At 58.2% G+C, this 115,343-nt stretch carries 100 protein-coding genes and 6 pseudogenes (1 of these 106 running past the window's edge); 42 read left to right on the top strand and 64 right to left on the bottom strand.

Annotated features, from left to right (window positions below; all coding sequences use genetic code 11):
• From BM413_RS22405 to BM413_RS22370, 8 genes are all read right to left on the bottom strand, one after another.
• Positions 1–552: the 5' portion of an SMP-30/gluconolactonase/LRE family protein gene (locus BM413_RS22405; RefSeq protein WP_139238639.1), read on the bottom strand. Its footprint begins 336 nt before the window's first position; the window shows 552 of its 888 coding nt (coding positions 1–552); it begins with the start codon at positions 550–552; the stop codon falls past the left edge of the window.
• Positions 518–1,255, bottom strand: coding sequence for an ABC transporter ATP-binding protein (locus BM413_RS22400; protein ID WP_091917064.1), 738 nt, complete (start codon positions 1,253–1,255; stop codon positions 518–520). The genes BM413_RS22405 and BM413_RS22400 overlap by 35 nt, the downstream gene beginning before the upstream one ends.
• Before the next feature lie 3 nt (positions 1,256–1,258).
• Positions 1,259–2,005: an ABC transporter ATP-binding protein gene (locus tag BM413_RS22395; RefSeq protein WP_091917062.1), complete on the bottom strand. Its 747-nt coding sequence runs from the start codon at positions 2,003–2,005 to the stop codon at positions 1,259–1,261.
• Complete coding sequence (locus BM413_RS22390; protein ID WP_091917060.1) at positions 2,002–2,982, bottom strand: branched-chain amino acid ABC transporter permease; 981 nt, start codon at positions 2,980–2,982, stop codon at positions 2,002–2,004. Before BM413_RS22390 ends, BM413_RS22395 begins: the two co-directional genes overlap by 4 nt.
• Positions 2,982–3,860 carry a branched-chain amino acid ABC transporter permease gene (locus BM413_RS22385; protein ID WP_091917058.1) on the bottom strand — a complete coding sequence of 293 codons (879 nt, stop codon included), beginning with the start codon at positions 3,858–3,860 and terminating at the stop codon, positions 2,982–2,984. Before BM413_RS22385 ends, BM413_RS22390 begins: the two co-directional genes overlap by 1 nt.
• Before the next feature lie 61 nt (positions 3,861–3,921).
• Positions 3,922–5,058, bottom strand: coding sequence for an ABC transporter substrate-binding protein (locus BM413_RS22380; RefSeq protein ID WP_091917054.1), 1,137 nt, complete (start codon positions 5,056–5,058; stop codon positions 3,922–3,924).
• A 73-nt stretch (positions 5,059–5,131) separates the two neighbouring features.
• Positions 5,132–6,163: a shikimate dehydrogenase family protein gene (locus tag BM413_RS22375; protein ID WP_244537965.1), complete on the bottom strand. Its 1,032-nt coding sequence runs from the start codon at positions 6,161–6,163 to the stop codon at positions 5,132–5,134.
• A 47-nt stretch (positions 6,164–6,210) separates the two neighbouring features.
• The gene (locus BM413_RS22370; RefSeq protein WP_091917050.1) at positions 6,211–7,149 is read right to left on the bottom strand and encodes a LysR family transcriptional regulator; all 939 of its coding nucleotides are present in this window, start codon (positions 7,147–7,149) and stop codon (positions 6,211–6,213) included.
• Positions 7,150–7,479: 330 nt separating this feature from the next.
• Here BM413_RS22370 and BM413_RS22365 point away from each other — a divergent pair.
• Both BM413_RS22365 and BM413_RS22360 read left to right on the top strand, forming a co-directional pair.
• Positions 7,480–7,710: pseudogene (locus BM413_RS22365) on the top strand (carboxymuconolactone decarboxylase family protein); the annotation flags it as partial.
• A 201-nt stretch (positions 7,711–7,911) separates the two neighbouring features.
• A complete protein-coding gene (locus BM413_RS22360; RefSeq protein WP_244537964.1) occupies positions 7,912–8,511 on the top strand; it encodes an alpha/beta hydrolase in 600 nt (199 codons plus the stop codon).
• Between the two features lie 709 nt (positions 8,512–9,220).
• On the opposite strand, the gene BM413_RS22355 is transcribed toward BM413_RS22360, so the two are convergent.
• The 3 genes from BM413_RS22355 to BM413_RS22345 form a co-directional block, all read right to left on the bottom strand.
• On the bottom strand, positions 9,221–9,754 hold the full coding sequence (locus BM413_RS22355; protein ID WP_091917046.1) for a GNAT family N-acetyltransferase: 534 nt from the start codon (positions 9,752–9,754) through the stop codon (positions 9,221–9,223).
• Positions 9,755–9,791: 37 nt separating this feature from the next.
• The gene (locus tag BM413_RS22350; protein WP_091917044.1) at positions 9,792–11,075 is read right to left on the bottom strand and encodes an 8-amino-7-oxononanoate synthase family protein; all 1,284 of its coding nucleotides are present in this window, start codon (positions 11,073–11,075) and stop codon (positions 9,792–9,794) included.
• Between the two features lie 251 nt (positions 11,076–11,326).
• The gene (locus BM413_RS22345) at positions 11,327–12,037 is read right to left on the bottom strand and encodes a response regulator transcription factor (protein ID WP_091917042.1); all 711 of its coding nucleotides are present in this window, start codon (positions 12,035–12,037) and stop codon (positions 11,327–11,329) included.
• Between the two features lie 296 nt (positions 12,038–12,333).
• Here BM413_RS22345 and BM413_RS22340 point away from each other — a divergent pair.
• Positions 12,334–13,077: pseudogene (locus BM413_RS22340) on the top strand (nucleotidyltransferase domain-containing protein); the annotation flags it as partial.
• A 196-nt stretch (positions 13,078–13,273) separates the two neighbouring features.
• On the opposite strand, the gene BM413_RS33225 reads toward BM413_RS22340, so the two are convergent.
• Entirely contained in the window at positions 13,274–13,849 is a 576-nt protein-coding gene (locus BM413_RS33225) for a hypothetical protein (protein ID WP_175544402.1), read from the bottom strand.
• A gap of 71 nt (positions 13,850–13,920) precedes the next feature.
• Between BM413_RS33225 and BM413_RS22330 the strand changes: the two genes are divergently transcribed.
• Positions 13,921–14,556 (top strand): HipA domain-containing protein, encoded by a 636-nt coding sequence (locus BM413_RS22330; RefSeq protein ID WP_091917040.1) that lies wholly within the window; start codon positions 13,921–13,923, stop codon positions 14,554–14,556.
• A gap of 24 nt (positions 14,557–14,580) precedes the next feature.
• Here BM413_RS22330 and virB11 read toward each other — a convergent pair whose 3' ends face one another.
• From virB11 to BM413_RS33685, 13 genes and pseudogenes are all read right to left on the bottom strand, one after another.
• Positions 14,581–15,591, bottom strand: coding sequence for a P-type DNA transfer ATPase VirB11 (gene virB11 / locus BM413_RS22325; RefSeq protein ID WP_091917038.1), 1,011 nt, complete (start codon positions 15,589–15,591; stop codon positions 14,581–14,583).
• Between the two features lie 7 nt (positions 15,592–15,598).
• Complete coding sequence (gene virB10 / locus BM413_RS22320) at positions 15,599–16,771, bottom strand: type IV secretion system protein VirB10 (RefSeq protein WP_091917036.1); 1,173 nt, start codon at positions 16,769–16,771, stop codon at positions 15,599–15,601.
• A gap of 9 nt (positions 16,772–16,780) precedes the next feature.
• Entirely contained in the window at positions 16,781–17,635 is an 855-nt protein-coding gene (virB9, locus tag BM413_RS22315; RefSeq protein WP_091917034.1) for a P-type conjugative transfer protein VirB9, read from the bottom strand.
• The gene (locus BM413_RS22310) at positions 17,635–18,306 is read right to left on the bottom strand and encodes a VirB8 family type IV secretion system protein (RefSeq protein ID WP_091917032.1); all 672 of its coding nucleotides are present in this window, start codon (positions 18,304–18,306) and stop codon (positions 17,635–17,637) included. Before BM413_RS22310 ends, virB9 begins: the two co-directional genes overlap by 1 nt.
• Positions 18,307–18,310: 4 nt before the next feature.
• A complete protein-coding gene (locus tag BM413_RS22305; protein ID WP_091917030.1) occupies positions 18,311–18,586 on the bottom strand; it encodes a hypothetical protein in 276 nt (91 codons plus the stop codon).
• A gap of 36 nt (positions 18,587–18,622) precedes the next feature.
• Entirely contained in the window at positions 18,623–19,558 is a 936-nt protein-coding gene (locus BM413_RS22300) for a TrbL/VirB6 family protein (RefSeq protein ID WP_091917028.1), read from the bottom strand.
• Between the two features lie 3 nt (positions 19,559–19,561).
• Positions 19,562–19,795: an EexN family lipoprotein gene (locus BM413_RS22295; protein WP_091917026.1), complete on the bottom strand. Its 234-nt coding sequence runs from the start codon at positions 19,793–19,795 to the stop codon at positions 19,562–19,564.
• Positions 19,792–20,490 (bottom strand): P-type DNA transfer protein VirB5, encoded by a 699-nt coding sequence (gene virB5 / locus BM413_RS22290; RefSeq protein WP_091917024.1) that lies wholly within the window; start codon positions 20,488–20,490, stop codon positions 19,792–19,794. The genes BM413_RS22295 and virB5 overlap by 4 nt, the downstream gene beginning before the upstream one ends.
• On the bottom strand, positions 20,490–22,871 hold the full coding sequence (locus BM413_RS22285) for a VirB4 family type IV secretion/conjugal transfer ATPase (protein WP_091917022.1): 2,382 nt from the start codon (positions 22,869–22,871) through the stop codon (positions 20,490–20,492). The genes virB5 and BM413_RS22285 overlap by 1 nt, the downstream gene beginning before the upstream one ends.
• Positions 22,864–23,205, bottom strand: coding sequence for a VirB3 family type IV secretion system protein (locus BM413_RS22280; RefSeq protein ID WP_091917020.1), 342 nt, complete (start codon positions 23,203–23,205; stop codon positions 22,864–22,866). The genes BM413_RS22285 and BM413_RS22280 overlap by 8 nt, the downstream gene beginning before the upstream one ends.
• 4 nt (positions 23,206–23,209) lie before the next feature.
• Positions 23,210–23,509, bottom strand: coding sequence for a TrbC/VirB2 family protein (locus BM413_RS22275; protein WP_091917018.1), 300 nt, complete (start codon positions 23,507–23,509; stop codon positions 23,210–23,212).
• Positions 23,506–24,178, bottom strand: a pseudogene (locus tag BM413_RS22270) (lytic transglycosylase domain-containing protein). The gene BM413_RS22275 and the pseudogene BM413_RS22270 overlap by 4 nt, the downstream one beginning before the upstream one ends.
• A 3-nt stretch (positions 24,179–24,181) precedes the next feature.
• Positions 24,182–24,721, bottom strand: coding sequence for a hypothetical protein (locus tag BM413_RS33685; protein WP_091917136.1), 540 nt, complete (start codon positions 24,719–24,721; stop codon positions 24,182–24,184).
• 87 nt (positions 24,722–24,808) lie between these two features.
• Between BM413_RS33685 and BM413_RS22260 the strand changes: the two genes are divergently transcribed.
• Complete coding sequence (locus BM413_RS22260; RefSeq protein WP_091917016.1) at positions 24,809–25,171, top strand: helix-turn-helix domain-containing protein; 363 nt, start codon at positions 24,809–24,811, stop codon at positions 25,169–25,171.
• Between the two features lie 402 nt (positions 25,172–25,573).
• Here BM413_RS22260 and traA read toward each other — a convergent pair whose 3' ends face one another.
• A complete protein-coding gene (traA, locus tag BM413_RS22250; RefSeq protein WP_091917013.1) occupies positions 25,574–30,214 on the bottom strand; it encodes a Ti-type conjugative transfer relaxase TraA in 4,641 nt (1,546 codons plus the stop codon).
• Between the two features lie 223 nt (positions 30,215–30,437).
• Between traA and BM413_RS22245 the strand changes: the two genes are divergently transcribed.
• From BM413_RS22245 to traG, 3 genes are read left to right on the top strand one after another with little or no spacing between them, the layout of a single operon-like run.
• Positions 30,438–30,725 (top strand): TraC family protein, encoded by a 288-nt coding sequence (locus tag BM413_RS22245; RefSeq protein ID WP_091917011.1) that lies wholly within the window; start codon positions 30,438–30,440, stop codon positions 30,723–30,725.
• Complete coding sequence (locus BM413_RS22240; RefSeq protein ID WP_091917009.1) at positions 30,715–30,954, top strand: conjugal transfer protein TraD; 240 nt, start codon at positions 30,715–30,717, stop codon at positions 30,952–30,954. Before BM413_RS22245 ends, BM413_RS22240 begins: the two co-directional genes overlap by 11 nt.
• Positions 30,945–32,864 (top strand): Ti-type conjugative transfer system protein TraG, encoded by a 1,920-nt coding sequence (gene traG / locus BM413_RS22235; protein WP_091917007.1) that lies wholly within the window; start codon positions 30,945–30,947, stop codon positions 32,862–32,864. Before BM413_RS22240 ends, traG begins: the two co-directional genes overlap by 10 nt.
• A gap of 64 nt (positions 32,865–32,928) precedes the next feature.
• Here traG and BM413_RS33680 read toward each other — a convergent pair whose 3' ends face one another.
• Positions 32,929–33,228: a hypothetical protein gene (locus BM413_RS33680; RefSeq protein ID WP_244537963.1), complete on the bottom strand. Its 300-nt coding sequence runs from the start codon at positions 33,226–33,228 to the stop codon at positions 32,929–32,931.
• Positions 33,229–33,749: 521 nt separating this feature from the next.
• Between BM413_RS33680 and BM413_RS22225 the strand changes: the two are divergent.
• Positions 33,750–34,003, top strand: a pseudogene (locus BM413_RS22225) (WGR domain-containing protein).
• Positions 34,004–34,113: 110 nt separating this feature from the next.
• Here the strand turns inward: BM413_RS22225 and BM413_RS33220 are convergent.
• From BM413_RS33220 to BM413_RS33675, 3 genes are all read right to left on the bottom strand, one after another.
• A complete protein-coding gene (locus BM413_RS33220) occupies positions 34,114–34,275 on the bottom strand; it encodes a hypothetical protein (protein ID WP_165867690.1) in 162 nt (53 codons plus the stop codon).
• A gap of 539 nt (positions 34,276–34,814) precedes the next feature.
• Positions 34,815–35,138 carry a DUF736 domain-containing protein gene (locus tag BM413_RS22220; RefSeq protein ID WP_091917006.1) on the bottom strand — a complete coding sequence of 108 codons (324 nt, stop codon included), beginning with the start codon at positions 35,136–35,138 and terminating at the stop codon, positions 34,815–34,817.
• A 788-nt stretch (positions 35,139–35,926) separates the two neighbouring features.
• Positions 35,927–36,262, bottom strand: coding sequence for a hypothetical protein (locus tag BM413_RS33675; RefSeq protein ID WP_244537962.1), 336 nt, complete (start codon positions 36,260–36,262; stop codon positions 35,927–35,929).
• Between the two features lie 362 nt (positions 36,263–36,624).
• Here BM413_RS33675 and BM413_RS22210 point away from each other — a divergent pair, with 362 nt between their 5' ends.
• Positions 36,625–36,864 carry a DUF2191 domain-containing protein gene (locus BM413_RS22210; protein WP_091917134.1) on the top strand — a complete coding sequence of 80 codons (240 nt, stop codon included), beginning with the start codon at positions 36,625–36,627 and terminating at the stop codon, positions 36,862–36,864.
• Positions 36,854–37,288: a TA system VapC family ribonuclease toxin gene (locus BM413_RS22205; RefSeq protein WP_091917004.1), complete on the top strand. Its 435-nt coding sequence runs from the start codon at positions 36,854–36,856 to the stop codon at positions 37,286–37,288. The genes BM413_RS22210 and BM413_RS22205 overlap by 11 nt, the downstream gene beginning before the upstream one ends.
• A gap of 259 nt (positions 37,289–37,547) precedes the next feature.
• Here BM413_RS22205 and BM413_RS22200 read toward each other — a convergent pair whose 3' ends face one another.
• The 4 genes from BM413_RS22200 to BM413_RS33670 all read right to left on the bottom strand — a co-directional run bounded on the left by BM413_RS22200 (position 37,548) and on the right by BM413_RS33670 (position 44,785).
• A complete protein-coding gene (locus tag BM413_RS22200; protein WP_091917002.1) occupies positions 37,548–38,486 on the bottom strand; it encodes a DUF2493 domain-containing protein in 939 nt (312 codons plus the stop codon).
• 264 nt (positions 38,487–38,750) lie between these two features.
• Entirely contained in the window at positions 38,751–39,803 is a 1,053-nt protein-coding gene (locus BM413_RS22195) for a DUF7146 domain-containing protein (RefSeq protein WP_091917001.1), read from the bottom strand.
• 13 nt (positions 39,804–39,816) lie between these two features.
• Positions 39,817–44,241, bottom strand: coding sequence for a strawberry notch family protein (locus BM413_RS22190; RefSeq protein ID WP_091916999.1), 4,425 nt, complete (start codon positions 44,239–44,241; stop codon positions 39,817–39,819).
• 235 nt (positions 44,242–44,476) lie between these two features.
• A complete protein-coding gene (locus BM413_RS33670) occupies positions 44,477–44,785 on the bottom strand; it encodes a hypothetical protein (RefSeq protein ID WP_244537961.1) in 309 nt (102 codons plus the stop codon).
• A 205-nt stretch (positions 44,786–44,990) separates the two neighbouring features.
• On the opposite strand from BM413_RS33670, the gene BM413_RS22175 reads away from it, so the two are divergent.
• Complete coding sequence (locus BM413_RS22175) at positions 44,991–46,181, top strand: DUF1173 domain-containing protein (RefSeq protein WP_091916994.1); 1,191 nt, start codon at positions 44,991–44,993, stop codon at positions 46,179–46,181.
• A gap of 466 nt (positions 46,182–46,647) precedes the next feature.
• On the opposite strand, the gene BM413_RS22170 is transcribed toward BM413_RS22175, so the two are convergent.
• The 3 genes from BM413_RS22170 to BM413_RS22160 all read right to left on the bottom strand — a co-directional run bounded on the left by BM413_RS22170 (position 46,648) and on the right by BM413_RS22160 (position 50,475).
• On the bottom strand, positions 46,648–47,838 hold the full coding sequence (locus BM413_RS22170) for a DUF932 domain-containing protein (RefSeq protein ID WP_091916992.1): 1,191 nt from the start codon (positions 47,836–47,838) through the stop codon (positions 46,648–46,650).
• 69 nt (positions 47,839–47,907) lie between these two features.
• Entirely contained in the window at positions 47,908–48,117 is a 210-nt protein-coding gene (locus BM413_RS33215; protein ID WP_175544401.1) for a hypothetical protein, read from the bottom strand.
• Positions 48,118–48,330: 213 nt separating this feature from the next.
• Positions 48,331–50,475: a ParB/RepB/Spo0J family partition protein gene (locus BM413_RS22160; RefSeq protein WP_091916990.1), complete on the bottom strand. Its 2,145-nt coding sequence runs from the start codon at positions 50,473–50,475 to the stop codon at positions 48,331–48,333.
• 487 nt (positions 50,476–50,962) lie between these two features.
• Here BM413_RS22160 and BM413_RS22150 point away from each other — a divergent pair, with 487 nt between their 5' ends.
• The 5 genes from BM413_RS22150 to BM413_RS22130 all read left to right on the top strand — a co-directional run bounded on the left by BM413_RS22150 (position 50,963) and on the right by BM413_RS22130 (position 56,259).
• Complete coding sequence (locus BM413_RS22150) at positions 50,963–52,123, top strand: mandelate racemase/muconate lactonizing enzyme family protein (RefSeq protein ID WP_244537960.1); 1,161 nt, start codon at positions 50,963–50,965, stop codon at positions 52,121–52,123.
• A 15-nt stretch (positions 52,124–52,138) separates the two neighbouring features.
• Positions 52,139–53,125 (top strand): Bug family tripartite tricarboxylate transporter substrate binding protein, encoded by a 987-nt coding sequence (locus tag BM413_RS22145; protein WP_244537959.1) that lies wholly within the window; start codon positions 52,139–52,141, stop codon positions 53,123–53,125.
• A gap of 95 nt (positions 53,126–53,220) precedes the next feature.
• The gene (locus tag BM413_RS22140; RefSeq protein WP_175544400.1) at positions 53,221–53,712 is read left to right on the top strand and encodes a tripartite tricarboxylate transporter TctB family protein; all 492 of its coding nucleotides are present in this window, start codon (positions 53,221–53,223) and stop codon (positions 53,710–53,712) included.
• 13 nt (positions 53,713–53,725) lie between these two features.
• A complete protein-coding gene (locus tag BM413_RS22135) occupies positions 53,726–55,225 on the top strand; it encodes a tripartite tricarboxylate transporter permease (protein WP_091916981.1) in 1,500 nt (499 codons plus the stop codon).
• 101 nt (positions 55,226–55,326) lie between these two features.
• A complete protein-coding gene (locus BM413_RS22130) occupies positions 55,327–56,259 on the top strand; it encodes a LysR family transcriptional regulator (RefSeq protein WP_091916979.1) in 933 nt (310 codons plus the stop codon).
• Positions 56,260–56,707: 448 nt separating this feature from the next.
• On the opposite strand, the gene BM413_RS22125 is transcribed toward BM413_RS22130, so the two are convergent.
• Complete coding sequence (locus tag BM413_RS22125) at positions 56,708–56,992, bottom strand: DUF982 domain-containing protein (RefSeq protein ID WP_091916977.1); 285 nt, start codon at positions 56,990–56,992, stop codon at positions 56,708–56,710.
• 26 nt (positions 56,993–57,018) lie between these two features.
• The gene (locus tag BM413_RS22120; RefSeq protein ID WP_091916975.1) at positions 57,019–57,324 is read right to left on the bottom strand and encodes a DUF982 domain-containing protein; all 306 of its coding nucleotides are present in this window, start codon (positions 57,322–57,324) and stop codon (positions 57,019–57,021) included.
• Positions 57,325–57,403: 79 nt separating this feature from the next.
• Between BM413_RS22120 and BM413_RS34020 the strand changes: the two are divergent.
• Positions 57,404–57,535: pseudogene (locus tag BM413_RS34020) on the top strand (MucR family transcriptional regulator); the annotation flags it as partial.
• A 124-nt stretch (positions 57,536–57,659) separates the two neighbouring features.
• Here BM413_RS34020 and fhuF read toward each other — a convergent pair.
• The 15 genes from fhuF to BM413_RS22040 all read right to left on the bottom strand — a co-directional run bounded on the left by fhuF (position 57,660) and on the right by BM413_RS22040 (position 77,761).
• Entirely contained in the window at positions 57,660–58,355 is a 696-nt protein-coding gene (gene fhuF, locus BM413_RS22110) for a siderophore-iron reductase FhuF (RefSeq protein ID WP_175544399.1), read from the bottom strand.
• Between the two features lie 32 nt (positions 58,356–58,387).
• Positions 58,388–60,385 (bottom strand): Fe(3+)-hydroxamate ABC transporter permease FhuB, encoded by a 1,998-nt coding sequence (gene fhuB, locus BM413_RS22105; RefSeq protein WP_091916971.1) that lies wholly within the window; start codon positions 60,383–60,385, stop codon positions 58,388–58,390.
• Positions 60,378–61,202 (bottom strand): ABC transporter substrate-binding protein, encoded by an 825-nt coding sequence (locus BM413_RS22100; protein WP_175544398.1) that lies wholly within the window; start codon positions 61,200–61,202, stop codon positions 60,378–60,380. Before BM413_RS22100 ends, fhuB begins: the two co-directional genes overlap by 8 nt.
• A 74-nt stretch (positions 61,203–61,276) precedes the next feature.
• Positions 61,277–63,775: a TonB-dependent siderophore receptor gene (locus tag BM413_RS22095; RefSeq protein WP_091916967.1), complete on the bottom strand. Its 2,499-nt coding sequence runs from the start codon at positions 63,773–63,775 to the stop codon at positions 61,277–61,279.
• A gap of 116 nt (positions 63,776–63,891) precedes the next feature.
• The gene (locus BM413_RS22090; RefSeq protein ID WP_091916965.1) at positions 63,892–64,854 is read right to left on the bottom strand and encodes a FecR family protein; all 963 of its coding nucleotides are present in this window, start codon (positions 64,852–64,854) and stop codon (positions 63,892–63,894) included.
• A gap of 38 nt (positions 64,855–64,892) precedes the next feature.
• Positions 64,893–65,423: an RNA polymerase sigma factor gene (locus BM413_RS22085; RefSeq protein WP_091916963.1), complete on the bottom strand. Its 531-nt coding sequence runs from the start codon at positions 65,421–65,423 to the stop codon at positions 64,893–64,895.
• Between the two features lie 591 nt (positions 65,424–66,014).
• Positions 66,015–66,740 carry a GntR family transcriptional regulator gene (locus BM413_RS22080; protein ID WP_091916961.1) on the bottom strand — a complete coding sequence of 242 codons (726 nt, stop codon included), beginning with the start codon at positions 66,738–66,740 and terminating at the stop codon, positions 66,015–66,017.
• 10 nt (positions 66,741–66,750) lie between these two features.
• Positions 66,751–67,968 carry a M24 family metallopeptidase gene (locus tag BM413_RS22075; RefSeq protein WP_091916960.1) on the bottom strand — a complete coding sequence of 406 codons (1,218 nt, stop codon included), beginning with the start codon at positions 67,966–67,968 and terminating at the stop codon, positions 66,751–66,753.
• Entirely contained in the window at positions 67,965–69,941 is a 1,977-nt protein-coding gene (locus BM413_RS22070; protein WP_091916958.1) for a hydantoinase B/oxoprolinase family protein, read from the bottom strand. The genes BM413_RS22075 and BM413_RS22070 overlap by 4 nt, the downstream gene beginning before the upstream one ends.
• The gene (locus BM413_RS22065; RefSeq protein WP_210188951.1) at positions 69,938–72,007 is read right to left on the bottom strand and encodes a hydantoinase/oxoprolinase family protein; all 2,070 of its coding nucleotides are present in this window, start codon (positions 72,005–72,007) and stop codon (positions 69,938–69,940) included. Before BM413_RS22065 ends, BM413_RS22070 begins: the two co-directional genes overlap by 4 nt.
• Positions 72,004–72,837, bottom strand: a complete 834-nt coding sequence (locus BM413_RS22060) for an ABC transporter permease (RefSeq protein WP_139238637.1) — start codon at positions 72,835–72,837, stop codon at positions 72,004–72,006. The genes BM413_RS22065 and BM413_RS22060 overlap by 4 nt, the downstream gene beginning before the upstream one ends.
• A 1-nt stretch (position 72,838) precedes the next feature.
• On the bottom strand, positions 72,839–73,711 hold the full coding sequence (locus BM413_RS22055; protein WP_091916952.1) for an ABC transporter permease: 873 nt from the start codon (positions 73,709–73,711) through the stop codon (positions 72,839–72,841).
• Positions 73,708–74,787: an ABC transporter ATP-binding protein gene (locus tag BM413_RS22050; protein ID WP_091916950.1), complete on the bottom strand. Its 1,080-nt coding sequence runs from the start codon at positions 74,785–74,787 to the stop codon at positions 73,708–73,710. The genes BM413_RS22055 and BM413_RS22050 overlap by 4 nt, the downstream gene beginning before the upstream one ends.
• 69 nt (positions 74,788–74,856) lie before the next feature.
• Complete coding sequence (locus BM413_RS22045) at positions 74,857–75,960, bottom strand: ABC transporter substrate-binding protein (RefSeq protein WP_091916948.1); 1,104 nt, start codon at positions 75,958–75,960, stop codon at positions 74,857–74,859.
• A 115-nt stretch (positions 75,961–76,075) separates the two neighbouring features.
• Complete coding sequence (locus BM413_RS22040) at positions 76,076–77,761, bottom strand: thiamine pyrophosphate-binding protein (RefSeq protein WP_210188950.1); 1,686 nt, start codon at positions 77,759–77,761, stop codon at positions 76,076–76,078.
• Between the two features lie 470 nt (positions 77,762–78,231).
• On the opposite strand from BM413_RS22040, the gene BM413_RS22030 reads away from it, so the two are divergent.
• From BM413_RS22030 to BM413_RS22005, 6 genes and pseudogenes are all read left to right on the top strand, one after another.
• Positions 78,232–78,582: an MbcA/ParS/Xre antitoxin family protein gene (locus tag BM413_RS22030; RefSeq protein ID WP_091916944.1), complete on the top strand. Its 351-nt coding sequence runs from the start codon at positions 78,232–78,234 to the stop codon at positions 78,580–78,582.
• A 7-nt stretch (positions 78,583–78,589) separates the two neighbouring features.
• Positions 78,590–79,102, top strand: a complete 513-nt coding sequence (locus tag BM413_RS22025; protein ID WP_091916942.1) for an RES family NAD+ phosphorylase — start codon at positions 78,590–78,592, stop codon at positions 79,100–79,102.
• Positions 79,103–79,938: 836 nt separating this feature from the next.
• A pseudogene (locus BM413_RS34110) lies at positions 79,939–80,295 on the top strand (DUF2442 domain-containing protein).
• Positions 80,296–80,968: 673 nt separating this feature from the next.
• Positions 80,969–81,352 carry a class I SAM-dependent methyltransferase gene (locus BM413_RS32670; protein WP_139238636.1) on the top strand — a complete coding sequence of 128 codons (384 nt, stop codon included), beginning with the start codon at positions 80,969–80,971 and terminating at the stop codon, positions 81,350–81,352.
• Between the two features lie 66 nt (positions 81,353–81,418).
• Positions 81,419–82,510, top strand: coding sequence for an IS5 family transposase (locus BM413_RS22010; RefSeq protein ID WP_091916938.1), 1,092 nt, complete (start codon positions 81,419–81,421; stop codon positions 82,508–82,510).
• Positions 82,510–82,854, top strand: a complete 345-nt coding sequence (locus BM413_RS22005; protein WP_091916936.1) for a hypothetical protein — start codon at positions 82,510–82,512, stop codon at positions 82,852–82,854. Before BM413_RS22010 ends, BM413_RS22005 begins: the two co-directional genes overlap by 1 nt.
• Before the next feature lie 432 nt (positions 82,855–83,286).
• Here the strand turns inward: BM413_RS22005 and BM413_RS22000 are convergent, their stop codons facing one another.
• The 3 genes from BM413_RS22000 to BM413_RS21990 all read right to left on the bottom strand — a co-directional run bounded on the left by BM413_RS22000 (position 83,287) and on the right by BM413_RS21990 (position 85,926).
• The gene (locus BM413_RS22000) at positions 83,287–83,997 is read right to left on the bottom strand and encodes a class I SAM-dependent methyltransferase (protein WP_091916934.1); all 711 of its coding nucleotides are present in this window, start codon (positions 83,995–83,997) and stop codon (positions 83,287–83,289) included.
• A gap of 258 nt (positions 83,998–84,255) precedes the next feature.
• Complete coding sequence (locus tag BM413_RS21995; protein ID WP_139238634.1) at positions 84,256–84,459, bottom strand: hypothetical protein; 204 nt, start codon at positions 84,457–84,459, stop codon at positions 84,256–84,258.
• A 741-nt stretch (positions 84,460–85,200) separates the two neighbouring features.
• A complete protein-coding gene (locus tag BM413_RS21990) occupies positions 85,201–85,926 on the bottom strand; it encodes a hypothetical protein (protein ID WP_139238633.1) in 726 nt (241 codons plus the stop codon).
• A gap of 83 nt (positions 85,927–86,009) precedes the next feature.
• Between BM413_RS21990 and BM413_RS21985 the strand changes: the two genes are divergently transcribed.
• From BM413_RS21985 to BM413_RS32665, 10 genes are all read left to right on the top strand, one after another.
• Positions 86,010–86,297, top strand: a complete 288-nt coding sequence (locus tag BM413_RS21985) for a helix-turn-helix domain-containing protein (protein WP_348272920.1) — start codon at positions 86,010–86,012, stop codon at positions 86,295–86,297.
• A gap of 134 nt (positions 86,298–86,431) precedes the next feature.
• The gene (locus tag BM413_RS21980; RefSeq protein WP_091916927.1) at positions 86,432–86,932 is read left to right on the top strand and encodes a peptide deformylase; all 501 of its coding nucleotides are present in this window, start codon (positions 86,432–86,434) and stop codon (positions 86,930–86,932) included.
• A gap of 202 nt (positions 86,933–87,134) precedes the next feature.
• Positions 87,135–87,800 (top strand): FkbM family methyltransferase, encoded by a 666-nt coding sequence (locus BM413_RS21975; protein WP_175544397.1) that lies wholly within the window; start codon positions 87,135–87,137, stop codon positions 87,798–87,800.
• A gap of 9 nt (positions 87,801–87,809) precedes the next feature.
• Positions 87,810–89,798, top strand: coding sequence for a 6-hydroxymethylpterin diphosphokinase MptE-like protein (locus tag BM413_RS21970; RefSeq protein WP_091916923.1), 1,989 nt, complete (start codon positions 87,810–87,812; stop codon positions 89,796–89,798).
• Between the two features lie 746 nt (positions 89,799–90,544).
• Entirely contained in the window at positions 90,545–92,725 is a 2,181-nt protein-coding gene (locus BM413_RS21960; RefSeq protein WP_139238632.1) for a hypothetical protein, read from the top strand.
• Between the two features lie 98 nt (positions 92,726–92,823).
• Complete coding sequence (locus BM413_RS21955; protein ID WP_175544396.1) at positions 92,824–96,210, top strand: FkbM family methyltransferase; 3,387 nt, start codon at positions 92,824–92,826, stop codon at positions 96,208–96,210.
• A complete protein-coding gene (locus tag BM413_RS21950; protein ID WP_091916914.1) occupies positions 96,210–97,091 on the top strand; it encodes an ABC transporter permease in 882 nt (293 codons plus the stop codon). Before BM413_RS21955 ends, BM413_RS21950 begins: the two co-directional genes overlap by 1 nt.
• A 23-nt stretch (positions 97,092–97,114) precedes the next feature.
• On the top strand, positions 97,115–98,359 hold the full coding sequence (locus BM413_RS21945) for an ABC transporter ATP-binding protein (protein WP_175544395.1): 1,245 nt from the start codon (positions 97,115–97,117) through the stop codon (positions 98,357–98,359).
• Between the two features lie 28 nt (positions 98,360–98,387).
• Positions 98,388–99,077, top strand: a complete 690-nt coding sequence (locus tag BM413_RS21940; protein WP_175544394.1) for an O-methyltransferase — start codon at positions 98,388–98,390, stop codon at positions 99,075–99,077.
• 137 nt (positions 99,078–99,214) lie between these two features.
• Positions 99,215–99,838: a DNA polymerase III subunit epsilon gene (locus BM413_RS32665; protein ID WP_139238630.1), complete on the top strand. Its 624-nt coding sequence runs from the start codon at positions 99,215–99,217 to the stop codon at positions 99,836–99,838.
• A 128-nt stretch (positions 99,839–99,966) separates the two neighbouring features.
• Here BM413_RS32665 and BM413_RS21935 read toward each other — a convergent pair whose 3' ends face one another.
• Positions 99,967–100,791 (bottom strand): motility associated factor glycosyltransferase family protein, encoded by an 825-nt coding sequence (locus BM413_RS21935; protein WP_139238629.1) that lies wholly within the window; start codon positions 100,789–100,791, stop codon positions 99,967–99,969.
• A gap of 187 nt (positions 100,792–100,978) precedes the next feature.
• Here BM413_RS21935 and BM413_RS21930 point away from each other — a divergent pair, with 187 nt between their 5' ends.
• From BM413_RS21930 to BM413_RS21920, 3 genes are read left to right on the top strand one after another with little or no spacing between them, the layout of a single operon-like run.
• Complete coding sequence (locus BM413_RS21930) at positions 100,979–101,986, top strand: glycosyltransferase family 2 protein (RefSeq protein ID WP_091916906.1); 1,008 nt, start codon at positions 100,979–100,981, stop codon at positions 101,984–101,986.
• A 42-nt stretch (positions 101,987–102,028) separates the two neighbouring features.
• Positions 102,029–102,706 (top strand): acylneuraminate cytidylyltransferase family protein, encoded by a 678-nt coding sequence (locus BM413_RS21925; protein ID WP_091916904.1) that lies wholly within the window; start codon positions 102,029–102,031, stop codon positions 102,704–102,706.
• A gap of 17 nt (positions 102,707–102,723) precedes the next feature.
• Positions 102,724–103,701, top strand: coding sequence for a phosphoglycerate dehydrogenase (locus tag BM413_RS21920; protein ID WP_210188948.1), 978 nt, complete (start codon positions 102,724–102,726; stop codon positions 103,699–103,701).
• Between the two features lie 645 nt (positions 103,702–104,346).
• Here the strand turns inward: BM413_RS21920 and BM413_RS21915 are convergent.
• The 6 genes from BM413_RS21915 to BM413_RS21890 all read right to left on the bottom strand — a co-directional run bounded on the left by BM413_RS21915 (position 104,347) and on the right by BM413_RS21890 (position 109,461).
• Positions 104,347–105,030, bottom strand: a complete 684-nt coding sequence (locus BM413_RS21915; protein WP_091916902.1) for a class I SAM-dependent methyltransferase — start codon at positions 105,028–105,030, stop codon at positions 104,347–104,349.
• 2 nt (positions 105,031–105,032) lie between these two features.
• Entirely contained in the window at positions 105,033–105,800 is a 768-nt protein-coding gene (rfbF, locus tag BM413_RS21910; RefSeq protein WP_091916900.1) for a glucose-1-phosphate cytidylyltransferase, read from the bottom strand.
• Positions 105,797–106,786, bottom strand: a complete 990-nt coding sequence (locus BM413_RS21905; protein WP_091916897.1) for a glycosyltransferase family 2 protein — start codon at positions 106,784–106,786, stop codon at positions 105,797–105,799. Before BM413_RS21905 ends, rfbF begins: the two co-directional genes overlap by 4 nt.
• Positions 106,783–107,739 (bottom strand): NAD-dependent epimerase/dehydratase family protein, encoded by a 957-nt coding sequence (locus tag BM413_RS21900; RefSeq protein ID WP_091916895.1) that lies wholly within the window; start codon positions 107,737–107,739, stop codon positions 106,783–106,785. Before BM413_RS21900 ends, BM413_RS21905 begins: the two co-directional genes overlap by 4 nt.
• Positions 107,739–108,770, bottom strand: a complete 1,032-nt coding sequence (rfbG, locus tag BM413_RS21895; RefSeq protein WP_244537957.1) for a CDP-glucose 4,6-dehydratase — start codon at positions 108,768–108,770, stop codon at positions 107,739–107,741. The genes BM413_RS21900 and rfbG overlap by 1 nt, the downstream gene beginning before the upstream one ends.
• 289 nt (positions 108,771–109,059) lie before the next feature.
• Positions 109,060–109,461, bottom strand: coding sequence for a GtrA family protein (locus tag BM413_RS21890; protein WP_091916890.1), 402 nt, complete (start codon positions 109,459–109,461; stop codon positions 109,060–109,062).
• Positions 109,462–110,388: 927 nt separating this feature from the next.
• On the opposite strand from BM413_RS21890, the gene BM413_RS21885 reads away from it, so the two are divergent.
• The 5 genes from BM413_RS21885 to BM413_RS21870 all read left to right on the top strand — a co-directional run bounded on the left by BM413_RS21885 (position 110,389) and on the right by BM413_RS21870 (position 115,199).
• Positions 110,389–110,661 (top strand): hypothetical protein, encoded by a 273-nt coding sequence (locus BM413_RS21885; protein ID WP_091916888.1) that lies wholly within the window; start codon positions 110,389–110,391, stop codon positions 110,659–110,661.
• Entirely contained in the window at positions 110,651–110,887 is a 237-nt protein-coding gene (locus tag BM413_RS32660; RefSeq protein ID WP_139238628.1) for a hypothetical protein, read from the top strand. The genes BM413_RS21885 and BM413_RS32660 overlap by 11 nt, the downstream gene beginning before the upstream one ends.
• Entirely contained in the window at positions 110,884–112,824 is a 1,941-nt protein-coding gene (locus tag BM413_RS21880; protein WP_091916886.1) for an acyltransferase family protein, read from the top strand. Before BM413_RS32660 ends, BM413_RS21880 begins: the two co-directional genes overlap by 4 nt.
• Before the next feature lie 260 nt (positions 112,825–113,084).
• The gene (locus BM413_RS21875; protein ID WP_091916884.1) at positions 113,085–114,635 is read left to right on the top strand and encodes a hypothetical protein; all 1,551 of its coding nucleotides are present in this window, start codon (positions 113,085–113,087) and stop codon (positions 114,633–114,635) included.
• Positions 114,636–115,001: 366 nt separating this feature from the next.
• Positions 115,002–115,199 (top strand): transposase, encoded by a 198-nt coding sequence (locus BM413_RS21870; RefSeq protein WP_091916882.1) that lies wholly within the window; start codon positions 115,002–115,004, stop codon positions 115,197–115,199.
• Positions 115,200–115,343: the final 144 nt, after the last annotated feature.

The following is a 115,343-nucleotide window of genomic DNA, read 5'->3' as shown; positions in this document are numbered from 1 at the left end:
TGTTTCAAAGCCATCTCGCACCCAGATCGTATAGGCTCTCGTGTCCGCGTAATACATGCGGCCGCGTTCGGGGTCGAAGGCAAGTGAATTGGGAATGGCGAGGTGCTCGGCCTCGACGCTGACCGAAAGGTCAGGCGCTACGCGATACAGTGATCCGACCGGAGCGTAGGTAGCTTCCTCCAGCGTGCCGACCCAGAAGTTTCCCATATGGTCCGCTCGCCCGTCGTTCTTGCGGTGTCCGGCCCTTCCCGGCTCGGGATCGACGAGGAAGCCCTGCGCGCCGGTTTCAGGATCGTAGGAGAAGAGCCCGTTGTCGCAGGCCAGGATGAGGCCGCCCGCTTGGCGCAGGGCGATCGAGCCGAGACGCCGCGCCTCGACCGGATGCTGCTTGCAGTTGCCGGTCGCCGGATCGTGGCTCCAGAGCGCTCCTTCGAGCACGTCGGCCCACCACAGGCGGCCGGTCCGCTCGCACCAGATCGGGCATTCGCCGAGGCGGTTTGCCCCGGCGGCCAGAGCCTCAATCTGCATGAGCGGGCGCGACGTCGGCGACATGGCCTCCAAGGAAGAGCTGACCGACGCGCGGGTCGGCCAGCAATTTCCTCGCCTCGTCGTGCATCCGCGTCTGCCCGAGTTCCAGCACGAGGCCGTAATCGGACATTGCAAGCGCGGTCTTTGCGTTCTGCTCGACCATCAGAATCGTCACCCCCTGGTCCCGTAGCATGATCAGGGTCTGGAACACTTCCTGAACCAGGTTCGGCGACAGGCCGATCGACGGCTCGTCGATCAGGATCAGTTTCGGGTCCAGGAGAAGCGACCGCGCCACCTCCAGCTGCTTCTGCTGCCCACCTGAAAGTTCTATCGCCTTTCGGTTGCGAAACTGGCGCAGCATCGGGAACTGGTCCATCACCGTTTCGATGCGCTCGCTGATCTTCGCCTGATCCGGAGCCGTTATCCCGCCCAGTTCCAGGTTGTGATAGACGGAAAGCTGCGGCACCACGTTGCGTCCCTGCGGCACGTATGTGACCCCATGGCCGATCATCTGTCGGGGGGTCTGCCGGGTCACGTCCTTGCCGTCGAGAAGAACCTGGCCGGACTGAATGTTCAAAAGACCGAAGACCGCCTTGAAAACAGTAGATTTGCCGGCGCCGTTGGGGCCGATCACCGTCGTGATGGAGGCTTTCGGGATGGTGAAGGACACTCCGTTCAGGATCGTGACCTTGCCATAGCCACCATAGACATTTTTCAGCTCAAGCATCGGTCATCCTCCCAGATACGCATCGATCACAGTCTGGTTCGACCTGATCTCGTCAGGCGTCCCTTCTGCAATGACCCTGCCTTCTGCCAGGACGATGATCCGTGTGCAGAGGCTCATCACGAACTCCATATTGTGCTCGATGACGACGAAGGTCGTACCATGCTCGGCATTGTAGGCGACGAGGCGTTCCTTGAGGTTGGCCAGCATCGTCAGGTTCACGCCCCCGGCTGGCTCGTCGAGCAGCACGAGGCGTGGACCTGCCATGAACGCCATTGCAGCGTCGACCAGCTTCTGCTGACCGTAGGACAGGGACCCCGCGAGCGTGTCGCGAAGATGACTGAGGCGGAAGAAGGCGATCAGCTTCTCGGCTTCTCCCGTCAGCCCCGCATCCGGTTTTCCGAAGAGCCGAGACAGCATGGTGCCCTGGTGCTCCTGTCCGGCCAGGATGATGTTGTCGAGGACAGTCATTTGCGGGAATACCGACAATTGCTGGAAGGTGCGTCCAACGCCAAGCTTGTTGAGTTCGGAAGCGCGCTTGCCCGAAATCTTCTGGCCATTCACCTCGACCTCGCCTGCATCCGGCGTCAATTGCCCCAGAATGCAGTTGAAGAGCGTGGACTTTCCCGATCCGTTCGGACCGATCAGACCCAGGATCTCGCCGTCATGGACGTCGAAGGATACGCCGCCCACAGCTTTGATGCCGCCGAAGCTCTTTTCTATGTTGCGGATGGAAAGAACTGGTTCGGTCATTTCAGCCGCGCTCCTTCGCTCATGTCAGCCCGGACCTGTTGTCGAGGCCAGAACCGGTCTCGAAGCCGTCCACCGACCCCAATGAGGCCCGCCGGCACGAATATGAGCATCACGATGACGAGTGCCGAATAGATGATGAGGTAATAGCCTTCGGTGAAGCGCAAAAACTCGGGCAGCAGAATGACCACACCCGCACCCAGGAACGGGCCGAAGAAGAAGCCGGAGCCGCCGACGACAACCATCAGCAGGATACGCAATGAATGGGCGAGGCCAAAAGAACCAGGTTCGATGAATTGGACAAGTGGTGTGACGAGAGCGCCGGCAAGTCCGCCGTAAGTCGAGCCGATCGCGAAGGCGAGCAGCGTAATGCGCCTAGTGTCGACGCCAAGGCTTTCGGCGCGGATCGGATTTTCGCGCAACGCCTTGAAAGCTCGTCCCCATGGCGATCGGACGATACCCCACATAGCCAGCGCGGAAAGCACAGTCACGCCGAGCGTGAAATAATAGAAATGCAGCTGCTTCATCGTGGCGAAGAGACCGAAATCCGGCCGAGGCATGCCGACCAGCCCATAGGTGCCGCCGGTGAGCCAGCCCTCGTTTCGAAGCACGAGAAAGACGAGGGTGTTGAACGCCAGCGTGATGAAGGCAAGGAAATGCCCCTTGACGCGCAACGCCGGATAGCCAAGCACCAGCCCAACCACGAAGCACAGGATCAGGCCCAGCGGCATGGCCACGATCCAGTGCCAGCCGGCCAGCGTCAGCAGCGCCGTCGTATACGCGCCGATGGCCATGAACGATGCCTGCGCAAGCGAAATCTGCCCTGCATAGCCGAGTGTCAGGTTCAGCCCGATCGCCGCGATCGAAAATATGAGCCACGAGGTGAGAACGTAGATGATGTAGTTGCCTTGTCCGATCGGCGCGAGGATCGCGAGCACGATAAGGCCAAGAACCAGGAGGAGACGCAGCGAAGTTCGCATCAGACCGACCTCCCCTCGGAGGTTCCCAGGAGACCCTGCGGGCGAACAAGGATGATGACGATGAGGAGCACCAGCGGCAGCGCCGCGCGGTATTCCGCGGTAACGTAAGTAGCGGTCAGATTGTCGAGGACGCCGATCAGCAGCCCTCCGACAAGTGCGCCGCGAATCTGATTGAACCCGCCGACGATCGCAGCGATGAACGCGATAAGGCCAAGCGTTTCGCCATTGGAGAACTTGGCGAGGTAGACGGGGGTGATGAGGTAGGCAGCCAACGTCGCGAGGGCTGCGTTTATGAGGAACGTGTAGAGGATCATTCTCTTCACATTGACGCCCAGTATTTCCGCCACTGCCGGGTTCTGCGCCGTGGCCTGCATGCAGCGGCCGGTGCGCGTCCGGTTCAGGAAAAGCGTCAGGACGACGACGATGCCGAGCGAGATCACCAAGTTCAGAAGGTCCTGCATCGACACGACGGCGCCGAAAAAGTTGATCGGGTCGTGCGGGAACAGCGCCGGAAATGGCTGCGCTTCCGCCCCGTAGAACTCCTTCACGCTCTCTTTCAGGAGAATGCCCAGCACCATTGTCGCAATGATCAGCGTTATCCCGCCATGGGGCAGGATGGGCTCCACGATCAGCTTCTTGAACAGCACGCCGAGGATCAGGATCGACATCGCGAGCCCGAACAGAAGCGCGCCCCACAAGGGCATGTGCAGGTAGTTGAGGCCGACCAGGACGAGAAACGCCGGCACCACGACGAACTCGCCCTGGGCGAAGTTTACCGTCTGAGCAGCCTGCCAGACCAGCGTAAAGCCGATCGCGACAAGCGCGTAGATGGAGCCGGTCGCAAGACCGGACAGCAGGACCTGTAGGAACTGGGACATTGAGCGTCTTTCGCTTATAGCCGCGACGGCGAGTTTCCCGCCGCGGTAGATCTAATCAGGATCAGTTGGCTGGAACGGTTCCAATAACGGTCGGAGCGCCGTTCTTGACCTGGACCATGAAGCTCGGACGGGACATTTCGCCCCGGTCGTCCCAGCAGGTGTCGAGCAGGATCTTCGGATGATCCGCCACCTTCAGGCATAGGCCGTGCATCTTCTCGGCGAACGCTTCGCCGTCGAATTTTCCGACCAGTTCGGTGACGTATTTTGTCGTCCAGGCACCGATATAGCCCTTGATTGCATCATGCGTCGGCTTGCGCTTGAAGGCTGCTTCAAACTTTTCGGCAAAGGCCGAGATACCCTTGATCTCCGTCGCCGTGGCAGTTACACCGACATGGGCGATGGCGCCCTCAGCCGCACCGCCGGCCAGTTCGATGACCTTGGCCTCCGTCAGGGTGACTTCGCCGACGAGCGGCATCGAAAGACCCTGCTTCCTGGCCTCGATCAGGAAACGAGCCGACTCTTCCTGGTTCATGTAGACGAACACTGCATCCGGGTTCGCTTCCTTGAGCTTGGACACGTCCGCTGCATAATCGGTCTGCGCCTGCTCGGAAGGAATGTCGGCAGCCACTGCTATGCCGGCCTTCTCCATTTCGGCAATGAAGACGTCGTGGCCGCCCTTTCCAAACTCGTTGTTGACCCAGGCGACGCCGACCTTCTTGGCCTTGAGCGTATCCGTGAAATATGGAGTCAGGGCCGGAACGCCCTTTTGAGCGCCCGAGGATGTCCGGTAGACAAAGGGGTTGCCTTTTTCGACGATGCCCGGAGCTTCCGATCCGACGAACTGGGGGATGCTGTTCTGCTGTGCGACCAGCATGTTGACCATGGTCGAACCGGAATAGATGGTTCCCAGGATCGCATAGGCGCCCTCGTCGATCGCCTTCTGCACAAGTGCGCGCGACACCTGGGGGTCCGTCTGCGTGTCGTATTCGGACACCTCGACCTTCTTGCCGAGGATGCCGCCATCGGCATTGATTTCCTCTATGGCGATCTTGATGCCGTCGCGCCAGTTCGTTCCCGAAGGCGCGCCGGGGCCGGAGAGTTCAGCAACCATGCCAATCTTCACCGTCTCCTGCGCATAGGCCGCACCTAGTGTGGCCAGCAGTGCGGTAGTCACTGCAAGGATTGATTTGCGATACATTTTGGGTCCTCCCACAATCTGCCCCAAGGTCTAACGGCGCCGTCTCCCAAAAACGCCCCCCAGTGCCCTAAATTCATTCTGGAGACGAAACTCCTATTGTTACATGTGTCGCGGCGTGATCGGCCGCCGACTGCAGCAGAAAGTCGACAAGTGTCTCGGCCTGCGCGTCGAACATTCCTGTCCCGGTCATGGTCCCGCAGCCGCGCAGCCGCGCCTCTGCGATCAATGGCGGCACTTCCGGTTTGGTGACGACACAGGCTACGAATTGACCAGCACCAAGGCGCGAGACATCCACAGGAAGGGGATCGCCCGGTCGCATGCCCATGGGTGTCGCATTGGCGACGAAATCGAAACCGGTGGGATCGTCGCTGCCGCTCCGGACTTTGCCGGGAAAGCGTGCGTCCAGGCGCACGACAATATCGTCACGTCGCGCGACGTCGATGTCATGGATGGCTAGTTCCGATGCGCCGCGTTCCAGAATCTCGAACGCAATCGCCGATCCCGCGCCACCGCAGCCTATCAAAAGCGCGCTCTTTCCGACGATGTCGAAACCCTCTCTCGCAATTCCGTCGAGAAAGCCCATACCGTCCGTATTGTCGCCACACCAGCCATTTTCGATCTTGCGGATGACATTTGCCGAGCCGGCGAAGCGCGCACGTTCCGTAGCGCTCGCGCAATACCCTAGTGCGGCGAATTTGTGCGGCACCGTAACGAGGATTCCATCGACGTTATGCACCTTGGTCAATGCTTCCACCAGGTGTCCGAGGTCCGCAGCGCCCACATGCATGGGCACTACGATCGCATTCTCGCCATGCGCTGCCAGGATTCGCGTGATCGCACTTGGCGATTTCACCTGTTCAATCGGGTCGCCAACCACCGGAAACAATCTCGTTTCGCCGGACGGCAGGAAATCCCGCACGTCTCTTTTCGCATCAACACCAAAGCGGTTTCCAGGACGTTTCATCGAGATTCTTGTTTTTGCCTCAACTTCAGGCATGCCAATATTCTTCGCCGGAGAAAGACGGCGACCAACGCGGTTCAGAAAATTAGAGGGAGGCACCTCCAGCCGTCGTCGCTTCTCCCGGAAACGGATACTAGCGTCCAACGAACCTTATTTCTCATACCAATTTTGCTCGCATTCGTAACATGATGTTATCTTCCCGGAATGCGTTTTCGCGTATCGGGAAAGCTCGCTTCAGGTGAACTGATGCTCGTCATTTCCCGTCGCAGTATTGCGAGGAACTGTTCGGCATATGCGGACAGGGGCACGTCTTTGCGATAGGCGGCATAGGTATGAAATGCGCTTTCGCCTTCGATCTCCAGGCTCTTCAGGCCCCGAACGGTTCCGTGGGCGACCGTAAACTCGTCGATAATTGCTATGCCTAGTCCCGCAGCGACGAGGCTGCATACGGTCGTCCCGAAACGGGCCTTGATATTCATCCGGTAGTCGATCCCGGCATTGGTAAACATCGCAGCCATGATCGCGCCATAGGGATCCTTGGGGTTTATACCGATCAGCGGATGTTCCGACATTTCGGCCGGCGTAATCTTCTGTCGCTCCGCGAGCGGGCTGCTTTCGGGCACGATGCAGAGAAGCCGGCCGCTCGCGAGCAGATCGAACTCGATCAGCGGATGATCGAAGCGAGACGAAATCGCGACCACTTCGCCACGACCGAGCAGCAGGTAGTCGATAGCCTCTTCGATCTTGAGGATGTTGATATCCAGGCCGAGATCCGGGTATCGGCGCCGCAGTCCCGCAATAGCCCTTGGCACCATGACGTTGGCGATACTTGGCACCGATGCGATGCACAGTTCCTGACTTTTGCCGCGGCCGAGATCGTCGACGGCAGATTGCAGGTCTTCTATCTTGCGATGCACGGTATCGAGCAGATCAAATATGTTTCGGGCCTGTGGCGTCGGCACGTAGCGCCCGGCGCGCCGATCGAAAAGCCTGACGCCTAGGGAATCTTCCGAGTATTTCATCAGGCGGCTGATCCCTGGTGCCGCCACATTGAGAAGCCTTGCCGCACCGGCAATGCTGCCCGTAACCATGATCGCCCGGATAACCTCTATCTGTCTAAGCGTCAGCATTATTCCCCCCCCGGTTTGCTCGCTCGGATATTCATCGCGGCGCAGTCGTTCAGTTTGTCGGTCTTGTCCAGCGCCAACTCAAGATTATCCCGTACAGCTTCACAAGGCATCCCGATCTTGCCGTCTAAACGTGCAATCCGACCTCGGCTATCATCCGGTCGGTCGCGTGGCTAACCCATGTACACGGCCAGGCGATCCGACTGAACCAATTCCAGCGACGAGGAAACCAACATTGAAGCATCGTGCCAGAGGCCTTTTCCTTGCAACAGCCGTCGTTCTCACCGGAGGTTTGTCGACCATGGTAAGCGCCCAGAACGAGCAGTCGGCTCCGACGTCTGGGAGCGCCCACAGTTGTCGAAGCGCGACCGGAGCCTTGTGACGGTGAGGGCCCTCATCGCATTCAATCGGCCCGATCAGTTGCGGTCGCATCTCCAACTCGCGCGTCAGAACGGCGTGACGCAAGAAGAACTCGTGGAGACCATCACGCACATGGCCTTCTATTCCGGATGGCCGATCGCCGTTTCCGCCGTCGCGATAGCCCAGGAAGTTTTCACGGACTGAGCCGCTCTTGCAAAGCGCAGGCCTTCCTGCAGATACGATCCCAGAGAACAGGTTTGATAATGAAGTCCCTTCTTGTCGCCGCCGCCATGCTTGCCGGCGAGATGCCGGCCCATGCCTCACGGCAGATCGTGGTGACCCCGGCTGGTTCCCGACCTTCAACGATAGGCCCGGAGAAGAATTTCACCGGTGCCGTCAGAGTAGATGACCGCTTCGAAGGCACCGATCCGGCACGGATCAGCGGCGGCACGGGACGATCGCCAAGCCGACGAAACCATGCTTCTCCGCAATATCGGATCGCTGTTGCCCTATCACAACAACATCGAGCCGACTGTCATTGTCGCCGCGCAGAACCGGATGATCGCGGACACAGACGCGGGCCGGACGGTCTTCCACGACTTCTATACGCCGCAGCAAAAGCGCGAGGATCCGACGCGGGAAAATAACGGCTTGTTTTTCTTCAGAGGCACGCCCGGAGCGCCATTCGCACTGATCGCGCCGGGTGGCGGCTTTTCCTATGTCGGCTCGTTTCATGAGGGATTTCCGCACGCCGCTGAGATCAGCAGCATGGGCCTCAATGCTTTCGTCCTGAAATACCGGGCCGGACAGGGTGGGACTGTTGCGACCCGAGACCTGGCGGCTGCACTCTCCTACATTATTCGCAACGCTGACCAGCTTGGTGTCGGCACTGCCGCTTACTCCCTGTGGGGCAGTTCGGCCGGCGCAAGGATGGCCGCATCCATCGGTTCGCACGGTACTGCAAGTTCGGGGGAGACGAGCTACCCAAGCCTGCAGCCGTGGTAATCGGCTATACCACACATTCGGATTTTGCCATTAACGAGCCGCCTACCTTCGCCGTGGCTGGTGCCGATGACGCAATAGCGCGCCCTCAAGTGATGCAACGCTGCGTTGAAGCGCTCCGGCTCAGAGGGGCTATCGTCGAGTACCGCGTTTTCGACGGCGTAGGCCATGGTTTCGGTACGGGTTCGAAAACGAGTGCCGAAGGATGGGTTGGCGAGGCAACACGCTTCTGGCTGACACACATTGAAAACTGATCGTCTGCTCTTGAGACGAACGTTTTTTTGGATCCTTCCGGTAAAAAACCGGCTCGTTGTTGCAAGTGGGGGCCGAGGTCCGTCGGGAAACTGCGCGCGGATTTTGAAAGTCCCAAAAAGACGTTCGCAGCTCAGGCGCAAGCCTTGAAGCCGCGTCCGCCATTCGTGTCTGCTTTCGGGCAACGGCACATCTGGTGCATACGGCCGACATGCGGGCGCAAAGCGGGCATTCGTTAATTGAAAGACACACATCGCCTTTCAAGGTTTTCCGTTTGGCCGCTCCGCCGTGCTGGTCCGAAAGGCGCGCCAATCTCACACCAGGGCGGCCGGCGGCACGAGACGGTAAAACGCAAATCGCCGTCCCGATGGTTAGATCGGGACGGCGATTGATTTATGCTGGAAGTGGTTGCGGGGGCTCGCAACCAACTGTTTAAAACATGGCGGCCGTTTATGGCCCTCTAGATGTCGGCGGACGCTCCATTGAACGAATGAGCCAGCTTCTCAAAGAAACGGTAGTCGACGCCTCTGTGATTCACCATTCGGCGATAGATGAAACCGAGCTTCACGAGAACGCGCTGCGATTGATTGTTGTTCGGCCGGACCACGGCGATCAGTTTTTCCAGGGCAAGCCGTGAAAAAGCATCCTGCATCACCGCCCTCGAAGCTTCCGTTGCCAGTCCGCGTCCCGAGGAACTTTCCGAAAAGCAGTACCCTAGCTCAACATCCACGCCGTCAAAATCACGGAGGCCGCAGCGTCCGGAAAAATGTAGATCTCCGTTGACTTGCTTTTCGTAAACAATGAAAAACCCAAAGTCGAAACGCCGCCATTCCTCGAGATAGAGAGCAAGGCGATCATCTGATTGCTGCCGCATCATAGCTTGGCCATCGGTTGTAAGGCGTACGACGAGCGGATCACTGTGAAGCCTGTAGAGCGTCTTGGCATCGGAAAGGCAAACCTTTCTCAGCAACAGCCGTTCGGTTTCGAGAATCATTTCAGACCTGCTTCATAGCCGTTACACAGAGCAGCCCTCATCGTTTATCAGGCGGTGAGACCATAATATCGGGCAGGATCGCCTTCAGCGTCGTGCACAGTGCCTCAATTTCTTCTATGCTGTGGCCGGCTGTCGGGCATACACGGAGCCCGGAGCGGCCTTTGGCCACCGTGGGGAAGAAAACCGCCGAGACATAACACCCATCCTTGAGGACTGCCTTGGCTGCACCGATTGTCGTTAATTCGTCGCCGATCATCAGCATGCGGATGGGCAGTGACCCTTCCAACCCAGTCGCGATCAAAGAATCAAAGAGTGCAAGCCTATCCCGCAGTCTCGTTTGCAACGCGGCCAGTTCTTTGGTTCGGTGCAGTTGCACAGAGGCAAGCGCCGCACCGACAGCTGCCAGGTTGGGGGAGGCTGAAAACGCATGAGCAATGGCAAAGCTGCGAAACAGCTCTTCCTGCTCCGGGGTGCCCAGCATGAGCATTCCGCCGGATGCTCCAAAACCTTTACCGAGGGAGGCTGCAATAATAGTTCGCTCGCCCAGAGCACCAGCTATTTTGGATCTGGCAAATCCCTCGCCGCTTTTGCCGAACAGTGAAATACCGTGTGCATCATCGACATAGAGGAAGAGGTCATAACGTTTCTGCAGGACAAGCAGCTCTTCGATCGGAGCGCTGCCGCCCATGGAATAGACACCGTCACATACATAGGCGACGTTTCCATGCTCGCGGCAAAGCGCTTCAAGGGCTGACATATCGTTGTGGGCGATCGTGATGACTTCCGTCTCCTCGGCGAGCGTGGCCTTGTGAAAGGCTAGCGTCGCATGTGCAAGTCGATCAAAAACCATCAGCGGTTTGCGCTGGTTGGTGAGGTGGCCCGATGCCAACAGGGGTAATGCTCCCATATTAGCCGCCAGAACACTGGAATAGGTGATCACCCTGGCCGAAAACAGCGCGGAAAGTGTCTCTTCCAATTCGCCGATGAGATTGAAGTTCAGGCGGGTACGTGCGCATGACCAATGCAAGGCGCCGTATTTCTGGACGGCTTCGATGGCGCCTTCAACAATACGCGGATGATTGTCGAGACCAAGATAGGAGCAGCGCACGAAATCGACGACGCGATGGCTATGTTTTCGATCCAACTCTATTTCAACGCTGCGGCCTCTACCGGGTCGCGCATAGAGCGCCATCAGGCCGTTGAGCCTGGCGCTGGCGAAATGCGGAGCCGCATGATTTATCACACCGTGGGTATTCCGATTACGCTTCGTGGGTTTGAAATTCTCACCGGCAACATGTTGGTCGACCACGTATTCCTCCATGGTTCCTGACCGGCTTGGATCGCACTGATGCCTGAAGATCGAATGGCAGCTGATGTGCTGTCTGGCGCGGACCTATTTTTGGATTGATACAGCCAGATAATCGGCGTGTCGGCGAGCGAATGCCATAAACACGGCGTGAATCTTCCAAGAATTTAAGGCCTTATCCCGATGTGCGAATTAACGATTTTGTTGCTCAGAGTTCACATTCGCTTGTGTGAGCAGTCCTTTCACAGCACAAACAAAAACTGAGATCAAATTCCCTTCGCCTCGAGAGCATAGCCCGCTGAGCGCACAGTGCGGATCATGTCCTTGCCCGTAGCTTTCTTAAGCGCATGACGCAGACGGCCGATGTGGACGTCGACCGTTCGCGGCTCAACGTTGATGTTTTCCGGCCATGCCATTTCAATGAGTTCGTCACGGGCAAATACCCTGCACGGCTCAAGGATCAACACGCACAGCAGCCTGAATTCCAGCTGGCGTAGCGGAAACTCCTTTCCGTCATATTGGACGCGATGTTTGCGCGGAAACAATTCAAGCTTGCCGACGCTGAATATGTCACTCTTTACCTCCGGAACGGAGGGGCCAGGCTCGCCCCGCGGGCGCAGGGCTGTTCGGAGATAGCGCAGCAGCTGCTCAGGATCGAACGGCCTGACGAAGCTTTGGGTGACGCCAGCCTTAAGGAGTTCCATGTGCTGGTTGCCGCCGCCACCGGGTATGCTGGCGATAACCGGAATTTCTCCGGTGCCGGCCTCATTTTTCAGGCGTCTGCATATCTCGGGCGCATCCTGAACATCCGCATGGCAATCGAGAAGGACAGCGGCACCGGGCTTCTCTTCAGCCAGGGAGATCAGGTCTTCGGCGTCCTGTGCCAATTCCACCTCGAAGCCATCGGCCTTCAAAATATGGCTGAAAACGAGATAGGACCAGGCATCCTGCGTGCACACGAAGATGAGCGGCTTCATCAAAATTCCTTTCGCTCACGGTCAAATGCCATCGGAAAAGTGTCGTGATCACAATTCTTTTTTGATGCAACAAAATGAACGGTTAGTGAAGCGTAGAGGCAATTTAATGGCTCACAATCGCGTCAACACGTAAATTTTAGTCAAAAAGTTCGACTTGCTACGCCGATTGATGCAACATATTTTGGAAAGCACAAACAACTCAAAGTGGCGCGGAAAGCCTCAGCCTTATAGATTCCGCTACTGCTATAACCTATTGATTCGACAGAGACAGAAATCGCCGGACTGCTCGAAAGATGATGAAATCCAGCCTCGACCACCTGCCGGAGCAAAAGCAGCGCGAACTGGCGCGCATAGTGCAAATCTTGCTGGAAGAGCTTGAGGACGCGCTGAAGGAGGGTTCGGCCGAATTCAAGAAAATGGGCAGGATCCTAAAAATCATCCTGTTCGGGTCCTATGCGCGGGGCGATTGGGTCGATGAACCGCATACGATGAAGGGGATACCGCTCCGACTACGACCTGCTCATTATCGTCAACAACAAGAAGCTGACGGATTTCGCTACTTACTGGTACAAGGCAACCGACCGACTATTGCATGATAGGGGCGTGAAGACGCAGGTCGGCTTCATTGTTCACTCGCGCCGCGAGATGAACACAGCGTTGCGTCAGGGCCATTACTTCTTCTCCGACATCCGCCGACAGGGCATCGTGCTCTACGAACTTGATGACGAACCCCTGGCCGAGCCCAAGCCAATGTCAGCCGCTGAAGAGTACCAAGCGGCTAAGGAGCATTTTGAGAAGCGATTTCCTAATGCCCATAAATTTCATGAAACTTTTCAGTTCTCATTGAAAAATGGCTGAACCAACCAAGCCGCCTTTTTGCTGCATCAAGCTATAGAAGCCAGCTATTCAACGGCTCTTCTAACTTTGACAAACTACAGCCCCCCTCACACAATCTCAACTTCCTTCGTACCTTGACCGAGGGTCGCGACCGACGGCTAGTTGAAGCCTGGCCACGCGACCAACAGCGCTTCAGGGCATGGCGCGTAGGATTCCCCGATCATCTATTCTTTACCACGTTCCGGCACTTTCTGCCGGCGTTGTGTATTGCGTACGCGTCTCGGCACGGTTGATGGGCAGCAAGCTGTCCGTCAATCCGCCGATATCCTTCTCACAAGACCGCAAGTTTTCGCCTGAGCTCGGCGTTCTCATTGTTAAGCTTATCTGCGAGCAGCTTCTTCAAACGCTGATTCTCGGTTTCAAGCTCGGCCAGATCCTTGTCCACATCGTACCGTGTCTCCGTCCCGGATGATGGCGTGCCAGAATTTTGCCTTGGGGCGCACTTGCGCCGTTCGGCTTTTTTGAGATCACCGCTCGAAAAATGCTATCAGAAATCACCGACGCCTCTTTCGGCTTAACACTTGGCAAGTCGATGCCTGCCCGCTGGCGACTGGTTGCCTTTCCCAGCCGGCTTTTTGTGACTGTTCGAATTTCGGGAACGACATCAACCTTCGCCGGCTCTTGATTGTTAACGGAAGACGCCTCAAGCGCCTCACTTAATGCACCAGAGACCTCTTGGGCGCTTGGCCTTACATCCGCGTTGGGAAGGCTGTCAGAACTTATGTTGTCTGGTGCGGTTGGCGCCTGAACGGGGCTTTGAATGGCAGAACTATCTTTACGCTCGCGCAACTCATCCTCGACCTCGACAGCATGCGCTTTCAGATCAACTGATCCCCAAATCGAACTGGATTTTGTTTTGGTGAGACGCCGGGTCGGTCTTATCTCTACCACGAAATCCCGGTGAGGCCGTTTCATTTTCTTCACGCCCATTGAGTTTAAGGAACGAAAATCCGCGCAGTTTACTTCGTTCGCGTCTTCGCCGCTAGATCGCCGATTTCGGCGAGCGCCGCACACTGATCGTCGAGCGCTTCGATCGTCTGTGGACTCGTGATGGCCGCCTGCTGCGCCTGCCGCAGGAAGATTGCTGCCAGGCACTATCAGCCCCACCGACAAGGAAATACCAGTCGGACGGTGGCCCCGATCTGCGCGCTATCATCGACCTGCTGAAGGGCAGCGATACACCCGATGACGATGTCATGACCTTTATGCGGGCAACCGTCATCTTTTGGCTCATCGGGGCGACTGACGGTCACGCCAAGAACTTCAGTATCTTCCTGACCCCCGGGGGGCGTTACCGGCTAACACCGCTCTATGACATACTGACCGCGCAGCCCAGCCTCGACGCCAACCAGATCCCGCGCAAGAAATTCAAATTGGCCATGTCAATCGGCAAGAGCCGGCATTATGCGATCCATGACATCGTGCCACGCCATTTCATGCAGACTGCCGACCTTGCCGGCATCGGCAAGCTGGCGATGAAATCACTGTTCGAGGAACTTGCCGCTTCAGCCGACAGCAATATGGACAACGTCGTAAAATCATTGCCGACGAACTTTCCATCCGCGCTGATCGATTCCGTGACGCAGGCGTTGAAACACCGTGCCCGGATGCTCAGCGAGTAGTGCGCAGAAGAAACAGCTTTGGCTTCAGAATGTAGAAGGCTTCTCATTGCCATCTCGGTACCAAATCTCCGCGATCCTGAACAACCCGCGGATTCGCCTGCATTGAATGACCACGTCTATCGAACTTTCAAGCAATCGCCGAATGTCGTCCCTGGCGAGGCCATTGCCGCCTTCAGACTCCTTGACCAGCAATGTCAGCTGCTCAAACGCCAGGCTGGCTGAATCGGCGTGGACCGTCGTGATTGAGCCAGGATGCCCAGAGTTCACGTTGCGGATGTAATAGAAAGCCGTACCGTCCCGCAGCTCTTGCAGCAGGATGCGATCCGGCCGCATGCGCAGGCAAGCTTCCAGAAGTTCCTTTACGCCGATCTTCGAGAGCCCCTGCCCGTCCTTCGAATAGAATAGGCGCACATGGTTCGATTGCGGAATAACAAGCTCGGGCGTGTCCTCGATAGAAATGATCCGCTCATTTGAGGGAATATGTTGGACAAGCGCCTTAGATAGTGTCGTTTTTCCGGAACCTGTAGCACCGGAAATAATGATGTTCCTGCGCGCAAGTACGGCCTCTTGCAGAAATGCGCGATACTGACCAGTGCGATAAGCGTCGAGGAGTGCACCATTCCGATGCGACACCTCGGACGAGGGAAGGACATCTTCGAACAGCCCTTCCCGCTCCATATCCTCCATGGTGAGGAAAACCGACGATGGCTTTCGTATGGTGATGCTGACTGATTTCGTGGTGGTAGCCGGGGGCACGACGATCTGAATCCTCTCCTCGTCCGGCAGTGTCGCCGAGAGGAGTGGCCGCGTCTCGTCGATCCCCTGATTGGAAAAGCTGGCGACGGCCCGGGCCAACCGCATCAGCTTGTCAAAGGTAAGGGACGGTCTGTCGTGGCGCGACCAGCCGCCTGCCCCTTCCGTTAGGACCTCGCCCGGCTTGTTGATGACGATCTCATAAAGGCTGGTATCATTGAGAAACTCGGCTAGAGGGAGCAGCAATTGGCGGACGACGCCCGCGTCGGAGTTTTCCGCCATCCTTGTCTTACTTCGTGACCAGATCTGATCGCGGGCGGAAATCGCCAAGCACCGCGCGATCGAAGACCCTGTTGTTGGGCTCTGTCACCTGCAACCTGTAGACGCCGGAAAAATCGAGATCGCGCGCCACGAAGACCGAGACGAGTTCGCCATGGTGTTTGAGAAGCGTCGGAGGGATGTTGATCGATTGTTCTACGGCAACCGCCACCGCCTGCTGGCCGGCACTCGTGGTGTTCTGCGCGTCGACGTTGCTAGCCTGAAGAAGGCCATTGGCGTAGCTCGTGGCATCGCCGACGATGGAGAGGAGAAGCGCACTTCCAAACCGCTCCCACCAATGCGTGTCGACGTAGCCGTCGACCCCGGCTCGGCCAAGTGCATCCGTCGCCGGCGAGGCTAGCGTGACGATGACGCCATTTGGCGTTTTCGCACGGTTCCAGAGCACGAACAGCCGCTTTTGACCGCGCTGCAAACCGCCACGATATTCACCAACGACCTGAGTGCCTTTCTCCATCAGCACGACCCGGCCATTGTCGGAGAGAACGTCCCGGTTAATCACACAGCTTGTGAAGCCGGGCTGGTCCGACGTCAACGCCGTCTCCAGTACGCATGGGATCGAAGTTCCCATCGCGACAATGAAGTTGCGGTTACCGAGCGTACCGGCACGCGAACCCTCAAGCCGGGTGGGGCGCAGCAATCCGTCAAATCTCTGTTCATCGTTGTTGGCCGCGTTCTGGCCCATCATGGTTCCATCGAGCGGCAAAAAATTACTGTCCGCCGGTGTGGCATTTTCCTCGCCCGGGCGCGGTGGCGTGATATTTCGCTGCCCACCGCTATAGGCCATGACAGGCGCGCGACGGGCGGAGTCGAGCAGCGGATCTTCCTCCTTCGCCTCCTGGGTCACGATCGGGGTCGGCAGCCTCACCTCCGGCTCCGTCCGGATGGGCTCTGCCATTTCCTTGGCTGGCTCGAAGTTTGCCGTCTGCCGAATAACCACTCGCTCCGGCCTTGTCGTATCCATTGGGGCCTTCTCGCCGCTCATCGACCACAGAGAAAAGGCGACAAAGGCAACGATGGCCAGCGCCACGGCGCCCCGTTTCAAGATGGGATTATTGTCGATTTTCGTGGCAGTAACGGTTTCGGCCCGCTCGCCCGGTATGCGGCCTTCGTCTTCCTGATCCATGACGACATCCTATCTCGTTGTGCCTGTGCCGGTCCGCACGACACGCTCGACCGATGGAGAGGTCGTGTTGGTGTTCGGATTGATGCCGACCCGGTGATAGGCCTCGTTGAAGACGCAGAGCACATCCCCTCCCCGGCGCAGGATGAACTTGCGGCTGATCGCGTGGACAAGAACCACGTTGCCATCGACGGATTTAGGCACCAGCCTCTCGGTGCCATCCGAATTCTCTATATAAATCGCCGGCATCTCCTGGTTGCCGACGAAGGCAAAGGTTGTGACCTTTCCATTGTCATAGACAGATTGCGGCTCCAGCGCCTGTGAACCCTGTGCCGAGTAGCGCCAGTTCCGTGGTCCATAGGCTTCATGAATCGCCAGCACATTGTCGGCCTCCTTTGCCTGCGCCGCGACTGCACGGGCAGCCGCGACCTGTCGCCGACGGTCAGCTTCGTCGGCCGGGTACCGATATTTGACGTAGAAATAGGTGTTCTGGCCGACCTCCACGGATCCGTCCCGCACCGTCAACTCCATCTGGTAGCTGCGGGTTGACCCGTCGCGCCGGGTGGTCACGACGGAGATATTGGTAACCGGTTGGCTCTCTCGCGGCTTCAGGAACAGGATATTTCCGGCGGGCGCGACCTCCCAGGCAACGCTATTGCCGAGTGCGACATGGGCAATCTCCTCGTCGGCCGCGAACTCGACCTGCACAGAAGAACGCAGCGATCCGATGATCCGGGTGATATTGTAGGGCCGGTAGTCAACGAAGCGCACGCGACTGTCCTGCGATGCGCCGCGCGGGATTTCGAGGGCAAGTGCCGTCGAAGCCGAGCCCGCCAACAGGAAAGTGACGATTGCAAGTGTCCGCATCAGTTGATCGTCTCCGGGTCTGCACGATATTCACTGACCGCGAATCCGAGCGGGTTCACAAGCCGATCAGTCGATGACATCGGCGCGTTCACATAAGAGAAAGTAAGCATCGCGACCCAGTGCGTCGTCCGGACCTCCTCGCCTCGGGTGATCGTGCGCATGTAGCGAACAGACACAACATTCGGGTTGATAAGGGATATCGATGCAATGTTTACGCGCGCCGTGGCACCGCGCCCGTAGGTATTCTGCGGTGATTCCGGATTGCCGCCGCGATGGAACGCCGAGTACCGCGTCTGTTCCGGCTGAGTCGACAACAAGGCAACCGTGCGAAAGTTCTGTTCCGCTTCGCTCCGAATATAGCCTTCCCGTGCACGAACATATTTTGCGGCGAAGTATTTGGTCACGGCCTCATCGTAGGTGCCGCCCGTCGACGTCAGTGCGGAAACGACGTCGACGATGCCCGTCGAATTGTCGACCCGCACGACGAACGGCTCGACTGTCTTCAGTGGCGTCAAGGCGGCAACCGCAAAAATCGACGCGCCGGCAAGGACGCCTGCCACAATGGCAATTGACCAGGCGATGCGCGCTGAGCGTTCGACCTGGATCATCCGATCCTGATCGAAGCGCCGCGCCTTGTCGAAATAAGGCTTGAGTTCGTGCCTCGAAACCATCGCGTCAGCCTTCGCAATCAAGAGAGGGGGCATCGATTTTGAGATGGGCAAAGGTTTGCAACTCCTTGGTCTCTGCGACATAGGCCGCGGCTCCAGGCTCGGCAGCCACCGACCGGACATCCGAATGTTTCTGGTTGAGGTTGATATTGTCCTCCCATTGCCACATCGGTCGGTTGAGCGGTCGGCGCGAGTATCCGTCGCATTTCGGGAGCGGATAGGTTTGCGATGCGCAGCCGATCAGAACGGCCGCCATGCAAAGCAATGGGAAAATTCTGATCATTCCAAGAAAGTCCTTTTCTTGTTCGTGCGAGGGGCGTCATGACCCGGCGCGTTTCGTGGTAAAGGTGCGCCCCACAGCGCGGACGCCACGTCCAGCGGCCCTGAACGTGCGTGACGCCGCCCAGGCGAGCGTGCTGTCATGGGCATCGCGTGCGGCGCCGTAGCCATAGGTCAGTGACGCACCGCCAGCAGCCAGCGCTGAGGCGATATTTGGGAGCTGATAGAAGACATAGAGGGCGGAAAGGCAGATGGCGCAAAGCGCAATCGGGCGCATCAGGACGTCGCTATAGCCCTCGATAGCCGTGAAAGTGGTGTCGATGCTAGTGATAAGCAACGAGCCTACGGCGACAACAAGAACCTGAAGGATCACGAAGTTGACCAGTTGCCCGATCCAGGCTTCGGTGAAGCGCCTTGTCGACTGGAACATGGCGAGCGCCACGAAGATCGGCCCAATCGCAAGCACTATGGCAAGGGCCAGCCGAGCATAAAGTGACACGATGTAACCGATCGCTGCAACGATGAAGCTCGCGCCGATCACCATCATGCCTCCGACACCGGTAACAATATCGATCGGCCAGGAGGCCCGCGACCAAATGTCTCTGGCGGAAGCCTGCCCCTTTTCGAGAAGGCTGTCGAATGTCGAAGCATTTGGCGCCGTGCCGGTGTTCAGCGCCTGCGAAATCTCGCGCGGCAGGACGTCGAAGAAGATGTTTGTGACATAAGTCTGGTATTCGCCGGCGTTCTTCACCAACGTCACGATGATGGCGAGCTTGATCGCCCGGCAGGCAAAGTCGAGGATCGGCTCCTGGACGGAGCCGCGGAGGACAAGATAGCCGTAGAGCACGATGTAGAGGGTGACCGCTGCCGTCAACGGGTCTGAAACCCATTCAGAGATGTTCGAGGTCCCTGTGGAGATGAAGGTGTCCAGGGGCGTCTTGAACTGCTCGTCGACGAAGCTGAACACCTCATACATGGCTCAGCCTCCCAAGGACTGCCGCATGCGCTGGAGCCGGAGCTTGCCGTCGGCCGCTTCGGCGTTCCTGCAATTGGCGGTGTCACGAAGCTCGCCCGGATTGTTGTGGCAATTCGAGATGATGTTGGAAAGCAGCGCCTCGTCCGCGACCAGTTCATCAACGGTGTAGGTCCGCTGGGCGTCATTCGAGCAGGCCGCCAATCCGAGCACCGCGACAAAAAGAAAAAATCTTCTCATTGCAGTGCCGCCTTGATTGCATCCATGCGTTGACGCCAATCTTCGGCCTTGCGTTGCTCGTCGACCTGGGTCTGCGCTTGCTGCACCATGCGGAGGCCTTCCATGCGCAGCACATCGGTCTGGAGGAAGGCCGTTTCCGCCTGAAGCCGCGCCTGGAGATCGGCAATATCCTTGGCGTCGCTCGCCGACGAAATCTTCTCGCGCAATTGGTCGATGCCATCGATGCGTTTGGTCGCAGCGTTGTAGATTTGCTGGCCGAGGCTCATCTGGCCGGCATTCTTGTTCTGGATGCGGGACAGCTCCTGTGCATAAAAGTCATCGGCACTGGTGCGATAGGTCGAATTGCCCTCAAGGAATTTCGAGGTGGTATCACCAAAGACACCGGAGCCTTCGCCCTTGAGCACTCGCTCGATGGCATTGAAGTCCGCCGGCAGCGCCTTGCGGATTGCCGGATCGTTCAGAACGCCGGCGATATCCGCCATGTTGGTCAGCTTGTTGAAGGAGCCATAGAGCTGCTGTGCCTGATCGATCTGCTGTTGCAGGGCATCGAGTTGTGACTTGAGTTGCGCGATGCTCTCGATGTGTTTGGCGATTGCGGTCTGATCAATCACCGGTATCCCCTGTCCCGCTGCACTGCCGGGGGAAAGGATAAGCGCAACGGCGATTGCCGGACCATGAATTCGATAGCAAACCATCAGCTCGCACTCCTTTTTTGCTGAAAAACGGGAACCCAGTCCTTGGTATCGTCACCCACCTCCGCGCGGATCGCATCGGCGAGTTCGACATTGGCGGTCCTGCCAGACAGGATGGCGAGTTCGTCTTCGAAGCCATTGAGGTCAAGTTCGGCAACGACGCTGTTGTGCCCCTGCTTTAGAACGAACCGACGGCTCTCGACGGATAGTTCGTGTGCAACCAGCTCATATTCGCGCTCCGTCAATTTGAAGCCGTCGACATAGTCGGCGCGATTGCCGCGGGCGTTAGGCAGGAAGACCTGTGTCAGACATTGCTCGATGATCGTATGAGCGATCGGCGAGACGATCGCATCGCGCGGGCTTTGCGTGGCAAACAACATCAGACCGTTTTGCTTCCTGATCGTCTTGAGTTTGTTCTGGGCGAGATCCAGGAATCCTTCGTCCTGCAAAGCTTTCCAAAATTCGTCGATGACAATGATGATGCGCCTGCCGTCGATCAGTTGCTCGACGCGATGGAAGAGATAGGCCATGAGCGGCGTGCGAATTTCCTCATTGTCGAGAAAGTCGGTCATGTCGTAGCCGACGAACTTCCTGCCAACACCGAACCCGCCCAAGCCGATGTCGTCGATGACGTTGTCGAAAACCCAACCGAGCGGCCCACCCCTTTCCCACCGCCGCAGCCTTGTCGCGATCCCTTCAAGCTCCGAGTTGTTGAGAAAAGTTCGCAGCGCGCCGATCGTGCGCTGCTCTACTGGCAGATCGGCAAGTCCATCGATGGCGGCGGCAATGTCGTGCAGTTCGGTCATGGTCAGCTCCCGCGTCGCCGAGCCGACAAGCTTGCCAACCCAGCGCGCAAGGAACACCTTGTTCTTCGCAGTCAGTTCGAGGGCCTTGAGAGGAGCGCAGCCGGTCGGAACGCCGTTCTTGAGGGGCAAATAGGTGCCGCCGGCGGCACGCACGTAGAGATCTGCTCCTCGGTCCTTGTCAAAAAGCACCACGTGCGGATGATGCTTTTCGAGCTGTGACAGCATGAAGTTCAGCAGCACGGTCTTGCCGGCCCCTGAGGGTCCACAGACAAAAGTGTTGCCGAGATCGCCATAATGGAAATTAAAGTAGTATGGCGACCCGGACGCCGTCCTCAGGAGAGCGACGGCGGGACCCCACTCATTGCCGTCTTTCTGACCAATCGGATAGGAGTGGAACGGCGACAGGGCTGCGAAATTCCGTGACGTGATCGCACCGGATCGGGCGCGATAACGAAAATTGCCGGGCAGTTGCGCCCACCAGGCCGCCTCAAGACCAAGATCCTCACGGGCGACCACTGCACCCCCGTTCGTCAACCCAGCCCGTGACTTGGCAAGATTGTCGGTCAGCTCTTTCACCGTTGGGGCAAAGACCGCAAGAGACAGATGATGCTCGCCCAGCACGAACCGGTTGGACTCCAAATCGTCCATCGCCTCATCGAGTTCGTCGATCTGCGAGGCCGCCTTGTCGCCGCTGCTGATCATCTGGTTCTGCTTGCGGCCCATGATGGTGCGGGCGTCGGCCTTCGAGACGAAGGAGAATGATTGGGCCAGGATAAGCTCAAAGGGGCCAGTGAGCACGCTGTCGAGCATCCCGACCCTGGTGCGGGCCGGGTATTCCTTGAAACTTAGCATGCCTGCGTAACGGCTCTCGGCCTCGTGCCGGATTTCGACCGTCTCGCGGCCGATGATGATGCGGTCGGAATAGATTGCAGACGCAATACGGCCTTCGGTCAGCGGAACCGGTTCCCGGCGTCCGCCGACGATCTGATGCAACACCTCGCTAGGTTCGGAAAACAGCAAGCCATCGTGCTCGTAGAGGGACAGCACGCGGGGCTTGAATCGTGTCAGCGCGGCCATGACATCAACAACCTTCTCCCGAAGCTGCTTCATGGCTTCCTGGTCCAGTTCAACGCCCGCGTAACGTGCCTGTCGCAGGCGCGAAAGCAGCTTTGCGGCTTTGTCGGCTGGATCGCGCGCCGGCGACCAGAGGATCGTCAGGTAAAGGTCGTTGCGAAACAGATCCTCGCGCACCATCCGTTTACGGTACTTGTCGTTGAGCGCAGTCGAGAACGAGGTCGTGAAAGTTCCATCCGGATAGCTGTTGTCCCGCCGGCGGATAAGATGGGTCCACAAGGCAAGCCGCTCGTCGGCGATATTTCTATAAAGCGTATTGAGATCGCGATGGAGCGTGTTCAGGTCGAGCACATCCGCGGTCTCGAACGAGGCGCCTTCCAGCACGATCATCATCATCAGCGCGCGGGAATTGAGCGCTATCGTCGACTCATCAACGTGACGGACATAGGGGATAAAGGTCTCCGGACCCAGTTCACGGGACCTGAGGGTGGTGCGGTCAGGCAAATCCGAGATCCCCTTCGTTATAACGCCGGGCGAGTTTCAGCGGCGACAACGTCGCTCCACCCCAATAGAAGCTGTTGCGCGACCGTCCGCGTGTTTCCATCCACGCAAGCAGGATGCGGAACATGTTGTGGTCGTGCTTGACGAGAGCGCGGAACACGACATGAAAGACGACGCCGATGAGTGCGTAGGCAATCGAGCCGGCGACGATATAGAGAATGGTCGTAAGCATGATGTTCATGCCCATGGCTTCCATCGTCACGCCGGCGATCATAGCGGGCCGGGTGCAGGCGATGAACAGCGTGTCTTCCGTGAGCTTTGGCCGGACGGTCACCATGCCGTCAGACTCCAACGATCGTGTTCACGAGCTCGGTTGCGCCGAAGATACCGCCAATTCCGATTATCCAGAACCCCGCCCTTCTGAGGTCCATGTAACCGAACATCCAGGCGATACAGATTACGATCACTGCGATGATCGCCAGCAGTTTGGCGATATTGCCCGTCAGCATGTCGACGATATTTTGCAGGACGGTTTCGATGCCGGCAGCCTGTGCGAAAACCGGCTCGACCCACACGGTCACAATGACCGCCGCCATCAAACCGGAAGCCGCTGTCGGGCGAATACTGGAACTGAAGGTCATTTATTTTGCTCCATTTGACCGTTCTGAAAATATGAGGACAGAGGACCGCCGCGGCGAATTGAAAACATCCCAAGACTGCGCGGGCATTGTCTGATCGGTATGCAGGTCGTCCCTGAAGTCTTCTGCCGCCGCGTCGACGGCCATCGCCTCACTCCGTCCCCTGCCCTGCCCGACACCTCCGATCGTCAGTGTTGCGAGAATTCCGCCTAGCCGTTTGACCTCCTGACGGACTTGCTCGTCGTACTTGACCATGGCACCGACGGAGGGATCGTTGCGCCCGTAGTAGGATTGCAACATGACCTGCTCAGCTTGCTCCTTGTTGGCGCCGGACTTGGCCGCGATCCGGTAATAGCCGTCGAGCAGCGTCACCGTTGCCTGAAGGTTGAGGCATGGATCAAAGGCTTCGGAGATCGAAAGGTTGAGTTTCCGCAGTTCTTCAACGCCGATCCCACCGAGACCGAGCTGGATGTCCTGTCGTTCAGCGGCCAGCGAGGTTGCGATCTCGATCGCCTCCGCCTTGGTTGCGGTTTGCCTCGTGAGGGGCGGTCCGTTGTTGATGCGGATAGCGAATGGCTCGAAGCGGCTTTCGATGCTTACGACGCCGGCAAGAATTTCCGCTGCGACAATGGGTGCGCAGGTCTGCGCCAGTCCTATGAAGGCTACAGGCATCGGTCAGTACCAGACCCTTTGCTTGCCGACGCCCTCGATGGTCACGTCAATGAAATGGGGCTGTGCCCGCACGTTCGGCCGGGTGGCGATCTTAGCGACGCATTGGAAGCGTCCGCCCTCGCGTTGCCAACGCGCTGACACGACGGAACCGCGATCGCCACCATGGCTGTCACGCCCCGATGAACAAAACCGATTGTCTACCTGCCGGACGGATGCAGAGAGGCAAGCTGCGTCGCGCCCGCGCGGTCCAAACGAGCTGATGAGCGCATATCCGTCGTTGCAGTAGTATGGCTGGTAGCCGGGACGCGAGCTATGGAAACCGACACCACTGCAGGTCGGGAACGAACGGCCCTTGGCGAGCCACCACCAGAGCTTGTCGATCGGTGGTCGGCACTCGGCATATTGTGCGGGACCGCCGGGGTTGGAAAGACACAGGATAACTTTGCATCCCCACCCATCAGCTCGCGCTTTACCGTCGAAAACGAGAGAGAATGGCGCTAAGCTGGCTACAGCGACGAGTGCCCTTATGAGAGACCTTTTCATGATCACCACCCTTTCCAGGCGAAATTCCTCCAAAGACCGATCAGCCTTGCAACTTGTTATACTGTCTTATATCTGATAGTATAAAAAATGACAAGCGTGCTCAATGCGCATTTACAGAATCAGCTGTTTTCGGCCTACGCCTTGCAGGAAATTCTTGACAACCCGATTGAAGGCGAGACGCCACAATCACGGTTGAAGCAGGTTGGCATGATGACGGTGCTCTATATGATACACCAGAGTCACGAAAAGCTAACTCTCTCAAATATAGTCGAAATTACTGGATTAACACGAAACGCGGTGAAGGAATCCGTTGATCCGCTCGTCGCCCGAGGCATATTGAGAGAAACGCTCGTGAAGAATTCAATGGGCCGGGGAACTGCCCGGCAGTTTGAATTCCATCCCGAACTTTTCGAGAGGTTAAGCCGCAGCGGCAGCTCTTCCAAACCGTAATCATACTGTTTTATTTCTGATATTATGAGCCCGCTGCCGCAGCTACGGAATCGACTCGGAAGCGAAGCCGAATGTCCTTCAAAAGTGACCCACACTTCAATGGCCAGGGGCCAACGAAGGACATGAATGGCATCCGATACAGTTCGAAAGAGACTCTCGCGAAGCTTCGCCAGACTGACGCACAGAATGCGAAAGGCAAATCGATGGCGAAGGCAATTCGTTCGATAGCTATGACGGAAGTTACATACCGGTGCTGCGCAGGCGGGAGATTGCTCACATACTGGAGGGTCATCGATGAGGAGTCTGCCGATGCGATAAACAACGCGCGCGCCAAGCTCAACAAGGCGAGGCCTCTCAAACAGCGATGCAAACTGACAGGTCATTTTCTCGATTCGACAAGTCTCAGCGATCTATACCGTGCGCGCGATTGATATCTCGCGGGCGCCGCTCTGTTAAAAACCGCTCGCTTTCTTGCCTGCGGACTGTCTGCTGCAAAAACTTCAGCTTTTCCTGCATGGCATCGAATGCCCGACGTTGCGCCGAGGCCACACGATCGATCACGTTCTTCTCACCGCGCAGAATGGCGTTGCGGCCAAAGCGTTCATCTAGGGCCCGGCTGACCGCCGCAAACTCGCGCCGGATTTCGGGGGGAAGGTCAGCACCGATATTCATCTTGCTGCCCTTGGTTTCCGACGTCTCCTTCTGCGCTTTCTTCAGTTGCGCCGTCAGCTTGCCCAGAGTCTCTTCGGCCGCGTCCGACAGACCCGGAATGACGATTGCCATGCGGCCCCGCTCGATGGTGACGGCTTGGCGCTCGGCATCGAAAGCGCTCGCCCAGGAGGCACCGAGCGAGCGCAGACGGGCGGCCGCTTCCAGCACGGTCGCCAACGCGTCCTTTCTTTCCCGGCCGGACGCGAGCAACCGGTCCATCAGGCGATCCGAACCACGCAGTGCCCCATAGGCAGCGGGATCGTTGGTCACGGCGTTCGCGATCCGGTCGCCGGCAACACCCTTGACGATCAACTCCTCGACCTTCGCGATGGCGCCGGCGGGATCGCGCCAGACGCGCGCCGCGGTGTCTGCGAAGGTGGAACGGTTATGGCGATAGTGCGCAACGCTGAGCGCCCGCGTGCGCGCCTCCTCGTCCACGGGCGTTTTGAACTCCGTCACCGCGGCAAACATCGGCAGCACGGCTTTTGCTTCCTTGCCGAACTCGACACTCGCACCGGCCACGATCTTCGACCGATCCGTCCTTTCAGCCAGATGCTGCTCCTCGACAAAGCGGCGGACGACCTCGAACAGCCGCGTCAGTTTTCCGCGGCGTCCATCCGTGAGATCTTCCGGCATACGCTCGACAATGTTGCGTTCGGCAACCGCATCCGCCTTCGAGGTGAAGGCGCTCCAGCCGAAGCGGGCGGTTAGTGCATCGCTGACGGCCTTCACTTCCTGCACCACGGACCGGTCCTCTACCGCATACGCAAAGGCAGTCTTGTAGGCATCGTCCCCACCCCGCCGGCGTACCGCCTCGACCTCCATCAAGCGCGTCATGGCCTGTTTCGAGATTGCTGGAACCGACAACGACATTACGGCGCGACGCATGTTCTCACGCTCGCGGAAGTATTCGGCATTGCGGCGGAACGCCGTCGCATGGGCGCGGGCCAGGGGCAGCAATTCATCCAGAACCGCCGACGTTATGCCGTGCTTGTCCCGCGCCTCGGGACCGTCGACGATGCGGTCCGAACCGCGCAGACGGCCAAGCCGCTCCGGCACGGCAGCGAGATCGTTGGCAAGCTTGCGCGGCTCGATCGGGTCATCCGAGGCGAGAGCGTTCAGGTTGACAAGTGCGGCGTCCGGGTCGCGATAGATCTTTTCTAGCACCGGTCGCAGAATATCCTCGCGCTCCTTCCACCGTGGCGAAGCAAGCTGCGCAAGCCGGGCATCCTCGTCGACACTCCGGGCAAATGCAGTCGTCGGTGGAATCAGATGGTGCCGGCCGATCGAAACTTCTTCCGCGCCGGATTGTGTCCGTTGCTCGTCATACGAGACCTGCCGTTCCCGCTCGATCGCGAGGCCGAGCGCCACGCTCGCCCGCTCCCAGAGCTTCGCCACCTGCCTGCGCTTCTCCGCAACCCACGCCAGCCGCCGCGCAACACCCTCCTCCATCCCGGCCACAGCCTCGGCGAGACCATCGAGCCCGCGCCGCCGAGCGAAGTCGCTGGCATGCGCCTGGTATCCGGCCTCGCTCTCGAAATCGAGCGTCGTCGTCTTGGCGCCGGATCGCCCGAGGCGATCGACCATCTGCCTGAACAGTTCCGGTCGGTGGCTCTCGCGCTTGATCCGCTCCTGGCGGACTTCGGCGGTTTCGATCTGTTTGGCCGTCCAGACGTTCCGGTCGACCTCCCGTTCTTCGAAGCATTTCTCGCCCGTCTGCTTATCGATGACGGGTACCGTCACCTTGACCTTCTCGATGCCGTCCTTGCGAAGCGTCACGGCATCGCCTTCCAAGACGCCGGCCTCCTTGAGCGCCTTCGGCAGGCTCACGCCCCAAAGCCGGTGGACGGTTCCATCATCCGTCCTGACGTCGGCATAGGGGCTTTCGTCGGCATCCTCGTTATCGGGTCGGAACTTCGCTTGTCCGGCTTCCACCAGCTCGCCGGTGACACCGGCCATATGATCGACACGCGCCTTTCGGCCGCATTCGGGCTTCGCCTCAAAATCTTCTCGCGCCGCATAGAGATCGGTGCGATCACGATGACGGGTCATCGACACATAGGTCAGGTGCTGGTCCATCATGCCGGTGGCGAGTACGAAGGTCCGGTCGACGGTGGCGCCTTGCGATTTATGGATCGTCACGGCATAGCCGTGATCGACATTGCGATAGCTGTCCTCGCTGATGACGACGTCGCGGCCATTGTCGAGGCGAACCGCAAGCAGCGTATCGCCTTGGCGGTCGCCGGTGGAAACGACCGTGCCGAGCATGCCGTTCTTGACGTATTGTCGGCCGAGATGCCGCGCACGCGGTTCAAGGAAGCAAGCGTTTTCCAGGAAGATGATGCGATCGCTGACGGCGAACTCGCGCACCCCACGCGCTGTCTGGAATTCGCGCGCACCCGCCAGCGCGCCTTCATTGTTCATCACTCGGCGCAGGGACTCGTTCAGCTTCCGCACGTCATCATTGGTATGTGCGAGAACGAGAAGTTCGTCACCGCGAAGCCGGCCAACCGCACCGTCCGAGACGGTTTTCTCGATCGCCTGCTTGCACGCATCCGCCCAGTCGGAAACGATGCGTTCGATAATTTCCTCACGCGTTTCGGCTTCGAGCAAACGACCGTGCGCAGCATATGCGTCGAGTCCCTCCTCGACCTTGCCGCAGGCGAAGAGCCGCGAGGCCTCGCGCGCCCATTGGTCGCGCTGGCGGCGCACGCCGGCAAGTTCGGCAAAACCGACACGCGCCGAAATCGCCCGGAACGCCGCGCCTGCCTGGATGGGCTGGAGCTGCATCGCATCGCCGACCAGTACGACTTTCACCCCCGCCTCTTCCGCGGCCTTCAGGACGCGTGCCATCTGCTGCGAGGACACCATTCCGGCCTCGTCGACGACCAGCACGTCGCCGCGGTCGAGCAGCTCGCGTCCGCCGGACCAGGCGAGTTCCCAAGACGCGAGCGTCCGCGACTTTATCCCGGAACTGTCTTCCAGCCCTTCTGCGGCTTTGCCGGCAAGCGCCGCACCGATGACCCGGCGCCCCTCGCCTTCCCAGGCAACGCGCGCGGCGGCAAGCAGCGTCGATTTGCCGGCGCCGGCGAGGCCGACGACGGCCGCGATTGCGCTGTCGCCCGTGACGTGACGGACCGCATCGACCTGTTCTGTATCGAGCTTGAAGGGCCTTTCCGGATCGGCCATCTCCACGCTTCTGATCGCGGCCGTGACATTTCGCGCCGCAACCCTAAAGCCCTTGCGCTTCGACAGGGCCTCAGCCGACTGCGCCATGTTGTATTCGATGCGCAGAATCTCCCGCGTGGTGAAGACCGCTGGCTCCGACGCTTTGCCGGTCTCAGCATCGATCTCCTGCAGCTTCAACGTAACCAGTTCATTCGAGGCCATCGACCGCGCACGAATATTTGCGAAATCGGCCGGATCGTCGACATAGCGGTGCAGCGCCTTGGCGATATCACGCTCGTCGAAGGTGGAGCGCTCATTGCCGAGCTGCTTCAGCAAGAGCTCCGGTTCGGCCAGCAACCGGTCCGCCATCTCCTGCCGCCGCGCAAGATCGGCCGGGGCAAAATACATCTCAACGCCCTTGCGAGCGAGTGCTGCCTTCTCCGGACCATGATGTCTTTGCGCGATGCCGTCGAGGCCCTGCTCGGCATAGGAACGACCATCAATGCGGATCTCGTGACCGGCAAGCGCCAGATGCCGATTGGCCGTTTCCGCCCAGGCAATCTTCCAGCCCTTCATGGTTTCCTTGTCGCCCGCCCAGAGCTTGTAGACGATCTTGCCGTTCGGCCGGTCGGGCGTGACAACACGCAACGGCTCGCCATCCTCGCCGAGCACAGGAACCTTCTTTGGCCCGAACCCCTCTTCCGTCAGGGGCCTCAATGTAGCCATCAGGTGGATATGCGGATTGCCCTCTTTGTCGTGATAGACCCAGTCCGCGACCATTCCCTTTGACGTGAAATTGTCCCGCACGAACTCGCGAACCAGCGCGATGTTCTCTGCCCGCGTCAGTTCTTCCGGCAGCGCGATGATGAGCTCGCGGGCAAGCTGCGCGTCCCCCCGCGTCTCGAAGGCGTCGAGCGCATTCCAGAGCGCCTCGCTGGCTTTGGCGACGGATTGCCCCTCAATCGCTGTCTTCAGCCAAGCGGGAGTCTGGTCGGGCAGCGCCAACTCCTCGTGCATGAGTTCTGCGGCGCCGCCCCGATAGCTGAATGACGTGCCGGCCTGCTGGTCCATCATCCGGGCACGATGGCGATAAGCGGCGGCCGAGACAATGCTGCGTCCCGCTCCCCTGCTGATCACCTGCGCTCTGACGAACATGATCGCCACTGGCGTCTCCAGACCTCTTCAGGCACGTCGCGACAGCGACGTATATTGCGCCCTCAAACCAATCGGCCTGCCAGGGCCGATGCCGCTTCTCCGAAAGACGGCCTTTCGCCGGAATTTCGGCTGTGACGTTTTCGGGATGACGGAAGGTAGCCTCTTTTACTATCGTATACCAGATAGTATAATAGTCGGCGTTCAGATTGGTCCAAAAGGAAAGGATGCTGGTATGGCCGCAAAATCGTCAATCTCGGACATTGACGCCCAGATCGAGAAGCTGCGTGAACGCCGACGAAACCTGATCGTAAAATCTGCCGATCGCTTCGCGCGTGCCGCCACGAAATCGGGCTTGGCGGAAATGGAGATCGCGGACGAGGAGGTCGACCGCATCTTCGAGGAGATCGCCGTGCGATTTCGCAGAGGGGAGAAGAAGGGGGCTAGTGGCGCATCTGCTTCGACGCGTGGACAGGCAGGTGGCGGGACTGGAAGGCCGGCGGCGGTTTCTCATGACGGCTGACCGCAAGCGCGAGGCTCGCGAGAAATTCCTACTCGGCGGCATTGTCGTGCGCGCGGGATTGTCGAAGGCTGACCGGGCCTTCCTGCTCGGTGGTCTTCTCGAACTGGCAAGGGTCGCCCCGGGTTCCGCAAAGCACCGGCGGCTTCGCGACATCGGCGAGGAGGCGTTCAAGGCTCCCGCGCTCGATGACCGTTCACCTCGGATCGAGGAGACGGCGGAATGGCGCTGAAGGCAAATCCGCATCCGAGCCTTTTACTCGTTCTGGTGCCGATCGCGGTGGTGGCGTTCGCCGTGTATGTCGTCGGCTGGCGATGGCCGGCGCTCGCGGTCGGCCTTACCGGAAAAGCCGAATACTGGTTCCTGCGGGCGTCACCAATACCGACGCTTTTGTTCGGACCGCTTGCCGGGCTCCTGACCGTTTGGGCGCTGCCATTGCACCGGCGAAGACCGGTCGCCATAGTGAACCTCATCACGTTCCTCGCTGTCGTCGCCTTCTACGCATTGCGCGAATATAGCCGGCTCTGGCCGTTCGTGGAGAGCGGCGCGCTGACATGGAACGCCGCGCTCTCGTACCTCGACATGGTCGCGATCGCGGGTAGCGTTGTCGGCTTCATGGCGATCGCGGTCGCGGCGCGCATTTCGACCGTCGTGCCCAAACCGGTGAAGCGCGCAAAGCGAGGAATCTTTGGAGATGCAGACTGGCTGTCCATGTCGGCCGTTGGAAAGCTGTTTCCGCCAGACGGTGAGATCATCGTCGGCGAGCGCTATCGCGTCGACAAGGAAACCGTCCACGAGGTGCCGTTTGACCCTAACGATCCAGCGACATGGGGACAGGGCGGGAAAGCGCCACTCTTGACCTACAAGCAGAACTTCGATTCCACCCATATGCTCTTCTTCGCCGGCTCGGGCGGATACAAGACCACCAGCAACGTGGTGCCGACGGCGCTGCACTATAGCGGGCCGCTGGTCTGCCTCGATCCGTCCATGGAGGTTGCGCCGATGGTGGTCGCGCATCGAACCCGCGCGCTCGGCCGCGAGGTGATGGTGCTCGATCCGCGCAATCCCATCATGGGCTTCAACGCGCTGGAGTGGATCGAAACGTCCGGGCAAAAAGAGGAGGATATCGTCAGCGTCGCGCACATGCTGCTGTCGGAAAGCGTACGCTTCGAATCATCGACGGGGTCATACTTCCAGTCCCAGGCGCACAATCTGCTGACCGGCCTGTTGGCGCACGTGATGCTCTCGCCGGAATATGAGGGACGGCGAACCTTACGCAGTCTGCGGCAGATCGTTTCCGAGCCGGAGCCGTCCGTCCTCGCCATGCTGCGCGACATTCAGGAGCATGCCGCCTCCATCTTCATCCGCGAGACGCTGGGCGTGTTCACCAACATGACGGAGCAGACATTCTCCGGAGTCTATTCGACGGCGTCGAAGGATACGCAGTGGCTGTCGCTCGACAGTTACGCGGCGCTCGTCTGCGGCAATGCGTTCAAATCGAGTGATATCGTCAACGGGAAGAAGGACGTGTTCCTCAATATCCCGGCGTCGATCCTGCGCTCTTATCCGGGCATCGGCCGGGTGATCATCGGCTCGCTGATTAATGCAATGGTGCAGGCCGATGGCGGCTTCAGGCGCCGGGCGCTGTTCATGCTCGATGAGGTCGATCTCCTCGGCTACATGCGCGTCCTCGAAGAGGCGCGCGACCGTGGTCGCAAATACGGCATCAGCATGATGCTGATGTACCAGTCGGTCGGCCAGTTAGAGAGGCATTTCGGGAAGGACGGCGCGACGTCATGGATCGACGGCTGCGCCTTCGCCTCCTATGCCGCGATCAAGGCACTCGACACCGCGCGCAACGTCTCGATGCAATGCGGCGAAATGACGGTCGAGGTGAAAGGCAGCTCACGCAACATCGGCTGGGACACGAAGAACCGCGCGGCGCGGAAATCGGAGAGCGTCAACTTCCAACGCCGGCCGTTGATCATGCCGCACGAGATCACGCAATCCATGCGCAAGGACGAGCAGATTATCATCGTTCAGGGCCATAGTCCGATCCGCTGCGGACGGGCGATCTATTTCAGGCGGAAAGACATGGACAAGGCGGCCAAGGCCAATCGGTTCGTCAAAGCGATCCCATAGCGTGTCGACATTGTTCCGGATCTCCGACCGACGGAAACAAACGGTTCTGTACCGGCCACCAGCGCTACCGGCCACGGCGGCGGTAGCGAGCAAACGGATCTTCCGCGCCGGGCGGCGTGATCCAGTCGAGGAAGATCGAATAGCCGACCGCAAAGGCGGCGCATCCAATCGCCATCAGAATAAAGGCCCAGAACGGCATGCCGTTGGCGGCGTCGGGATGGGCGAAGACGGTGATCGCCATCGGCACCATCACGATCCCGGCCAGCAACAGCATTCCCGTGAACGGGCGGAACATGCAAAGGACGTAGAAAGCGAGATACCAGGCACTAAAGAGAACGGCCCTCGCAAGGCCGAGGACGATCATGAATGGAAGACGGACGACTAAGCGGAGCACGCGGGACGTCGCGCTGCGGCCCGTTGGGCCACCTTTATGATCGATTGGCGGCGGGTTCATTGCGGATTTTGGCAAGTACAGACTTTCAGATACCAGAGAGTCTAGACTTAAGAAGGGATCCAGACAAGAACGCGAGCCTAGAATAGACGCCGATCGAGCTAGTCCATCCGCGCCGTCCTTGAGGCCGGCTGGGTCGGCGTAATTTTGGAAGTCGGAGGTGAGCCTCGTGGCCTTAATGGTGCGTATCCAGCGACCAGCCAGCGGGGGGAGCGCGAACGGGTATCCCATGCGACGGGACTGCCGATCTATCCGGCTGAGACGGCGTAGCCGGCTTGGGGAACGGCGCAAGTAGAGCGCGACCGACCAAAATTCGGCTCGCCCGGAGACCGCGCAGGCAGGACCAGCGATTGATCACGAAAATGAATCGGCATGGATCGACGGATTCATAAGTGTCATTGGACGCGAAAACCTGATCAGGCGATTCTTCCGCCATGCTCACTCAACCATACCAGCTCTGTATCGGGCGCACGGACGCGACGAGGAACATGGCGCGCTTCTATTCCCTGTCGATCGAACCGGCGCTGTTCGGGACACTGTGCCTTACACGGCGATGGGGCGTATCGGTTCCGGCGACCAGATGATGGTGCACCATTTCGCGTGGGAGGCGGGCGCGGTGCGCCTCTTCCTCGATCTGTTGCGGGCGAAGCGCGCACGCGGATACGGAATAAGACCGGCAAACATATAGCGCCTGCCCCATTCCTTCGGCGGTGCGCAGGTCGGTTGGAAGCGGAGCTTCCGGCCGGTCGCGCCGGTCGATCCGGCGCGACCGGCCCGGATTGCAATCACAGACCTCCCTCAGTGGGGAGGCTCTGCGTCGTCGCCGAAGAGGTCGGCCATCGCTGCGTCCAGTTCGGCGCAGGCTCGCTTCAGCTCGGCTTCGATCTCGTGGCGTTCTGCGGGATAGACGGCGTTCCGCAGCTCGGCCCGCAGTTCCTCGATGTGCTGTTCGATCGACATTGTCGTCTCCTTTTAGTTTATGAAAGATGACGACGGCGTCTGTGGCACGGCGGAGGGGTCAAGGATCGTGGTACGCGACCGCCGGAGGCGGCAAGCGGAGGAACCGATTTTTTCGGCGAGCCGCGCCAGCGGTTCGTTGAAAAAATTGGAGGGGCCGCGACGTCCTTGAGGCCTTCGCCGCGCCACGGCACGATCGGAGGATCTGAGCACACGTTCAGGCTCCGTTTGGCACCAAAATCCATCCGGCCGCAGGGCGCCAGCGGGCGGAATCTGCACACCGGACTTCTCAGTGGCGTAGAGCGAGCTGAGCTGGCTCCAGCCGTGGCCGACCGTCTCGCCAGCGTCCGAGTCGATCCGGCACGTGGTCGTTCGCACGCGCAAGTGGTTGGAGGGTCACGGCAGCATGGTGGCGATCGCCGTTCGATCTCGGGTTCAGCAGGGCTGTTCAGAAGACGTTCAATTTTGGGAATGGTCATGATTGTCCCCGTGGCAGAGGCAAAGAAGGAAGCCGGCCCCTTGCGGGACCGGCTTAGCTTGGTTCAGTTCGGTTCGTTCCAGAGGATGACTTTTTTGCTTTCGTCTCCGCCTGGGGCCGGGGCGACGTTGCCGAAGATGACACCGATCTCGGGGGCTTCGAGCTTCACCGAGAGGTATTCCACGCCGCTGCGTGGCGAGATCCGGTTCCAGCCCGCGCCGATTTCGAAGCCGGTGCGCTTGTTGACGATGCGGTAGTCCGGAGCTTCCTCACGGGACTTGTTGGCGTTCGGCAGGACGGCGATCGGGGCGTTCACCCGGAGCGTTGCGAAGACGCCTTCCATCGAGCCGTCGGCCTTGGCGGTGAGGGTTGCGATTTGGGATGCCATTGTACTTCTCCTTCGGTAGTATCGGGTCCATTCCCGATGGCGGCGCTGGAGAGGGCCGTCCTGCTGCGGTCAGGCCGGCACAATTTCTGGAAAATTCTTTTTGCCGAAAATCCGGGGGCGAACGTCCCCGCAGGCAAAACTTGAAAAGAATTTTCCAGAAATTTTGTCGGCTGTACCCCAATGGGGTTGACCGCAATAAGCAGGCGGTCCTCCACAAGTCGACATAACAAGGGAATGGACCGGATGCGGCCGATGGCGCGGCACACCAGGCAGCCCGACCGCCGCACTTGCTGCCACAGGGTATGCTCGCAGGAGCGCCATAACGTCGCTCTGCGTCCCTGCGCATCGCCGTTCTTTAGCGGACACCGGCCCGCGAATGCATCTCCGCCTGCCGCATCAGTTCAACAGACGCCCGGCCTCGAAACATGCTGCCGCTGGTTCACGGTCCCGCCGCGCGGTGGTTCGGATACGCGCTTCGGGCCGAATGGCGCGCTCCGCGGAGGGCATCATTTTCGGCGACGCCGTTGTCGGTCGCCCGGGCGCGCGGACAACAGCTTCATCCAGCGGACCGACCCGGTATGGCGCGGACCAAGCCGGTCCCGCAAGGGGCCGGCTTCCGTTCGGCAGGCCGGCGCCACGGCTGCTCGACGCCAACAAAACGACCACGCTGCCGGGCCTCAATGGTTCAAGTTGTCGTGCTCGTCCGGCATCATACGCGCCTCGACCTGCCGGTCTACGTCCGAGCCTGCACGGTCGATCAAGGCTCGCCACCCGGGAATGGACGGTGCTTACCACACCGCGCGCCATGTCGTAGACGACGCAGGGCGAGCCGATCCAGGCCCGGTGCACATTGAGCGCGGTCCCGGCAAGGCGCCGTCCCAGATCATCAGCCCGCAGTCGGCGCGCCTCGCCATTTCGCGGTCCTTCGCGGCATGGACAGCGAAACAGTGCGCACCGGTTGGTGGTTCGATGTTGTAGGCTGCCCAGTCGCCGAGATTGTTGCGAGGTTCTCTACCGCCATGGAAGACGCAGACATGCTCGTAGCCGTAACCGGCGAGCAGGCTCGGTACTTCGGTGTCGGCTCCGGATGCATCGCGGACCGGGACGCCATGCTCGGCCGTCACGATGTCGCCGATGCTCGCGATGACGCCCTCCGCAGTTTGAATATGTCGCGCGATCCGCCTATGAAAATCATCGCCATTGAGGCTCTCCTTTCTCTCTCCAACAGTTCTGCCCCCTCCTGATCCTCCTCTCCTTCTGCGTAAGGGATCGTTGCCGAAGGCCGCGACGGCGCAGCCAGACCGGCGAGTGGCGGACGCTACGAGTAGAGCTCGGGTCGGCCAAGGGCCGACGCGCCCGATACTCATCGTGCGGCGAGGCAATTGCAGCCACACTGCTGACCGCTGCGTACTTGCTCTCAAGAAGTCTGTTGCGCATAACCTTCCTGCAGGATAGGATACAGAAATCTGTATGGATTGTCGCGCCAATGAAAACAACGCTTGACCTGAACGATGCTCTGCTGAGTGAGGCGAAGGCTCTCGCCGCGCAACAGCGTATTACGCTCACGCGCTTGATCGAGGAAGGATTGCAGCTTCGTTTGCGCAAGCAAAAGATGCCGTCCAAAGCTGTGAGGCTACCGGTCTACAAGGGCAAGGGCGGATTGGCGCCCGGTCTCAATGGCCTTAGCAATAAGGCCATGCTGGACGCCGCCGATCATGACGCCTGACGTCAACATCCTGGTTGCTGCTTCTCGCGACGACCATCCGCATCATCAAACCGCCCGATCTTGGCTTGAGCGTGCCGTTTCCGCGGCGGGACAAGGCTCGCCTTTGACCCTGCAACCGATGGTGATCGCAAGCTTTCTGCGACTGGTGACGCATCCGAAAATTTTCGTCAATCCGACACCGATTGCCGAAGCGCTGCGCTTTATTGAGGCATTGCTGCAAGCGCCGAGCGTCGAACAAGCCATGTTGGGCGGCGAGATGGCTATGCTTGCACGGCTATGCCTGGAAAAGTCGCTTTCCGCCAACGACATTCCCGATGCGTGGCTGGCGGCCGCGGCGATCCATCAGGGCGAGCATGTCGTGAGTTTCGATGCGGACTTTCGGCGCTTATTGCCCAAGGACCAATTCACGCGTTTGGCCACATAAGACCGCTCCCGCACAAGGAGACTGGTCGCGCTGAATTCTGGCGGCTGGCGATAGGTAAATACGCGCCGTCAGCAACAATGCTCGAAAGCGCCACCTAAGCATTCCCAGAGCACTGTCTGACGCAGCTGCTCCGTCCCCTGGCAGCGGGACGGAGATCGCCTGCATGAAGGCATCAATGGCGGCGCTCCATTTCCGCGAAAATGTGTACACAAATTCGCGGAAATGTAACCCTCCTGTACCCGTCATGGGAAAACGGCGCTCAAGCGCCGTCTGTGATTTCCCAGACGTTGATGCCGAACCGGCGGGCCTTGTCGCGGAGGTTCTTGGTGATGCCGGAACCGGGGAAGATGATGACGCCCGCGGGCATGACCGAGAGCATTTCGTCGTTGCGCCGGAAGGGGGCGGCCTTGGCGTGCCGGTTCCAGTTGGGCTTGAAGGCGATCTGCGTCACCTTTCTGGCTTCGGCCCAGCAAGCAGCGATGCGCTCGGCGCCCTTCGGCGAGCCACCGTGCAGCAGGACCATGTCGGGATGCTTGGCGTGGGCCTTGTCGAGCGCTGCCCAGATTCGCTCGTGGTCGTTGTAGTCCATGCCGCCACCGAGGGCGATTTTCGTGCCGGCCGGGATCATCACCTCAGCCTCGGAGTGGCGGCGAGCGGAGAGGAAGTCACGGCTGTCGATCATCGCCGCGGTCATGTTGGCGTGGTTGACCTTCGAGCCTGTGCGCGGGCGCCATGCCGAGCCGGTCTGCGCCTCGAACAGGTCGGCTGCATAGTCCCGCATGAACTCGAAGGCTTTGCGGCGTTCAAGAAGCGTGATGCCCTCGGCCAAGTGGCGCTCCAGCTCAACGCTTTTGACCTCGGAGCCGTCCTGTTCGCGCTGGCCGGTGCGCTGCGCGTCTTCGTTGCGCTGAAGCTCGCGCTGGATGCGCTCGCCGGCCCGGTGGAAAAGATTGACCGTCGACCAGAGCAGGTCTTCGAGATCGGGCTCCAGCCGCGTGTCGCCAAGCATCTCGAACATGGCGTCGAAGATGACGGTCAGCGCAGACTGGACCACCGGCTCCTCGGGCAGGGGCCGTGGGTCGGGCTCGTCCTGGAGGGGGCGATGACCGTAGAGCTGCATTTCGTAGATGAAGCGGTCGGTCGGGGAAGACGCGTGGTGGGGCTCGACAGCGTCGTCGATGGGAAGCGCCAGGTTCATGATGGTCTCCGTCGGTTGGGGCCGCGCCTCTCGCGGCCTGACGGCGATCCCTTCCATGGGGCGGACGGCCGGAGCCGCGAGCGAAGCGAGCGGACCAGCAAAGCGCCGAGCGGCCCCGCCGCCGAAGGCCGGCCCGCCCCACGGTATGGGTCGCCTCCGGGCAGGCCCGCGGGCGCGCGCGCTCCACCATCCGGCGACCAACAGCAATCGGCCATTCCGGCACGCACGGCGACACCGCCCCACCCCGCCTTCGCCTCACGGCTATCACGCGGGCAGGAAGGCCAGCGCATCCTCCGGAGCGAGCTGCGACCGCAAATGCGCGGTGAGCCGGGCGGGTCCAAGCCGGCGTAGGTCTTCGTTGAAGTCGCCGAGTTCGGGAGCGAGCACCAGCGGCAGGATTCCGAGCGCCTGCGCGCGGCGGCTCAATCGCACGATACCGTGCCGGCCGGCGCTATCCGCATCGGCGGCGATGTAAAGACGCAGGCAGCCGGCCGGCAGGCGAAACGCGGCGAGGTGATTGGCCGTCAGCGCCGAGACCATCGGCATGTCGGGGATCACAGCGCCAAGCGACAACATGCTTTCGAGTCCCTCGCCAGCGGCCAGGACCGGGACGGGCCCCTGGACAGGCAAGCGGAAGCGCACCGCATTGCCGAGCAGTTCGCCAAGGGCGCGGCGCGGCGTATCGACCTTCGCCTTGCCGACGCTGTCCGGATCGAGCCCACAGCATTCGAGGTAGGTCCGGTGCACGCCGGTGATCGTGCCGAAGGGGTCGGTCACTGCGGCGATCAGCGCCGGGTAGCTTGTGATCCGCCCGGTCACAAGATCCCGATAGTAGCAGGACGGATGGTAACGCAGGGCTGGAAACTGGGACGCGTGCAGGATGCCGCGCCGGCGTAGGTAGCGATCCGCCAGTGTGCCGGCGAATGGTTGCGTCATGCGCAGCAGGCGTCGGGCCCGCTCGGCCGCCGGTCTATTGACCGGCGAGATATCCAGGGCGTAGTCCCTGCGGGACGCCGCCGGGTCGGGTTGGGGTTCGCTCAGGAACCGCCGCGCCTCATCCGCAACGTCGCGGAAGTCGACCAGGCCGCAGGTTTCGCGCACGAGATCGAGAAGATCGCCGTATTGTCCCGTCGCTCCATCCGCCCAACGACCGCTACGCGGCCCCGAGAGATGCACATAGAGCGACTTGCCCTTCGAGTTGGCGACATCGCCGACGATCCAGTAATTGCCGGCCTTACGGCCGGCGGAGAGGTAATGCCGGCAGACCGCCTCCGCGTCACGCGCGAGACGGTCCGCCAGTTCCGCGATGGACAACATGGCTTAGCTCCTTTCAATGCCCGCTTTCGACGGCCAGCAGCCGATGGCGCTGCGTCAGCTTCGACAGGATCGCCGGACCGTCGTCGGTCACCGGCAGGAAAAAGCGCAGCTTCCAGCTGATCATCTCGGAGAAGAGGCCGATCGAGCGCAGCCAGTCGCGCATGCCGTCGGTGAAGCCGGTAAGCTCGACGCGGTAGTCGCTCATCACTCGAGCCCGGCGCAGCGTCATATCGCCGGCAAGGCTGATGATGGAGGATCCGTCGAGCACCGATTTCCATGCCTGCTCCGCGCTGAGAACTTCCGTCTGGTCGATGCCGAAATTGGTGCAGAGCCGGGCGATGCCGGAAGGCCGGATCAGGCGACCGACGATGCGCTCACCCCCTTCGGCCTGAAGACGATAGACGCGGCAATAGTCCTGCGGCAACAGCTTCCAGATCGGCAGGAGCAAACCCGAGACGATGTGCAGTGTCGAGGTCGAGAATTCCGGTATGGCGGTAATCTCGGCATCCCAGGCGGCGGCAAAGGCCTGTTCGTCTGCCTCCTCCCAGTTCGTCTCTTCGAGCTGGCGTAGCTCGAAACGGAGTTCGTCCATCGGACGGATCAGTGCGACGCGTGGCTCAATGGCTCCGTCGTCGCGCATGATCGAGCGGGTTGGGATCATCACTGCCGGCCGGCCGGACTTGCCGTTGACCAACAGCTTTGCGCGCGGATCGCGTTCGGCAATCGCGAGGGCATCGGTCCGCGTCATGGGCGTGTTGCGGTTCATGCGTTCGATCGTCAGGAGATGCGATTGCGCGCCGGTGAGCGGATGCTTGTAGATCAGCTTGCGATCCTTGACTGTCATGCGGTCGGCCGCCAGCGTTTCCAGGCCCTTGTCATAAATTCCGGCGGCAATAGCGCCTTCGATGCGGGCGGTCAGCAATTGCTCAAAGGCCTCGAATAGAACATTCTGCATGGCGATAGTCAGCGCCAGCATGCGGTTGAGGAAGGTGTGGATCGGCGGCAATTCGTCCTTCAGGCCGCCTTCCTCGGCGGTGAGCGACAGGCCGGTGATGTTTTCGAACCGTTTGAGCGAGCAGCCCTCGATCCTGCCGGCGTAGAGAACGCCGTAGAATTGCCGGAGCGCGTCGCGGGCATATTGCGATTCGAGATTGTCCTCCGAACGGAACATGCCCTGCCCGCCGGTCTGGCGCTGTCCTCGCGTGATCGCGCCGAGCGTGTCGAGACGCCGGGCGATGGTCGATAGAAATCGCCGCTCCGACTTGACGTTGGTCGCAATCATCCGGAAGCGGGGCGGCTTCGCCTGGTTGGTGCGATGGCTGCGGCCGAGGCCCTGGATAGCCACATCCGCTCGCCAGCCTGCTTCGAGAAGATTGTGCAGGCGCTGGCGCTGGTTCTTGCAGGCAAGGTCCGCGTGATAGGAGCGCCCGGTCCCGCCCGCTTCCGAGAAGATGAGAATGCCCTTCTCGTCGTCCATGAAGGCGCGTGCCTCGTCGAGATTGGCGCTGCCGGGCCGGCTTTCGACGGCAAAGCGGGCGATGGAGCTACCGTCGTCGCGCCGCACGATGCGGCGCGAGCGGCCGGTGATCTCGGCGACGCGGTCCGTCCCGAAATGCTGGACGATCTGGTCGAGCGCGGTCGGGATCGCTGGGAGGCTTCCGAGCCGCTCCATGAGGTCGTCACGGCGGCGTTCGGCTTCGCGGCAGATGACGGGATTGCCGTCCGGATCGTAGACCGGCCGTGAGGCGACATTGCCTTCGGCATCGGAAAACTCTTCGAAGAGCTGCGTCGGGAAGGAATGCATCAGATAGTCGGCGACAAGCTCGCGCGGCGTTATGTCGACTTGGATGTCGTTCAATTCCTCGGTCGGAATCTCGACCAACCGGCGCTCGGTGATCGCCTGGCCGGTCGAGACGATCTGGATAACGGCGGCATGCCCCTCCTCCAGATCCCTGGTCGTCGCGGAGATTAGAGCCGGCGTCTTCATCGACGTCAGCAGGTGATTGAAAAATCTCTGCTTGGAGCTTTCGAAGGCCGAACGGGCTGCCGCCTTGGCGTTCTTGTTCAACGTCCCGCTCTTGCAGGTGATCCCGGAAGCTTCCATCGCCGCGTCCAGATGGGTGTGGATGACCTGAAACGCCTCGGCATAGGAATCGTAGATGTGGACCTGTTCCGCGGTCAGTTGGTGTTCGAGAATCTCGTATTCGACGCCTCCGAAGGACAGGGAGCGCGACGCATAGAGTCCCATGGCCTTGAGGTCGCGGGCAAGCACTTCCATGGCGGCAACGCCGCCGTCCTCGATGGCCGCGATGAATTCGGAGCGTGTCGGGAAAGGAAAATCGGCGCTGCCCCAGAGACCGAGACGTTCGGCATAGGCAAGGGATTCGACCTCCGACGCACCGGTCGCCGAGACATAGACGACGCGGGCATCGGAAAGCGCGCGTTGCAGGCGAAGGCCGGCTCGGCCCTGCTGCGAGGCCACCTTGTCACCGCGGTTGGTCTTACCGCCGGCGGCGTTGGCCATGGCATGGCCTTCATCGAAGATGATGACACCATCGAAATCATCTCCCAGCCAATCCACGATCTGCTGAACGCGCGAGCGCTTGCCTTCACGTTCATCAGTTCGCAGCGTCGCAAAGGTCGTGAATAGGATGCCTTCGAGGAGCGGAATCGGCTTGCCCTGCCGGAAGCGGGACAACGGCGTGACAAGGAGCTTTTCCTGGCCGAGCGCGCTCCAGTCGCGCTGCGCATCCTCGATCAGCTTGTCGGACTTCGATATCCAGACATGCCGACGGCGGCCTTTGAGCCAGTTGTCGAGGATCACGCCGGCGGCCTGACGACCCTTGCCCGCGCCGGTCCCGTCGCCGAGAAACCAGCCTCGGCGGAAGCGGACGGCGCCTTCGGACTCGGGTGAGGCGGCAGTCAGATTGTCGAAGGAGGTGTCGACCGTCCAATGACCGGCAAGATAGCCGGAATGCGCTTCGCCGGCATAGATGACGCTCTCGAGCTGGGCCTCGGACAGGTCACCGCCAGTGACAACGTGCTTCGGCAGAAGCGGGCGGTAGCTGGGTTTCGGCGGCGCGACCGACGCCATGGCGACAGACTCGACAAGCTTGTCCGGGTGCGGCCTGGCGCCGGGGATGTGTATCGCCTGGAGATGGTACGGCTCGTAGATGCCGTCGACCTTCTCAACGGCATCCGTCGGCACCGCGTCGCGCAGTTCGTAGGTAAGCTCGATGACCGTGTCATCGGTCGCCGCGGGCGGAGGCACGGCGGCCGGGCGCGCCGGGGCGGCGCGCGGGAGGCGGTCTGCGACCGCAGCGGGACGCATGGTTCCGGCGGCCTTGCGCGCTGCCATCTTCGCAGTGACGTTGCGCAGAATGTTGTTGGAAAGCGCGCCGATGGAGTTCGGCGCCGTCGACGGCGAGCGGGGTGGGAGGCCCGCGAGCCAGGCGAGAAGGGTTTCCAGATTGGGCGCGGCGCCCTTCGTCAAAACGAGCTGTTCCGAATCTGCGACCGCAATCTTGTCGATCACCGTGAGCCGGGTTTCCGTCGTGGTGCCGTGGCGGGCATAGACGCTGCCGTCGATGGCGGCGCTGAAGAGCACGGTGCCATGTTCTTGCAGCCGCACGAACCCGTCACGCCATTTGGGATTGTCGGGGGAAAGGGCGGAGCCAGTGATTGCGACAAGTCTACCGCCCGGGGCGAGCCTCGCGAAGGCGGAAGAGAGATGACGCCATGAGGCGTCATCCACGCGGCCCTCGACGTGGACCCCAGCCGAGAATGGCGGGTTCATCATGACGACGGTCGGCCGGACCGATCGGTCGAGGTAATCGTCGATATGGGCTGCGTCGTGCTGCGTGACGGTCCTTCCGGGGAAGAGTTGCTCCAGGAGAGAGCGGCGGACCGAGGCGAATTCGTTGAGGTAAAGACGCGCATGGGCAAGCTCGGCGAAGATCGCCAGCAGGCCGGTTCCGGCGGAGGGTTCGAGCACGACGTCGTCAGCCATGATGCCGGCCGCACGGGACGCGACATAGGCGAGCGGCGTTGGGGTGGAGAGCTGCTGAAGCGCCTGGCTCTCCTCGGAACGGCGCGTATGGGTCGGAACGAGCTTCGCGACCTTCTTCACCATCACGAGCGCCGCCTGCGGTGCGTTTGTGCGGGCGGCGATAGCCGTGCCGAATTTGCGCAGGAACAGGACTTGCGCGACCTCAGTCGCTTCGTAGGCGTCCTTCCACGTCCAAAAGCCCTCGGCATCGCTGCCGCCGAAGGCGCCGGTCAGGGTGGCGCGGAGATCGGCTGCGCCTATTGCCTGACCGCGTTCGATGAGCGGCAAGAGCGCGTGGCCGGCGAGAAAGATGTTTCCGCCGCGGCTCGTGTGGTCGGACGACAAGAGGGGGGCGGCCGCGGCCGCGGCCGCGGAAGAGATCACGTTCATGGAAGTGCCTGTCGAGAGCGAGGGAAGGACAGGCCCGCCCCGGACGCTCTCCAATCCCGGCAGGCCGCCCCTTGCCGGCCCCTCTCTCCCTCTCAGTGCGGCATGGAGACCAGCCCCCGGGGCATCAGCCGAGGCGCGAACTTGAGGTTGCCGAACGCAGCAGCGCCAACGACTGGCGCCTCATGCAGAAGCGCCTTGCCACCGCGGCTAATCCAGCCGGCGGCTTCCGCCGCGCTCAGCCGGTGGACGTGTGCCGGTCTTCGTAGAGCGTGTCACCGGGGCAATCCCAGAAGACGATTGCGAAACAGATCAGGTGCACGACCTCGGACCGGAAGTTCAGGAACGGGCCGGGGCGGCCGGACGAGAATGCTCGATTGCGGGCGTGGTTATGATGCTCTCCTAAAATGCGGAAAGCCCGGCGCTCCATTTGGAGCCCGGGCCTGGTTGGGGGAAATTGGGAATGGATTGGCGGAGCACGCGGCTCCGGCAGTTCGGTCACCACACCGTCGATAAATACCTCGTCGCTGTTGGTTTCGAAGAACATCAGGATGCGGCCATCGGCTCCTATCCCTCCGATGCCCTGTCGGCCGCTCTCTTCGTCTCGCGGCGCGCCCTGCCCCTTGGCCGCCGGCCACTGACGCGGTTATACCGTCTGATTTCTGATAGTATAACGCTTGATGTCCATGCTACAACCTTCTCCAAACAATCGGCGGAAAGCACCCTTACAGCCGAAAGATGAGGAGGACAGGATGCGGAGATTCAAGATCGGCGAACGGGTTCTGGATGAAACCTCACCCGAGCTCCCGGAGGCTTTGCCGCATGCCTATCAGCAGCGACTTCGACCGCTGTGCCTTTGCAAGGAACCACCAGTTCCGATGTACATCGCCCGCATGGAAGGTCAGTATCTGATCAAACGCATGCCGCTGTCGGGCCGCGAGCATGACGCCGTCTGTCCTGCCTATGAACAGCCATACGAGCTATCCGGTCTCGGACCCCTGATCGGCAACGCAATCCAGATCGATGCCAGCGGCAGGGCCGAATTGAAGCTGGACTTCACCCTAACGAAAAGAGGGCCGCGGTCGGGACCGGGCGCTCCGGCGGAACCTGCCGAGCCGAACATTCGCAGCGAAGCTAAGAAACTGTCGCTGCGAGCGACGCTGCATTATCTGTGGGAGACGGGCGAACTGTCGGAATGGCGGTCCGTTTGGGCGGGCAAGCGGGGTTGGGGTCGGGTTCGCAACAGCCTTCTCAACGCGGCGGGGCAGATGACGGCAAGGGGCGGTTCCTTGAGCGACATGCTGTATGTGCCGGAGGTGTATTATCCCAAGGACAAGGATGGCATCGCTGCCCGGCGAGCGGCGGCGCTTAAAGGCATTCAGGCGACGGGACCCGGACCGCGAAAGCTGATGCTAATGGTGGCCGAGGTGAAGGAGTTTGCGCCGGCGCGGGAGGGGCAGAGGATCAGTGTGCGGCATTTGCCGTTTCCGCTGATGGTTGAGGAGGGCGCATCGCGAAGGTTGGCCGCACGCCATGAAGCCGAGCTGGAGCTTTGGCGTTCGAACGAAGCCTCCCATCTGATCATGATCTGCACGTTCGGAATTTCGGCGGCTGGCATCGCCTCGGTCGAAGAGATAGCGCTGATGGTGGTCACCGAGCACTGGATCCCATTTGAGACCATCGACGAACTGCGACTGCTGGCGAAGCTGAGCGTTGTCAAGCGCAAGAGCGTCAAGGGGCTGCGCTTCAACCTATCGCGCGACCAGCCGATTGTATCGGTGATGCTGCCGGAGCAGAAACCCGCCCCGATCGCTATGTTCATCGTGCCCACGGGGGCCGGCGAGAACTACGAGCATGCGCTCGCGGACATGACCGACGCAAGGCCGGAGATCACACCCTGGGTCTGGAGGGTGGCGGAGGGGGAAATGCCGAGACTGCCTTGAGGCCGGAACTATGGTCATCGCCAGCGTTGGGCCGCATGAAGCCAGAAAAAGCCGTTCGTGGTTGAGGTCAAGAACGGCGTGCCTGTCACGGAAGGCGCGCATGATCTAGGGCAACGTCGACCTGAAGGCGGCCACAGCCGATCACGTTTCGGTCGAACAAGCAGTCGATGGCGCCGGGAGGACGGACGCCTCATAGCCCGATCCAAGGCAAAGCAGGAACCCGTCGATACCGTGGCGTGACTTCTTACGTGGTCCCCAGTTGTTGACTATCTACTTTGCCAGATGGGCGTACGGGGCAATCGCGATGCCGAGGCCAACCGACGTCCCTGGCCGAACCGGAAGACGCCGTTTTTATAAATGATGTCAGATTCATCCATGGCTGGGCCTCCTGCAAACAAATAAGTGCCGTCGTGCGGGTGGCGACCGAACGACGGCATGGGGACGGTAAGGAAATTTCTGTTGGCACTCAGGCGGCGCTTTCGAGCAGCTTCCTGGCCCTGCCTTCGAGTTCTAATCGCGTGTCCTGATGGTCCTTGCCACGCGCGAGTGCAGTGATCCCCTGTACAAAGTCGAATATACTCTCCGGTGGCCGCCCTTCTTCGGATAATACCGTCTCAATGATTTTGCCAGTTTCGGCTTTGGAGAACCCGCGTCGACGCAGGAAGGCCTGGCGGTCCTCGTTGTTACGCGCGACGACGCGTTCGCGCGCCGCGCGGATCCCGGCGATGAAAAGCGCGGGCGAGGAATTGGCGAAGTTTGCCAGTGCAGGCGCGGCCTCATGAGCGAAACGCTGCGCCGCGAACTTTGAATGTCGGATGGTGATTTCCTCGAAATTTTCCGTGCCCCACAAATTGCGGTTGGCACACACGGCCCTGAGATAGAAGCTCGCAATTCCTAGCGTTTTCGACCCGACCTCACTATTCCAGGCATAGAAGCCGCGGAAATATAAATCAGGCTCGCCGTTCGGGAGGCGGCCTGCCTCGATTGGATGTGTGTCGTCGACGAGGAACACGAACACATCGCGGTCGCTGGCATAGAGCGTCGTGGTCTCCTTGCTGACGTCGACGAACGGATTGTGGGTCATCGTCGACCAGTCGAGAACGCCCGGCACCTTCCAGATCGTGTCGCCCGTCCCATTGCCGGCAATGTTCATCACGGCCGAGATCAATTCATGATCCCATATGCGGCCATACTCGGGCCCCGTAACCGCCCTCAGTTCGACGCGACCGTCATCCATCTCGAGCGTTTTCACCAGCTCGGCGCGGTGGTTGAGAAGACCGTGCTGCAGATTGATCGCCGCGAGCGGCGCGGGCAGCTGGCGCATGTAGTTCGAAGGAGCGCCGACCAGGCTGCAAAGCTGCCCATAACTCCAATGCGTGGGCGCCAGCGGCTGCCGTTCGCCGGGCACGATAAGGGCGAGACGCTCGGCATTGTCCCTAGTCGCTTCCACGCGGATCGTCGAGCTTTCGACGGTCCGGGTACGGGCATGATCGGCTCGGGACTTGGCGGCTTGGTGAAGCTCGGGGAGCGACAGATAACGTTCGTCGTCAGGCCGCGAGAACCATTCTGACGACACGCGGCCAATACGCTCGCCACGCGAGATATCGACCTTGAAGCCACTGGATACCGGCCGGGAAGTGGGAACCATGGTGCTCATGATGAAGTCTCCTGAAATAAAGGAGCCCGGCGCGGCCGGGTTGTGTTGGATGGATAGGGGTGATTAGCGTCAGGCTACGTGGCTCTGCGCCTCGGTCGCGGAGGAAGGTCGCCCGACGCCGGTGACGGCGCGGACATCTTCAAGGCGAGCACGGCTATAGCCGGCCTTCGCAAGCCAAAGCTCGGCCATCTCGCGGTTGTTGGCGAGATGCAGCAATTCGACGTTATCGCCGATTTTCGAAACGACCGAGACCTGACCCGGCTCGGGTCGTTTCAGCATGCGGAAGTTCAGATCGCTGTCGATCCCTAGGTGCGCATGACCGTCACGAGGATGACGCCGCCGGCGTCGAATTTGCCCTCATGCAGGGTGATGCATGGCGGGCTCGTATGCGCGATGTCGAAGATGTGAGATGCTGACATGCTTATTCTCCTTGTCCTAAACCAGGAAGGCCCGGCATAGGGTCCGGGCCTTGGTTGAGCGGGTTGAGCCCGGTTATTCCGCAGCGTCGAGATTACGCTGCTCTCCGGCGTCGACATCCTCGGGAGAGACGCCCTCCCCTTCGACATCCTCAGCCAGGAATGCCGGCAGATCGACATCGGATGCTGCCGCGGTGCTGCCCTCGATGGGGCCGTCGTCCGCATGGTCAGCGATCTCGACAGGGGCTTGATCGACGGCGAACCGCAGCGGCTCGGGCAGCCATCCGCTGCCTTCCAGCAGCCGGGCGGCCTCGCGCGCCATGTCGGGCTTCTTGAGGTGGTCGATCAGTTGCGCCGACTGCTCGCCCTTCGCTTCGAGAACCGCCTGCAGGATATGTGCCTTCGTCACTCGGCCGAGATAGTTGTCGACCGTCGGCACCCACCCTGCCTCGACCATGTCGAAGGCGATCGAGCGGGCAAGTTGCTCGGCATGGGCGATCGCCGCGGGCCGGCGGTTCCAAGCCTGAACGACGGCATTGAGCGACTGCGAAACGCAATGGGCGAACAGCGCCTGCCGGCTGGCCTCGTCAAGGGCGACCAGGTAGTCCCAGACCTCGCTGGCATCCTTGGGGAGATCGTGACCCCATACCTCATGGCGCTCCTCGATCTCCTTCGCCCAGACCGTTTCGCCCAGATCCTGCGTCTGGCTGAATTTCGCGCTTTGGAGCGTGATCTCAAGGCACGAGTCCGAGCCATAAACAAAGAAGGTCTTCAGGACGAAAACGTGGAGGGCGGCGACGAAGGCCATGACCGGATCGTTAGCGAGCGCGTTCCGCATTGCAATGGTGCGGGTTGCCGTCAGATCCTCGATAACGCGGTCGGAGATCGGTCGAACTCTGTCGTCCTCCTGTTCCGGCGACTCGACCGCGACCGACTTACCGTTGACCGAGACGCCGCCCGTCGTCGCACTCGCGACGGCATCATCTGCGCCGCCATCGTGATCGCCGGCATCACGCTCATCGACGTCGACGACGGGCTCGTCCTCGGGCCGGACGAATCCGCGCTCGATTTTCAGCTCGCCGCTGGCGCTCAACGAAATGAAGGCGCCGCCGCGTACGACGTCTTGCCTGTCGAAGACATAGGGCCGGTCATTCAGCCGATCGAGTTCATTGCCGAGTTCTTCGATACGGGTTTCCGTTTCCTCGGAATAGTTTTCCGCCTCTGCGTATTCCGCATCGAGCTTATCGTATTCCGCCTTCACCTTGTCGTACCGGTCAAGCTCTTCCGCGGAGACCTCAGCTCGCTCGCCATAGAAGCGGCGCAGACCGGAGGTGTGGCCATAGGGGAAGTCGAGCGCGGCATCGACCCATTTCCAGCCTTCTTGCGTCTTCAGCGCCTCGGCGTCGGTCTTCAGCCTGTCGAACACGAGCTGCTCAAGCAGCGCCGGATCCTGGAGCCACCCGCCTTGATCCTGCTCGAACAGATCGCGCATGATGACACCACCTGCTGCCTCGTAAGCTTCGATGCCAACATAAACCGCACGGCGATCGGCGACGCGGACCGCCGTTTCGGTGAGGAGCCGGCGGATGTAATAGGATTCCCGGACATGCGACCGCGAGACCGTATCCCAGACCTGCTCCTGACGAACGTGATCGTTGGTGATGGAAAAGGCCATCACCTGTTCCAGTTTCATCTCGTCGCTCGCATAGAGGTCGAGCAGACGCGGCGAGACCGAAGCGAGCCGCAGTCGCTGGCGCACCGTCGAAACCGAGACGAAGTAGCGGGCAGCGATTTCCTCTTCCCCGAGGCCCTGGAGGTGCAAGGTCTGGAACGCCCTGAACTGATCGAGTGGATGGAGCTGAAGGCGGTGTACGTTTTCGGCGAGTGAATCGTCCTCGAGCGAGGTGGCGCCGCCCCGCTTGACGATGCAAGGGATCGGCTCTGTCTTGGCCATGCGCTTTTGCTTGATCAGGAGTTCGAGCGCGCGGTAGCGCCGGCCGCCAGCGGGGACTTCGTAGTGGCCGGTTTCCTTGCCCTCCTCGCCAAGCATCGGCCGGACGTTCAGGCTCATAAGAAGCCCCCGAAGGGCGATATCGTTGGCAAGTTCCTCAATGGAAACGCCCGCTTTGATGTTGCGAACGTTCTTCTGCGAGAGTTCGAGCTTGTCGAAGGGAATATCGTCAGATCGATCGAGGGTGATTTTCTGAATGGCCTTTGCCATGTCGCTTCTCCGTAGCGGGCCGGCCGGAGCCTCTCTCCGACCACCTCAACCCACCGCGAAAGCCCCCTCCCCCCTCTCCCTCTGCGCTGACATATCGCCCCGCCCGTCCCGGCCCGCGAAGGTTGCGCAAGTCATGTGGGTTCAAGTCATGTGGGTTAATGTAGCGGCTCTGGGCTTTCTCGTAGCTGCCGACTTGCTCGGCAAGTGCGGCCCTCACTGAGTTGGGTTGGCTTGCCGAAATGCTGTCCAGCGCAGCGCCGCCGGACAACGTATCAAGCGCCTTCAATCTTTTCACCGATGAAGCACGCCTTCGGAGACATTGAGCGATAGGGCATACGACCTGAGTAGGTCATCGCGTCTCACCTGCGCGGCCGCAGCTTCGTAGAAAAATGAGCGGGCCATCTCCCACAATTTCTGATTAATCCCGAAGATTAATTCAATTTTCTGAGGGCGCGATATCGCTATTGTGCCTACGTAGGAGGCCATGATGCTCAACGAAACCATGCTTTACAAAACTTCTGTCGCAACGCCTCGGCAGCGGATTGCAAGAATCTCTATTCACGACCTGAAGGGTATTCCGATCGCCCCGCCACCCTATCGTGATCGACCCAACACGGAAGGTGCCCTCCTCCTCGAAATGGAAACGGATGACGGCATCATCGGTTGGGCGACGAGCGGATATACACATCCGGTCGCGATCGAACTGATCGAGAAATACCTTGCGCCCCGCATTATCGAGGAAAGCGTTGATCCGTTCCGCACAGAGCGTATACCGCAGCTTTTCGACCGCCATACATGGGAGCGGCCGTTGGGCCGGGTGCTTATTTCAGCTATGGCGATGATCGACATCGCGTGCTGGGACATTAAGGGAAAAGCGGTCGGTCGGCCGGTACACCATCTGATTGGCGGCGCGCGCGACCGTGTGCCGGTCTATATCACACATGGCGCTGCCTATGACGGGGCGCCGGTCTATAGCCGTGAAGAACTGGCCGCGGAGGCGGCCCATCTCGTCTCGCTCGGCTATACACACCTGAAAAACACAGTCGGTCGCCAAGCGATCCCCGACCCCATCGACGATTACCATAGGATGGCGGCGATGCGCGAGGCCGTCGGTGCGGACGTGAAGCTGTCGATGGATGGCAATCTGCGCATGACCCTTCCCGATGCGGTGCGCTTATGTAACCTATGTGAAAAGCTGGACATAAACTTCATCGAGGAACCCGTCCACTATAACGAGCCGCGAAATCTAGCGCATCTGCGCAGCCAGACTAGCATTCGCGTCGCCGCCGCCGAGAACGAGCACTACAAGGCTCGCGATTATCTGGAAGCGGGCTCTGTCGATTATCTTCAGCCTAACATCAACAATGACGGCGGGCTTACCGCAAGCCTGAGAATCGCAGCCCAGGCCCGTGCTTACAATGTGCCGCTCAGCCATGGTAACGGCAACGGCCCGCACAACATCGCCCTCCATGCTGGCGTTCTGAATGGCGGCCTTGTGGAGTATCACTTCCATAAGTGGATGACCTACAACGCGCTCTTCGAGGAGGTTCCACAGCCGGACAAAGGCTGGTTGAACGTGTCGCAGAAACCCGGTTTCGGCCTCGAACCGAAAGACGGGATCATTAAGGAATACAAACGGAATAACTAGTGCAGGAACCCGCCGGTGGTGACGCGCTGCCCCGGCGATAAGACCTTTGGGAGGAAACTAATGCGTAAATCCATATTTGCCGTGGCCATGGCGGCCTGCGGCCTCTTCGCCACTTGCGCCATCGCAGCCGATTATCCCGAGCGGGACGTCACGCTGATCGTGCAGTCTTCGCCCGGCGGCGGTTCGGACATAATTGCCCGCACCATCGCGCGGATCGTCAATGAAGGGAAACTAAGTTCCACGCAGATGCTTGTCGAAAACAAGCCCGGCGGCGGCGGCGCCATCGCCTACAACTACGTGGCGCAGCGCAAAGGCGACCCCTATGTCATGGGCACTATCGCGACGAGCTTCTTTGTCGCGCCGCTAATGGGTCAGTCGCCTGCAAAGGTGGAGGACTTCCAGCCCATCGCCGTTATCGCGGGAGATCCGTTCATTCTCGTGGTGGAAGCCAAATCGGGCATCGCGACGCTGGATGACATCAAGTCCAAGAAGGTGCTGCGCATCGGCAACACTGGCCCGGTAACCGACCCTGCACTGTTGGCGGTTTCGCTCGGCAACGAACTTGGCATCGAGGTCCGCCCAGTTCCCTTCAACGGCGACGGCGAAGTCACCACCGCTCTTCTGGGTGGACATATCGATCTGCAATTCGGGAACGCTTCTGAAGTCATGGCTCAGATCGAGGCGGGCCGCCTGAGGCCGATCGCAGTGACTTCGCCGGAAAGACTTGCTTCCTTGCCCGACGTGCCGACGTTCAAGGAGCTCGGTTCGGACATCGAACTGATGCTCTATCGCGGCGTGGTGATGCCAAAGGATATGCCGGCAGAGGCGATCGCATTCTGGGAAGACGTGATGAAGAAGGTTTCAGAAAGCGATATTTGGAAAACCCAGTATGTGGAGCGTAACAACTCTGTGCCGCTCTATTGGGATGCGGACGAATTCGCCCGCCGGGTACCCGAGATCAGCAAGCTTTACGCCGATTATCTAACAACCATTCAGAAATAGCGCATCCGATGTGCTCCGGGAGGCCGATGCGATTGGCGCAGCCATTCGCCGGATTGCGGAGCACATCGACATGCAACACGCATCGGGAGGTACGAGTGCGAGTGCTTACGGCCGAAAAACTCTTCACATCGCTTTTTGCGGCGTTTGCCGTGTTCCTCCTGTGGCGATCCTATGACTACGGCATCCTTTCCAGCACGATAACCGGACCCGGTTTCTTTCCCGCGATCGCGGGTGCCCTGATCCTGGTCAGCACCGGTACTTCCCTTTTTTCAAAGGTGAAGGGTGGCGAGAGCAAGATTCTCGACGAGGACGGTGCCGGGAATGCCGCCGGACCTGGAATCCGTGTAGAGGTCTTTCGTGTCACCGTCCTTATTGGTGTCACCGCGCTGTTCATCGTCCTTGCACCTTACGTGGGCATGATCGCGCTCACCCCGTTCTATGTCTTCGCCTGTTTCCTGGCGCTTGCGCCCGATTTCAGGCTGGCGCGCCTCGGCGTTGGCGCAGGCACCGCAATCACGTTCACGCTTCTGGCGTGGGCGATCTTCGACAAGGCCCTCGGCGTTCCGATGCCGCGCGGGTTCTTTTGATAGAGGACCGGAAATGGAAATCTTTTCTGATCTCTTATTTGGCCTTTCGGTGGCGACCAGCGGCCCCATGCTGCTAGCCACCTTGCTGGGTGTCTTGTTGGGCCTTGCCATCGGGGTGCTGCCGGCGATGGGACCGCCAGCCGCCCTTGCGATCCTGCTTCCCATTGTTGTGTCCTTCGAGCCGACAGTGGCCGTCGCTGGCCTGGCTGGCGTCTACTATGGCGCCATGTACGGCGGCGCGGTCACCTCGATCCTGCTCGGCATTCCCGGCGAGAGCGCGGCCATGATGACCACGCTTGACGGCTACCCGATGGCGAAAAACGGTGAAGCCGGGCGCGCCCTCGGCATTGCCACCTTCGCCTCCTTTGTCGGCGGCTTCATCTCCATATTACTGTTCACCGCCATCGCTGCACCCTTCGCCGAATTCGCCCTGCGCTTCGGGCCAATCGAGATGACCGCGCTCATGGTGATGACGCTGATCTTTTCCACGTCTCTCGGTGGAGAAGACAGGGCTAAGGGTTTTGCGGCTCTCGGCCTGGGACTGTGGCTGGGCACGGTCGGGCTCGACATCGTCAGCGGTTCGCCGCGTTTCAACTTCGGTACCTTCGAACTGCTGGAGGGCATCGAGTTTACCGTCATCGCAATCGGCATGTACGGCGTCGGGGAAATCCTGGCGAGCGTGAATGAGACCGCGCCCAAGGTCGCCCGCGCGCGTTATACGCTGAGGGCGCTTCTGCCGCGCATCAGCGACATGTACAAGACATGGAAGGACCTGATCGTCGGCTCAGTCATCGGCTTCGTCGTCGGCGTGCTGCCGGGCGCCGGCGCAACGGCGGCAACGATTTTTTCCTATTCTTTCTCGAAGAAGATTTCGCACCATCCCGAAAACTTCGGCAAAGGGGCTCCCGAGGGCATCGCCTCCCCTGAAGCCGCGAACAATTCGGCCTCCTATGCGGCCATGATACCGCTCTTTACCCTCGGCATTCCGGGTTCGGGAACCACCGCGATAATGCTGGGCGGACTGCTGATGCTCGGCCTTCAGCCCGGCCCTCTGCTTTTCGAGCAGAATCCGGACTTTATCTGGCCGGTGATCGGAACCTTTTACACGGGCAACCTGATGCTCGTCGTGCTCACCATCCTGCTCACGCCGATCCTCGCCTCGCTGGTCTTTATCCCCGCCGCTTATCTCTTCCCGATCGTGCTGGGGATCGTCGTCTACGGCGTATTCAGCGTCAATTACTCCTTCTTCGATCTCGGCATGGCTATGGGGTTCGGGCTACTCGGATATCTGTTCCGCAAATTCAGCTACCCATCCGTTCCCGTTCTTCTTGGACTGGTGCTGGGGCCAATCCTGGAACAGAATGTGCGCCGCTCGCTCATCATGTCAAATGGCGATATCGGCATCTTTGCCAGCAGCACAATTTCGGTCGTCTTTCTGCTGCTTTCGGCCGGTCTGCTGCTGTTGCCAATGTTCAAATGGGCGAAGGCACGGTTGAAAAAGGCAGGCGTCTAAAATGCCGCCAATCTGCGAGAACCGCGCGCTCCGCTTGAAGGCGGGAGGGGTCTTGTCTATCACGGAGTGGGTAGGCATGCCCAGCTGAGGCCGGAGCGACAATGATCAAACCGCGAACCGTTCACGATCTCGCCCATGTGAACCTCAAGCTCGTCAGCACATTCGTCTGTGTCGCGGAGTTCGGCTCATTTCAGGCCACCGCCAAGGCGATGGGGCGTTCCCAGTCTGCGATCTCAATGCAGATCAAGGAATTGGAGGCGCAGGCCGGAACCCAGCTGTTCCTGCGCACGACACGTCATGTGGAACTGACGGTGGCCGGCAAGATGTTGCTCGATCAGGCGCGTGCGTCGATCTCTGGTCTTTCGATGACGTTTCGCCATATTAAGGAAGACATCGATTTCCGGCGCGGCCATGTTCGCATCGCCTGTTCGCCCACCTACGCTGCAGCGCGTCTGCCCTACATTATTAAGGCGTTTAAGGATGCCTTTCCCGGCGTGAAGGTCTCCATTGGTGAATATAAGTCGGCCGAGATTCTGAATGCCTTGAAGCAGGACAAGGCGGATTTCGGCGTCGGCCCGGAACTCTCAGACCCTGAGATGACATTTGAATATGGTCGTGCCGAGCCGCTTCTTGCAGTTGTTCCCAATGAGTGGATTCAGAATGGTGAAGACACTGGAACTATAGCCCTTGATATCGTGCTGAGCCACTCCCTGGTCATGTTCTACCCAAACACAGTAGTGCATCAGATTATTTCCGGGGCAGCGGAAGAAAAGGGTTTGGCATTCACGGTAGAATATTACTGTATACAGGGGGAGACGTTGCTTGCGTTTGCAAACGCAGGCATCGGCATTGCAATACTGACCGCTTCGATCGCCGATCTTTCACGCGTCAAGAACTGCAAGGTTCTGAGAATCATCGAACCTGAATTGTACAGGCATTTTACGATGATCACCCGGAAAGGGATGACATTGCTGCCTGCAGCAAAGCATCTCTACGGCTTGATATCGGAAGACATTACCAACCAAGCCGGGTGACCCCTGCGGAGATAGCCAAACCAGTTTTTCGAGCCGCTACCGCAATGCCCGCATACGCTCAACTGGGTCAAAACTTCCACCCCATGCACAATCCGGAATTATCTGTCGCTGTCCGGATTAAACCCAGTTGCGGAGATGGTGTGCGCTATTGCGCGCGCCGGGTCAAAACGCGTCAAGTTGGGCGTAAAGGTGGATTTAGTCAATCTTTCCGGTCTGGCTGACCAAGCTTTCCAAAGGTGGCCGCGACCGCTTCGAACCGTTGCGGGATTGTTGTAAGCGGGATGACGCGCAACGAATTGCTCGGAATTGGTTGAGGAGGTTCGCCGTGCCCTCTGCGCACGCAGCAGTCAAGCTCCGTTCGGCCGCCAGCCAACCGCGCAGGTTCCATTGGGGTTAGAGGATCGGAGGCGGCAGAATATCTCCCGCCGCCCCGGCTGTTTCTCGACTGTTAGACGTGCCTGGCTCGAGGAGCGTTCTCGTTCGGTGGCATCATACCATCTTCGATGAGAATGTCCTTCTTGCGCGCAAAAGCTGCGAATATGCCACGCGCTGTTTCCGCCTCAATCTCTCCAGTCAAGGCCGCCTTGCAGGCTCTGATAGCTGCCCTTTGTTCCGGACTATTGCCGCACCAGTCCAAGGCGAACTGATATGCGTCGATAACAGTGTTGAGTTGCCGAGGAAAGCCAAGCCCGACCCATACGCGGATCGGCTGCTCGAAGGGCTTTGCAAGCATATCAACCTCCCTTCTTCCTGACTGGCTTAAGCGATCACACCGCCGCTGCGGCTGGGATTCGGAGCCAACATCCACGGCATAGGCATTGTAGCTTCTTCGAGGATTCTCACCGATTTGGCGAAGCTTGCGAAAGCATCTCGCGCAGCGGACCGCGGAAAGTCGCTGTCAAAGGCTCTCTGGCAGGCGCGGAGGGCGGTTTGGTAGATAGGCCCGCGTCTGTTTTTCGGCCAATCGTAGAGAAATTCCAGGGCGTCTTCGAGGCAGGAAATCTCTTGGATACGGACATTTCCGTCCTTCACGAAGATAGGGTTGTCGAAAATCCGATCGCTCATCTGATCCTCCAAGTCGAACGAAAATTTGAGTTTCGGGGTGGGTCACGGCCGCCAACGGCGATGGCCCGGCAAAAAATATGTGTCGGCCGGTTTTAGTCGTCAAGATTGTGATGAAAGGTTCCACGGTGACAGCCCGGTCTGCCTCGACGACGGCAAGAAATTCAAGTCGCTGAAACGTCATCTGTCGGATTATTACGGTATGACCCCTGAGGGCCGGTCGTGGCATGAGTGACGATCCTGAAAGCTGACTTGGTGCGGGGGCCGTCAACGCGGGCCATATCTGTCCCAGAAGTCGATGCAGAACTGTCGCTTTAACGGGATTTTTCCGAAGGCGGCTAACCGGGTCCTTGTCTACGCGACACATCGAGCGGACAACTCTTGCAGTAAGCCAATGAAGGGATCAGATAGCGCAGGCAGCAGACACGTCGCTGGCGATGCGTCTCGTCGCCTTTGCTCACATAGCGCACAGGCTGGTAAAGCCCGTTCCTGCTTCCATCTGGCCAGTGCCGCGATGCAAAGAGGAGGCTGCCGGCTTGCACACCCGGGTGATCGGTTCCAAGAAGCGTCTCGCATTCTCGCATCACGTTTTCGGCAACGTTGCCGGCATTGCTCCACAGGACCTTCTGGGGCAGACCGCTCGCATGGGACAGCGCGGCGATAAGCGGCTTCAGATGCCTCTCGATAAGCACGTCGAAGCGCTCATGGGCGTCGGCTGGGCGAACTGCGCTCCCCTCGCCGGACAGACGAATTGCCGATGTGCGGCTATCTTCGGAAAGGATGACTCCGATCAACTGGATATCGGTCGGAAGATGCCAGTCGGCAATGACATTGGCGGCAAGAACCGGCGTCAGCAGCACGGAAAAATGCCATTTGGACCATTGGGTCGCGACGGCCGGAAGATCGGGCTGCTCATAGTTTTCCGCAAAACGCGCAAGCAGCCTGCCTAGCCTGCGTTCGTCTAGGAGCTCACTGCCCGGAACATAAGGGCGCGGATCGTCTTCGAGGACAAGCTGTTCACCGATTGTGGCCAAGTCACCACGGAAGATGGGTTGGAGCGCCGGGATCATCGCCGAAACGACAACGCAACGAAGTATGTGCCGCCGAGCATGGTTGCTATCAGCCCTGCCGGTATCTGCCATGGAAACGCGATGGTTCGGCCGATCCAGTCCGCCAGCACCATCAGGAGCGCGCCGATCGTTGCTGCCACATAGGTTTGCGCAATCGGCCGCCTGATGCCGAGCAGCCGCGCCATATGCGGCGCCATCAGCCCGACGAAGCTGAGCGGCCCGACGATCAGCGTCGTCGTGCCTGTCAGTGCAGCGGTTGCCAGAAGCAGTACGAGGCGGCTGCGGCGGAGCGACAGACCCAGGCTTGTCGAGGTGGCCGCGCCCAGCGGCAGAATGGCAAGCCAGCGCGCCAGGAACGGCACAAGGACGAGCGACCCAGCTGCCAGAAAACAGATGACCATGGCGTCTGTCGCGGTCACTGAATAGGTCGAGCCGGATAGCCAGTTCAGCACGTGCAGGACGCGGACATCGCCGATGAAGACCAGGAAGGTCAGCGTTGAGCCAAGCACGGTGCTGAGCGCCACCCCCGTCAGGAGCAGGTGCTCCGGCGAGAAGCCGGAGCGGCGGCTGAGCCACAGGACCATGACCAGCACCAGGCCGGCGCCCAGGCTGGACAGGCCCATCATGGTGATGCGGTCGAGTGGCGGCAAAAGGAACGTTACCAGCAACAGGATGATCGCCGCGCCCGACGAGATGCCAAGCATTTCCGGACTTGCGAGACCATTTCCGGTCATCCGTTGCATCAGCATGCCTGCGATGGCGAGCATCACGCCGGAAGCGAGTGCCGCCGTCACCCGTGGCAGCCGCCAAGGCACAAGGTCTCCGAATTCGTCTCCGAGCGCGATATGCCATCCTTCCGGCAATCGCCCGACAGCGAGCGCCACGGAGATGACAACCGCAAGCGTTGCCAGAGCCACGATGATCCAGACCACGGGAAGGCCATCGCACGACTGCCTTGCCACTATTGCTCCGGACGTCTGGGGCAGCCTTTGCGACGATCGTATCGTTCGCATCAGCCAGATGAGCAGCGGCGCGCCGACGACCGCGGTGACGGCGCCGGCCGGGATCTCCATGCCACCCGAAACAAAAACGAGGCCCTGATCGGTAAGCGCCAGCAGGCCGGCGGAAATGAGAGGCCCGGCCAACAGCCTGTCGCGGAACCGCCGCGCTCCGGCATGACGCGCGATGGCAGGCCCAGCAAGGCCGATGAAGCCGATCACGCCGACTGCGCCCGCCACGAAGCCGCTCGCCACCACCGCAATGACGATGGCCAATGTTCTGACCGTAGCGAGCGACAGGCCGACGCTGCGCGCATTTCCCTCCTCGAGGTCCAGCAACGTCAACGGTCTTGTCATCAGCACGGTGGCCAGAAGAACGAGCCCGAGCCGAGGCAGCAGGTCCTGTACGCCCTTCCAGTTGTTCTGGACCAGCGAGCCAGCCTCCCAGTTATAGAGGTCGCTCAATGCCTCGAAATGGACGAGCGTCAGCATCGAGCCGAACGCATTTAGCGAGAGCGAAAGGATCAACCCGGCGAGGATGACGGAGAGCGGCGAGAACCCCTGGCGCGATGCGAGCAGCAGGACCACGAGCGTGGCGATCATGCCGCCGGCGAAAGCGACGATGTCCCAGCCCAAAGCGAGAGCGCCAGGCGCCCAGAGGATGGCGATCGCCAGCGCGCATTTGGCGCCGGCAAACACCCCAAGTGTGCCGGGTTCGGCAAGCGGGTTGCGCAGCACCTGCTGGAACACCAACCCCGCAAGTCCGAGCGCGCCACCGCAGAGCAGGCTCATGACGAACCTCGGCATCAGCACGTCGCGCGCCATCAGTTGCGTGAGATTTGCCGGGTCGAAGCCGACGAAAGCTTCCATCCAGCCATTGACGGGCAACAGGTTTCGCAGGTTGAGCGCAAGCAGCGCCAGCGAAAGAAGCAGCAGGAGGTTTCCGAGGAACGCAGCCCGGTTGCCGGACGTTCGCGGGATTGCCAGATCAGTCATCTTCAGGAAGTCCGTCGGCAAGCTGACGGGCAAAGCGCATCGCCGTGAAGACGCCACCGCTCGGGTAGATGACCGGCATCATCGTCACGCGGCCGCTTCGCACGGCGGGTAAGGCATTCCACAGGGCGCTTTCGGCAAGCCGTTCGAGCGCGCGCGCAGTCTCCGGGCCACGGTCGAAGTGGACTATGCGGGCTTCGGGGTTCCTAGCAAGTTGGTCGATACCGACGGAAGCAACGCCCGAAGCGTTGACGCGACCTTGCCAGGCATTGCTCAGCCCGAGCCGCCGCAGGACATCACCGATGAGCCCGTTTCCTCCGAAAACCGCGACATTACGGCCATTCTCAAAAAAGCGGCAAACATAGAGCGGCCTCGCCGAGCGTGGGCCGAGCGCAGCACGTGCCGCCGACAAAGCGTCATTTGCCTGCTGACCCCAGCGCGTCGCTTCCGCTTCGCGCCCTGCAAGACTTCCGATCTTTTCCAGCAGCGTTGCCATGTGATCGAGCGCCGGAACATCGCCGGCGATGGTCTGCAGCGGCACGAGCGGTGCAATGCGGGCCAGCCGGTCGAGCCCGCCGACCTGCCACGATGCCAGCACGATGACATCCGGCTTGAGGGACTGGAGATATTCCGCATTCGGTTCGGTGAGAGGTCCGAGGTCCGTTACCTCGTCAGGAAGAAGCGGTTGTGCCACAAGCCGGCGATAGAGGGGAAGATTGGCTGCCGCCAACGGCGTCACGCCAAGAGTGAGCAGAAGCTCAGTCGGCAGAAGGTCGAGCGAAACGATCCGCGGGGTCGATGCGGCACGGAGCGGGGCCAAGCCAAGCGACGCGAAAGGGGCGGCAAATGCCGCCCCGAACAACGCACGTCTCGTCAGACGGCCCCGCCTCATGATCACCACTTGTAGGACAGTGTTGCTGTCGCGGTCAGAGGTTCACCATAACGGCAGCCCGTCGACCCGGCGCAGGTGAAATATTCCTTGTCGAACAGGTTGCGGACATTGAGCGTCAGCTTCGTCCCTTCGAACTTCTTGTCGATCGCTGCGAAATCGTAGCTCACCATGGCATCGGCCAGGAAATATCCCGGCACATGCTCAGGCGTGCCGACCAGGTCGATGCTGTCCACCATATTGGTCTTGCCGACATAGCGGACGCCACCGCCCAGCTTGACGCCTTCGAGCCCGAGATCGTCCATGCGGTAGTCGGCCCAAAGCGAGAAGGTATGGTATGGAACCATGTCGACCTGTTGGCCGATTTCCCAATCATTCGCGCTGTTCAGTATCTTGGCGTCCGTATAGGCATAGGCGCCGATGATGCCGAGATTCCCGAACTCGGCCCGGGCTTCAAGTTCCAGGCCGCGAGAACGGACCTTGCCCATCTGGTAGGGATCGCCGAAAGCGTCGTAGCTGACTACGTTCTTCTGCGACAGTTCATAGACGGCAGCGCTCAGCAGGATATTGCTGCCTTCCGGCTGGTAGCGGATGCCAGCCTCATATTGAATCCCTTCGTTCGGCTTCAGTGTCTCCCCCGACAATGCATCAATGCCGATCTGCGGCGCGAAGGACTGGCTGATGCTCACATAGGGCGCAATGCCGTTGTCGAAGAGATAGACGAGGCCGGCGCGTCCGGTGACGGCATCATCCTTCTGTTCCGTAGTGGTGCCACGCTGGTAGCTGGTGGAAGTGCTGTCGCTCCAATCGTAGCGTCCGCCAAGCAGGAGCACCCATTTGTCGTCGAACTTGATCTGGTCCTGCAGGTAGAACCCGACCTGATCGCTGACATTGTCGCTGCCGCGATCGGTCCCGTAATCGATCTCGGGATATCCGGAATAGATTGGATTATCGATGTCGAGGGGAACGAACCCCGTCCCGCGAAAGCGATGGCTGTCATAGCCGCGGCGGTAATAGTCGAAACCGGCCAGTATAGTGTGTTCGGAATTCCCCAGTTCGAAAGTCTTCTCCAGCGAAGTGTCGGAGGTGACGCCATAGGCCTTTTCATGACGGAGGCTGGCCAACCGGTAGAGATCTGACCCCATGACCGGCGCGAGATTTGCCAGCATGTAATCCCAGTTGACGTCCGAGGCGAAGTAGCGGGCGCTATGGCGAAGTTTCAGCCCGCCGTCGAACTCATGTCCGAAATCATATCCGATCGTATAGGTGTCACCCTTGTATCGGTCGAAATCCGGCTCACCCAGGAAAAGATCGCGCGGGATGCGGCCTGTGCTGACATCCTGGAAGGAAAGCGGCGTGGCAAACCGCGTGTTCACATGCTGGTAGCTTGCCAGCACGGTGAGCGAGGTCGCGGCATCCGGCTGCCAGGTAAGAGCAGGCGCGATATAGACCTTGTCGTCCGGCGTCTGGTCGACCCAGTTGTCGGCATCGCGGATAAGTCCGGTCAGGCGGTAAAGAAGCGTTCCGTCCTCGGTGAGCGGACCGCTGAAATCGCCCGTGACCTGCTTGCGGTCGTAGCTGCCATATTCGACATTGACTTCGCGCAACGGGGTCTGGGTCGGCCGCTTCGAAATGCCGTTGACGATGCCTCCGGGCGTCAACTGGCCATAGAGCATCGATGACGCCCCCCGCAGCACCTCAACACGCTCGAGGCCGTAAGGCTCCTGCCCGCCGTCATAGACATTGGACTGATACTTCATGCCGTCGCGCAGCATGCCGCCATTGCCGGTCGCGACATTGAAACCGCGCATCATCACGTCGTCGGCCATGCGGCTGAAGGCCGGCGACTGCATGCTGACGCCCGGCGTGTAGGTCAGCGCGTCGGCAATCGAGGTAGCCTTCTGGTCCGAAATCTGATCGGCCGTCACCACCGAGATGGATTGCGGCGTCTCGATAATGGGAGTGTCCGTCTTGGTTGCCGATGCGTTCTGCTTGGCGACATAGCCGTCGACCGGTCCCCAGGCGCTCTCGATCCGACCTTCGATGGTAACTGTGTCAAGAACGATCGAACCGTCTGCTCCGACGCTTCCAGTCGTCCCGGCGTCTGAACCCATGCGCACCAGCGTCACCGAGCGAGCGCCGGTGAAACGATAGCTTATACCGGTCCCCGAAAGGAGCTTCGAAAGCCCCTCCTGCGCCGTGTAGCTGCCTGACAGGCCGGGACTTTGGATGCCTGCCGGGATGCCGCCATCCGAGACGATGTTGATGCCGGTTGTGCGGGAAAAGAGCACGATCGCCCTTGCAAGTGGTTGTGCAGATATGGAAAAGCGAAGTGGCTCGGACGCGGCGGTCACGCGGACTTGCGTTTCCGTCTTGGCGGTGTCCTGCGCAATTGCAACACTGTTGCCTGCCAGGACCGCCGTCAGCGTCAGAAATGTTGCGACGCCCGCGCGCAGACGTATGCTCGTCCTGATCCCTGCTGTCGAATTCGCCCCACGTCGCATTCCACTCTCTCCTGAACAAACACTGCTTCAGACGCATGCCCTTAGCCCCTGCTGTTCAAGACGAAGCGGGCTGCCTATTTTCTGAATAGAAAACTCAAGTTTTTTATTTTTCTTTCTCACGCGGAGAAAACGAGCGTCACCAGCGGGGTCACGTGGACCACGCGAATAGGCAGCGCGTCGGAGAGTTGAGCCATGATGTCGTCGGTTCTGTTCAGGTCGACGATGACGGTGACGATACGGCCCGTCAAAGCATCGTCCATGATAACGATCCGCCCCGAGCGCCAGCGATTGAGAGCAGCGACCACGCGATCGAATCGTGCCGACGCAAAGACAAGCTGGCCGCCGCGCCAGGCAAGCTCGGCCTCCGCATCGGTCGTAACGGGAGCGCTTAGCGCATTGCTGTCATAGGTAACCTGAGACCCTTCCTCGACGCGTGCAACCTGGGTCGCTGTTGCCACCTCGACGGCATGCTCCGCCACAGTGACGCGGACACCCCCGTCGACGATCGATACCGAGAAGGCAGTGCCCAACGCGGTCGTCGTTCCGTTGCGCGCCTGCACGGCGAACGGACGGCGGGCGTCCTGCGCCACCGCGAAAAAGGCTTCGCCGGCCTCCAGAAAGACGTTCCGCCGGTCCGGACCGAAGTCGATGGACAACGCCGTTGCAGTGGAGAGATCGGCACTGGAGCCGTCGGGGAGAGCGAAGTTGCGGCGTTCGCCGGTCGCGGTGCGATAATCCGCGAACGGATGGGTCTCCTTGACCATCCAGGCGCCGCCACCGATTGCAATCAGCATGCCTGCCTGCGTGAACATCCGCCTTGTCAGCACGCGGCGCGTCTTGCGCTTTCTTTCCGTCACCGCCGGCAGCCCGGCAGCACCGGCCCACAATTGCTCGACTTCGGCATAGGCGGCTGGATGCGCAGGATCACGGCGCATCCAGGCCCGGAAGGCAGCCTGATCGGAAGCAGAAACGGTATCGCCATGCGTGATCCCGAACCAGGCTACCGCCTCACGCATCACGGGATCCAGATTCTGTGCGAAGTCCTCGTCACCCCAATCCTGTGGCACGTCATTCTTCATGAAAGTCTTCTTGGCGATGGTTGCTACTGCAAAGACGTTTAGCGGCGTCGTTTTTCTGAAACGGGCGGTTCGTCGCCTCGAGCTTGATCCAGACGCGACTTCAGATGCATCATCACCTTGACCATCTGGCTGAAAGCAGTTTGCAAAGGGATATCGAGTTTTTCCCCTATCGCCGCGAAGGTGTGCCCCTCGACACGCAACAGAAAAACCTCGCGCGGGGTTTGCGGCACCTCGTCCAGCGCCGCCTGCAAGATTGCAAGTTCCTGCCGCGATATGGCAACCCGCTCGGCGGAGGGCGCCTCGTCGGGCAGCGCCGCAAGCACCATCTCCGCGTCAGCGACCGTTGGAAACAGACGCTGACGCCTCGCGATGTCGACGGACAGGTTTCTGGCGACGCCGAAGAGATAGGCCCTGTCGTTGCCGATGGGCATTGCAGGCGCCGCAGTCAAAACCCGTAGGAAAGTCTCTTGCGTAATATCTTCGGCCATGTCGGAGGATGCGCCACGCCGGCGCAGAAAACGCTCGATATCTTTCCCGTGCCGTCTGAAAAGAGACTGGATATCCCACATGCCATGCCTGCTTTACGTCTACAGGGGCACACGACCGCACCCCGGTCCTTTGGCTAGACCGCAACAGGACGATCGGGCTGATGGTGATACCTAGTGCAAACGACATATGTTGTCGATTTGCAAATTGAGCGTCCGACGCATTCGCTGGCCCGTTGTGTTGCATCAGGCGAAGTTGTCCCGCACTGCATCTTATGCGACTTTTCGAGCACAATAGAGAGCTGCGGTCAACGGATCCGCGAGTACATAAGGCAGTCCAGCGATTCGTCGACCGGCGCGAGTCGACCTCATCAGTTCAGACGTTCACAACCTCACGCCGAGCCCTGCGGCCAGCCGTGCTGCTGAGTCCCGGAACCATACTGGCCATCATAGGAGATGCCCAACTCTGACTTTGGTGTCAGCTTGAGCTCAAGGCCGGCCTCGACGACGGCAGCCTTTCGAGCGATGGGAATCCCCGCGACTGTGAAGGCCTCGCTACCGGTGAGGGCCTGGGTGATGGCACAGAAGGCATGATGCCAGCCGACCGTTCCAGCAATGCTTGCGTCGAGGCCTTGCGAACATCTTGATTGTCCAACAGACGACTCTTGATGGAACTTACCGAGTCGAACCGGCCTGCGCGCGGTTCATATAGATCATGGCATACCCCTCGCGTATTGCGAGCGTGATCTGTTCCAGCCGCCCGTCAATATGAGCATGAAGAAGCGAGCGCGCGAGCGGAGCATCCCTTTCGGCAATAGCCTCCAATATCGCGCTATGCTCTCCCTGTGTCTGCCTGCGGCGACCGTTCTCCATGTTTACCCAACGGATGAATCTGATCCGCGCATTGATCGTTCGCAACGTATGCAGCATCTCGATGTTGCCTGAGAGCGCCGCCACCTGCTCGTGGAACTCCTCGTCCAGCGAAACCAGGTCGTTGACCGTTCGAGCGGGATCCTCCTTCATGCTGACGGCAAGGAAATCCCGGATACCCTGCAACTGCTCGCTCGTGGCACGTTCGACGGCAAGGTCGGCCAAACCCATTTCCAGCTGCTGACGCATCTCATAGAGATCAAAGACCTCTTTCACATCGAGTGATCTGCGGAAGAAGCCCTTGCCGGCTACGAATGTGAGGAAGCCGTCTGATACCAGCCTGTTAAGCGCTTCACGCAGGGGCGTGCGGCTGACGCCGAACTGGCGGGCCAGTTCCACCTCGTTGACGTGATCGCCCGGCAGAAGCTCGAAACGTATCGCGAGTTCCCGCAATTCTGCGTAGACACGCTCAACAATGCTCGGCTGAGCATCGTCCACGATATGTGTCTTTTTCTGCGCTGGTGTTCTCATCGTGCTCCCGTCAAAGCGTCGCCATCATGAAATCGCGCGGCAGGCTCGTCAGTTTTTCATGTCCCGCTTCAGTTATGACCAAACACTCCTCGACCTGGAAGCCACCAAGTCCTCTTACATAGAGCGGCGTCTCCAGGGCAATCACCATTCCGGGTTCGAGTAGGCGCGATTCGACGGGCGAGAGATAGGGGGCTTGCTCCGCCATCCCCAATCCCATCGCGTGGCCGATATGCCCGCGCGTATACCAATCCAGTCCCGCATTTCGTACCGCATTCTGCCCGGCGTGGAACACCTCGCTCATAGCAATACCCGGGCGCAGCAGGTCCATCGCCGCATCCATGCCGGCACATATTGCGTGCATGATGCGACGCATCTCGTCACTCGCCGCCGAGAAGATGAGCGTGCGGCCGGTATCGGACCCGTAACCGTGAATCGACACGCCGCAATCGAAGAAGACCGCTTCATCGCCCTCGATGCATTGGCCACCCGCAATGGTCGGGGACACGTCCGAGCCGATCGAGGCAGTTACCCGTGTTCCCATGAAACCGGAATCCGGCATCGCGGCTGCCCGCTTGGCGCAGGCGTTGTCGTAGATCATCTTCAGGCCGTTTGTGTCGAGCCCGCGAAGTGGCGTCGAAACCACCGCACGCAAGCCCTCTTCAGCGAATACCGTTGCTTCCCGGATGCTATCGATCTCGAATGCCGACTTGATGGCCCGCGTGTCCGTGAAAACGCTTGAGCATTCGATGAATTTTGCGTTGGGCAAAAACGATTGCAGCATCGCAAAGGCAGCAGCCGAAACCAGATTCATCTCAATTCCGATGCGGCCGCCGCCCAGGCCCTTTTCGACGACAGCGTCGGCGAGGGAGCGCATGTTGCGCGAAAGGTCGAAGCGCGGGCTCGGCTTTGTCGTTCGCTGCGACCTGCCTGCGCGCATGTCGGCGATATCGCCGATCTCGATCCAAAGCGGGTAGGACCTGATATCGGTGATTGAGCTGTTTGCTCGTGCGGCATCATATACCCAGCTGGCGACGATAGCCGTGCTTTCTTTGGCCGCGTCGACCGGTATCAACGCCAGAGACCCTCCCGGATTGTCGAAATAGTTCTGGTAACCGGTCACATAGTGGAAGTTTGCGCCACCCCACGCGATGATCGCGTCGAGTTTCGATGCTTCCATCAACTGACGGAGACGGTTCATGTCGCATGCCTGATGCATTGTTCGCGTCATGCCTGCCCCTCCTCGAGAGTCAATTCCAGGATCAAAGCCTCGATCCGTGCCCGATCGAAAATATTGCCGGCACGCATTTCCGCCTCGACTCGCGCCTCGAGCGGCACCCTCAGCGTATCGCGGACTGCAGATGGGCGGGCCAGCAGCGCCATAATCAGGTCATGCTGCACCGCTTCAGGCCACACGCTATCGAAAAGCGCGCGCGCCTCCCCCTTGTTTGTGCCTGAGCCGGGTTGATGGCCCTCACGCAGCAGCGCGGTCTCACTGGCGTCGACCACACCGTCACTGATCACAACGCCATAATGGGCAAGCGCGGCCTCATCGGTGATGTAGCCGTCAAGAAAGTCGTCCAGCACGTGCTGCGGTATACGCAGGAATGGATCGCCATAGCCGCCGCCGGTCGGCGAAACAAATTCGACGACATCGCCGCGGGCAAGTTCAACCAGATCTATTTGCCCAAGCGATTGCGCGACACCTTTCGGATTGAGGGTTACCTTCGTATTGCTGCCGGGGGAGCCGCCAAGCGCGCCCCAGGCATTGAAACGAAACCGCTCGAGCCCGCGCGCGGTCAGAACCGTACCCGGCTGCAGGTTGCGCATGCGGAACCTTATGCCCGAGCCGCCGCGCTGCTTGCCGGGAGCCGCACTGTCGGTCGCATAGCCATATTCTTCCACCAGAACCGGCATCTCCGCTTCGAGCACCTCATTGGGCACGTTGCGTAACCATCCACCGGTGAAACTCGTGCCGTCGATCCCATCCTGTGCTGGGCGGCCGCCCGAACCGCCGGACAATGGCTGCGCAACCGATATGCGGCGCTGACCGGTTTCAGGATCGACATTGGACACAAGCACGATCGCAATTGCGCCGGCGCTGTTGGCAGGCGTAGCGGACGGCAGCGCTTCCCCCAGACAGGCCATGATGCAGTCCATGACGCGAATGAAGGTGGCTGCGCGCACGCCGTATGCCCGGCCGGGATCGGGATTCAGGATCGTGCCTTGCGGCAGGACCATGGAGAGCGGACGGGTCAGCCCCGAATTGTATGGGATCTCCGGGTCGAGCGTCCGGAAGTAGTTCAGGATCGCCAAACTCATCATGTAATGCCCCGGCTGACCGTAGGTGGGCAGATTGAAGGCTGCCTTGACCTGCATGTCGGAGCCCGTGAAATCGAGCGTGATCTCCTCACCGCGTACTTCCATTGTCAGGGCGATACGGATCGGCCTGCTGCTGCCGCTACCGGTGTCGATCTCCATGTAGTCCGATGCCGAGTAACGCCCATCCGGTATCGTCCCAATGATCTTGCGCGCTCGAGCTTCCGCACTCGACAACAGGTCCGAAATACCGTCGCGCACGGCCGAGCGGCCATAGCGAACCACAAGCTCCTTGACGCGCCGATCTGCTGTCGCCAGAGATGCGAGTTCGGCCTTGATATCCCCCCAGTTCTGGTCGGGAATGCGGCAGTTTGTGAGGATCAGCTTGACGATGTCCTCGTTCATTTTCCCAGCCCGGACGAGCTTCAAGGGTGGGATACGCAGCCCCTCCTGCCAGACATCGGTCGCTACCGGGGTGATCGAACCCGGCACACGGCCACCCACGTCGGACGAATGGATGAAATTGAACGCGAAAGCGATGATCTCACCGTCCACGAAAATCGGCCGCCAGACCCAGATATCAGGCAAGTGCGTGGACAGGCCGCGCGTCGTGTCCGGATCGTTGGCGATGCACACGTCGCCTTCGTCGTATTCGCTGAATGCGCCGATCGCTTCCCAACCCGGCAATCCGACCATGAGGCTGACCGACGTTTCCGTCGGGGCGGCCAGTACCTCGCCACTGGGCGCGACGATGCACGCTCCGAAATCGGACGTCTCCTTGACGAAAACGGTGAAACCCGTCCGCAAGGTCACCGAGGCCATCTCCTCGACGATTGCCTGGAAGCGATTGCGGAATATCTCAAGCTGTACGGGGCTGGTCTTCATGATTGATACTCCGCCGGCCGGAGACGGCCGATCAGATTGCCGTACTCATCGATCTCTGCCGAAAAATCACCGGGCAGATAGATGGTCGTGTCGGGGGCCTCGACGACGGCCGGTCCGGCAAACGCGTGTCCGGGCAAAAGCGTTGCTCGATCATAGAAGGCGGCAGAAACCTCGACCCCGTTTTCTATGATGGGAAGCACGATGCGGGGAACAGGCTTCGAACCGGCTCGAACGCTTGCGGAAAGCCTGGCCAGCGGAACCTTGGGCATGATGCCCAGAACGGTGAGGCGCACATTGGTGATTTCTATCGCGCCGGCAGGATCTGAAAAGCCGTAGATGCGCTCGTAGGCCGAATGAAACGCACCGATGAGCGCGGGCAGATCGCTTTCGGCGAATTCGGACTTCCCGAGCGGAACGGTCAGGTCGAACGACTGGCCGTGATAGCGCATATCGGCTGAAAGCTGCATACGCTGTTCCAATGTCTGGATCGGCTCGTTGGCAAGCCAGACCTTCGCTTCGGCGACGAGATCGGAATAACCTCGGCTGAGCGCCGCGATATCAGGGTGTCCTGGCGGCATGGTGCGAATGAAATCCTGGCGAAGATCAGCGGCGAGGCTGCCCTGCGCACAAAGAGTTCCGGGTGATGCGGGAACCAGAACGGCTTCCACGCCAACCTCGCGCGCCAGCAGAAACGCATGCTGCGGACCCGCGCCGCCATAAGCCAGGAGTTTGAAGTCGCGTGGATCCAGCCCTTTCCGGGCCATCAACGGCATGAACTGCGCGAACATATTGGCAGTGGTAACATCAAGAATGCTCTGCGCCGTCTCGGCCGTCGTCAGGTCAAGCGGCCCGGCAATGGTCGCAAGCGCCGCCTCTGCACGGTCGCCATCAAGCTTCAGTCCTCCGCCAAGGACGCGTCCGGGCGAATAGAGGCCAATGCGCACATAGGCGTCGGTGACCGTTGGCTTCTCACCGCCATGCCCATAGGCAGCGGGGCCCGGCATGGCACCGGCGCTTTGCGGCCCCACTTTCAGAATGCCGGCACCGTCGAGCCACGCAACCGAGCCCCCGCCTGCGCCGATCGACGAAATATCCACCGCCGGCATGATCAGCGGAAAGTCCCCGATATGACTTTCGGTCGAATAGACCATGTCGCCGTCGATGATCGCCACATCGACGCTCGTGCCACCCATGTCGAAGCCGATCAGCTTGCGATTGCCGCTCGCGACACCCGTCATCAACGCGCCCATGGCGCCGGAGGCCGGGCCGGACAGCAGCGTCTCCACCGGCGAGGCGGAAGCGGAAGCGGCGGCCATGATGCCGCCGTTCGACTTGGTCGTCAGCAGGGTCGCGGTCATTCCGACATTAGCCATGTCATCGTGAAGCCTGTCGAAATAGTGACGCATGCGATGACCGATGAACGCATTCATCGCGGTGAGCAGTCCCCGCTCATATTCGCGCTGCTGCGGCCAAACCTCGTGCGAGGCGCATATATAGAGTTGGGGAAGTTGCTTTCGTAGATGCTCGGCCACAATCCGCTCGTGAAGCGGGTTGCGATAGGCATGCATAAAGACGATCGCAACTGACGTTACGCCGGCTTCCATGAGATCGCGTGCCGCCAGGGTCGCCTCATCGAGATCGAGCGGCGTGACGACTGCTCCGTCCACTCGCAACCTCTCATCGATCTCACGGACATGCCGGCGTGCAACCAGTGGCTTGATGCGCTCGACATAATAGTTGGTCGGGTCCGGCAGACGCAGCCTCCCGATCTCCAGGAGGTCCCGGAAACCCTTGGTGACAAGAAGCCCGGTCGTGGCGCCATTGCGCTGAAGGAGCGTGTTCAGTCCAAGTGTGGTGCCATGCACGAAGTATCCGATGTCGTTGGGCGCGATGCCGTAATCGCGCTGCAGGATGTTGACGCCATTGAGCACCGCTCGCGCGGGATCCGAAGGAACCGAAGGCGTCTTGAACGTCAGGGTCTTGCCCGTCGCTTCCTCGACAACCGCCATATCCGTAAACGTGCCGCCAATGTCGATGCCAAGGCGATAGCGTGGTTGACCCATCATTTTCTTCCAGAAGTCATTATGCGAAACAGGTCGCTGCCCTTGACCGCGAAGGGCACGATCAGCACGACGATGAATGTAAAGGCGATCAGAAGGGTCGAGAGCGCGGCGAGCGTCGGATCCTGGTACTGCTCTAGATAATTATACATTTCGACCGGCAAGGTGTTCACCGCCGGTTTGACGATGAAGAGCGTCGTTTCGACCTCGTCGAACGACGTGATGAAGGAAAAGATGCCTGCAACCAGCAGCGCGCCCTTGATCTGGGGCAGTACGGCAAGCCGGAATGCGCCGATCGGTGTAGCGCCAAGATCGCGCGCCGCCTCTTCGACGATCGGATCAACCTCGCCGAAACTGGCTGTCAGGATCGCGACAACGAACGGCAACATCAGCACCGAATGGGCGAGTATGACCCCTGTATATGTTCCATAAAGCCGCAAGCCCGTAGCGCTGCCAAGCCCGACGAACAGCACGAACAACGCAAAGCCTATTGCCACGCGGGGCACGATCAAAGGCGCAAACAGCACCGATTTGAAGGCGGTGATGCCTCTCATATGGATGCGCCCCAGAGCGTAGGCCATCGGCGTGCCAAGTGCGAGCACAAGGGCCGTTGAGATCACGCCGATGATCAGGGAATTGATCGCACCGCGCTGAAATGCTGGATTGGCCAAAACCTTGCGATACCAGTCAAGCGTATAGCCTTCCGGCGGCCAGGCATTGTAAGCGCTGGCGTTGAACGAGTTGACGATCACGATCAGGATCGGCGCCAGCATGAATAGCAGCGTGGCAGCCAATATGAGATGCAACGACCAGCGTTTGAATGTGGATTCCTGCATCTCACTGCCTCGCGGCATGGGTGGAACGGTTGGTTCGCTCGAGCACAAGCAGAACCGCGAGAGCGGTGGTAAGCAGCACGATGGCCTGCACCGCGGCCATCCCCCATTCGATCAGCCCGATATTGTCGTAGAGCATGCGCGACAGCGTCAGCACGCGCCCGCCTCCAAGCAGGCTTGGTGTCACAAAAGCACTGATCGACAGGGCGAATATGATCTCGGCGGCAACGATGACGCCAGGAAGGGTCAGCGGCAGCGACACCTTGCGGAAAACCGTCCAGCCGGAAGCCCCCAAATCCAGTGCAGCCTCGCGATAGATCGGCGGGATCTGCGTCATGATATTGAGGATCGGCAGTACGGCATAGGGTAGGACGACATGAACGATGGCGATCATCACGCCAGTTTCATTGAAGACCATCCTATAGGGGCCAAGGCCGACCATGCCGAACATCTGGTTGACGAAGCCGCTATCGGACAGAAGCAGCAACCACCCATAGGATCGCGATATCACGCTCACCAGCAGTGGCGAGAAAAGCGCCACATAGGCAAAAATGAGATAGAATCTGTTCTTCACACGCAGCAGCGCGGCCGCGACGGGATAGGCAATAACCACGGTGATGAGGGTCGAGAGCGCGGCGATCCGGACGCTTCTCCAAATGACCTGCCAGTTGAACTGGTCGCTCAGGAACGACTGCCACACGGAGAAGCCAATACCGGAACCGGTGGTATCGCGCAGATTGAGGGAATATGCGCCGAGCAGGATCATTGCTGCCACGAAGGGCAGGACGATCAGCACAAATCCCGGTCCGAGCAGTAATGCCAGCCGCATCCCGCGGGAAAGCGTTCGCCCGTGTACCGGAGCTGCGACAGCCGTCATTCGACGTCCTCCGACACGGAGGTGTTGCGGATCGACAAGGCAGCATGCTTGTCCCAGCTTAGCCGTGTCGCCATGCCCTCCGAAAGGGGTGCCGCATCGGCCAGCGTCTGGACAAGCAGCAGCCGATCATCGGTCAGCCGCATCCTATAAAGGATGGTCGAACCGAGGAACTCGACCTCGGAGACGGTGGCGTCGACGCCCTCACCTGCGCTCGCCGGCAGGATGGAAATTCGCTCGGGGCGCAACGACAAGACCGCCATATCGGCCTCGACGAGACCAGTTGCCTCGTTCACCACGATCACCAACGGCCCATCAGTGACGCGCATCTCCGCGCCACGCCGTTCAACACGGCCTTTGATAAGATTGGTCCGCCCGATGAAACTGGCGACGAAGCTTGTGGCCGAGCCCAGATACATCTCGGCAGGCGTCCCGATCTGCTCGATGCGCCCCTCATTCATGACCGCGAGCCGATCCGAAAGCGTCAGCGCCTCGGCCTGGTTGTGCGTGACATAGATGAAAGTCGTGCCGGTCTTGCGCTGGATGCGCTTGAGTTCGCGCTGCAGCTTCAGCTGGAGCTTCAGGTCCAGTGCGCCCAACGGCTCGTCAAGCAGCAGCACCGCGGGTTCGTTAACGAGCGCTCGAGCAATGGCCACCCGCTGCTGCTGGCCGCCCGAAAGCTCCGCAACACGACGCGTTTGGAAGCCAGCAAGGCTGACAACGTCGAGCATGTCAGCGACGCGGCGTTGAATCTCACTGCGGGGCATGCCCTTCAGCCTTAACCCGAACGCGACGTTTTCCATGACGTCGAGATGGGGAAACAGAGCCAGCCTTTGGAAAACCAGATTTGTGGGCCGTCGATTGATCGGCACGTTGTTCATGCGTTCGCCGCGGATCAGCAGATCGCCGGAAGATGGTGTTTCCAGACCTGCGATCATTCGCAGCGTGGTCGTCTTTCCGCAGCCCGAAGGGCCCAAAAGCGAAAAGAACTCCCCCTTTTCGACGGAGAGGTCTATGGATTTGACGACACGGTCCGACCCAAAGGACTTTTCGACAGCCTTGAGCACGACATCGGCCATGGTCGTTCCTGTTGCTTGTTGGGGACTTGCAAGCGGCGCCGAGGTCTGACGCCGCTTGCAACGATATGATTACATATTGGCTTTGACGCGCTTGTTCCACATGTCGGTCCATGCCGGGCCGTTTGCTGCAATCTTCGCATAATCGAGCTGAATGGCCGATGCGATCGCCTCCGGCTGGATCGCAGGATCGGCGGCGACGTCGTCAGGGAGCTTGATGTTGTCCACCAAGGGAATGACCTGAGCGGTCAGGCAGTAGTCCAGTACATTCTCAGGCGACAGCGAGATGTTGAGCAGTTCGCGGCAGACCTTGAGCTGCTCCTCGCTGGTGCCCTTGACCAACTGGAAGCCCTCAGGAAATGCGACCTGGCCTTCCTTTGGTGCATGATAGGCAACGGGTGCGCCATCCTTCGCCCACGGTATGGCAACGCCGCGGAAATGCGGGGCAAGAACCACTTCGCCAGATACCAGCAATTGCTGAAGCTGGGCATTCGAGGTCACGAGCGAGTGAAACTGACCGTCACGTGCAGCCTTTTCGTATATCGCCATGGCCGGCTCGATATCGTCTTCGCTGCCGCCATGGAGCTTGGCGAGCACGACAAGTCCGTTTCCGGGCCATAGTCCGTCAAACAGCGCAACCTTGCCTTTTAGCGCCGGGTCGAAGAGCGTTTCCCAGCTATCGGGCGCGGATGTGCCGAAATGACTGGTGTTGTAGACAAGCCCGCCTGCGTCCATACAGAAGAAAGCGCCGAGATCACCCGACTGCCGGTATTTCGGCAAGATGCCCGCGACGTTGGGCACGGTTGCCGGGTCGATCGGGAGCCACATGTCCACCAGCTTGCCGCGCTCTGTGGCATCGAGGTTGAAGAAGCCAAGGTTGAGAAGCGGGGCATCGGGGTCGATGTCGCGTGACGCCGCGAGCTTCGGATAGGTGGCTCCGTTGGTGCCAGAAATGATCTCGATTTTCGCGCCGGCATTAGCGGCCATGTATTCGGACGCAATCCGACGGGGCACCGGCTCCTGGGCCCCTGTCCAGATGAACTGAGTGACTGAGGTAGAGCCTTGCGCAAAGGCCCTGCCGGGCAAAATGGCTGCAAGTCCAAGCCCTGCTGCACCGGCAAGCATGGTGCGCCGGCTGATCTCGGAGCCGGCACGGGGTCTATTAAAGGTAGTCATCCCTGTATTCCTTTCATTGGCTGCCGGGTACAGTCCGGTCGATTATCGGGGGCGCGGGTCAACCTGCGCCGTTACTGCTTATCCTCACCGGGGAACCCGGCGTATTCGTTCTGGCTCAGCCCATCCACTGGCTGACCGGCGCCGCCGCCTCTTCCAGCGGCTGGCAGATCACATCAACGAGCGAAGGTCCGTCATGGGCGACCGCCTCGCGCAAGGCGGCCTCAAGTTCTTCGGGCTTTTCTACACGCCAGGATTTCACGCCATAGGCATGAGCTACTGCGCAATGATCGGTTCTTGAAAAATCCACCGAAAAATAGCGCTTGTCGTAGCCTGCTTTTTGGCTGGCCTTGATCCAGCCGAAAACCGCATTCGAGATGACAATCATCGTAAGTGGAACGTTGTAGCGCGTGATCGTCTCAAGTTCTCCAACCGTGAAGCCGAAGCTGCCGTCTCCCATAACCGCAACAACCTTTGCGTCCGGACGTCCAAAGGACGCTCCGACGGCGGCAGCCATGGAGTAACCGAGCGCTCCATGCGCCCTGTTCGTGATGAAGTGCCGTCCGGGCCGGCGGAGCTCGTAATACGCCGAAAGGTATGGACAGGGCGTGCCTGGGTCTGCAACCACAACCGCATCGTCAGGAAGGATCGCGTTGAGAGCTGCGACAAGCCTTTCCGGACGTATTGGTGTCTCTACGCTGCCGGCGATCTCATCGAACCGCTCACGCTTTCCTTTCTTTGCGGATGCAACGAGCGATCGGCCATCCACGGCGCCAGCCGGGCGACGATTGCCCGTTGCCTCGATCGCGTCAGCAATAGCCTCAAGTGCCAGCCGCGCATCCGCCGGGAGGGCAACCGCGGTAGCATAGTTGCAGGCGATGACCATTGGATCGATGTCTATATGAACAATGGATACACCCCGCGCCGGCACCTTCCAGTGCTCGGTGGATGTCGAACCGGCACGGCATCCGATGAAAACCACAAGATCGGCCTGTGCAAGTACTTCGCGCGTTTCAACAACGCCGCCGTTCGAGCCGACGACACCCGCGCAAAGTGGATGCGTTTCGGCAAGCGAGCCCTGACCGCTGATCGTTGTGCAAACAGGGGCGTTCAGCAGGCTTGCCACCCTGTCGAGCACGTCCATCGCCCCGGAAATGACGACACCGCCGCCACAGACAAATACAGGGCTTTGGGCATTTGCGAGCGCATCGACGGTTTTTCTCACTTCCGAAGCGTCCGGCGCGACGCGCCAGGCAGGGGCCAGTCCATGCTCGGGCTGCGCCCAGATGTCGGAGGCTTCGATCGGGTGTTTCTGTACGTCGTAAGGAAGGCCGATATGAGCAGCCCCCGGCTTGCCGGTGGTCATCGCTCTGAATGCGGTGCGCAAGGCGTGCGGAATCTCGTCCACTGTGTCGATGACCTTGTTCCATTTGGTCAACGGAGCGTAGAGCCTACCCTGATCAAGCTCGGTTAGCGGATAGCGCCCGCGAGAAGCGACAGACACGTCGGTCGTAATGCCAAGTACCGGAACCGAAGATTCATTGGCTTCCACGAGTCCCGGAAGCAGATAGGTCGCGCCGCCACCGCTGGGACCCTCGCATACCCCGACCTTACCTGTGACGCGGGCATAACCATCGGCCATGTATGCAGCCGACCGCTCATCCCTCGTGAGAACATGGGTGATTCCATGATCAAGGCGGCAGAGCGCATCGTAAAGAGGGAGGCTCGTGTCGCCGCAAAGGCCAAACACATGGGTGACCCCGTGAGCGGCTAGCATCTCCACGACGGCCTCAGCCCCATTCATCCGGTTATCGCCAGAGGCCGCCATGTCAAAACCCCAAATTCATTGCTGTATAATGATAATTATACAGTTTTGCATAATCTGCAATCGCAAATTTTTGCTGCCCAATGAACAGGCATTTTCTCCACGGACGGCCTGAGGCAGTATCGTGTCGTTGAAATCGTAGCGATCTGAGTGCAGCTGCAGGACAGCCTTCTGAGCCAGCCGCCATTGTAATGGCCCTGCCGACGGCCACGCCCTTGACTGGCCGAGATACTCCAAGGGCAAATACTCGGGCGAGCAGCGCGACGCAAAACAGCGAAAAGCCGGAATTTGGCGGGGACAGTTCATCGAGCCCTGAGAATGGCGAGCTCGGCAGGGCGACTGATGTGGACACTGCCATTCAAACGGTACGTCGACCCGCCCTTGAATGCCGCCAAAACTGTCGCTATATTCCGTCAATTGACGCGGCGCACTCTCCGCGGGAGACCAAAATGGGCTTGGTTCAATATTCCGACAACGGGTTTTTTGCACCGCGCAAGATAGCGGATGCCTTTCGCACGACCAGCGAAGAGGTCGCCCGAACCGCAGGGCTCGGCAAGGACGCTGTTCAGCGCAAGGATCGCGTGCATTCGGACAAAACCCAGCGCCGGCTGCGCGAAATGGTCGAAGTGATCAATAAGGTGGAGCAGCGGTTCGGCTCGAGCCTTATGGCGTATGCCTGGTACCGATCCGAGCCCCTGCCCGGCTTCTCCGGTCAGACGGCAATGCAGCTCGTTCGCAGCGGGCGCGCCGATGACGTCCTCGACTATATCGACGCGGTCGATGCAGGCGTACACGCCTGACAGGTTGATGCTTTATCGGGGCAAGCTCTATCGAGCACTCAATCCTGTCTATGCGCGCGAGCCATTGTCCGGTCGCGGCGCCGAACTCTACGGTGGGCGATTCAATCCGAAAGGCGTGCCGGCACTCTATGCGTCTCTGTCGGTGATGACGGCACTGCGCGAAGCCAATCAGGTCGGCAATCTCCAGCCGACGACATTGGTTTGCTACGATGCCGAGATCGATGGAGTTTTCGATTGCCGGGATGAGCAAGCCCTCGAGGCAGAAGGTCTGGATACGGCCGCGCTGGCAGACAGCACATGGCGCAACCAGATGAAGGCAACCGGAGAGGCCAGAACGCAAGCCTTTGCCCGACGGCTGATTGCCGGTGGCTATCATGCGTTGGTTGTCAGAAGCTTTGCCCCCGGCGCGTCCGAGGTCGACCTAAACCTCGTGCTCTGGACCTGGGGCAATGAGGCGCCTGCCCGTCTTAGCTTGATCGACGACGAAAACCGTCTGGCCGCAACATCATCTCGTGTCTGACCGCACTGTGTGAGCCAGCACTCCAAATCTCTTCGATCCAGACCGACCGGCTATTGCAGTGCAAAATAGATATTTGTGCATTGCAATATTTGATGCGCTCGCTATCATTGATTCGTCAGCCATCTACTCCTCCCAGATGTGATGCTGGCGTTGAATGCGGTGCACCTCCTTCCGCACCGTTTTCGAAATCAAGCCCGCTGCCACCTCCTCCCGGCAGCGGGCTTTTTCGTTCGAGGAATGCACCGTGCACATATCAAATGCCGACTGCCATAAAGTCGCCGGCACCATCCTGATTCCAACGGACCTGAAAGTCGAAGTCGACCGTCCCGCTCGTGCTCCCATACAAGGCTCCTTGTCACAATGGAATGGAACCATTTCTCTCTGCATCTTATGCGACTTTAGACACATAATAGGCCGATGGATTGGTTTCCTATTCACCTCCGAAGTCAGCTTCGGTGTGGAAGCCGACCGTTCCACCGAAGGTGGCCTACAAGCTGTCCTTTGCGTGGAATGCGACTCTGACGGGATCAATGAGCTCCTCGCCGCGGCTCGAGAAGGCAGTACCACTGTCACTTCAGCTTGACGCCGACCTTGCCCTTTGATCGTCCCGTTTCCAGCCTTACCTGGCAGTCCGATCCGCCGGGAAAAACTCCCTCGCTGACATCTGACGGACGAGCCGCGCCAGATCGTCAGGTGTCGCGAACCCGAGAGTGAAACCGCTCCAGTCGTCTCATTGCAAACTGCCGGAATCGAATCCATTCCAGAGAACGGTGCTGGATTAGGCGTGCGGCTTGCCTCGCGGTCGTGTCGCTCGCAACCCGGGGGGCGAGTTAGCGATCCATAGTAAACGGCTGACCTGCCGACGGACGAGCAGGAGATTTGACAAGCAGAACGGTCGCGTCACGGTCGATCTGACGAATGATGGTACCTTCGCATTTCCACCGCACGGCCCAAGGTCTGGAAGAAGCTACCGACGACCAGCTCGCCATGATCGCGATCCTTGGGGCAGGCTACGGTTTGCATTGGGAGGCGTTGGACGTCGATCTTTCGATTCTGGGTCTGCTGCTGGCATCTTCGGCACCAAGGCCTACATGACCAGGCGGGCCGGTCAAACCACATCGCCGGCGAAGGCTGCGGCAGCCCGGGCTAATGGCGCAAAGGGTGGGCGGCCACGCAAGAGTATGAATGGCTAATACACTCGAAGTCGGAGCCCCCTGCCCTTGATGCCAGGAAAGCATCACGGCCTGTACAAACATCCCACTCGATGACATCGGATCTCGTTCATCCTGTTGGCGTGGCTTCATGCAGCCTAACGAAAACCTGTTTCCAGGTTTCGTAGCTGGCATCCGAGCCTTCACACCGCGCCAGCAACGCGCACCATGCGGCTACCAAAACGGCTGTCTGGTCAAATCTCCTGCCGAGCAACTCCGCTAGGGTAGCAGGATCAGGAGCGCTGATTGCTCTCGGTTTTGCAGGATCACGATGTGTTTCGCAGGCGACAGTTGCCATGAAGGCTCTGGCACAAGCGAGCGCCACGTCATTCCGGCTTCGTTCCTCGGCACGCCCGGAATGATGGCGAGCGGTATAGCGCGACGATCAGGATGAGACGAATCTCGCCGCGCACCGGGCACACCGAGGCTGGATTGTCGCAGGAATGATGGCGTGCTTTTGTAGCGGTAGCCTTTTTCTGCGGCAGATGCGTTCTGGCAGAAAGCTTCAACCGAGACCGGAGAAAGGCACCCCGGCATCTTAAGCAGGTGCCGGGGACTTTCTCAGCGCGCTACCGCTGACCTCGCAACATCCAGCTTAGCTGTTGCTCCTGCGCAGCCCCTATGATGTTATGCGGCGCTGCGGAGGGACAACGTATTGAATCTACCCGAAACCTGCCCGATTTGTGCGTCACCCAACATGGCGTGGGTAAAGGAATGGCCGCGCAAGATCGGTGGAACGACGCATCTATTTTACTGCATGGAGTGCGAAAGTTTTTCCAGCCCGCAATCGAAGCCGAATCCGGAAACCGATCAGACCGCGTGGCACATTAGTGTCCTTGAACGGAACCTCGGATGGTCCGAAAAGCTTCTCGATCTTCTGACGGAAAATGGCGCGCGGGGCCCGATGGTCGACGTCGGTTGCGGCATCGGATCGCTGCTGCTTGCCGCTAAACGTCGAGGAATACCGGGAATAGGGTTCGATCTCGACGATTTTGCCACCACCCATGGTCGGAAGGAATTTGGTCTAGCAGGCTGTTGAAAAAGCCGCTCGCCGCAGGGCGTTCGCCGTGATTCATTGTCTTCGAAGGGATTCGGAGACCGATGCATGCGCGGTGAGGACAAGCGGACGGGCGAGCTTTTCAGCTACGTGGATCTGGAGGCTCGGGTTCGGCGCGACCATCCGCTGCGAGCGATCCGGATGATCGTGAACGAGGCGCTCGACGCGTTGAAAGGGGAGTTTGCGGCGCTCTATTCTCCGATCGGGCGGCCGTCGATCCCGCCGGAGAAGCTGCTGCGGGCGATGCTCCTTCAGGCGTTCTACTCGATCCGCTCGGAACGGCTCCTGATGGAGCGGCTGGAATACGATCTTCTGTTCCGCTGGTTCGTCGGCATCGGGGTTGATGACGCGGCGTGGAACCACTCGACATTCTCAAAGAACCGCGACCGGCTGCTGGAAGGCGACATCGCGGCGAAGTTCCTGGCGGCGGTGCTGGCGCAGCCCAGGGTCAAGCGGCTTCTGTCGAGCGATCACTTCTCGGTCGACGGCACGCTGATCGAGGCCTGGGCGTCGATGAAGAGCGTCAAGCCGAGGGATGGCTCCGGTGAGCCGCCGGTTCAAGGCGGTGGGCGCAATGCCGAAGCGGATTTCCACGGGCAGAAGCGGGCCAACGACACCCATGGCTCGACCACCGACCCGGAGGCCAGACCCTACAAGAAGGGCAAGGGCAAGGAGGCGAAGCTGTGCTTCATGGGGCATGGCCTGATGGAGAACCGCCACGGTCTTCTGGTCGACGCCTGCCTGACCTTCGCCGACGGGCATGCCGAGCGGGTGGCGGCGCTGCATATGATCGAGCCCCTGGCCGATCGGCCACGGCGGATCACGCTCGGCGCCGACAAGGCTTACGACACGGAGGACCTCGTCAACGAGTTGCGCTCGATGAAGGTGACGCCGCACGTGGCGCGGAACACCAGCGGCCGACGTTCGGCGATCGACGGCCGCACGACCCGCCACGGCGGCTATGCCGCCAGCCAGCGCATCAGGAAGCGCATCGAGGAGGCGTTCGGCTGGATCAAGACGGTCGCGGGGCAGGACAAGACGAAGTTCCGCGGTCGCGACCGTGTCGGATGGGCCTTCACCTTCGCGGCAGCCGCCTACAATCTGGTGCGGCTGCCCAAGCTCATGACGGAGACCGCCTGATGGCAAAGGTTCCGGCCTTCGCCAAGGCCTTTGCCGGCCGCTGGCGCATTGTCGAGATGGACAACTGGGACAATGACTTCCTCGGCCTGGTCGAGGAGGCGCATCTCAGCTTCAAAGGCGCCACGGACGGCGAAATCGCCTTCGGCGCGCTCAAGGGCTTCCTCGACGTCCGCTACGGCGCGCGCGACGGATCGGCCTGCGCGGAGTTCTCGTGGGAAGGACAAGACGACAACGACCCCGTCTGCGGTCGAGGATGGGCCGCAATGGGCACCGCCGGCCGCCTCGTCGGGCACTTCTACATTCACAACGGCGACGATTCAGGCTTCGTCTGCGAACGCGACTGACTTCTTCAACAGCCTGCTAGACCTTCGTTCAGAGCTTTGGAACAAAGATAGCGTTCAAGATTTCGGCCTTCTAACTTGTGTCAGCGTGCTCGAACATATCCACCAGCCGAGACCGGTTATCGCTGAGATGCTGGAAGCAGCTAAAGACCGCGGGGCGTGTGTCTATCTATCAGTGCCCTTTGTGGACCGTGTATCCTGGCGGCAACTTCATACCGACAATCTCACGACGCCCGGACATCTGTTTGCCTTGCCGCATGTTCACGTTACCCATTTCTCCCACAAGGGGATGGAGACGGTCTGCCGTCAATTCGGCGCGAGCGATTATCGGCTGATAGATGTCCAGAAGGCCTGGTATGGCGTTATGGTGAAATTTTAGCCAATTCGATAGGCGGAGATGGCGGAAATGTAGGAGGTCGCGCCGAGGAAGCGGGGTTACAGGTGCGCGAGATGAGCCGCAGTAGCGAATTGTGACAGATATGGAGTGTCGGTCTTCCACACATCGGAATTGCCGATTGAGTTGTAAATCACATACCTTACGTCTTGGCGCTCCAGAAATGTCGTGTGGTGGCCCGAGAAGCTCCATTCAAGACGATGCGGCAGCGGAACCGTCATACCTGCGCCCCGCACGCTCCCGTGCCACTGCAAGTGTTTCTTCGACCCATAGTACGTATCGACGGTGTTTAGCATGACGCCACTTGCGTTAAGCACTCGTTTTGCGTCGGCGACCACCGCAGGCATTACCGCGTCATCGATGTGCTCAACCACGGAAATTGAAAACACAAGATCGAAATAGCCGACTGGCAACCCATTGGCTTTATCACCCAAGAGGCCGTGTACGTGTTGATGCCCGTTCGCGCGCCGCTTCGCAATAACCTCGTTTGCGCGACTAGCGTTCGGCCCAATCCCAAGCGTGCTGATGGAATCGTCAATGGCCCAATAATCGACGCCGAACTCTTGAAGTTGCTCGGAAAAGAAAAGGTTGAAGCCTGGGCCAAACTCTAAGACGCGCTTGACTTTATTCTTCTTTATAAAGTCGTAGATTAACAGAGACCCGTATTCTTTCAGGCTCCATTCGCTCCCATATTCCTTGTATTTTGACCGGTACTGGCGTTTCAGCGCGATGAAATCATTGCAACTCGCCATTGTGAACAAGGTCGCGGTTCCTCAGCGTTGTGGTCAACTGTGCTACCGCGTTCCCGCAGGCATCGTCAATCGCTCGACCCAAACTAACGCCGATCAACCTTCCAACGCGACGACCCGCGCCTCAAGCTCATCGATCTTGTCGAGTGGCGCCTTCGCCAGCCCGGCCCAGAGGTACGGCGTGCGCTTTGAGAAATCGATACCCCACGGTATGTAATTCTCATCGCCGGATTCGCCCTCACCTGAGCTGGCAAGGTCAGGTCAGACCGCATACGACGTCTGAGCGCCCCGCCCGATCGCCTGCTCGCCGGTCTTTTTCCATGTGAACGCACGAACCGGATCGGCACGAATGACGGCAGCGGCTTCATCGGGATCGTACTCACCGATGAAGTCTATGGCCGGCGAAGGCTGCGGCAGCCCGGGCCAATGGTGCAGACGGCTGGCCACGCAAGAGTGTGAACGCATAATACACTCGAAGCCGGAGCCCTGCCCTTGATGCCAAGAAAGCCTCACGGCCTGGCTGAAGGTCGAGTCAATGAGATCGGATCTCGATCATCCGGGAGGCGTGGCGTCGTGCAGTCTTGCGAAGACTTGTTTCCAGGTTTCGTAGCTGCCATCCGAACCTTCACAGCGCACCAGCAACGCACACCAGGCGGCAACCAAAACGGCTGTCTGGTCAAATCGCGAGCCAAGCAACCCCGCCAGGGCAGCAGGATCAGGAGCGCTTATTGCGGTCGGTTTTGTAGGATCGCGAGGGGTCTCGCAGCCGACAGTTGCGATGAATTCTCTAGCGCAAGCGAGCGCCTCATCATTCCGCCTTCGTTCCACGGCACGCCCGGAATGACGGTGAATAGCATGAGCCGCCCCGTTGCCTGAGGAACCTGTTCGATCTCCGATCATCATCTCGTCGCCTTCTCCTACGTTTCAAAGAATGTCGCCAGCGGCGGATTATCCTGTGTCCCTGCGAGGCCACCGCATCCAACCCGATGCCGGCTGGCTATCAACGCCAAGATCAGGTTGAGCCGACCAGGGCCGCCCAAGACGGCTGGGCCCTGGCCGGCTCTGCCGACGCCGTTCCTTACAGGGAAATCGCCGGCTGAAATGCCCGGTTTACTTGTCCGATGAAGCAGGAAACGGGAGAAACCCTTAGAAAGCAGGAAGAAACTCCTCCACAACAGGAGACTCCACCGCTGGCCTCAAGTCTCGTCATCCAGATCTTGCCGCATCAGTTGCAAGCTTTGCCGGGCAATCTGATCCTCCCGGGAAAATCTGCTCAGGCGCCATCTCTCGACCAATCCGCACCAGATCCTCGCGCGCCGAGAGGATTTGCGGCCAGGGATGCTTTGAATAGTCTTCCCAGGCCTCGTCCCTACGCATCACCGCATCGAGCTTGCCCGCCACGCCCGCGAGCGAGGTGGCGGGCATGACAGACAATGCTTTGAGCAAACTCTCCTCGCGTTGTTCAGCCTCCCGCTCGGCCTTCAGCCCGACCGAATAGCCAATCTCCCTGTCGGCGGCATCCCAGCGTGCTTGCCGTTCCGCCAGATCGGCTTCCGCCCGGGCGCGAATGGCAGCCATGTCCGTCCGGTCGCCGATAGTCCGATCAAGTGCTGCCTTCGAACAGATGATCATGTCCCCGCCATCAGGAACGTTGATAACCGTGCACAGACAATCCACCCGCTCGGCAAGTTCAACTTCCAGCTCCTGCTGCCTGAGGTGAAGCCGCTCGGCCAGCTCATGCGCCGCCTGCCACTCTCGCCAGAGCGCCAGCGCCGGGTCGGGCGCTGAGATGGGGCTGCCCTCCGTGATGGCAAGGCTTCGAGCCCGCGCATTCCCGCCAAGCGCCCAGCCGGTTGCAGCAACAACCCCACCGCCAAGCGCCATCCGCCGGGTGACGCAGGCAAAACTCATGCTATGATCGGAATCAGCCACGATCCGAGCTCCTCAACAGCTTAGGTTATGGTCAGGTCGCGCTGGGTGTTGTGAGCACCTTGTGCGACCGAGTTTTGACCAATATGTCACTTTTTGTGACTTTATCAAGAAGAAATGTCATGAAAAAGGACATACGTCCTGAGCAAATACGGGCCGCACGTGCGCTGATTGATTGGACGAGAGACGATTTGGCGGCCGCATCTGGCGTAACAATTCGAACCCTTGCCAGAATTGAAAGCGCTCAAACCATTCCGCGTCAGACGACACTAACGGCACTATCTTCAGCCTTGGAAACTGCAGGTGTCGAATTTATCCCAGAGAATGGCGGTGGGCCAGGTGTGCGGCTTACCCGGCGTTCGAGTCAGACCTGACCTGGGCGCGAGTTTGTGATCCATATTAGGTGAGCCCGTGGCTCCGCCGGCGAAGCGTCACAAGATCGGCCTGAAGATCACCTGACTTCGCAGGCAGCTGCTGGTAGCTGCCGTTTTATCCCGTGGAGTGACCTATGACGGTTCGGTCGATCGTGAGATTTCCCGACCATCGCCTTCGCGCTGTCGCCGAGCCCATTTCGGTCTTCGACGAAGAGTTGCGCCGTCTCGTCACCGACCTGGCGGACACAATGCACGCAGCGCCTGGTATCGGGATCACCGCCCCGCACATCGGCATTTTGAAGCGGCTTGTCGTGATCGAGGTGTCGCCGGCAGCAGGGCTCCGGACTTACGTTAATCCCTCCATCCTTTGGACCTCCGGCGAAATGATCCGGCACACGGAAGGCAGCATCTCGATGCCAGGAGTTACGGAGGACATCGAACGCCATGCCCGCATCCGCCTATCCTATCAGGATCTGGAGGGCATCGAGCGGATCGAGGAGGCCGATGGTCTGCTGTCGGTCTGCCACCAGCACGAGATTGATCAACTGGATGGAATCTTCTGGCTTCAGAAGCTCTCGCGTCTGAAAAGGGGCCGGCTGATCAAAAGATATGAGAAACTGCTGCGTGTCCCATAGGCCACTATCGGGCTCCAATCGCAGTCAGGTTTGCGGGTCGTTTCCGGTCGATGACGATTGAAGCTCATCGATGATGTACACCTCACCCGGCCAACTATTCTACGGTCCTTCGGGTCACTGAACTGAATTAACCTTATCCTATTGCCCTATAGATCAACAAATGCTCTTTTTGCTGCGCTTGCGTCCAAATGGAGACCCACGAATGCTGCTTGATCTTCCGACCTCTCACGACTCGACGCTAGAGCGAATGGCCGCATGGGGAGTTAAATTCGATCATTTCTTCGATATCGGGGCAGCGCGTGGCCTTTGGGGACCAAAGGTTAGGACTCATTGGCCGGACTCCTCGATCTTCTTTTTTGAAGCGGCGCCAGCGTGGCAGCCGAGTTTAGAGGAAACAGGGGCCAAGATCGGTGGGCAAGTTGAAGTCCTGATCGCGGCCGCAGGCGACGTTGACGGAGACTCCTACTTCCGCTTTGATCCTGCAAATCCTTACGGAGGCGCTCTAATAGACCAACCAGAGAAAAACGCCATCCGTGTTCCAAAGGTGACATTGGATACCATAATTCGAGAACGGTCGCTCGATGGACGTTTCGCCCTAAAACTTGATGTTCATGGAGCGGAGCGCTCTATCCTTTCCGGTGCCAACCGTTTCATGGAACGCTGCGATTTCGTTATTTTCGAGACATACAATTTTGGTCCAGCCACGCGCCGATTTGGGCAAATGGCGGTTCACTTCGAGGAAGAATTCGGGCTGCGCTGCATCGACATAGCCGAACCGAAGTGGCGACCCTATGACAACGCTCTTTGGCAAATCGACTTGTATTTCGTCCGACCGGATGGCACAAAGCTCGCCGAATGGCGACTTTAAGGGGTAAATGTGACAGCAGTTTCCATCGTGACACCGGCTTATAATTCAGCCCGGTTCATTTCGCAGACGATATCTTCCGTTATATCTCAGTCTGGTGACTTCGACCTACATTACCATGTACAGGACGGCGGTTCATCGGACAACACCTGCGCCATTGTGCAGAGTTTCATTGACCGCCTTGCTGATGGACAGGGAATATATTGCCGATCGATCACAATGACTTTGGCATCGACTCCGGACAACGGCATGTACGATGCAATAAACAGAGGCTTCGCTAATCTCCCGATCGACGACTCTGCGCTTATGACGTGGATCAATACGGACGATTTGCTCAGCAGTGGTGCGATAAACGCAGCCCTTGCCGTAAGCAGCCGATATCAAGATGTCAGCTGGCTCGGTGGTCGCATCGCTCAAGTAGATGAACACGGTACCGTGTTAGTTGTCCATCCGCCCTATGTTTATCCAACCACCCTCATTGCCCGCGGTCGTTGTGACGGTCGAGGCGGACGTTTCATTCAGCAAGAAGGCGTCTTTTGGACGCCTGATCTATGGAAACGTGCCGGTGGTTTGGACGCCGAGATCAAAGTAGCTGGTGACTGGAACTTGTGGAGAAAATTCGCGCAATTCGCCGCGTTCAACACAGTTGACACAATAACCGGATTTCACCGCAGACATACGGGGCAGATCTCTACAGACCTTAACAAGTATCATTCGGAAGTCGACTCCGTGGCGTTTCGACCAATAGACGCTTCTCGCCTCCAACAACCAAAGCTCTACCGCTACAACTACTCGGAACACAACTGGAATGTTGCGAGTCCTGTCACAAAGGTTGAAGATGTAGTTTTCCGATCTGCGACTGCCGGTACGATCTTCGCTTCTCCTGGAGTGAAGTTGCTGGGTGATACATATCACGTTCACGGCGCAGCCGCGGACACATATCTAACCCTTTCTGATTCAAAGCCTGTCGCCGCTGGCGCCTCGGTGGAGGCTCTGGCGAGTCTTCAGGTCGACAACGAAGCTATCCTGAGTGTTAGCCTTAATCGAGACGGCACGACCCCCTTCGAGGGATCGCAGCCTGTTCAGATAATTGTGAGGCCAGGGAAGAATGTCATAAGGGTCGCCCATGCGTTCAAGCATGATCACAGCGGGTATCGGGTTCAGATTGCGAGCCCGGCCAAGCCTGCTCTGATATCTGACGTCCGTTTTGTTGAACGACGTCCGACCGATCTTCGATCATTGCGTCACGCCTACAAGGGCCAGCGGTGCTTCGTGGTCGGCAATGGTCCTTCCTTGAACAAGATGGATCTTAATTTGCTCGATAAGGAGAACGTCTTCGCATGCAATGCTGCTTTTCTTCTTTTCGACCGAATTAAATGGCGTCCGAAATTCTACACATGTGTCGATTCTCGCGTAACTCGGGACCGCGCGTCTGATATAGTTGCCATGTTGGATGCCAATCCCGACATGATCGCCTTCTTTCCGAGAGAACTTCGACTTCACGACGGTTCCGGTACAGTGATCGATACTTATTCAGTCATACCGCCAGCGCCGAATAGGTATTACTTCAATGAGGAAGCGAATGCTTTCAGAAGTCCTCCCGACTCGGCTTTCTCTCTGGATGCAAATTTGCGAGTTGCTCAGCCTTATACTGTGGCCATAACCATGCTTCAGCTAGCCACATATTTGGGCTTCGACCCGATCTACCTTATTGGCTGTGATACGTCCTACAGCATCCCTTCCAGTGCGCAGCAGGAGGGACGCAAAATTGGTCAAGACGGTCTTCTTTTGACTTCAACGAAAGACGACGACCCAAACCATTTTGATCCGAGCTACTTCGGAAAGGGCCGCGAATGGCACCATCCGCAGGTCGACAAGATGCTTGAGCACCACCATTATTCTAGGCAGGTGCTCGACAAAGCCGGCATACAGGTGTTCAACGCAACTGTCGGTGGTCAACTAGAGGTTTATCCACGGGTCGAGTACACTACCTTGTTTTAGGACTCGACTAGGCGGCACAGTCTGAAGTCGGTGGAGATTCCGTCAAAGATCGCCATCGTGGTGCAGTCCGTGAGCCCAGCCTGTCCTGTGTCGGCGAAGCTTGCTGATCTTGTGGCCCCGGCTGCAAGGCTTGCGTTAAGTTCTTCCCGCCCAATGGTCGGAAGGTGACCCGCAAAGCAATGCTCAGCACGGTGGGTTCGCCGCGCTCGAGGGCCAGACTCCCTTCGAGATAAGCAACGATCCGATCGGTGAGATCGCGCCGATCGCGTCCCCGACACGGGGTTTTCGGCCGGGGCGATAGGCGAGACCGGGCAGCCGTTGCGCTGCCCACTAGCCTCGCCAGGACCGCGATCCGCGACGGCGAGCTTGGCCGGCCTCTATTCCATCTCCGCCCTTTCATCTTCCGCGATCGGTGGGGCCGGAGCGCAAATGTCACCGGCGAAATTGCGCTTCTTCTGCGCCTAGGGGTCGAACCCGCCCGGCCCGCGAAGCAATCAAGCTGAAACGCCAGCACCACCTTGTCATCAATCTACTCAAGAATATCCGGGTCTGCTCTGACTTTGCGGTTTGATCTTTTCACGGCCAGTTCACTCATATACACCCCCTTGGCTGAGGAGCTATGAGTGATAAGGAGTTCGATCCTGCCAGTGATGTTGCAACCATTTCGGACAATGTTATGTATGCTTCGAGCAGGACTAGGACGTGCTTCGCCGGGTCTAAGTGGGAAGCTTTTGGCGGTTTGTGGTGTGTCTGAAAACATATGCTTTGAAGGTACTTTGATGAGTCAAAATCGTACGATCATTGCAATTGGCAATGGACCATCTCTTCGAGGTTTTGATCTTCAAAGCCTCCAGAATTGTGACACGTTGGGTATGAACGCAGCGTATCGTCACTGGGATCGCATTGGCTGGTATCCAACCTATTATTGCTGCCTCGATGACCAGTTGATTCAGACGCACCATGCCGAAATAAAACGTCTAGTTTGTGAAGAGCTTGTTAAGGGCGCGTTCGTTCATGGTTCGTTCTTCGAACTTCATCCCGAATGTATCGCTGATGACCGATTTTGGTCGAGTGATCAATTTCATCCCTACTGGTACAAGCGCCGCGGTGCGACAACTGGGCGCAAGTTTATCCAATCTGTAGCGTTTCAGACGTCGGACACTTCGAAAGTTACGACAGGCGCGTATGCAGTTCGATTTTGTTCCTATTTGGGATATGACAAAATAGGCTTGATAGGTATCGATCTGCGCTACGTGGAACTCCTCCCCGAGGCTGAGAGAGGCGAGGGAGTTGCGCTTCGTATGACAAAAACGCCGACTCACAATCCGAACTATTTCTTTGACGATTATCAACGCGCGGGAGACCGGTACAACGTACCGAACCCCGATGTGCATCAAGGTGACCTTCATCTCCGAGCATTTCGAGTGCTTCGCGACGATTTTTTTGAAAACTCTGTCCACTCAAGAATTGTCAATTGCAATCCAAATTCTGCTTTGTTGGACAATGCGATTTTCCCGTTTGAACCGTTAGAGAAGCTGACCGGCGCTTCTCAACTTGGCGCGGTTATCATTCCATGCACGGTGAAGGAAAAGGACCAGATTCTCGCAAATTTTCAGCTTTGGTCGCAAGCTGCGTTTGCACCTTTCTTGCATGCAACTGAATCTGCGTTGCCAAAACTGGTCTTCGTCTTCAATCGCGCTATGGAGGACGCGTCAGCCGAGATTCGTGAAAAATTTGATCACCTCAAGCTCAACCGCTACTTCGATAGCATTGTCATTCATTCTCTTGATTTGGACGGCGAGGAAGATACGTATTCCCGTTCATACCATAAGCCTGTGGGTACTCAAGGTTACAAGGCCGGACCAAACAACCAGTTTTTCAAAACCATGCGCCTCGCCAGCGAATACGGTCGATACGTCTTTCTCATGGAGACCGATTGCATCCCTATCCGTCCTGGTTGGTTACAAAGGTTGTCTACTATCGTAAGCGACTCGGAACCATTCTTTGTAATGGGGAGTGCCTACCGCGGCACTGCCAGACTGGCGAAATCGTTTAGCCGACATATTAATGGCAACGCCATCTATGCAGCTGGAGATCCTGAATTCATCAGTTTCCTAGACAATTTTTGGGAGCCCGAATTGCGCAAGGCGGTGGAAATGGCAGACCGGCGTCTAGCATATGACTGTGTGCTCGAAGCTATTTTGAGTGGCGCCCACAGTGACGTCGCAGATGATCCTGTATGGCGGGTCTGGCAACGGATCGCGCACAAATTTAGATACACAGACTTTATCCAAAATCTATCAGCTCAAGAGGATATTTCATCTGCAAATTCAAATTTGGTTCACGATGTGCTTAGGCACCATCCGGAAACTCATATCCTTCATAGCCAGGCTGTGGCACGGGCAGCTACCAATATGGTTGCGAGTGAATGCTACCTTGAGCCAATAGCACTAATGTCTCTGCATAAGGACGTCTCGCCGCCGCTTTTCTCTGAAGCTCGGCTGGAACCCTCCGGTCAAGTCCAGTTGGATGGCGAGCGATTTTTGATTCCGACTGGAAGTACCGAAAATCATTTGATGTACAGATTTACAGGTTCAGTAAATAAGGGAGACAGGATAGTTGGTGACCTGAAATTTGAATTGACTCAGCCAGCAGAGCTGTCGATCTCCCTCTGCAGAGACGGCGAGGGACCGTTTGAGAGCGATCGTAAAATACTTCAGTTTGCCGCTGGAACTCATGCGGTTACCATTGAACATACGTTCAAGAACAAATTCAAGGGCGCACGCTTGCAGATCGGCGCGGAAAGAAAGCCGGCTGCATTTAGACCGATTTCCGCAACGCTGGAGAAGGATAATCAATTGAGAACACGGTCGTGGCCGACAATTGCCAAAGCGGTAAGAAAACTCGCAGGCAAGTTTATGCAATGACATATTGGTCACAAAGAGCTTTGGCGCCTAGTTCGACTAGAATTGAGGATTCTCGAACTCAGTCGGTTGTGAGACCTACGGATTTTCCACGGATTCTTGTGTTCGACCTCACCGCCCGTGGAGACGGCACTGCCACCGGCGAAATAAAATTCAACTATTTTGCTGACTGGCCAGTTGAAAATTATCTTCAAGTCTTCTTCAAAGGCGGTGACAGGCTTGGATTGATTAAGAATGGCGTTACATCGCAATTCTTCGAATTGAACACCTATAACGCATTGAGCGCCATAGTCGAGGATTTTGATCCACAGGTTATACTCTACCGTCCAGTGCCTGATGCGTCCGCGTTGCATCGTTTCGCGATGGATACGATCAAAACTAGGCAGGAAGTTCCCCTGATAACATGGGTTATGGACGACTGGCCTGCGAGGTTAGAGGTTGATGATCAGGTACAATTCGCCACCTTCAATCTCGATTGGCTTTGGCTTCTGAAGCATTCAGTCCGCAGGCTTTCAATATGCGACCAGATGTCGTCTGCTTTCAAAACACGTTACGGCTATGAATTCGAGGCTTTTGCCAATGGTGTCGATCCCTCGGATTGGCCAGATCGGGTTCGCAATTCCTCCGACGGTTTTGTCATTCGCTATGCAGGAGCGCTTGCCGATAATATGACGGCGTGCAGCATTCAGCGGGTAGCGGAGGCTGTAGAGAATATAGCGACTGATGGGACAGATATCCGCCTTGAAATCAAGACGAGGCCGCTCTGGAAAAATAGGCAGGCTGCGAATTTTCGGGCGCTCAAGCACACCCACTTTAAGACCGATGAACTTTCTGCTAGCGACTACAAGGTGTGGCTCGCAGGTGGCGATGCGGTTTTGATCGGATACAATTTCGATGCCGACAGTTTGCGATACATCTCACTGTCGATGGCGAACAAATTGCCCGAGTGTTTGGCTAGTGGCGTGCCCCTCATTGCTCACGGTCCAAGTGAAACGGCAACCATAGCTTATCTCAATGGAAAGAGCTGTGCCTTCGTAATCGATACGCCAGACGTTGCAGTGGTGATGGCGGGTATCCAAAAACTAATGCTCAGCGCCGAGATAAGGGAGTCCTTGGTTGCGCACGCGCGTACAGTCGCGTTTTCAGATCACGATATTCATGTCATTCGTCGCCGTTTCACAGCCGTTGTGGAGGAGGCTGCCAGAGAAAAGAGAAGCAATATGAACACCGGAAACGTTATCAGCCGCAATGAACAAAACCTAGGCGAGTACTCGCGCGACAGTCATGTGCGGGTTGATGAGACCGAAGTAGTTGCACATCTATTGGGAAACCGAACGGGACCCGGTCGGGTGATGCTAGATGTCGGTGCGCATTTTGGCACCAGCGCTGCCTATTTTGACAACCTTGGCTGGACAGTTCATTGTTTTGAACCGGATCCAATTAACCGACAGAAGCTTGTTAAGCGTTTCGGAACCCACAACAATGTGTTGATCGATCCCCGTGCTGTGAGCGATCGACCAGCGCAGGGTGTTTCGTTTTTTCGTTCTGAAGAAAGCACTGGAATATCTGGGCTTCATGCATTCCGCGACACGCATCGCGAGGATGGCAAGGTTGATGTCACAACGGTCGGCGAAATCATTACGCAACGTCGTATTCACCACGTCGATTTTCTCAAGATCGACGTCGAAGGTTTCGATTTCTCAGTTCTCAAGGGCGTTCCCTGGGATCAGGTACGGCCTGACGTTATTGAGTGCGAATTCGAGGATTACAAGACAGTCCCACTAGGACATACCTATAAAGACGTTGCACTATATCTTCGAGAAAAGGGTTATGCCGTCTATCTAAGCGAATGGCATCCGATCCTACGATATGGTATACAGCATGATTGGCGACGTCTCGTGCCCTTCCCAGGCGAAGAATTGTTAAGCGATTCTTGGGGTAATATAGTTGCGTTCAGGGAAGATCCGGGTGTTGATAGCGTCTCGGAAGCTTTTCGTGTAATAATTGAGAAGAAAAACCCTCAAAAGGCGGGAAACACGAAGACAAGTGTGTTAACGTCAGCCTCTGTGGTGAATGGTTCTGCCGACAGGCGTCCGCTGACCCAACCGAAACCGATTACATATATGTCCAGCCATTCGAGTTATGAACGTTTCGTGCTCTGGGCGCGCGGCAATAGTTTGGTTGTCAATCGTGCCGGTCAGTTCGCAATGTGGTGCTTGCGCAAGGCACATCGTCACAAGGTGGCGAGTTCGGTCCTGGCCCTTGCAATCGCGATGCTTGTCGTATGCGGGTTCGCGTTTCCGGTTTGGTCGATAATGGCTTGGGCTGCTGCAGCTAGTCTAGCGATGGCGGCTGGACTGATGGCTTTGATCGGCTTCGTTCAATTTATATTCCGGCGAGGAATCGAACACCAGATCAGTGTAAGCGCGAAAGCCATTCGTGATGGGCTTGCCAATGAAATTCGCGCTTCTCGCCAGGCCATCACTCAATCCCGAACCGAGATAGAACAGGCTTTCGCGTCCCGGGCCAATTCCATTGACGTGCAAATCCAAACTTTGCACGGTATGAGCGACGAGCATTTCTCAGCTGCCGAGAAACTGGCTGAGAAGTTATCCCAATTGGAAAAAGTCCAACCAGCAACGAATGCAAAGGCCGAGGAAGCTTTAGCAACCACCGCCACTGTCGCAGAGCTCGTCAAGTCGGCCGCTGTGTTCAATATGTCCCGTTTTCAAGCCTTCAATAGGACATTGAATGAAGCGCAAATAGCAATACTGATTTCGGACTGGGCAAAGCCACTGGGACTAGATTTGGATAGCAAGCGCGTCGGATATCTTGCTCACCGCGCCTGCCTCCTCGAAAATATGATGAAGGGTCGCATCGCAACCAGCGTGGAGACCATCGTCCTGCGAAGCCTAATCGCGTCCGGTACGAAGCGTGGTGACGTCTCGATTCTCGAAATTGGTACGTTGTTTGGCATCGGAGCCGCGGCCATGTACGAGGCTGCTGCGAACGAGTCCGATTCTGTGCATATAACCGTGATCGATCCCCTCGACGGTTACTATGGCACCAACAATCGGGATCTGCTGACTGGCGCCAAGATTAGCGAGGCGACGTTACGGCAAAATTGGTCTCTGGCGCCTATCCCCACGGCGGATTTTACCATAATCAAGCATATGTCTAGTGATCCCGCTGCTTTGAAAGAAGCAAGAAAACGCAGTTACGATATTTTGGTCATTGATGGTGATCATAGTTATGAGGGCGTAAAGTTTGACTTCGATCACTACTTTGACCTGGTGCGCCCGGGAGGATATATACTTTTCGATGACTATGACGTTGCGGATTGGCCCGAAATCAAGCGATATGTCGACTCAGAAATTGAGGGCTTGCCGCAGCTTTCCCGAATTGGAGCAGGATTTCGTACCGCCGTCTATCAGGTGAAGAACAATCGACCTAAGGCGAAGACCGGGCAAGGCAATGATCGCAACTGATGAGCATTCCTGCAATGGCTGAGTCTGAAGATCGATCCAACCGCCCGCGCATCCGCGTTTACCGTCCTGACAGTCGATTTGCCGATAAAACTGCTTCTGCAGTCGTGCATCTTTTGAGCGAGGTATGGCGGCATCGTGCTCATGTCGCGATGACCTTCAAGCGCGATTTTAAGGCCGCCTATCGCGGAACAACGCTTGGAGTCTTTTGGAACTTCGCGCTGCCGCTCTTGCCTGTTTCGGTCTATGTGTTTCTCTCCGTATCGGGCGTGGTCCCTGCGGTCGACGGTTTGCCTCGTGCCGTCTATGTAACGTTCAATGTCACCCTGTGGCTGCTTTTTGCCGGGCTTATTGAACAGCCAATTACTGTGGTGAAATCCCGCAACTCTGATGCTATGAAGACGTCCCTGCCGATAAGCGTGGCAATTGCATCGAGCTTCGCCTCGTTGGCCTTTGAAACATTCCTGCGAGCGCTTCTGGTCGTTGCGGTCATTCTCTTGTTCTTGACGCCTATGAGTGCTCTGGCCCCGCTAGCATTGTTCGTCATTGCTTTGGGGGCTATATTTTCGCTATCAGTTGGCTTGTTGTGCGCAATTTTAAATATTGTTGTGCCAGATACGCAAAGTGTCGTTATTGTCGTTATGCGTTACGGAATCTTTCTCAGCGGCGTTATCTTTCCACTTTCAGCGATCGGGCCGCTTAGATGGCTGGAACGCGTTAATCCCTTGGCAATACTGATTCATGCAGCTCGGGATCTGACTTTTGTAGGGACACTTACACATCCACTTCCTCTCGTAGCGCTTTGCGGCTTGACGCTCTTGCTCGCTTTGTTCGCCGCGCGAGTCTTCTATTTGATGGAATACCGTATTCGTGGTGTCATATGATGCTATTGCAAAACGAAGTTATCTTGGAAGTCGATAGTGTCTCCAAAATATACGCACGCAACCGCGCTGTCACACAACGCCGTTTGGGAAAAACTTTGGCGAAAGTTCTTCTCGGGAGAAAATACGATGACTCTGCCACTACTTTGCAGGAGGGCGAGTTTTACGCAGTAAAGGATGTCAGTTTCTCCCTTCAACGCGGTGAAGCGTTGGGCATTATCGGCCTGAATGGTTCCGGCAAGACCACGCTGCTCAGGATGTTGGCTGGACAAATTCTGCCGGACAGCGGTCAGATAACCGTAGCTGGAAAGACGGCATCGATGATCGATTTGACCGCGGGGTTTCAGCCAGCAGCAAGCGGACGAGAAAACATCTATCTGCGCGGCGCAGCCCTTGGTCGAAGCCGAGCGCAGCTGGAAGCGGCCTTCGATGAGATCGTAGAGTTTTCCGAATTGGGGGATGCGATCGATGCGCCGATCGCTAGCTATTCGTCCGGCATGGCTATGCGGTTAGCCTTTTCCATCGTTTCAACCTCGGCCCCCGATCTGCTTTTCATCGACGAAGTCCTGGCTGTTGGAGACTTTCGTTTCCGACAGAAGTGCCTTGCGCGGGTCCGTGCGCTGCGGGAGCACTCGGCCTTCGTTATGGTTTCTCACAGTATGAATGATATTACCCGGTTTTGTGATCGTGCTATTGTTATGAATAAGGGTAACGTCGTATTTAAAGGTGAATCCGAAAAAGCAGTAGCCTTTTTTGAGAGTGAGTTTGATCAGCAGCCAAACCCACTCGTTGACAATAGATTGTCTCATGTTGTTGGACAATTCTTTGAGAATAACGAGGCGATCTCCAATGTTGCTACCTTCTGGAGCAATGCCAATGGGGACCGTATTAAAACCATCAAGCAGGGAGAAGAACTTTTCTTCAATGCCGATTTTACGTGCTCTATAAAAAGCAAGAACTTAATTTTAGGAATTCCAATATGGTCCCAGGATGGTGTTTATATCACTGGATTTTCCACTGACCAGGGATCAAAAAGCATCAAGACTGACAAGCACGGACGAGCATCTGTCCGACTGAGAATTCCTAATCTTGCTTTTAACGCAGGCATTTATCACTCTAATCTTGCGATTGTCGACGGCACCGAATTTCTTTGGCGAAAGCCAAATGAAGTGCTCACGGTGACAACAGGAACTAGGCCTCATTGGGGATTGGTCACCCTGCCGTCGTCGTGGGAATATTTTCCCTACCGCCCGAATGCGGAACTTGTCTAACAATCATAACGCAGGACTCCTGGACAATATGAGATCTCCTATTTTTCATCGTATGTTCGATTATGACCGCCAATTGCTGCCAAATCGGCACCTCGCATTCCTGGAAACAGGAGTGGGAGCGATTGATGAAGCTCGCGATCAAACAGGGGCAACAATCGGTTATCCTGGCTGGGGATTGATCTACTACATTCTTCTAAGCCATTTGGACCGTGATCGCTACGAACTTATTGTCGAGACGGGTACTAACTGGGGGTCAACAACCATTGTCCTTGCACAGGCACTTGTTGACGCCCGCTGCCGTGGAAAAGTTGTGACTTTTGAACTGGAGCCGGAGAATGTCGCGAAAGCTAAGGCAAATCTCTCCGCTGCGGGCGTTGCAGATCGCGTAGAGGTGGTTCAGGGTGACAGTCGGGTGAATGTGCCCGCAGTTCTCAAGGAGCGCTGTGAGCCGAAATCGGTGCGGTTCGCTTTCCTTGATGCCTCCCATCTTGAGGCGGATATGCTTGCAGAATTTGAGAGCGTTTTTCCCTACCTAGCGGATGATGCAATCGTGGTTTTCGACAATACCTATTGCATTGCTATGCCAAACGAGGATCAGCGCGTAAATGGTGCATTGAAAAAGTTCCCAAAACTTTATGGCGGCAATCTGATCAATTTCGAGTTCGTCTCATGGTTTACACCTGGCATGGCTATCTGGCAGAAGGCGCCGAAACTATAGTTGTTTGGCTCTTTGTTTTTGAGTGCAGTATGCCTGTGACTTGAACGCCGAAGATATCTGATTATCCGATAGCGCTTGGCCAGCTGGCCCGCGCGTCTCGATGACTTTCCGACCACCTTGCTGAAAGGAGTACCGCCGTGGGACTGGAAGCGTTATCGGCAGCTTGCGCAATGAAACAACCAATCCTTTTCATCGTCACAGACATAGAATCTGACGGCCCTGATCCCGGGCGTCATTCCATGCTGAGCCTTGCTTCTGTCGCTCGGGATAGGGCTGGCCGGGATCATGGAGAGTTCACGATAAATCTTACGCCATTGCAGGAAGCCCAATCTGACCCGGGAACAATGCGATGGTGGGAGACCCACCCGCTAGCATGGCAGGAGGTCACAAGCGATCAAAAAGAACCGGAAAAAGCCATGCGCTCTTGGGTGGACTGGGTCCAAAACCTTCCCGGTACTCCTGTGTTTGCCGCCCATCCCCTTTCGTTCGACGGAGCCTGGGTTGATTGGTATTTACAGAAATTTGTCGGCCGCCGCCTCTTCTACCGCCCTCGCGATCCCGGTCTATGCTACGGCGCAGGAGTCGACATTCCATCTCTCATTATGGCAGCTATGGGTTGGGAGTATCATCGTTGCAATCGCGATCATTATCCCGCCAAGTGGCTAGGCAATCACCAGCATAGTCATCGCGCGCTCGATGATGCGCGAGGCTACGCTCATCTCCTCACACTAGCATTGAGCGTCGATGCTCTTCGAGCCTGAACCTCACCAGGTATTGGAATCACGCCTCCATCTTGACCAACGGGTAAGGAAAACTGATACGCTCCTTGGAGCCTTAACGGAGAAGTCTCATGAAATCACGCGGTCCTTACCGTGGCATTCTACGCGATTCATAGTATCATTCGTTCTAGGCAGACCTTTGGGAAGATTTGCAATTGCCCCCCCTCAGTCGCATCCACTATTTCGCGCCCGTCGGCAGCGAACGCATCACGAGCAATTGCGTAAGAAATTTCGGACAAAGCTAAGTCAGGAGCATGCCATTTGACGCCATTGCTGAAATAGTCTGGTGTGAAGTGATTTTGATCGGCGCCGGTCGCGACTAGCTCGGAATTGGGCGTGCCGTCAAAATTGAAACTGTGGTCAACGCCGATAAGAACTACTCGGCTGTAGCCGAGATAATACGCGATTTGCATGGCCGCGAATGTTACTGTTCCACCGCCCCAAATCCCTTTGGCGATATCAAGCGAAAAATGTGCCTTCCAGCGCAGCATTAAGAACATACTATTGTCGCCGACAAATCGGCGCCTATGCTCCCAGGGCAGGAAATGGTCGGCGTCTACCGACGCTAGTTCACTGGCGAACTGCTCAACAACAAGTGGATTGGTTACGACGAGGTAGCGCGGCGTAATCTTTGCAGCCTGCCAAAGCAGGTAACCCCGATTGAGGCAGAAGGCATCCGTTCCCCTGAGCCTCCCGAGGTCAAAATCTCGCATACTTGGGCCGTTTCCTATGATGACACAAACCTCGCCCTTCTTACTATCCTTCAGGTTAACAACCCTACGTTGATTATTGTAAAATGAAGGGTATAACCGATACTGGCTGTTAGCAAACTCTTGCATCCCAGCGGCTATTGTCACACGCGCCGATGCCGGCACCAACATTCTGCCAATACGGCGCAACTTATACGGCAGCATATCAGGATGGAGGAAGCTCATTGATACAATCAACAACAACAGGGCCGAAATGTGAACCATAATCGTAGAGAAAGTTCGCTATGGTTAGATGGTTGTTAGCTATCCCTACGGAGAGGCGTGTACAAGAGAGAATACTGGCGCGGTTCTGGCATTTGGCAACAGGTCATGATAGTGCATGACTGTTCCGACGGTGAAGGTATGATCGGTGATGAAGTGTTCGATAATTATCCGCGCTTACAATGAGGCGCGACATATCAGCAAGTTGTTAGCCGGACTCGCTCACCAGTCGCGCGTACCCTATGAGGTCATCTTGGTCGACAGCGGATCAACCGACGACACGGTAGAGATCGCTCGTCGGTGGGGTGTTAAAATCGTTCCAATTGACAAGCGCAGCTTTACTTTTGGGCGGTCTCTCAATATCGGTTGCGCAGCGGCGAGCGGGGATATCTTGGTCTTCGTCAGCGCCCACGTCTATCCGAAGCATCGCACGTGGCTATCCGATCTTGTCCAGCCTTTTACTGAGCAACAGGTGGTTCTTTCATACGGTAAGCAACGCGGTAACGAACTAAATCATTTCTCGGAACATCAGATTTTTGCGAAATGGTTTCCGAACGAGTCTGTTTTCCCGCAGAGAAGCTATTTCTGCAATAACGCCAATGCGGCGATCCGGCGATCGGAATGGGAGAAACGCCCGTACGACGAGAGCTTAACGGGATTGGAAGATCTCGATTGGGGCAAGAAGGCGCAGGCCGATGGCGGATGGATCGCCTACGTTGCATCGGCTGAAATTATTCATGTGCATGAAGAAAATTGGACCAGCGTGAGGAACCGATATAGGCGCGAAGCAATTGCCATGCGATGGATTGATAAGGAATCCCGTTTTGGAATTTTCGATTTCGCGACACTTCTTCCCGCAAACATTTTAAGCGATTTGTGGCATGCGCTTTTAGAAAAGAAACTTCCTTTCGAGATGAAATCGATCCTGCTATTTCGTTACAATCAGATGACCGGCACTTTGCAAGGCTATCGCGGACCGAGTGAGCTTTCAGAGGAGTTGCGTAAGCGCTTTTATTTTCCTGTTTCGCGTGCAGAAAAACTGTCCGGCAATCAGGACAATGTCGAGCACGAGATCGATTATTCCGAGATACTAGATAAACCCATTCGGTACGACTTTCAGCGTCATCAGGCAGACGTTCAGACACAACAGCGGCACTAATTATTGCCCACATTCGGCCCCTTTTTCTATCGGACCAGATCAATGACAGCAGTAAAACCACGCATCGCGGCCCTGATGCCTATGCGCCACAACTCGGAACGAGTCCCTGGAAAAAACTACAGAGCATTCGGAGATGGACTCCCACTCTTCCATCACACGCTCGACGTATTGTTAGCTTCAGGACGCGTCGACGTAGTTGTCATCGACACGGACTCGCCGACTATCAAGGAGCAGTGTGCGGAAAAATACCCAGACGTAATCGTGCTGGATCGTCCTAGCCATTTGCTAGGCGGAATGACGCCAATGAACGACATTCTGATTCATGACGTAGAAACAGTCGAGGCGGACTTCTATCTTCAAACGCATTCGACAAATCCGCTTTTGAAGCCCGAGACCGTGGCCAAGGCAATCGATACATTCTTGGCAAATTATCCGATTTACGACACGCTGTTTTCGGTCACCAAGGTGCAGACTCGCTTCTACGATTCGCTTGCGCGCGCGATCAACCATAACCCGAACATCCTGATTCGCACGCAGGATTTACCCCCTTTCTACGAGGAAAATTCTTGTCTCTACATCTTTGGGAAAGAGACTCTACTTAAGGACCACACTCGCATTGGTCGGCGGCCCTTCATGTTCGAGATCGATCGCCATGAGGCGGTAGACATTGACGAAGAGATCGATTTCCGCGTCGCCGAAGAAATATTCCGCCTTCGCTAAACCATATAGAGACGTTCATGCCTAAAGCCCTCATTACTTGTATGCATCTGCAGCGCCATTTCGAGAAATTCCGCTCTGAATTTACGGAGGTAGGCGTTGAGCCATTTCTTCCAACTATAAATGGGCAACAATTCGATGCAGACGAGATCGAGCGCCTTCTGCCTGGAATGGATTGCATCATAGCCGGTGATGATACAATTGGCAGGATCGCTCTGGAGGCGGCCCAGGCGAACGGTCTTAAGGCGGTCATCAAATGGGGGATTGGCACGGACGGAATAGACAAGGCGGCCGCTCGAGACTTAGGATTGCCGGTCTATAATACGCCCGGGGTCTTTGGCGACGAGGTAGCTGATCTCGCTATGTCCTATCTCTTGCTGCTGGCCCGCGGATTGCATCGCATGGACGCTTCGGTGCGCGATGGCGGTTGGCTTAAGATTGAAGGTCGCAGCCTCACGGGCAAGGTTGCAGGCGTGGTGGGGCTTGGCTCAATCGGTCGTGCTATCGCAGAACGTTGCGCGGCTTTCGGCTTGGAGGTAATCGGCGCAGACGAACAATCCCTTGATGGCGCAACGCTTAAGGCCGTCCGGGTCGCTCAAACAAGCTTCGACGATTTGCTTGAACGTAGCGACTTTGTCATCATAGCCTGCAATCTGACGACCGCCAACCATCATCTATTCAATAAAAAAGCGTTTGCCCGTATGAAGAAGGGGGCAATGTTGATTAACGTGGCACGAGGCCCACTAGTGAAGGAAGCGGATCTCATCGCGAGCCTGCAGGAAGGCCATCTTGCCGGCGCCGGTCTTGATGTGTTCGAAATTGAACCTCTGCCCGATGACAGTCCGCTTAAAACAATGCCGAACTGTGTTCTTGGCACCCATAATGGATCAAACACTTCGGATGCCGTTGATCGCGTCAATCGTATGACGGTAGATATTCTTTTCGATGTGCTTGGATGTCGGCCCATAGCCGGTTGGACGCCGAACAGGGTGGTATAGAGTTCATTTGCCGGCTAATCAGAAAAGCTCTAGAGCGTTTTATGTTTTGTCGGAAGCATATCCGGCCTTTACGCGGCAGCTTGCGCATTCGGTGGATATGATTGTGTGGATGAATTGCCGGAGGACAAGGGCGGAGTAAAGCGTAGCCGCTTTTCCCTGGGGCCAGCTGCACGGCGGGATCATGTTGGTTTTGATGCAGGTCTCGTCGATGAAGACCAGGCGCGTCGGTAACCTGCCACTTAACTTTCATCCAGCGGCGATTGAGCCTTCGACCTTTCATTTGATGCTGGCCTCCTTCCAGCGTAAGCGATGTCCCGACGGCACCTTTCGGTGATCGGCGTTAAGGACGATGTTCGCAGCCTTTGAGGGCTTCGACACATGACGATTTCAGAGCTTGCGCTTAAATCCAGGGATCAGGAGCACGCGCGCCGGAAAGCTACGAAGCCGACGTGAGCGCGGTGGCGCGGCAGTACTCCCTTGTCCCCGCAGCAGTGTTCGCTTGGCGTCGGGCCGCTCTTCAGCCGCTGGTGGAAACGCCGGCACCGGAATCGTGGTTTGTCCCCGGCGGTAATTGCAGCGCCGATTTTTAAGACCCAGTACTACCTGCGTCTGGCGAAATCCATAAAAGTTGAAACCGTTCCCTGTCTAAGCCTTGGCTTCTAATGCGAACTGCGCGCCAAACGGTTGCCAGCCCATAGCCCTGTCGGCGGCGGCGAGAAGGCCATTCAACGGCGGCACGGTCAGGATAGAACGCGTCCTAACCTTCTCAAATCCCGCGCCCTCAAAAAGACGCCGCGTTGGCCGCGGCCACAAAAGCACGGCATCTACGTCAAACTCACATTTGTCGACGACACGCCGTGTCAACGGATTCAGTGGGTTATGTTCATAGACGAGGGCCAGGCCTCCGGGTTTCAGTACCCGTTTGAACTCGGACACCAATGCCGGCCATTGGGCAGGCGGAACATGATGCATCACACATATCGTCACGAGAACGTCGAAAACACCGTCTCCATAGGGAAGACGTAGCCCGTCATAAGATTGATATTGCGCCCCGGGGTTCGAAGCGCGCGCAACATCGATTGACTCGACCGAGACATCGATGCCGTGAACTTCGCGAAAATGAGACGTCCACCCAGCATGATAATTGCCGATGCCACAGCCAACATCCAGCAGGGCAAGTTCGCCAAGTGGTGATCTGTGCCGAGCGACGGTGCGAAGCAGGTCATCACTTTTTGCCTTTGTGAAAAAGTCAACATCCAATCCGGAGAATGCGATCGCATCATTGACGGTCGCGTCATACTTCCGCGCATACTGATCAAATTCAGACATTCTCAACGCTTCCAAGCGGCGGCGCCGCCCGCCCACATCGTTTCCAGTTCTCGCTTGTCCCTTAGCGTGTCCATCGGCTTCCAAAAACCTTCATGACGGTATGCGTGCAATTCCCCGGCGTTGGCCAGCCGTTCTAGCGGCTCCCTCTCCCATATGGTGGCGTCGCCCTCGATCATGTCGAGCACCTCGGGTTCGAGGATAAAGAAGCCACCATTGATCCACCCCATTTCGTTGGTGGGCTTTTCATGAAAACGCGAAACTTCTTCGTTCGCTGCGATATCGATGATGCCAAATCGTCCGGGGGATGGCACTGCGGTCAGCGTCGCAAGACGGCCATGCCGCTTGTGGAATTCAATTGTAGCCGCAATATTAAGATCCGCGAGTCCATCACCATAGGTGACGCAAAAAGTCTCTCCGTTAACATATGGCATGATGCGCTTCAATCGCCCACCTGTCATCGTGTCAAGACCAGTATCGACGAGAGTAACTCGCCAATTTTCTTTGATTGGATTTATATAATCTATTTTCCCAGACCCGAGATCAACGGAAATATCTGAATTTATTGTATAGTATTCAGAAAAATAGCGCTTTATCGATTCCGCCTTATAGCCGCAGCAAATAACAAAGTCGCTGATGCCATAATGAGAATATAGGCGCATGATGTGCCATAGGATAGGCTTTCCGCCGATTTCGATCATCGGCTTTGGTCGAAGATCGGTCTCCTCTGAAAGCCGAGTGCCAAATCCGCCGGCCAGAATGACAGCTTTCAAGGTCTTTTCTCCAAACTTGCATTGGATATGCGCCGCGGTGCGTCCGGATGCTCAATACGATACTCGATGATCGGAACCGGAAGCGTGCGACTGTTCTTATAGATCCGCCCAACATATTCACCGATCATTCCCATAAATGCCATGTTGAAACCTTGCGTGACCAGAACAAGAAGCACGATGGTGGTGAACCCCTCCTGCCCGGAGGCGCCGATCAGATACATGAAAACATAGATCAGAGCGCCGATTGCGCTCAGCGTACTCACTAGGAATCCAAAAAAAGTTATGAATTCTAGCGGCTTAGTTGATTGACTGATGACACCGTCCAATCCCAGCCTTACCAGGGAGAAGGCATCGAACTTGGAGAAGCCTCTCTTTCTACCTTCCCGGTCGTAGTGGATTCCGGTTTGGGTAAAGCCGAACGAAGCAATTAAGCCACGAAGATAAGGACTATGGTCATTGGTGCTTCGGAGGGCCTCGATGACATCGCGATCGATCAGCCGAAAATCGCCTGCATCGCGCGGTGTGTCGACTTCACTCAGCGCTGATATAACCCTGTATCCGAGAGAGCGAGCCAACCGGCTCGGTAATCCTTCCACGCGCTTGCGGCGTATGCCATAGACTACCTTGTTTCCTTGCTCCCATAAACGCACCATTTCCGGTATCAGTTCGGGGGGGTCTTGCAGATCAGCGTCGATCTGAATGGCTGCATCGCCGCGAGTTTCCAAATAGTTCGCCAGGATCGAGAGCTGAAAGCCGAAATTGCGCGAGAACCTGATGACGCGCACGCGTGGATTGTCGCGCGCGATGAAAGTCAGCTTTTCGAAAGTTTCGTCGACACTAGCATTGTCGGTAAACACGATCTCATAGTCGTAGCCATCGAGATCGTTGAGAACCGAGGTAAGCCGTTGCAGCAACGGTTCAACGTTCGCGGCCTCATTGTAGACGGGCACCGCGATCGACAGAAGTTTTTTATTCCGATTCGTCACCCCATGCCCCTTCGAAACGCCTCAATTTCCGCCGCCAGCGCAATCTGATGAGGTGATGCGCGCCATCCGGTGCGCATTGCAAGCAAATTCGGATCGCCAACCAGTATGGGAACGTCGTCAGCACGCAATGGCAAGTCGCCAATGCCCAGCAGTTGCTCGTCACCGTCCATGACGTTGCAAATGCTCATGGCAAAGGCAAGCACAGATCGGCCTTCTCCGGTACATATATTGACCGCGCTGTTTTCGGATCCGTCAGTCTGCCGGGAAAGCCACTTCGCCAATTCGAGCATTGCAGAGCATGCATCGCTGACGGAAAGGAAGTCGCGGATTTGGGTGCCGGTCGAGAGCGGGAGCCGCGTGCCTTTCGAAAACGCACGCACCGCGGACGGAAAAAGTCGGTGGGCAGCCTCCCCTGGTCCAAAGATATTGAAAAGCCGGCAGCATACAGCAGGGACGTCGCGTGTCGCCGCCAGCTTTAGTGCTGATTGCGTGCCTTCAACCTTGGTCCGTCCATAAAGCCGCTCCTTTTGAAGCGGCGCCGTTTCCGAGAGGCGTTCGTCATCCACCGGGTCTGCATATTCGGCGCTCGATCCTGCAAGAATGAGTCGGGCACCGACCGCATCGGCAAGCGACGCCATTTGCCTTGGCCCCTCCACATTGACGCTCTCCAGCAGACCGGGATCACGTTCGGAGGGAGCGATACCAGCAGCGGCAAGATGAAAGACGAAGTCAAATCGGCCAAGCGAAGAAGCGGTGAGTTCGCTGATATTCGCGACGCGAATAAGGCGTGCTGACTTGATCGCGCGAGCAGCAGCGGCAGGAAATTTCGGAACCACGGAACTGTGGCGCAGGACACACGTGACATCAAAACCAGCTTCCACGAGCCGGGCGACGAGATTTCTACCAATGAAGCCGGTGCCACCGCTTACCAATGCACGCGAAGAGATCGGCATCAGCAGACACCGGTGATGCCACACCGATCACGATATCGTAAAATCTGTTCGCGTGTTATCGCGGCCGCAGATGCCCCCCTGTCGTGAAAGGATTCATACCATTCGGCCGTCCAAGCAACTGCCTCAGCCGTCGTCAATGCCGGCTTCCAACCGAGCTCTTGTCGCGCCAATTGGCTGTTTACCGCCAGAAGTCCCGCCTCATGGATTGCGGAAGGCTCAAAAGTCGTGCCGACATCACGCCATGCGTTCCGAAAAAGCACGACGACCTCGCCGACTGACAGGTTATCCGCCAAATCCGGACCGAAATTATAGGCGGGACGGACATCCGACGGGCTGTTCACTAAAGCGGCCGCGAGTTGGACATAACCATGGCAGAGCGCAAGCACATGCTGCCAGGGACGCGTTGAGTTTGGATTTCGCAGTTCCAGTTGCCGAGATTCAATAACAGCGCGAACCGCGTCGGGTATCAGTCGATCCTCCGACCAGTCGCCACCACCGATTATATTTCCACCGCGCGCCGCTACGATCGATATCTCGTCGCCGAACGATTTCTGATAACTTTGGATCACCATTTCGGCGGCTGCTTTCGATGCGCTGTAAGGGTCATGTCCCCCGAGTTCGTCGTTCTCCAGGAAGGCTCGCCCGGCTTCGAGATTGCGATAGACTTTGTCGGTTGTCACCGCCACCAATGCCTTCACGTCCGCCGCGCGCGCAGCATCCAGGACATGCACCGTCCCCTGCACATTCGTGTCGAATGTCTCGACTGGTTCCCGATAGGAACGCCGAACCAGCGGCTGCGCCGCGAGGTGAAACACGACCGATGGGCGTATCCGGGCTACCGTTCGCGCCACCCCGGCTCGGTCACGAATATCTACGATATCCGTCGGGATTGTTGCTGCCATATCCGCCGCTGCGAAAAGGCTGGGCTCGGTCTCGGGTAGAAGTGCCAACCCTGCTACTTCACAATCCAACTCTTTCAGCCAGAGAGCCAGCCAGCCACCACAAAATCCGGTGTGGCCGGTTATAAGCACTGTCTTCCTGCTAAGTGTTTGCTCAGCATCGTGTAAATTGGAGGGCATACGCATTATCACCGAGAGCGTTGAATCGTTCGATCACACGCAGTAACATTTTTAGGCTAACCTTAACAACTTGTCCTTGCCAGTCACCGATGAATTCCTACTGGCTACATTCCTGCTCGCGACGCGCTAACAACCGACAACATACATCCTCGGCTGTACAAAACAGAACGCCGCGGCCGACGGTTGCGACCAACAAACTGATGGGCTCACTCCAGCATGCCTGTCCTTAGGGAGGCATCGGTTAAGGCGCGCATCGCGTGGTGGCCTTTTTGTCAGCGAATACAAGCCATTTGCCGAGGATGAAATGAGAAACTGAGTAGATGACAACGGCAACGATTTGCGCCCGGGATGGGTCGATTCCGATCCATGTGAGGAATGTAAGGGTGGAGACATTCAGGAGGTAACAGATCGCGACGACGAGAAAATAATGTGGCACACGCTCAACGGCGTTACCTCCATAGCGAAACGTCCATGTCCTGTGGAAGTGGTAGCCCATCAAGAAACCAATGAGGTAACCCACCATATTTGACAGCAGAGGATGAACGCCCAGTCCATTCTGCAATGTCAGAATTATTACCAAACCAATCGCAGTGTTGGCGATCCCAACAATTCCAAACCGCCAGAGTTGGCCCAAGACACTCATTACTTTCGCGCTTCCAAGATAGTACGGCCTCGTTGTGTGCAATGACGGAGGGAGCTGCGACTCTGCGTCCGCAGGCTATATCAAACGGTCTGAATTGTCGACCTGGAGCCGAGAGGCTAACCTGGCGACCGGATGTGGTAGGGATACGGATCCGCAACCCTCAAGACTCTCCTGCGGCCTTGTCATGTGCGGTGCCCACTTACCCATAAATCAAGCCTGCTGCTCGAAGAAATTCAACCGCAGCGATGGCGTCCTGTCAGGCTGGCAGGTGAACATTCGGGGCATTCTCGGACCGCCGCACAGGCTTTCTGGGCCAACTTCACCTCTGTATCTTGTATCCTGTCTCATCCGCCAACCCGAAAGATTTCGCCAGCCAGTCGAATGAGTTCGTAAGGCCAACGCCGATTGCCCAGAGGAGGAACGGCATCACGCGGTCCCCAACTTCTTGCGGACTGCAGGCATGGTCGCGATGGCGTAGATGGCAAAGCCGACGACAACCACAGGAGATGAATACGCCAATCCACGAAGGGCAGTACCGCCGTGCCGCCACCGGTCGAAATCCACGTCCAGAAGCGCTTGGAATGCGAAAGCTTCTCCGGTTGAGGATAATCCGTGGGAAGCAACGGCGATTGAGTACTTTGAGCAGGCGGTTCGTGAGAGTCAACACGGCTTGCCGCCTTCACGCGATCCAGCACCGCCTCGATGACCTCTGGCGCCACCAGCGCCTTGTTGACGCAGTCGCCGGATAGTAGCTCTGGCCGCGCTTCAGTTGCCTATGCTGCCCAACTCGCCGACACCACCGCAAATCGCGCCGAGCGGGACTGGAGAGATAGCGGTGCCGGAAGGTAATCAGCTTCTACCCCGCCGAGAGGTGTTGCGCCGGAGGCGAGGTGTGTGGTTTGGTACCCCAGAAGCTGGGGAGGTTGAATGAAAATCGGCGCCGAAGGCATGGGGGCACGGCTTCAGATAATGCCGGAGATCTCAGTGGCAGATCGAGAGCGGCTTATTGGCCTGGCTCGCGTCATCACATCTGTCTCCCAAGATGCGTTAATCGCTGCCTATATGGCCGTTAGCGGTATCGCCCTTGCCGGCGCTCCTCTCGAGTACATCGACGCCTATCGTGCCAGTGGTCACATTTTTAGCAAAGAGTTCCTTGCGAACGTATCATCAGCTCTAAAAGGATTTGAAATTGTCGCTTGAAAACTGGACGAATGAGACTCGATTAAACGGCATGTTAGCAGAGCGGGCGATCTCCTTCGTCTATAGTAGTTCGCTAAATCTGGATGAGGGATTCGCCGTAATTGATGGCGGAGCCCATGCGGGCTATCACACATTCCAGTTATCTGCTCTTCCTCAATGCCGTCGAGTACCGCATGAGAAATTTGAAGCGGCGCAACCACAGGTTAAGAGCACTCTTCCGTTTTGAATAGCGGCAACTCAGGGTATCCGCCCATTTCATCCGATCATATCCATATAAGGTTTCGACCTCATATCAGCGGCCTCAGAGCCATCGCAGTGGTGGGGGTCGTGCTATTCCATTTCGGTGCTGAATGGTTGCCGGGCGGGTTTGTTGGTGTAGATGTATTCTTCGTAATATCAGGCTATGTAATTTCCAAGTCACTATATCGGGATATCGAGAGCTATCAATTTTCGATCCTGTCGTTTTACGAAAGGCGGGCTCGGCGTATCCTACCAGCGTTCTTCGTTGTTACCCTGGCATCGGGAATCGTAGCATATTTTTTGCTTCTGCCGAGCGACTTAGTCAGTTTCGCCAAGTCTGCTCTTGCCAGTTCATTTTTATCCTCAAACATATTTTTCTACCTTACGAGCGACTATTTCTCGCCAGCTGCGATTGAAATACCCCTACTCCACTACTGGTCGCTCGGTGTCGAGGAGCAGTTCTACATCTTTTTCCCGCTGATTGCGATGCTGACCTATCGGGCGCGAAACCACGCAATGCCATTCGTGGTGATAGGGCTCATGATCGCGTCCCTGATCGCTTGCGAGATTGCCCGCCGCTACGACCCTACTATGGCATTCTACCTCTTGCCATTCCGCGCGTTTGAATTGCTGATCGGATGCGCTTTGGCATTGCCACAGATGAGGTTCCCGCCTGCCGGTAAATCATCGGCGACGATCGTCGCGGGTGGCGTCGTCGTCATCGTCGCCTGTATGCTATTCGTCCGCGAAACAATGCCTTTCCCGGGTATACTGGCTCTTGCCCCATGTCTCGGAACGGCAATGGTTGTCTGGGGAGCCGACCGCGCGCCGAACACCGCAAGTCACCTACTCAGCCTCGCGCCAATGCGGTTCTTGGGAGACATTTCCTACTCGCTTTATCTAGTGCATTGGCCCATCGCCGTTTTCTGGATGGCGGCCGCACCTGACACGCCGAGCAGCGTATTCTTGATCGGTGGAACGCTAATTTGCATCACCTTGGCGTGGCTGGTGCGCTTGCTAATTGAAAGGCCATTCTTGCCTAGTCAAGTTTCTCTCACTCGAACGGTCGTGTTTTCCTCGTCGGTGACGGCTCTCGGGTCTCTTATGCTTGGAGCCTTTGCCGTCATAAAGTTCGACGGCATGCCCAGTCGCATTAACCCAGAGATCGAGCACATCCTCGCATACCAGAGAATGGATTACCGCGACCTATTCCAACGCCGCACTTGTTTCCTCGACCCAAACCAACGACCGCAAGATGTGGATCTTAATGCGTGCCTGCCGAAAGGGCGCCCAGGTTACATTCTTTGGGGTGATAGCAGCATAGCACACTATCAATGGGGCCTGAGACCCATCCTCACCCGACTAGGAGCGTCACTTGGGCAGCTCACGGCCTCAATGTGCCCTCCGATAGTGGGCCTGGAAAACAAGCAGAGACCAAACTGCAAGGACTTTAATGACGCTGCTCTCGCAAAGATTAGAGCCGTAAAACCTGACACGGTTATCTTGGGCGCCTATTGGCCAATAACAGCGCCTGACAGTTTGAATATGCAGATGCTCGATTCTACAGTGGCATCCTTGGAAAAGAATGGCATACGGGTTGTGGTCTTAGGCCCACCAATCGCCTACAAGCACGCTGTACCAGTCATTCTTGCGAAACGACGAATGGCTGGGGATCAAAATGCCCAGTCGAGAGAAAGCGAGATGTTGCTCGATGTTTCTAAGAAGCGCGACACTATCCTGAAGGACCATTTTTCACAGCAGAACAGTGTGACGTATATCTCTATGCGTGAATTGTTTTGCCAGCCTCAATGTCCGCTGCTGGTAGACGGCACGCCAATATATTTCGACTACATGCATTTGACGAAAGCCGGATCAAACATGTACGCTACCAAGCTCGCTCCGGCGATAATCCGCAGTAACTAAATTCGGCCGTCACGGGCTTGAACGGAATCAAGTCTGGAAATACATGATAAAATAGCCGTCTTGCACACTCTCTAACGCGTCCTCGCTCAAACTCCTTTCCTGCCAAAACGTGTTGGCTACAGACTGCCTGAGCGGCAAAAGCGTAGGTTCGCGTCATGCCGCTCCCTCGAATTGCTCCAGTTAGAGCTACCTAATGCCACTGGCTTTGTCTAAATCACCGCGAACAACACAGGGATATTTCATTGATTAGCAGGAGCCATATGGCGCTAGCCGCGACGGCTGCGTTCTTCGCGGCGCTCTCACTCATGCTCATCCAGCAGGGCCTCTATGTGTTCAGCCCCTTCCTTACGCAGGACGACACCATATTCATAGGGAGAGCGGTATTCGGTGTGCCGGAGTTCCCAGCATCCCACCCAAGCATCTATTACGCGATTGGCTACTTAGCACCAGTGCTCCCGATTTGGGCGTTGAAGGTGATATCACTGTGCTTTTTCGGCCTTCTCGCATTCGCGATAAGCTACTGGCTAATGCTCGTTGGCGTAGGCGCAATTGGAGCAACTCTCGCAGGAGTGGTCATTGCACTCTATCCAGCATCAATCGACCAAGGCCTGTTTATCTCAGGATCACACCCAACTATCGGCGCAACCTTTGTGATGTTGGCAATCTGCGCGCTAACGGCGACAATCCGAAATTCGCTGCTCCTCGCATTCCTGGGCGTGCTCATCGGCGGACTTCTTTGCCTTGTGGCTCGACTGACATCACCGAGCCTCTTTCTTGCGCCGGCGTTCCCATTTCTGATCGTAGCAGCCTCGAAACTAGCCTTTGGCTTATCAACAAAAAGAACCGTGTGGCTGGTAGCTCTGTCCCTAATCCCGGTTGCATTCGGTGTCTACCTGGGCACTGGATATCATTACAGCGCCATTGTTGGCTGGACTTCGTTCGACATCGCTACCGTGTTTGCCAGCTTTGCTAGCGCTCTGTCCAAAATTTCGGCACCACTCTTATGGGCCAATGGCATAGCGATTGCTTTTTTGACCGCTCTCGTTGTTGTTGCAGCCCTTAATAGCAGAATGGCAAGCAGACAGAATCTGTGGTTTTCACTTGCTTTGATTGCTGCTTCAGCACTGACTTTTGCACCATCCGCGGTCACTACATACTATTTGGACAGGTATGCCGTTGCGCCGTTCATTCTTGCAGCAGTTGCCCTTACTGCCGTTGCTGCCCCCCTAATCACCAGTGCACGTCTCCCAGAAAGAACTGTCGCATTTATTTCAGCGATAGCTCTTGTGCTTGCGATGCAGTCCTATGGCATGTGGCAACGAGATCGATATTTCTCCCGGCAGTTGGCCGGCGCGCAGGCTATTGAAAGGATCGTCTCTGCCAACTCTGAAAAATGGCCGATCAATTCGCAGATAGTCATCTTGCTGGAATCGCCTCTAATTTCCCCAACGGCGGGGCTGAACCATTGGAGCACTTGGTACGTTCGGCTTCTCTCAAAGCGCAACGACATCATTGCATTGGCTGGCAACGCGCTGGATTCCAAACCATGGGTAGAAAAATATGCGGATCATGATCCGCAATATTGGGAAGTGGTGGAAGGCCGCTCCCGCCGGATGCCAATGCGCGGTCTAGAAAGAGCCCGCCCATTGTTCGCGTACCGAGTAAACAAAAGCGGCTATGTCTCTTGCCCGTCAGACGTTACCTTCACCGGAATCGAGCAAAGGACGTTACGCCCCGGACAATCGTGGGACAATGCTGTGGGAGTAGAACCGGGATGCAGCAGCTTTGTTTGGAAGTTGGATAGCCCCTAAAGGCTACCAAACTGATCCAACTCCCAAGCAGAACCGCTATACACTACCGTGCACCATTGGCCTGTTGCCAAGTTCTTCAGTCCACCAATTGACCAATAAAATCGCCAGCCCCCGTTCGGATGATCGTTATCCAGTGGCCTTCTTTGGCTGTTGCAGTTCCAAGGGTGAGCACCCTGGCGGCTACGATTGTCCCGCTCAGCGTGTAGAAGAAGCGTATCCCCGCGGTGATGGCCGTCTTGTGAGCTGAGGGCGAACATCAGAAGTTCGTTAAAACCGCTATACGATAGATGGTAAGCGATGTCCGGACGGCACCTTTCGGTGATCGGCGTTAAGGACGATGTTCGCAGCCTTTGAGGGCTTCGACACATGACGATTTCAGAGCTTACGCTTAAATCCAGCGATCAGGAGCCCGCGCGCCGGTTCGAGGTGTTCACGAGCTCCGGTCTGCGGCGGGAATGGCTGCCGGAGGAGGAGAAGGCGCGGATCGTGGCGGAAAGCTACGAAGCCCGCGCGACCGTGAGCGCGGTGGCGCGGCAGTACTCCTTGTCCTGCTATAGCCTTTAGGCTGTGGGGGAGTTTTCGGATATGCCGGCTGATATCGCCACCGAGCGAACGGCTCAGGCGACGTTGAGCCGCGCTTCGCCCTTCTCGACATGTTCGCGGAACCACGCATAGGCGTCTTCCAGGCCGGTTTTGAGATCGTATTTC

The sequence above is a fragment of the Mesorhizobium sp. YR577 genome (assembly GCF_900116595.1).
In the GTDB taxonomy this organism is placed as follows: domain Bacteria; phylum Pseudomonadota; class Alphaproteobacteria; order Rhizobiales; family Rhizobiaceae; genus Mesorhizobium_M.
Note: the sequence above shows the minus strand (reverse complement) of the source record. Positions and strands in the feature narration are given on the sequence as shown.

What these genes read in the sequence shown, in the direction of transcription:
- BM413_RS22400 (WP_091917064.1), bottom strand. Translation starts at nt 1,255, where the DNA reads ATGCTTGAGCTGAAAAATGTCTATGGTGGCTATGGCAAGGTCACGATC.
- BM413_RS22395 (WP_091917062.1), bottom strand. Translation starts at nt 2,005, where the DNA reads ATGACCGAACCAGTTCTTTCCATCCGCAACATAGAAAAGAGCTTCGGC.
- BM413_RS22390 (WP_091917060.1), bottom strand. Translation starts at nt 2,982, where the DNA reads ATGCGAACTTCGCTGCGTCTCCTCCTGGTTCTTGGCCTTATCGTGCTC.
- BM413_RS22385 (WP_091917058.1), bottom strand. Translation starts at nt 3,860, where the DNA reads ATGTCCCAGTTCCTACAGGTCCTGCTGTCCGGTCTTGCGACCGGCTCC.
- BM413_RS22380 (WP_091917054.1), bottom strand. Translation starts at nt 5,058, where the DNA reads ATGTATCGCAAATCAATCCTTGCAGTGACTACCGCACTGCTGGCCACA.
- BM413_RS22370 (WP_091917050.1), bottom strand. Translation starts at nt 7,149, where the DNA reads ATGCTGACGCTTAGACAGATAGAGGTTATCCGGGCGATCATGGTTACG.
- BM413_RS22360 (WP_244537964.1), top strand. Translation starts at nt 7,912, where the DNA reads ATGACCGCTTCGAAGGCACCGATCCGGCACGGATCAGCGGCGGCACGG.
- BM413_RS22355 (WP_091917046.1), bottom strand. Translation starts at nt 9,754, where the DNA reads ATGATTCTCGAAACCGAACGGCTGTTGCTGAGAAAGGTTTGCCTTTCC.
- BM413_RS22350 (WP_091917044.1), bottom strand. Translation starts at nt 11,075, where the DNA reads ATGGAGGAATACGTGGTCGACCAACATGTTGCCGGTGAGAATTTCAAA.
- BM413_RS22345 (WP_091917042.1), bottom strand. Translation starts at nt 12,037, where the DNA reads ATGAAGCCGCTCATCTTCGTGTGCACGCAGGATGCCTGGTCCTATCTC.
- BM413_RS33225 (WP_175544402.1), bottom strand. Translation starts at nt 13,849, where the DNA reads ATGAAACGGCCTCACCGGGATTTCGTGGTAGAGATAAGACCGACCCGG.
- virB11 (WP_091917038.1), bottom strand. Translation starts at nt 15,591, where the DNA reads ATGGCGGAAAACTCCGACGCGGGCGTCGTCCGCCAATTGCTGCTCCCT.
- virB10 (WP_091917036.1), bottom strand. Translation starts at nt 16,771, where the DNA reads ATGGATCAGGAAGACGAAGGCCGCATACCGGGCGAGCGGGCCGAAACC.
- virB9 (WP_091917034.1), bottom strand. Translation starts at nt 17,635, where the DNA reads ATGCGGACACTTGCAATCGTCACTTTCCTGTTGGCGGGCTCGGCTTCG.
- BM413_RS22310 (WP_091917032.1), bottom strand. Translation starts at nt 18,306, where the DNA reads ATGGTTTCGAGGCACGAACTCAAGCCTTATTTCGACAAGGCGCGGCGC.
- BM413_RS22305 (WP_091917030.1), bottom strand. Translation starts at nt 18,586, where the DNA reads ATGATCAGAATTTTCCCATTGCTTTGCATGGCGGCCGTTCTGATCGGC.
- BM413_RS22300 (WP_091917028.1), bottom strand. Translation starts at nt 19,558, where the DNA reads ATGTATGAGGTGTTCAGCTTCGTCGACGAGCAGTTCAAGACGCCCCTG.
- BM413_RS22295 (WP_091917026.1), bottom strand. Translation starts at nt 19,795, where the DNA reads ATGAGAAGATTTTTTCTTTTTGTCGCGGTGCTCGGATTGGCGGCCTGC.
- virB5 (WP_091917024.1), bottom strand. Translation starts at nt 20,490, where the DNA reads ATGGTTTGCTATCGAATTCATGGTCCGGCAATCGCCGTTGCGCTTATC.
- BM413_RS22280 (WP_091917020.1), bottom strand. Translation starts at nt 23,205, where the DNA reads ATGGTGACCGTCCGGCCAAAGCTCACGGAAGACACGCTGTTCATCGCC.
- BM413_RS22275 (WP_091917018.1), bottom strand. Translation starts at nt 23,509, where the DNA reads ATGACCTTCAGTTCCAGTATTCGCCCGACAGCGGCTTCCGGTTTGATG.
- BM413_RS33685 (WP_091917136.1), bottom strand. Translation starts at nt 24,721, where the DNA reads ATGAAAAGGTCTCTCATAAGGGCACTCGTCGCTGTAGCCAGCTTAGCG.
- BM413_RS22260 (WP_091917016.1), top strand. Translation starts at nt 24,809, where the DNA reads ATGACAAGCGTGCTCAATGCGCATTTACAGAATCAGCTGTTTTCGGCC.
- BM413_RS22245 (WP_091917011.1), top strand. Translation starts at nt 30,438, where the DNA reads ATGGCCGCAAAATCGTCAATCTCGGACATTGACGCCCAGATCGAGAAG.
- BM413_RS22240 (WP_091917009.1), top strand. Translation starts at nt 30,715, where the DNA reads ATGACGGCTGACCGCAAGCGCGAGGCTCGCGAGAAATTCCTACTCGGC.
- traG (WP_091917007.1), top strand. Translation starts at nt 30,945, where the DNA reads ATGGCGCTGAAGGCAAATCCGCATCCGAGCCTTTTACTCGTTCTGGTG.
- BM413_RS33680 (WP_244537963.1), bottom strand. Translation starts at nt 33,228, where the DNA reads ATGATCGTCCTCGGCCTTGCGAGGGCCGTTCTCTTTAGTGCCTGGTAT.
- BM413_RS33220 (WP_165867690.1), bottom strand. Translation starts at nt 34,275, where the DNA reads ATGTCGATCGAACAGCACATCGAGGAACTGCGGGCCGAGCTGCGGAAC.
- BM413_RS22220 (WP_091917006.1), bottom strand. Translation starts at nt 35,138, where the DNA reads ATGGCATCCCAAATCGCAACCCTCACCGCCAAGGCCGACGGCTCGATG.
- BM413_RS22210 (WP_091917134.1), top strand. Translation starts at nt 36,625, where the DNA reads ATGAAAACAACGCTTGACCTGAACGATGCTCTGCTGAGTGAGGCGAAG.
- BM413_RS22205 (WP_091917004.1), top strand. Translation starts at nt 36,854, where the DNA reads ATGACGCCTGACGTCAACATCCTGGTTGCTGCTTCTCGCGACGACCAT.
- BM413_RS22200 (WP_091917002.1), bottom strand. Translation starts at nt 38,486, where the DNA reads ATGAACCTGGCGCTTCCCATCGACGACGCTGTCGAGCCCCACCACGCG.
- BM413_RS22195 (WP_091917001.1), bottom strand. Translation starts at nt 39,803, where the DNA reads ATGTTGTCCATCGCGGAACTGGCGGACCGTCTCGCGCGTGACGCGGAG.
- BM413_RS22190 (WP_091916999.1), bottom strand. Translation starts at nt 44,241, where the DNA reads ATGAACGTGATCTCTTCCGCGGCCGCGGCCGCGGCCGCCCCCCTCTTG.
- BM413_RS33670 (WP_244537961.1), bottom strand. Translation starts at nt 44,785, where the DNA reads ATGTTCTTCGAAACCAACAGCGACGAGGTATTTATCGACGGTGTGGTG.
- BM413_RS22175 (WP_091916994.1), top strand. Translation starts at nt 44,991, where the DNA reads ATGCGGAGATTCAAGATCGGCGAACGGGTTCTGGATGAAACCTCACCC.
- BM413_RS22170 (WP_091916992.1), bottom strand. Translation starts at nt 47,838, where the DNA reads ATGAGCACCATGGTTCCCACTTCCCGGCCGGTATCCAGTGGCTTCAAG.
- BM413_RS33215 (WP_175544401.1), bottom strand. Translation starts at nt 48,117, where the DNA reads ATGCTGAAACGACCCGAGCCGGGTCAGGTCTCGGTCGTTTCGAAAATC.
- BM413_RS22160 (WP_091916990.1), bottom strand. Translation starts at nt 50,475, where the DNA reads ATGGCAAAGGCCATTCAGAAAATCACCCTCGATCGATCTGACGATATT.
- BM413_RS22150 (WP_244537960.1), top strand. Translation starts at nt 50,963, where the DNA reads ATGCTCAACGAAACCATGCTTTACAAAACTTCTGTCGCAACGCCTCGG.
- BM413_RS22135 (WP_091916981.1), top strand. Translation starts at nt 53,726, where the DNA reads ATGGAAATCTTTTCTGATCTCTTATTTGGCCTTTCGGTGGCGACCAGC.
- BM413_RS22130 (WP_091916979.1), top strand. Translation starts at nt 55,327, where the DNA reads ATGATCAAACCGCGAACCGTTCACGATCTCGCCCATGTGAACCTCAAG.
- BM413_RS22125 (WP_091916977.1), bottom strand. Translation starts at nt 56,992, where the DNA reads ATGCTTGCAAAGCCCTTCGAGCAGCCGATCCGCGTATGGGTCGGGCTT.
- BM413_RS22120 (WP_091916975.1), bottom strand. Translation starts at nt 57,324, where the DNA reads ATGAGCGATCGGATTTTCGACAACCCTATCTTCGTGAAGGACGGAAAT.
- fhuB (WP_091916971.1), bottom strand. Translation starts at nt 60,385, where the DNA reads ATGACTGATCTGGCAATCCCGCGAACGTCCGGCAACCGGGCTGCGTTC.
- BM413_RS22095 (WP_091916967.1), bottom strand. Translation starts at nt 63,775, where the DNA reads ATGCGACGTGGGGCGAATTCGACAGCAGGGATCAGGACGAGCATACGT.
- BM413_RS22090 (WP_091916965.1), bottom strand. Translation starts at nt 64,854, where the DNA reads ATGAAGAATGACGTGCCACAGGATTGGGGTGACGAGGACTTCGCACAG.
- BM413_RS22085 (WP_091916963.1), bottom strand. Translation starts at nt 65,423, where the DNA reads ATGTGGGATATCCAGTCTCTTTTCAGACGGCACGGGAAAGATATCGAG.
- BM413_RS22080 (WP_091916961.1), bottom strand. Translation starts at nt 66,740, where the DNA reads ATGAGAACACCAGCGCAGAAAAAGACACATATCGTGGACGATGCTCAG.
- BM413_RS22075 (WP_091916960.1), bottom strand. Translation starts at nt 67,968, where the DNA reads ATGACGCGAACAATGCATCAGGCATGCGACATGAACCGTCTCCGTCAG.
- BM413_RS22070 (WP_091916958.1), bottom strand. Translation starts at nt 69,941, where the DNA reads ATGAAGACCAGCCCCGTACAGCTTGAGATATTCCGCAATCGCTTCCAG.
- BM413_RS22065 (WP_210188951.1), bottom strand. Translation starts at nt 72,007, where the DNA reads ATGATGGGTCAACCACGCTATCGCCTTGGCATCGACATTGGCGGCACG.
- BM413_RS22060 (WP_139238637.1), bottom strand. Translation starts at nt 72,837, where the DNA reads ATGCAGGAATCCACATTCAAACGCTGGTCGTTGCATCTCATATTGGCT.
- BM413_RS22055 (WP_091916952.1), bottom strand. Translation starts at nt 73,711, where the DNA reads ATGACGGCTGTCGCAGCTCCGGTACACGGGCGAACGCTTTCCCGCGGG.
- BM413_RS22050 (WP_091916950.1), bottom strand. Translation starts at nt 74,787, where the DNA reads ATGGCCGATGTCGTGCTCAAGGCTGTCGAAAAGTCCTTTGGGTCGGAC.
- BM413_RS22045 (WP_091916948.1), bottom strand. Translation starts at nt 75,960, where the DNA reads ATGACTACCTTTAATAGACCCCGTGCCGGCTCCGAGATCAGCCGGCGC.
- BM413_RS22040 (WP_210188950.1), bottom strand. Translation starts at nt 77,761, where the DNA reads ATGAATGGGGCTGAGGCCGTCGTGGAGATGCTAGCCGCTCACGGGGTC.
- BM413_RS22030 (WP_091916944.1), top strand. Translation starts at nt 78,232, where the DNA reads ATGGGCTTGGTTCAATATTCCGACAACGGGTTTTTTGCACCGCGCAAG.
- BM413_RS22025 (WP_091916942.1), top strand. Translation starts at nt 78,590, where the DNA reads ATGCTTTATCGGGGCAAGCTCTATCGAGCACTCAATCCTGTCTATGCG.
- BM413_RS22010 (WP_091916938.1), top strand. Translation starts at nt 81,419, where the DNA reads ATGCGCGGTGAGGACAAGCGGACGGGCGAGCTTTTCAGCTACGTGGAT.
- BM413_RS22005 (WP_091916936.1), top strand. Translation starts at nt 82,510, where the DNA reads ATGGCAAAGGTTCCGGCCTTCGCCAAGGCCTTTGCCGGCCGCTGGCGC.
- BM413_RS22000 (WP_091916934.1), bottom strand. Translation starts at nt 83,997, where the DNA reads ATGGCGAGTTGCAATGATTTCATCGCGCTGAAACGCCAGTACCGGTCA.
- BM413_RS21995 (WP_139238634.1), bottom strand. Translation starts at nt 84,459, where the DNA reads ATGCGTTCACACTCTTGCGTGGCCAGCCGTCTGCACCATTGGCCCGGG.
- BM413_RS21985 (WP_348272920.1), top strand. Translation starts at nt 86,010, where the DNA reads ATGTCACTTTTTGTGACTTTATCAAGAAGAAATGTCATGAAAAAGGAC.
- BM413_RS21980 (WP_091916927.1), top strand. Translation starts at nt 86,432, where the DNA reads ATGACGGTTCGGTCGATCGTGAGATTTCCCGACCATCGCCTTCGCGCT.
- BM413_RS21975 (WP_175544397.1), top strand. Translation starts at nt 87,135, where the DNA reads ATGCTGCTTGATCTTCCGACCTCTCACGACTCGACGCTAGAGCGAATG.
- BM413_RS21950 (WP_091916914.1), top strand. Translation starts at nt 96,210, where the DNA reads ATGAGCATTCCTGCAATGGCTGAGTCTGAAGATCGATCCAACCGCCCG.
- BM413_RS21940 (WP_175544394.1), top strand. Translation starts at nt 98,388, where the DNA reads ATGAGATCTCCTATTTTTCATCGTATGTTCGATTATGACCGCCAATTG.
- BM413_RS21935 (WP_139238629.1), bottom strand. Translation starts at nt 100,791, where the DNA reads ATGAGCTTCCTCCATCCTGATATGCTGCCGTATAAGTTGCGCCGTATT.
- BM413_RS21930 (WP_091916906.1), top strand. Translation starts at nt 100,979, where the DNA reads ATGAAGTGTTCGATAATTATCCGCGCTTACAATGAGGCGCGACATATC.
- BM413_RS21925 (WP_091916904.1), top strand. Translation starts at nt 102,029, where the DNA reads ATGACAGCAGTAAAACCACGCATCGCGGCCCTGATGCCTATGCGCCAC.
- BM413_RS21920 (WP_210188948.1), top strand. Translation starts at nt 102,724, where the DNA reads ATGCCTAAAGCCCTCATTACTTGTATGCATCTGCAGCGCCATTTCGAG.
- BM413_RS21915 (WP_091916902.1), bottom strand. Translation starts at nt 105,030, where the DNA reads ATGTCTGAATTTGATCAGTATGCGCGGAAGTATGACGCGACCGTCAAT.
- BM413_RS21900 (WP_091916895.1), bottom strand. Translation starts at nt 107,739, where the DNA reads ATGCCGATCTCTTCGCGTGCATTGGTAAGCGGTGGCACCGGCTTCATT.
- BM413_RS21890 (WP_091916890.1), bottom strand. Translation starts at nt 109,461, where the DNA reads ATGAGTGTCTTGGGCCAACTCTGGCGGTTTGGAATTGTTGGGATCGCC.
- BM413_RS21885 (WP_091916888.1), top strand. Translation starts at nt 110,389, where the DNA reads ATGAAAATCGGCGCCGAAGGCATGGGGGCACGGCTTCAGATAATGCCG.
- BM413_RS21875 (WP_091916884.1), top strand. Translation starts at nt 113,085, where the DNA reads ATGGCGCTAGCCGCGACGGCTGCGTTCTTCGCGGCGCTCTCACTCATG.
- BM413_RS21870 (WP_091916882.1), top strand. Translation starts at nt 115,002, where the DNA reads ATGACGATTTCAGAGCTTACGCTTAAATCCAGCGATCAGGAGCCCGCG.